We start from the raw sequence: 115343 nt of genomic DNA, 5'->3' as shown, positions 1-115343 counted from the left end.
CACGCAGATCAGCAGGCCGATCGCCACTGTCAGGATCCGCCGCCGGTCCGCCAGCATCCGGCAGGCAAGACACGTCACCGCGACATGCAGGCTCGGAAAGCCGTTTGCCGCGAGATCGAGCTGCCACATGCGCGCGAGACGGTGGCGCACGAACGCGTTGCCGATCTCCGCGACGTCGGGCCGCGCCACGGCTTCCGGAAACAACAGGAAGCACACGACACCGAGCACGAACGCAATCAGCACGGCCTCCTTGAACGCGGCGAACGCGGGCGGCCGCGCATACGCGGCAAGCGCAATCACGAACGGAAAGAAGCCGACATAGACGAACCACGACCACGCAATGAACGGAATCCGCGCATCGAACGCCGTGGCAAACACGTAGCGCGGCGTGACGCCGCGCTCCAGCAGAAAGAAGATCGCGAGGCCGGCTGCCATGCCGAACGTCGCGGCCAGCATCTGCCGGACATCAGGCCGGCGATCGTCACGAAACGACAGCGCGTTCATCATGGCGCCGGCGCCTCGCATCGCGTATCCGCTGCGTCCGCCTGCGCACGCGGACGCAGCGCGAGGAGGCGCGACGTCCATGCGTCGACGCGCGCACGCGCATGCTCGCGGCCGGAGACCGTTCCCGCCTGCGTGCCGGGATTGCGCATCAGGTCGGCTGCGGCCTGCCCGACTTCCCGCCGGAACGCGGCCGCATCGCCGCGCCACGTGACGACGCGGTGCACGAGTTGCAGCCGGGCCGCGCGCGCGGCGTTGCTCGCCTGCTCGGGCTGATCAGTCTGCACAAGCAGGATCGGGCGGTGATACACACGCGCGATCGACAGCGCGGCCATGCCGGGTGCCGACACGATCAGCGGTGCATGGGCGGCGCGCGTCGCCCAGCCGGCGTCGACGCCAGTCCAGCCGTCGTGCCCCGCGTAGCCCTCGCCCACGCGGTGGGTGGCGAGCCCCGCGTCGCGCATGCCGGCCGACAACGCATCGGCGAGCGCGATATCGCGGAAGTGCGGATTCAGATAAACGGCTGCGGCAGCCGGTTCCGAAGCGGGCAATTCGGCCACGACCTGCACCGGCGTCGGCAGCCGGCAATGCATGCGCGACCGCCGGACTTCGTCGGCGGCGTCGTACGCAAAATCGTGTTCGATGCAGCACAGCGCCGAATCGATCTGCCAGTCGACGACCCGCGCAAAAGCACGCGCCAGCATGCGCGGCAGCCGCGCATCGAAATTCGTGGTCAACGCGCGGCGCAGGCTGCCGCCATATACATGGACGACGCGGCGCCGCCAGCCCGGCATCGCGCCCATGAACAGCAGCGCCGGATGAAACGAGTCGTTGATCACGAGATCGGCATCGCGGACGATCGCGCGCAGCCGAGCGATGTCGCGCAGCATGCGCGTCGGCCTGAACACGTAGTGCGCGACATTGCGATCGGTCGCGTCGCGCAGCATGTTCTGCCGTGCGTCGAACTGCACCGCGTAGTGACGGGACAGCACCGCCGCGTCGATGCCGAACGCGGCCAGGAACGCCTGCCCTGCATCGGACGTCGTCAGCACGTCGACCTGCGCGCCGGCCGCGCGCAACGCGTGCACGAGCAGTTGTGCGCGCATCAGGTGGCCGCGCGCGTCGGCCGTCGCGAGATAGACGATCCGCGGCATCATGCGCGTGGACGAAGCGACTGGAGCCAGCCGGCCGCAACCATCGCCAGCGCGCCCGTCACGCCGAACCCGGCTTCGATCGCACGGATCTCGTTCAGCAACGCGGCGAGATGCGCGGTCTCGGACGGTGCAACCAGACGGCGCAGCGTGTCCGAGCAGAGCCGGACATGCCGCGTCTCGTCGGCGAGCACGCGCGAGAGCAACGGATACAGCGGATGCGCGGCGCCGATCGTCGCGCAGTGGCGCGCGAGCACGCGCATCGCCATCTGTTCCGCGCACAGCCCCGTCGCATAGGCCGGCACGAGCACGCCTTGCGCGAAATGCGGCGCATGGCGCTGCGCGAGCCGGCGCCAGCGCGCGATCTTGCGCCGGCTCAGCCAGTCGGGCTCGTGCCGCGCGGTCGACGGCGCGACGCCACGCACGCGCAGCGCTTCGGCAAACGCGGCCGCGTGGCGACGCTCGTCCGCGAGATGCTGGTCGATCCGCGGCGCAAGCCAGTCCGGTGGCTGTCCGGTCCAGTCCTCGTGTAACGCGCACTCGGTCGCTTCCTCGCCGATCAGGTACATGCGCAGCACCCAGCGCTCGCCATGTGTGCTGCGATGCAGCTGCCGGATCGCCGCCCGCTTGATGCGATCGACGAGGTATGCGCGCACCCGCGCCGTGCCGCGCGGCACAGGCGCATCAAGACAGTCGAAGCGCGCGTCGTGCCCCGCCTGCGGCGACGCCGGCAGTTCACCCGCCGCGGTCATGCCGGCACGCCCCGTACGGACGCGGATTGCGTCGCGGAAGCCGCAGCGGCGGCCGGATCGCGACGCCATCCGAGGATCAGGCCGATGAAGCTTTCCTGCATGAACGCATGCGCGGACGCGGCCGCACCCGCGAATGCCTCCTCGCGGCCGTTCACGCGCAGATAGCCGTTGCCGTCGCGCGCGCCGAATTCGATCCGGTCGTTCTTCCTGAAGCCGCGCGCGCGCATGTCCTTCACGAGCGCGCTGCCGTCGAGGCCGAACAGGAACAGCTCGCGCCGTGCGACCCACACCGGAATGCGGTTGCTCAACGCATCGAACCGAATCGCCCACGTGCCGGACGCGAGTGCACGCTCGACGTCGGCATCGTGCGGCGCGTTCGACGTAAAGCTCGCACGCGCGACCGATCGGGTCAGGCCGCCGATGCCGAGCGCGATCGTGATGTCGTCCGAGGACGGCTGCTTCGGATCGGTCGCACTCACCTTGACGAGATGCCGCGCGAGCCGCGATGCCAGCGACGGATGTGCGAACAGCGCCAGCGTTTCGTCCGGCGTGAGCACGTCGCGCTCGCCCTCGCCCTCCTTCACGCGCACACGATACGGATCGACCCGGACATCGGTGAACGTGCCACGCACCGGCGCATGGACGTACACGTCGCGGTCCCATTTCGCGCCATCGCGACGCAGCAGCACGTGCACGCTCAACGGCACGCGCCTGCCCTCGCCGTCGACGCCCGTGCCGTGCAGCAGTACGTCGCCGAGCACGTCCTTCGTGCGGCGCGTCTCATCGCTCGAGAAAACGATCGCGTGCGCATCGGTGTCGATGCGCGCGTGAACGTCGGGCGCATCGAGCGCGATGCGGTTGCAGTCCGCGGCGGCCGCGCGCGCGAACGGGCAGCCGCTTTGCGACGCGAAGTGGTAGATCCCGCGCCCCGCGCGATCGACCGGTGCGGCATGGGCGCCGACGCTGGCGGCAAACAGGGCGAGGCAGGCAACACGGGTGGCGAGAGAAGACATGGTCGTTGTCGGGATGGAGGCAGGGTGTCGGCGTGTCATGGCCGCGCGCGATGCGCGGCGCCGGTTCAATGACGGTGATAGGACAGCGCTTCGAGATCGCGCCGGGCCGAGGCGCGCCCGGCCAGACCGGCACCGCGCGCGAGCGCGCCGAGCGTATCGACGGCGGACGCGGCGATCGTGACCGCGACGGCCGCGAGATAGCGGACGGCACCCAGCGGCGGCAACTGCTGGCGATTGAGCGCGCCCAGGCTGTAGCCGAGCCGCATGGCCATCACGCAGAACGGGCCGAGCGGGCCGCTGCGGCCGAGCCACTGCCATCCGCGCGGCAGATACGCGTTCACGAGATACGGCGTCAGCCCGACGCTGTCCTCGCCGCGCATCCAGCGCAGCTTCAGCGATTCGCGATGCGTGTCCGGCAGCCGATGTTCGGTGTGCGCGTCCGGCGCGAACTCGACGGCCACGCCGGCTGCCTGCATCCGCAGCCCCATCACCTGGCAATGCGCGCGATAGACGCCGTCGAGCGGCTCGTAGCGGAATTGCGCGAACACGTCGCACCGGAACGCGACGTTGTTCGCGTAGAAATTGCGCGTCGCGCCGTCGCGCAGCGGGCTCGGGAAATACATGAAGTCGATCGACGTCAGCGCGATACCGAGCACGTTCGGCGCATAGCTGGTGCGCCCCGCCACGGCAACTGGCGCCTCGCCGGGTTCGCGCGCGAACGGCGCGAGCAGGTGCGCGAGCCAGTCGTCGGCCGGCCTGCAATCGGCATCGCCGAACACGACGATGTCGCAGCGGGCCGCGTCGACGCGATCGAATCCGTCGTTCTTCGCATCGTAGTAGCCGGTGCGCGCGCCGATCTCGACGAAGTCGATCGGGCGGCCGGCGAGCGCGGCGATCTGCGCGCACGCATCGGCCGGCAGGCCGTCGTGCGTGATGATCCATTGCGCGAGTGCCGCGGGCGGCACGGTCTGCGTCGACAGCGACGACACGAGGCGCTTCAGGCTGTCGACGGCCTGCCCGAGCCCCGCGCCGCCCCGCAGGTTGTTCGTCTCCAGCACGAGCGCGGCCCTCGCCGCCACCGAACGGGCGGCCGCCCGGGTGTGCCGTGTGGTTTCCGTGAAGTCTGGCATCCGGAATATCTCCATTGTCATGCGCACCGGCATGGACGAAACGAATGGGCGGGGAGCCCGCGCCGCATCGGCGAATGCGGGTCGGTCGTCGTCGCAACACGGGCGGCCTGGAAGGCGCCCGCTTCGCGTGCCGTCACTCCTGGACCGACGGCGCCGAATCGGCGTCGGTAGAGCGCGGCTTCGCGTTCTGCAGGTCACGCGTGTTCTTCTGCACGGCCACCGAACCGAACAGGGCGAGCACGAACGACATCGCGTAGAAGCCTTTCTCGCTCAACTGCAGCGTCGCGTTGAAGAGGCCGACGACCAGCAGCGCGATCGACAGCAGCAGCGCGATCCAGCTGAGGCCGTAGTAGATGCCGGTGACGGGAATGCCTTCCGCGCGGTCGCGGACGCTTTTCTGCAGCGAGATCGCCGCATACAGGCCGAACACCAGCACGGTGAAGTAGTAGCCCTTCTCGTTGAGCTGCATGCCGGCGTTCCAGAGCCCGATCAGGAATGCCGCGAAACCCGCGAGCAGCGCGGCCCACGATGCGGCCACGAACGCGAACGACGGCTGCTGGATGGTGGTCTGGTTCATTGCTTTGCCCTCTCTTTCTTCTTGTTCGAAATCGTTTTCGTTGAACTGCGTTTCGCGCATGGTAGCAGCTTGGGCGCGCGCCAAGACAGCTTGCATGCAGTCTTACGATTCGCGCTGCGCTCGCCGCCAGCGCCCGGGCGTCGTGCCGAGCACCGCGCGAAACGCCTTGCCGAAGGCGGCCTCGGACTGGTAGCCGACCGCCTGCCCGATCTCCGCCTGCCCGCGCTGCGTGTCCTGCAGCAGCGCGCACGCATGCATCATCCGGATCTGCGCGATGAACGCGCCGACACTCATCCCCGCCTTCTCGCGGAAATGCCGCGCATACGTCGCGCGCGACATCGCGGATGCGTCGCCGAGCGACTCGACCGTCCACGGCTTCTCCGGCGCCTGCAGCACGGCGTGGACCGACGGGCCGAGCCGCGCGTCGGCCGCAAGCGCAAGCCAGCCGGACGGCACGCGCGCACCACGACCGTATGCGCGCAACGCATACGCGAGCAGCGCCTGGCCGAGCGCGTTCACGATCGCGCCGGCGCCCGGCTGCCCGTTCGACGCCTCGGCGCGCAGCACGCTCGTCAGCAGTTGCAGCGGCGCGAACCCCGACGCCTCGCGCAACCCGACATGCAGCACGTGCGGCAGCGTGCGCATCAGCAGCTCACCCGCGCCGCGCGCATAGACGAACCGTCCGCACAGCAGGTCCACGCTCGCGCCGCCCGGTTCGGCAAGATCGAGATTCGACTTGACCGGCAGCACCGCGCCGCCGCCGGCGCCCTGTTCGCGCAACGCCACAACCGGCCGCGACCGGCCAGCCCCGGCGTCGAGCAGGTCGTGCGCGCCACCCGCGGGCAGCAGCACGAAATCGCCGTCGGCGAGTTGCAGCGTGCGCCCGTCCGCGGTACGCAGCCGGCACGTTCCGGCCAGCACCAGGTGAAACGCCGCCTCGCCGGGCGGCAGCGGGTCGTGCGGCATCGCGAACGGCCCGTCGAGCAGGCAGCGCACGTCGAGCTCGACATGGCTGCGGCCCAGCGACAACAGTTGACTCAACGCATCCATGAGACGTTTGCGCTAAAAATTGACACTCTAGCGTATCGAAACCCTCAGCGCGAACGATCAGAATAAGTCCTGCATCGCCCGAGATCGCGGCATCCGCCGCCCTCCTCACCTCTTCTCGAAAGGACGCATCATGCTGAACTGGAACGAATACCGGAAGGAACTCTCGACGCGCATCGGCGATATTGCCAAGCTGTCGCCCGATACGCTGGCCGGCTACCAGGCGCTGGCCGGCGCCGGTGCCAAGACAGGCCATCTCGACGCGAAGACGCGCGAACTGATCGCGCTCGCGGTCGCCGTCACGACGCGCTGCGACGGCTGTATCGCCGTGCACACCGCGGAAGCGGCCAAGCATGGCGCGACCAAGGAAGAAGTGGCGGAAGCGCTCGGCGTCGCGATTGCGCTGAACGCGGGTGCGGCGCTCGTCTATTCGGCCCGCGTGATGGATGCGCTCGGCGACTGAGCGCGACGGCCGCGGCGGCGCCGGCGCGCGCCGCCCGCTACTGGCGCCCGGCCGCATGGCCGGGCCGTTGCACGGTGCGCATAAGGGCGCGCCATGTCTGACGAATGGGCATCGTACGTGGACGCGACCGCGCCGCGAAGTCGGCTACCATGCGCGAACGATCCATCGCGAAGGAGCGCTCCATGTGCCGCTGGCTCGCCTATACGGGTAATCCGATCCATCTCGAGACCGTACTGTTTCGCGCGAAGCATTCGCTGATCGACCAGAGCCTGCATTCGGAGCTGGGCGCCACGACCACCAACGGCGACGGGTTCGGCATCGGCTGGTACGGCCGCCCCGACGAACTGCCGTTCCGCTACCGCTCCGTGCATCCCGCATGGAACGACCGCAACCTGCGCGAAGCCGCGCGTGCGATCCGCTCGCGGATGTTCATCGCGCACATCCGCGCGGCGACCGACGCGCCCGTCCAGGAAACCAACTGCCACCCGTTTCGCCACGGCCGGTGGCTTTTCGCGCACAACGGGCTGATCCGCGATTTCCACAAGCTGCGCCGCGACCTGACGATGAAGGTCGACCCGGCGCTGTTCTCGACGCTCGAGGGCTCGACCGACTCCGAACTCATGTTTCGGCTCGCGCTGACTTACGGCCTCGAGCAGACGCCGCTGCCAGCGCTCGAGCGGATGGTCGGCATGATCGAGGAAACCGCCGCGCGGTATCGCGTCGCCGAGCCGCTCAACATGACGATCTGCGCGACGGACGGCGAGCGGATCATCGCGGTGCGCTACTCGAGCGAACGGCAATCGCGCTCGCTGTTCCACAGCACGTCGTTCAAGCACCTGCACGAACTCTATCCGCACAATCCGCGCATCGCCGAAGCCGGCGACGACGCGTTCATGGTCGTCTCGGAGCCGCTCGTCGACCTGCGCGGGGCATGGGAGGAAGTGCCCGAAAGCATGGCGATCGTCGCGCATGGGGCGGATGTGCAGCAGCGGCCGTTCAATCCACGGCACAAGTAGGCCGCGAAGGCGCTCGCGGTCTCAGCCGCGGCGCGTGAGCCGCATGCGTACGGAATCGAGTTCGGCGGGCAGCCGGCGCGCGCGCGCGCGACGCCGTGTCAGCGCAACGAAGCCGATCCGCTCATACAGAACGCGTGCACGCTCGTTGCGAGTCAGCACGTCGAGCACGATGTCGCGGCTGCCGTCGCTCGGCAAAGCGCCTGCGTCGAGCGCATCGCGAAACAACGCAGTGAAGATGCCCGTGCCGCGACGCCGCTCGTCCGTCGCGCAATGCGCGACGAGGATCTGCGAACGCTTGGGCGCCGGAATCTCCGTTTCGAGCACCAGCCCGCGCAGCAACTGGCCGATCGTACGGCGCACGCCGAAAAAGCGCACCAGGGCCCATGCGACGTGAACGTCGTCGAACCTCGTCCGCCGCCCGTCGTGGATGGCCATCACCGCATGCACCGAGCCGTCTGCACCGACCGCGACGCGGTGCCGGCGCCACGAGAACCGGCCGTGACGCGACCGGAACGCCTCTCGCAGGAACGCGGTGCAGCGCGCGTCGCTTTCGCCGAGAAAGAAACCGAATTCGCCGACGCCGGACGCGAACACGAGCGGTGCACATGCCGCCGCATCGTCCGCGCACGCGGCGCGAAACGACGTCAACGAACCGGCTTGCGGTACGCCGAACGAGGGCGAGAGCGCCGCGGCGGGCATCATGCTGCCCGCCCCGCCAGGCGGGCCAGCACGGCGACCGTCCGGCTGATCTGCCCGGGCTCGTGCGTCGAGCAGATGAAGAAACGCAGGCGCGCGGCCTTCTCCTCGACGGCCGGATAGAAGATCGGCTGCACGTTGATCCCTTCGTCGAACATCGCGTTCGCCCACTGCGCGGCCTTCAGCGAACTTCCGGTGATCACCGGCACGACCGCATACCCGGCGCTCGTGCCGGTGTTCAATCCCGCGGCGCGTGCCTCCGTCAGGAACTGCCGCCCGCGCGCCTGCAGTTGCGCGACCCGCTCCGGTTCGGCCTGCAGGCGTTCGAGCGCGGCCAGCGACGCCGCGGCGAGCGTCGGCGCGAGTCCGACGCTATAGAGAAAGCCCGGCGCCAGATGGCGCAGCATGTCCACCAGCGGCTGGCAGCCGGCGATGAAACCGCCGCAACCGGCGAGCGTCTTGCTCATCGTGCCCATCCATATGTCGACCTGGTCGGGCGCGACCGCGCAATGTTCGCGGATGCCCTTGCCCGTCGCACCCAGCACGCCGAGCGAATGTGCTTCGTCGACCAGCAGGAACGCGCCGTGACGCGTCTTCACGTCGACGAAGCGCCGCAGGTCCGGCAAGTCGCCATCCATGCTGTACAGCCCTTCGATCGCGATCAGCACGTGCCGGTATTCGCGCCGCACGCGCGACAGCAGCTCATCGAGCGCCTGCCAGTCGTTGTGCGCAAAGCTCAGCCGCTTCGCGCCGCTCAGTTGCGCACCCTGCACGATGCTGTTGTGCGCGAGCGCATCGTGGACGATCAGGTCGCCGGGGCCGAACAGCGCTCCGATCACGGTCACGTTGGTCGCATGGCCGCTCACGAACGCGACGCAATCGTCGGTCTCGTAGAACGCGGCCAGCGCCCGCTCGAGGTCACGCTGCACCGGGCGCTCGCCCGCGACCATCCGGCTCGCGGACGCCGACGTGCCATAGCGGTCGATCGCGGCCTTCGCACGCTCGGACACGGCCGGATCGCCGGCGAGACCGAGGTAGTTGTAGTTCGCGAAGTTCACGTATTCGCGACCGCCGATCCGCGTGGTCGCGCCGGCAACGCCATCGTGCACGCGGAAGAACGGCGAGTCGACGCGCAGCTTCTCGCCCATCTCGCGCATGATCCTGACCTGCTGGTACTGCGGCATCGATTCGAAACGGCTGCGCGCCGAGGCGGCCGGTGCCGCCGGCGTACCGGGCACGCCAGGGGCCGTAGCGGCTTCCGTCGCGCGCTCCAGTTGCCGTTTCAGGGCTTTCGCCGCCAGTTGCCGGCGAAGGTGTTCTCCGAGTGCCATTGCTTCCTTCGCTTTGTCTCAAGAATGGCGCAAAGTTGCGCCGCGTATTTTCAAAAGGCGTGGTATCACGCGTCGGAAAACTCGGCCCACCGCCAGGCGTCGGTATCGGCCAGCAGCGCATCGACCAACCGGAAATTCATCTCGTGGCTCGGGCGCAGTGCGCTCACGCGTGCGAGCAGCGGTGCGCCCGCCAGCGCGAGATCGCCGACAAGATCGAGCACGCGATGCCGGACGAACTCGTCGGGTAGCCGCATCCCGCCCAGCACGCGATTGCCGACGATCGACGCCGTACATGACGGCCGCGCGCCGCGCAGGATCGGCACCCCGCGCACATACCCGGCGATGATCGCCGGCACGGCCCATTTCACGCGCCCGTACGAACGCGACGGCGCGATCTCGGTTGCAAACGTCTCCGGTGTCAGCGCGCCATCCCAGTGCATGTCGCCGAAGCCGCGCAAGTCGTTCCGCACGCTCAGTTCGTAACGCGGCGCCGGCTCGATCCGCATTTCGCGTCGCTGATCGCCGGTGCCGTCTGCGACCACGACAGGCCGCAGCACACGAATGAAGCGCTTCGGCGCGTCGAGCGCGAGACGGCCGCATGCGCGGATCGCGTCGACCCAGGGCGCTGCGCTGCCGTCGAGAATCGGCACTTCCTCCGCATCGAGTTCGACGATCGCATGATCGATCTCACACGCCAGCAGAGACGCGAGCAGATGCTCGATCGTGCGGACGCCGACGCCGTCGGCATTGCGCAGCATCGTGCAAAGCGGCTGTGCGCGGCGCAGGGCGGGATCGACCTCGAGCACACCGAGCTCGCGTCCGTTGCGCATCCTTCGAAACACGATCCCGTGCCGGCCGCCCGCCGGCGTCATCGGCTGAACCCGCACCTGCACTTGCCGACCGGTATGCAGACCATGTCCCGCCAACGCGAGCGGCCGCGCAAGCGTGCCCTCGCTCGCCTGCCAGCCCGGGGGCAGCTTGATCCGAGCACGCTCCGCGTCGACCGGCACGCTTTCGCTCCCTGGCTCGTTCAATTTGAACCCCGCTCGAGCCGGGCCCGCGCTTCATCACCCAGTGCATGCCGCGCGACCAGCGCTTGCGCCAGCTCGTCCGCTGCCGTGACCGGGTCGTCGCCGTTCCGCGTATCGAGCAACTCGACGATCCGCTCGGCCAGCGTATGCACCGTCGCGCCTTCCGCGATCGCCATGATCGACAGCTTGACGCCGAAAGCCTCCTCGACGGCCATGCCGAGCTCCATGCCCATCAGCGAATCCATCCCGAGATCGAGGACTGACCGACCGGCATCGACGCGCTCCGGCGACATGTGCAGAATCCGCGCGATCTGGCCGCGCAGTGCCGTCTCGACGAGTGCCACGGCGTCGGCAGGCGGCAACGCACGCAATTGCTCCAGCAACACGCGGTCCTCGCTCGACGTCTCGAGCGCGCCGCCCGCCTGCAACGCCGCGTAACGCCGCGCGTGTGCGGCCGGCATGCCGCGCGAGATGGCGCCCCAGTCGAGACGTACGACGGCTTCGCCGGCGCCCCCTTGCGCAAGCGCGCGTTCGAGCGCGGCCATCGCCTCGTTCGAGGTGATCGACGCACCGCCGATACGCGACTGCAGCGCCTCGCGTGTGCCGGCGTTGCGCGCCAGGAAACCGACGTCCTCGATCGGCCCCCATGCCATGAACATGGCCGGCTGGCCGGCCGCGCGGCGATGCGCGACCAGCGCCTCGAGGAAACCGTTGGCGGCGACATACGCACCCTGCCCCGGGTTGCCGAGACAGGTCGTCGCCGACGAGTACATGACGAAGAAATCGAGCGCGCAACGCTGCGTCGCGCGATGCAGGTTCCATGCGCCCGCCACCTTCGGTTCGAGCACGGCCGCGAAACGCGCGTCGTCGACGTTGCGCAGCAGTCCGTCGTCGATCCGCATCGCCGAATGCAGCACACCCTTGAGCGGCATCCCGCGACGCTCGATCTCGCCGATGAGGCCGTCGAGCGCCCTGCCGTCGGTTACGTCGCATCGCGCGACCGACACGTCGGCGCCGAGCGCGTCGCGCCAGCGATCGGCTTCCGCCTGCATCGCGGCACCCAGTACGCCGCCGCGGCTCGCGAGCGTCAGGTGCCGCGCGCCGCGCTCGATCATCCAGCGTGCGGTCGCGAATCCCAGCCCGCCCGTGCCGCCAACGATCAGGTACGCGGCATGCGGGTCGAGCCGCAGCGTCGGCAAGGAAACGCCACGCGCCGGTACCGGCGTGCCGGACGGATAGGTGACCAGCACCTTGCCGATCTGGCGCGCCTGCTGCATGTAGCGGAACGCTTCCTCCGCACGCGCAGCCGGGAACGCGCGGTATGGCAACGGATGCAGCACGCCGTCCGAGAACAGCCCCATCACTTCCTCGAACAATCGTGTCGTCAGCGACGGCAGCACGCCCATCAGTTGATCTGCATCGATGCCGAAATAGCTGATGTTGTTGCGGAACGGCCGCAGGCCGATCCGGCTGTTCTCGTAGAAATCGCGCTTGCCGAGTTCGAGGAAGCGGCCGAACGGACGCAGCGTATCGATGCTGCGCACCATCGCTTCGCCGGCGAGCGAGTTGAGCACGATGTCGACGCCTGCGCCGTTCGTGCGCGCGAGAATCTCGTCGGCGAACGCAAGGCTGCGCGAATCGAACACGCGATCGACACCGAGCAGGCGAATGAACTCGCGCTTTTCGTCGCTGCCGGCAGTGGCGAAGACTTCCGCGCCAAGATGCCGCGCGATCTGGATCGCCGCGATGCCGACCCCGCCCGCGCCGCCGTGTATCAGCACGCGCTCGCCGCGTCGCAGCCGCGCCAGTTCGCACAGTGCGTAGTACGCGGTGAAGAACGTCGTCGGGACGGTGGCAGCCTCCTCGAACGACATCGCGTCGGGCTTGCGTGCGATCGCGGTTGCGCGCGTGACCACGCGCTTCGCGAACGAGGCCGGCGCGAAACCCAGCACCGCGTCGCCCGGTGCAAAGCCGTCGACGTCCGGGCCGACCCGGGCGACCCGCCCCGACATTTCCATGCCGATCGTCGCGCCCGCGAAGCCCGTTTCGACGGCCTCGTCGGACAGCAGTCCCATCGCGTACATCACGTCGCGGAAATTGAGCCCCGTCGCCATCGGCTCGATCTCGATTTCGCCAGCACCGAGAGCGCGTGCCGGCATCGCGAACCATTCGAGGTTACGCAACGACCCCGGCATGTCGAATGCGAGCCGCGCGCCCGGATGGTCCGATGCGCTTGGCGTGCCGTCACGCTGCGCCGCCTGCGCGGCCGGCAGCATGCGCGGTACGTAGCGACCCTGCGGCGCAAGCAGCACTTCTTCCTCGCCATCGTCGTCCACGAGCGCCATCGCAAGCTGCAGTGCCGGTTGTTCGACGGCCTGATCGACGTCGACCAAACGAATCGGCAGCGCCGGATATTCGTTCGCAATCACACGGCCGAGGCCCCACAACGTTCCATGCTCCGGATGTAACGATGCACCGGTCGCGAACGGCGCACCGCCGCGCGTCACGATGCACAGCCGCCCGCGCTCCGTGGCACCGGCCGCATCGAGGTCGCGCACGAGCGATGCCAGCGCGAGCGCGCCGCCTTGCTGCGCGCGCATCACGGCCGCACCGTCGGCCGTGTCCAGCGATGCAAGCGGCGCAACGAACACGACATGCGCCGGATGCCCGGCCGGCTGGCGCGCCGACCATGCCGCGGCGTCACGCACCGATGCCGATTCGACGCGGCACCCCAGCCGCCCGAGTTCACCCGCCACCGCGATGCCGAACGCGTCATCATCGTCCTGCACGATCAGCCAGCGCGCACCGTCACGCTCCGCCATGCGACGCGCTCGATCATCGTCCCGCGATGCGACTGCCGTTTGCGCGCCGGCAGCCGGCTTGCGCGCGACGACGAACGTCGGCACGCCTTCGAGATCGAGGCCTTGCTCGGTATCGCGCACCACATCGACCAGTCCGGCGCGTTCGCACATCGAAACGATCGCGGCGGGCGCCAGCGCGCCGTACGCGCCGGCGGCACCTTCGCCACCCGCCGTGCCGAACACGATGTCGGAGAAGCGGCTGCGTCGCGCATCGGCGATGACGACGAGCCCGCCCGGCGCGAGCCGTTCGGCGATCGCCGTCAGCGCGGCGAGCGAATCCGGGTGGTCGCCCAGCATCCGGTTGACGATCACGACGTCGAACGGCGTCGTATCGCGACATCGCGCGAACAGCGGCGCGTCGGTCGCGAACGTCAGCGTCTGCACCTGGGCGTGCGCTTCCGTATCGAATCCCGCGAGCTGCTGCTGCGTGCCCGCCAGCACGTATTCGCAGCGGCCGGCCGGCACGTCCACGTCGAGCGGTTGCAGCACGTCGCCATTCGCGGTGCCGATCTCGAGTACACGCAAGCGACGTGTGCCCGGCCACATTGCGACAGCCTGCGTCACGCAAGCGGCGAGCAGCGCGCGTGCATGTGCCCACGTCGGTGACGCATCGAAGAACTGCTCGACCAGACTGCGCCCTGTCGACGACAGCAGCCCGCCCGCGGGCACCGCGTCGCGCAGCACGCGCGGCAGCGCCGCACCGGCGTGCGCCAGCAACGTCAGTTCCGCGACATGGGCGGGCGATGCGGCCAACACGTCGCGCCACAGCGCGTCACGCGCGGGCATCGCCGCGCAGGCTTCGGCATCGCGAACCAGACGATCGCCTTCGAGGCGCGCCAGCCCGTCCTCGACGACGATCTCCGTCAGTCGCGCGATCTGTTGCGGATGCATGTCCGTCGGCAGCGCCGGCTGCGCGAATGCGCCAAGCGCATCCAGCGCTTCGAGCGCGTGCAGACCGGCAAGCACGTCGAGCAGCGGCAGCAATTCTGTCAGATGCTGCGTGCGGCGCGCGAGGTCCTCGCGCGCCGCGACATGCGCGTTCGCACGCTCGACGAGCGCGCCCGGCTGTGGCAGCGCGGCTGCCGTGTAGCCGGCCGGCAGCGGCCTCGCTTCGAGCACGTAGACAAAGCGCGCCGGCGCGCCGTGACGGCGCCCCGCGAGATCGACGCGACGGAAGCGGCACGCGGAAAGACGCGCAACGATCTGGCCGTGCGCATCGATGAATTCGAACGATGCGACGACCGAATGCGGGCTGCGACGGTGAATGCGCGCCAGCACGCGACGAACCGATTCGCCGCTCAGGAAATCGACGCGGCCGATCTGGACCGGAACGAACGCCGCATGCGCATCGCCCGGCGCGGCGCCGGCCCGCCCCAGCACCGCGAACAGCGGATGGAAGCCGCTGTCCATCAGCGCGGGATGCAGCAGATAGTCCGACCGCGCACGCGTGCCGGCAAGGACCGACGGTACCTCGAGCTCGGCCAGCGCGTCGTCGCCCGACACGCACAGCGACCGCACCCACCGGAACGCCGGTCCGTAACTCAGACCGATCGCCGTCGTGCCCGCATACAGTGTGTCGCCGGACAGTGCCGGACGAGACTGCAGGTGGGCGATGATCGACGCATCCGGCGTGCTGTCCGCGTCGAGCGTATTGCCGCTTTCGAGCAGGCGCCCCGTCACGTTCAGATTCCATGGGCCTTCCGACATCCGGTCACGCGTCTCGATCCTAAACGACGCGGTGCGCACGTCGATCGCGAACCGGAACAGCTTCGCGTGCTGCGGCTGGAACACGACCGGCATGCGAATCTCGACATTCTCGATGGCCACATCCGATGTGCCGAAGAACGTGCGCGCCGCCGCGAGCGCCATTTCGACGTAACCGGCGCCCGGAAACGCGACGCCGCCGTCGACGACGTGATCGGCGAGCATCGGCACGCGCTGCGGATCGAGCTGGTTCTCCCAGGCGAACGCATGCTCGTGCAGGCGATAGCCGAGCAGCGGATGATCGACGCGCCGGTTCACGAGCCCGTACCCTTCGACGCTCGGCACGAGCCAGTAACGCTCGCGCTGCCACGGATAGGTCGGCAGCGCGGCATGCGGCGCATCGGGAACGAGTCGATCGAGATCGACGCGCGCGCCTTGCGCCACCGCTGACAGGATCGCATGGGCGAGCATTTCCGCACTATCGTGCTGACGCTTGAGCGTCGGCACGACGACACCCGGTGCGTTGCGCGACGCAAGCGTCTGCTTCACGTAGGTGCGCAGGATCGAGTGCGGCGCGATCTCGACGAACATGCGCACACGATCGTCCGACAGGCGGGCAATTGCGTCGCCGAAACGGACCGGCTCGCGGATGTTGCGCCACCAGTAACCCGCATCGAGCGCGGTACCCGGCAGCGTGTCGCCGGTCACCGTCGACACGAATCGTGTCTGCGTATCGCGCGGCGCGAGATCGGCCAGCCCGTCGCGCACGACCGGTTCGATCGCATCCATGCGGCTGCTGTGGAACGCATAATCGAGGTCGAGCATCTGGTAGAAATGGCCGGCGCCCGTCAGCGCCGTACCGATCGCCTCGAGCGCGACTTGCGAGCCCGCGAGCGTCACCGCGTCGGGGCTGTTGGTGCCCGCGATTTCAATGACAGCCGCGAGATCGAGACGCGCGATCCAGTCGCGCGCCACGGCTTCGCCAATGCCGGCCGCCGCCATCCTGCCCGCGCCGCGCGTCAGGCCCTGTGCGCCGCTGCGGATCCGGATCACGCGCACGGCCTCGGCGAGCGTGAGCGCGCCCGACGCCCAGGCCGCGGCGATCTCGCCGACACTGTGGCCGACCGCTGCATCGAAGCGGATACCGCGCGCGGTCAGTACGCGGGTGATGCCAACCTGCATGGCGAACAACAGCGGTTGCGCGTTCTCGGTCGCGGCGAGCCAAGCGGCGTCGACACCTTCGCACATGACTTCGATGAGCGATGCGTTGCCGTCCGCCCGCCAGAGCACATCGACTTCGTCGAGTGCCGCGCGAAACACGGCATCCTCGGCATAGAGCCGCTTGCCCATCCCGGCCCATTGACAGCCGTTGCCCGCGTAGACGAAGGCGACGGGCGCGTCGCCTTCAACGGCCAGCCCTTGCACGGCGCACGCCGGCAAACCGTGCTCGGACGGCTCGGCAAGTGCCGTGAGTGCTGCAAGCCCCTCTGCCCGATCGGCCGGTGCGACGACCGCGCGATGCTCGAGCCACTGGCGGCGCCGTGCGGCGGCCGCCGCGAGCGCGGTCCAATCGGCGCCCGACTGCAGGCGCGCGAGATGACGCGCGGCAACGGCTTCCAGCGCGGCCGGCGAGCGTGCGGTCAGGACCAGCGGCGGCAGCGGTGCATCGATCCGTGCCGCCGATTGCGCGGCGGGCGCCGCTGCCACCGCTTCGGTGATGACGACGTGTGCGTTCGTGCCACCGAAGCCGAACGAATTGATGCCGATCGTCAGCGGTGCATCACCGCGCTCGAGCGGCGTGAACCGATCGACCACGCGCAAGCGGCCGCCTTCGAAATCGATGCCCGGATTCGGCGTGTCGAAATGCAGCGAACGCGGCACCGCGCGGTGCTTCAGGCACAGCACCGCCTTCAACAGGCCCGCCATGCCCGATGCCGTTTCCAGGTGGCCGATATTGGTCTTGACCGACCCGATCAGGAGCGGATCGGACCCGGGCCTGCCGCCCGATACCGCGTCGATCAACGCACGTGCCTCGATCGGATCGCCGACCGCGGTGCCCGTGCCATGCGCCTCGAGATACGCCAGCGTGCGCGGGTCCACGCCTGCGCGTCGATACACGGTGCGCAGCAGGTCTGCCTGCGTCGCCGCCGCCGGCACGTTGATGCCGCCATGCGAATGGCCGTCCGAATTTACGCCCGATCCGGCGATGACCGCGTGGATCGTGTCGCCGTCAGCCAGCGCCTGGTCGAGCGGCTTGAGCAGCACGAACGCGCCGCCTTCGGCGCGCACGTAGCCGTCGCCCGTCGCGTCGAACGCGCGGCAGCGGCCGCGCGGCGACAGCATCGACGCCTTCGAGAAACTGACGAACCCAAACGGGTGCAGCAGCAGGTTCACGCCACCGGCCAGCGCCATCGCGGTCTCGCCCGACTGCAGCGCCCGGACCGCCTGATGCAGCGCAACGAGCGACGACGAACATGCGGTGTCGACCGACATGCTCGGGCCGCGCAAGTCGAACAGGTAGGACACGCGGTTCGAGGCAATGCTGAGCGTGTTGCCGGTTGCCGAATACGGATCGATCGTGTTCATGTCGTCCATATTGCGGTTGCCGTAATCCATGCCCGCCACACCGACGAACACACCGCAGTCGCGTCCGCGCATCGCGGCAGGACGCACGCCGGCGTCTTCGAACGCCTCCCATGCGAGCTCGAGCAGCAACCGTTGCTGCGGATCCATTTGCGCCGCCTCGCGCGGCGAGATGCCGAAGAATTCGGCGTCGAAGCCCGCGACGTCGTCGACGACGCCCGCTGCGAACGTATAGCTCTTTCCCGGCTCCCGTTTCGACGGGTGCTGGTAGAACGCCGTGCCGAAACGGTCCGGCGGAATGGCCGTTACGGCATCGCGTTCGTCGCGGAGCAGTTGCCAGAAGTCATCGGGACTCTCGACTCCACCGGGGAACCGGCACGCCATCCCGATGATCGCTATTTGCTTGTTCATGCTCTTTCTGCTTTGGCCAGCGCATCGCGATCACGCGCGCGCGACTCATTCGAATGGGTAACGGCCGACGTCAGCATTCGGCCCAGTTCTTCTGCCCGGATATCCTGTGCGCTGCCATCGGCGCTCGCATCATTCTTCCAGACGAAATAATCGCTGCGATCGGGTAGGACACCGAGCTGGTCAAACACACACCGCAAGGCCGGTACGTGATCACCGTAGAAGCAGACGATCGTCTCGCGGTCGCTTTGCCTCAGATGGTCGAGCAGTCGCTCGATCATCCGGTTCGCGTTATCCAGGTGGCGCAGGTAGGCAGTCAGGTCGTGCCATGCGTCGTCGTCGCCGAGCGAATGGTAGCGGGCTGCTTCGCCAGCGGCCACCGCCTCCAGATGAAGCGGCCCATGGTTCTCCATCGTCATCGCGAAGATGAACGCGGGGTGCTCGCGAGGTGCGTCCAGCACGTCGATGATCGCGTCGGCGACGGCTGCGTCCGCCACATACTGGCCGACGCGCGGACGACCGTCGAAGCTGCGGATGTCCATGAATGCATCGAAGTGCATCAGCGGAAACACGCGATCGCGCCCGAAGAAATCCGCGTGGTACGGATGCACCGCAAGCGTCCTGTAGCCGCCGCGCCGGAACCACCCGGCAAGCGACGGGCACACCTTGCGCAGAAAGGCATACGGATAGAAGCGCGCGTATCCGAGGCGATCGGCCGCCATACCCGTGAGGACGGCAAACTCCGTACGCATCGTATTCGCGCCCCATGCAGGAACGGTCAGCTTGCCGTGCGCGATTGCTTCGCGGCGCGCACGATCGAACGCGGACAGCAGTGACGGCGCCACCGCGGACGTCGCCCGCCGGATATCGAAGAACGACTCGCTCTGAATCACGATAACGTCAGGCCTGCGCGACGGCGAGCCGGACGCGAACTGGCTCATGGCGACCGCTGCGTCGAACATCTTCAGCGTGGCAGGCCGCAGGCCATTGAGCAAATACGCGACGAACACCGCGAAGAAGCCCAGTCGATGCTGATCCGCCGCCGCTTCGAGCGTCAACGGCAAGCGTGCCGCCACTCGCGCCCCGATCAGCAGACAGACGAGCGCGGCGGCGGCGGCGACTGCGCGCGGCGGCGCATCCGCATGGTCGAGCAGGCAGCCTGCGACGAGCAGCGCGACACCGGCCGCAATCGCGACGACCTTGCCGACGCTCAGGAACGGCAGATAGAGACGCGGATGGGCAAACAACTGGCTGAACAGGCTGAGATCGGTGAAGACGAATGGTTCGCGCAGCGATTCGAACTTCGCGTTGCTGATGACGGCCACCAGCGCGACCAGCGCCGCCGCGATGCCGGCGGAAAACACCGGCCGCGCCGTGACGGCCAGCACGCATGCTCCCACGAACGACACGGCCAGCGCATGCAGAAGCACGGCACGCAAGGGCCTGCGCAACGGCGCACGCGGTACCGCAACGGCATCGAGGCCGAACGACGCGGCCAATGCCATCGCAAAGACGAGTACCAGCGTGCCGGACATGCTAGCGGCCCTCGCGCGGCAGGTACGACAGCTTGCCGAGAATCGCATCGGCGAACAGCGCCGGCAACAGCGTCAACAGCCGCATCCCGAGCGCGAGCGTGCCCGGAAACGCGATTTCCGCCCGGCCCGCGTGCAGTCTGCGGCGAATATGCCGCGCGGCGCGATCGGCCGACCACATGAACGGCTTGTCGCCGGGAAAGACGTCGCTCATCGCGGTCTTCACGAATCCGGGCAATACGATCGACATCCGGATGCCGTCGCGTGCCAGCAGCGGCCGCACGGAATCGCCATAGGCCTTGACCGCCGCCTTGCTCGCGCAGTACGCGGGCGAAATCGCCATTCCGCGCAACGCCGCGAGCGAACTGACCATTGCAACGTGACCCCGACGACGCCCGCGCATGCGAGCGATCACCGGCAGCACCGCGTGCAGCGCACCGTACAGATTCGTATCGACCACGACGGTCGTGCGCTCGAGTTCCTCCCAGTCGTCGGCATGCGCGAGCGTACTCGCAACGCCCGCGTTCGCAATCAGCAAATCGATCGGATGCGCGTCGTCGAACGCATCCAGCCACGCGCGCAGCGCTTCGGCATCGCACACGTCGACACGACCGCGTTCGACCGTCGCGCCACGCGCGCGGCAGGCCGCCGCCACCTCGTCGAGGCGCGTGGCGTCGCGGCCGATCAACCCGACAACGACGCCGGGCCCGGCATAGGCCAGCGCCAGCGCGCGCCCGAGTCCGGCCGTCGCGCCGGTGATCACGACATGACGTGGTTCAGGCGAACGCATGACTGACCTCCACCTGGGTTGCCTCCAGTCGTCGCACGGCGCCTTCCACGGCCATGTCGATGCCGGTATCCGTATAGAAGTCCCCGTTGATCTGCGTGTGATGAATCACATAATCCAGAAAGGCGTGGAACAGGCCTTCGTCGGGCCGCTCGGCATGCGCCCAGAAGCTGTCGAGTCCGCCCTGCCAAGTCAGTCCCGGCATGTCGTAGATCGCCACGCCCAATGCGATCAGCGGGCAATGGTGGTAAAGCGCCGACATCCCGGTGGTACTGTTGACCAGCACCACGCCGCGCGTGTGGTCGAGCAGCGTCGGCAGATGGCCGGCGTCGATGAACGCCACGCGATCGGTGATCCCGAGTGCGCGCGCCAGCTGCCGGATGTGGCCGCGATAATCGAACACGCCCGTATCCAGTGGATGGTTCTTGACAAGCAGGTCGTGCCCGCCGGGTGCGTGCTGCGCGAATGATTGCAATACGGCGTCGATCGATGCGCGCACGCTGCCGAATGGCGAATGATGGACGATCTGCGCGTCCGCATTGACCTGGAGCGGAAACAGATAATAGGGTCGGCCGGCAAGCAGGCGCTGCGTCACGCGCTCGGACTCGCGATCGAATATCGGTTGTTTCAACGCGCGCGTCGCCAGTCCCGCGTATTCGACAAAGCCGTTGCGCGGACGATGGCTGCGATAATTCGGAAAACGGGACCGATACAGTGTATTGGCCGCACGATAGCGCATGTCGTGATATGCACGGACGGCCAGTCGATATCCGGTGGCGTGTCCCAGATCGCGCGGAGGCGTTACGCTGCGCTGATCCAGATACCACGCCGGATCGCGCGGCAGCAATGAACGGCCATTGACGCCATGACGCTCGAGTGTCAGCCAGTGCGGACGCACGTACCCTTCCTCGAATACCTGCACGGCGACACCCTGATCGCGGGCGACAGGATGCACGGGCCGGTGAATGGCCCGGCAGTCGCCGAACAGGATCACATCCGTCACATCGCCGGTTCGCAGCGTTGTCGCATACCACGCGGCAAGCTCGTCCGGATGCGCGGTGTAATCGTTCGCAGCACCATTTCCGGAATAGACCAGGTCTCCTCCACAGAAATTAATCCTGCGAATGCAATGGCCGCGACTCCGCAACGCAGCAGCCAATCGGCTAAAGAACGGCGATGCCGTGCCCTGCAGAATCAGAAAAGAGCGTCGCATTATTAATATGATTTATCATTTTTCAATATTTTTACGCACACACACGAAATGAACGCCGAATGCGCCGGCAGTTAAACCACCACCCCTACCCCGATTTTTTGGCCCCGGATTTATAGGTGAACGATTGTATCGTTTTACGAGATAACGATACAACCTCGGCTGTCCGAAAAACGCTATAGCAGAATTGCGTTACCGGACGCCGTCAGCACCATTTCCCTTTGACCGCCGGCTAAAGCTTCGCGAGCCAGCGCTGCAGCGACATGTAAAGCTTTTTGCGCGCCGAAATCCGGTATTCCGAGTAAGTCGTCAGCGCCCACATCTTGACTTTCCCGGACTGCTGCTTCAGCCGATTGCGCTTCAGCTTGCCCTGCCCCGTCGACTGACGCTGCGCGTGCAGCAATGTGATTGCGTGTCGCGCGTCGATCACGGCGCGGGAAACCGGATGCACATAACGCGGATAGCGCAGCAGCGTCCCGGCAATCAGCTCGTCAAGCGTCAGCCGGCGGCGGCGGCGCGACCACACCGGATGGGTATCCGGCCGATCGCCGGCGATCGGCATGTGCCCGGCGCCTGGCGATGCGCTCGCGAAGATGTCGTGCGTGAGCCCCCAGCCTGCATAAAACGGCGCACCGTAGCAGACGACCCGCTTGCCGCGCAGCAGCGCCTCGAAGCCGGTCAACGACGTCATCGTATGCACTTCGTCGGCCTGCTCGACGCAGGCGATCACGTCGGATTCAGGCGCCACGGCATCAGCAAGCCTGTGCGCTTCATGCAGCGGAACCGCGCCCGCGCGATTACCGCTGACGACGTCGGGATGCGGCTTGAAGACGATGAACGCATCGGGATGGGCGGCCCGCACGCTCGACAGCAAACCGAGATTCGTGGAGATCCACGGCGAGCCGGTCCGGATCGATGCATCATCCTCGACCTGCCCGGGGACCAGAATCACGTTCGCCGGACGGGGCGACGGCAACACGACGCCGCCGTTGCCGACGTTGTACTTGCCGATGCGCGCGTCGACCAGTGCCGCGCGCACGGTGCGGGCCTCTGCGAGTTCCGCATCGTCGAAGCCGCCTCGCTCGAGGATTGCCTCCAGCCGGGACGGCGTGCGCGGATCGAAATAGATGCCGAGATCGTCGATCACGAGCGAAAGCGGTGCGATCAGGTTCGAGCCGAGACCGACGGAGCGGATGAACCCGTCCTCCATGCGAAGCACGGGCAAACCCAGTTCCTGCGCGACGACAGCGACATCGGGACGGCGGGCGCCCCATAGCACGACGCGACGCGACGCATCAGGCGGCAGACGCCGCAACGCCGCCGGCGAGTCGACGAAACGCACGCGCGCGCCGCCGTGCCGCAGAAACGGTGCGACCACGCTGCGCTTCCACAGGCTCAGCCCGACGCACACGAGCTCGCCTCTCGTCACTTCGTTCAGCCGGCGTTGCTTCGCGAGATGGGCGATCACGTTGAAGATCGTGCCGCGGCTGCCGGTTTCAGGATCGAGGTAGCGGCAATAGCGCAGGTATGCCGCGGCGAACAGCTGGTGCAGCGTCGCGCTGCCGCGACGAGCGGCAACGATCGGTGCGTCCGCATGGCGGTCGTCGGTGAGCCCCCATCCGGCGTACCACGGCAAGCCGAATGTCACGACCGGCTTGCCGCATAGCAGCGCCTCGAAGCCCATCTGCGACGAAACCGCGTAGACCTTGCCGACCCGCTTCAGCAGCGAAGGCGGACTCACGTCCGCCGGTAGCAGACGCACGCGCGAATCGCTGAATGCAGCGTCGACGAGATAGCCGGCCTTCTTGCCGCACGTCACGTCGGGATGCGTCTTGATCCAGACCGGCTTGTCCGGGTTTTCGGCGAGCGCAGCGGCCAGCATCGCGCGAAACGAGGATTCGTCGGCGCCGCCGAGACGGACGGCGACGTCGCCGCGGGTCTGGTCGATGACCAGAATCGCGTCGTCGCGCCAGGCAGCGGGAGGAACGAAGTCGGGCGCGTGGTTGTATTTGGACAGGCCGTGGCGGACGATCAGGGACATCGCGCGATCGGCCTCGCTGCGCAATGCATCGGCACGGTCGCCAGCCAGCCCGGCGACGTCCTTCACGAGCATCTCGAGACGGGACGGCCGGCTGGCGTCGTAGTAGATACCGAGATCGTCGATGACGATCGACAGGGCGGCATCGCCGAGCACGCCGAGCGAGACGGAGCGGAGGAAGCCGTCTTCGATACGCAGTACGTCCACGCCGGCACGCAGGCCCCACGCCTGGGCGCGCCGGCCACTGTCACGCAGTCCCCAGCCGAGAACACCGGCAATGCCGGATCGCTGCCATGGGAAACCGCACGAAACGATACCGTCGAGCCATGGCGTGGTGCCGCACCATGCCCACAGGCCAACACTTTGAATCGGAACGATCCAGCGTGGCGCACGACTCATGATTCCGCCCCGCCGCGCACGCTGTCGCGCGTCACGGAACGTTCGACCCCCGCGAGCGGCATCGCAAACAGCACCTGCAACTGTTGTACGAGGCAACGCGCATACGGCGGGCGCGCATAGTGGTGATCGAACCGGCGGGGATGGCACCAGGATCGCTTGACCAAGCCATCGCCGCCAAGCGCGTGCGGACTTGAATCGAGGTACGGGACACCGTGCGCACGACAGAATTCTTCAATACGAGTATTGAATTCACGCGCCAGTCCGGTCCGCTCGTGCTGGGTTGCCGATACCTGTTGACGGACAGCAGCCGTCTCGTCACGCGGCGCCGCTTGGTCCGCCAGCGTCGGCAAGGGCGCGCTGAGCACGGCGACCCGGTGGGCCGCCGCCACTTCGGCAATGAACTCGCAATAGTTGCGAACCGCCTCGTCAAGCAATACGGGAATCGGACACGATCGGAATTCCACCAGTTTCCACAGCGAATAGGCGGTATCGACCTCTCCGAGATTGAGCAGCACCCAATCGTGCCGTGAAGACGCGAGCCGGTTCGTGAAACGTAGTAATGCGGACGTCGTCGAATGACGGTTATCGATGCCGATTGCCGTTGCGCCCGGAACGTATTCGATGTCGAACTGCACGTTCGGCAATCGCAATGCGAACCAGGCGTGCTCGAACACGCGAACGTGAGAATCCCCAAGGACCAGTATGCGCCGCGGCGGCCGCTCGCATACAAGCGCCGCACATCGCCGCCACACGCGCAACAGCACACGGTCACGCACGCGTTGCATGATCGTACTCACTGCCCCAGCACCTCGGCAATCTGGCGGAGGCGATGCTGCCATGTATGGTGCTTCGCCACGTATTCCGCACCCGCTCGTGCGCGCTCAAGATCACGGTTGGACGGGCCGCTGCGCAGGCGCGCGAATAGCTCGCGCGCCTCGTCGCCGCTGCGCACGACATGACAGAAGTCCGAGAACATCGCATCGACCGACCTCGCCGGCGTTGTTACGGCAATTCCGCCGCAACCGACAATCTCGACCAGTCGCCGCGAGAACATGGTCGGCGAGTCCTCGACCGTATTCACGTTCAAGGACACGACGTAGTCGCGATACATCTGGGCCGTTTGTTCATGACGGAGTGCATGCTGGACATCCAGGCCGTCAAGCGCCGGAAAGCGATAATGCGACGCCTTGCGGCCCGAATTGCGGTCGACGACAGTCAGACCCAGGCCAGTCCCGCATGCCGCACCGAACAACGTGTCCTGCCACGCACGGCGCCGCGCGTGGTTCTCGCTGCTGTAGCTGCCGACGAAGTTCGCACGACGGAATTTAAAGTTGAAGCCGGTAAAGCCATGCGTCCTGGGCTGGATTGCGAACATCAAGGTGTGCACCGATGCCTGCGCGCCCATCACTGCCTTGTAGCGCGGCACGGCATTGGCGTCGACCGTAAACACGTGATCGAACAGCTTCGCACTGTCCACGAAGCGATCGAAGTGAACCGAATCCTCCTTGTTCCAGAACACCGTCGGAATACCACGATGCCTCGCGGCTTCGACTAGCCGGATCAACGCATGATTCGTCCGTTCCGGGTGTTCAGGATAGGCGGCGATCTTGTATTTCCATCGATCACGAACCCCTGACCAGGCCGACTCGACCAGTAAATAGTCCGGGCGCGAAAACGCCCACCGCCAGCGAAATCCACGGGGAGACAATGGAACGATGCGACTATCGAAAACGAGGCTCGACGATGTCAGGCCGTCCGCGACCAGAGCGATAGTCGGATGCTTGCGGATACTCAAGGGCACTCCCGACGGCCGGCCTTCGGCGAAGCGGTTCCATGCCGCATCACGCCACCTTCTCCAGCACGAGCACGCCGTCGAACAGATTTGCCGCATTTTCCTCGATACTCAAATAGGCGAGTGCACGCAAATTTCCTCCACGGAATCCCACCGAGAATCCGTCATCCGGGATCGGGTTACCTTTGAAACGTTTGGCTAAATATTGCGCGACGTCCGGATGACTGCCTTCGGCCGCGCGGCTCGGAAACGGCACCAGAAAGCAAGCGCCCACCGGATGGGTTTCCGTGCTTTCGACCAATCCAACGGAACAGAACCTCGCAAAGTCGCCCTCGGCCGGATACGCCACGTCGACCCACGGTCTACCAAGGAGAGAATCAAGCTTTGCCGGCAGCGATTCCCGCGGCACCGCTTCCCGCACGAACGCCCACTTCTTCAGCTTGACCCGCGGCTTCTGGCTTTCACGCGGGACGGTCGGAGCCGGGTCCGGGTCCGAGTCCCGCTCGTCCTCTCGCTCTGTCTCGATATACGAAATCGCGTCCAGCGTACTGTCGTACGCGATGAAGCGCTGCGATCGAAATCCGACGCTGCGCTTGAACAGGTTGATTCCCATCCCGTCATCCACGACGTACAGATAGTTGATCGCCTTGACCCACGAATACTTCTCGATCAACTGCTTCACGACGTGAAATACATTCAGGTTCATTACCCCGTTCTTCACGTGCTCCTTGTGGCACAGGATGTGGTTGATCTGTGCGAGTTCTCCGAACATGAAGAGCGTAATGTATGAAACCAAACGCCCTTCGTGCACGATGCCGAAGAATCGTTCCGTGTGATATTCGCAGCCGGCTGCGCTCGGGTTCAGCACGTAAATCGGCGGATTCGAATAGTAGTACTCGGGAATCGGCCGCCCCTGGCGCATCGGATCCGACGTGCGGATCTCGTAAATGTCCTGTTCGAAGCCTGCAGGGCCACCTTCATGGAACCGGTATCCGAGGCGATTCGCCTTTTGAATCATGTTCCGGGACTTGTCGCCGATCGACCGCAGATACGCTTCGACCGTATCGGGAATCGTCAGAAATGCGGGGCGGGCCTTCTGGAGGCTGGCAGGCATCAATTCCCCGCTCGCGGCCTCGACAAATACCGGCTCCCGGCCAAAACGCTTGACGTCGTGCCTTGATGCGAATGCGTCCATTGACGTGAACCATTTGTCGCAATGGACAATACATTCCGGGCCACAACGGTGTCTTTTGAGCAGCAGGTTCGCGCGGATCGCCGGCTCGCGCGTGATGGTGACCGCCTGGCTGCCATCCTTGCGTTTCGCGATCAGTGCCGGACTATCGAGTACTGCTCCGCCGGATTCGAAGCTGACTTCCGAGAGGATGACGGGGCCATCGAAGTTCCAGGTCAGCACCTTGAGCGATGTGATCCGGCCGTCGACTGCGATCTCCGTCGTCAGCCGCTCTTCGCGCATGTCGCTCTTGAGATACCGAAAGTAGCCGACCCACGACTTCATGTACCCCATCGCATGCATGTCGGCATCGACAAGATCATTGCCAGCGACGACGAGCAGCAGGTTGCGGTTGCCCGACAGGTCACCGTTGACGATCGCGCTCAGGCGGATGCGCGTCGCCGCCGTCGCGCGTACTGAAACCTCGAGCCCTTGCATCGCCTTCTGCAACGTCACACGGTCGCTGTGCCAAGCCGTCGGCGGCGTCGTGTCTTCCTCGCGGAACCGGCTTCCGGCCAGCCGCAGCTTGTCCCGGACATACCTTACGAAACCCACGCTGCTCCCCTGCTTGTCAGAAGTTTCCGCGGCACCCGCCCCGGTCCGCGCCACATACCGATCGAGGCGATCGAGCAAGTGGGTGTAATACCCACCTACATAGTGAAACGGACTCTTTCCCCATTGATGGTCGATTGCGCCGACGAGCAATGTCGACTCGAAATGCAGGAATTGTCCCTCGGCGAGGTCCTCGCGCATCCGCGCATATTGCCTCGACAGGAACGCGTTCGCCTGCGCAACGTCGTCGTGCGAGTACGCCGGCGAGAAATCGGTGCCGTCGGAGCAGGCCGAGCTCCAGTACACCTCGTTCACGATCAGTGCGTCGAGCCGCCCCTTTGCGCTCAACGACGCGACCAGCTGGCGCCAGCCGTTCTCCCACCGCTCGAAGAACGCATCCGTGAACGGCTTGATCACCGTGCCGCGACGCACCCCGACGTCGAATCCCGACGACAGCAGTTCACCCGATACGGTACAGCTCGCACCGAGCTCATCAACGAACACACTGAATCGTTCGTCGATCAGGTCCATCAGCAAAAAATCGAATCCTCCAGTGGCGAGTACCGCCACCAATCCGTGCTCGACGTCCGATTGAACCATCCGGCGCTGAAACGGCGATGCGATCGCGTCAAAGTCGACGTTCTCGACCACCCCCGACGAAAATGCGGTCGCGAGCGAACTGCGCGCGAGATAGCCCGCGAGCTCATATTGCTCCGCTTGCGTAAATCGATCGGTAAAGGCGTCTCGGCTCACGCAACTTCCATGAATCAGAAGCTTCGGTTTACTGCGCGCCATCCATTTTTCCTCGTACTTGTTTTAATTGTCGTCACGCAATCGCGCGGCGCCCGTCTCGAAGAACGGGTCCATGCGCGCTGCGAAGTTCACCGCGGCCGATGAGCCGTCACCCGATCCGCCACCACCGAAGCGAATGATCGTCGCATACGCCCTCTCGTCACCTCTCGAGCGCAAGTCAACGCCGGTGGTCGGCGTGACCTTGCCGAACTCGAAGGCAGTCCAGCCGCGAATCTTGTCATCACACTGGCCCTTGTATATATCGGCATTTGCACCCCGATGGATAAGGGTGCCTGCGAACTTTTGTGCGCTCAGGTGAATGCACTCGTCGTCGCTCGCCGTTTCGATCTCCGGGCCGAGGAGAAAACGTTGCACGATATCGGCGGTATCGGGTGCTTCGAACGTGTCCACCACGACGATTTCGTCCGATTGCCCCACGAACACATAACGGCTGAGCGCTGCGTCACATCCGGGCACCGTATAGGCGCAAGCAATCCGGACACCGTCATCCGACTCTTCAAACCGCTCGATGCGCCCTGAGACCGGACCGAACTTCGACTGGACCTCGTGTCGCGGCAAGCCGTCGAGCGCCGCCGGAACAATAGCACTGTGGCCAGTGGTCGACGTAATGCAGCGCGAATAAGGATCACTCTGATCGTAGGAATAGCTCCCGGCGTCGACTATGACGTCAACCCCGTTGTACTGCAGATAGATCGACGAATCGTCCATTTGCTTGTGCCATTCCGTTCGCCCGCCGCATATCAGTGAAAAGTAGAAACCGTCACGCTTCACCACGGCGAATCCGGAATCGAAGAAGCAAAATGCTCCGTTTCGCGACGGTAATCCGAGATCGTAGCGCGGCGAATCGCCTATCGGCGGAATTTTACCGTCGGGAAGCACGCATAGTTCGAGTGCACGGGAGGCTTTTCCGATCAGGGCATCGATGCCGTCGCTCAGGTCACCGGCGATCTCGAGGTTCGCGAGTATGGTGCGGAGCTTGCGGTACAGCGACAAATTGAAATTGTGATAGCCGATCGTGTTCTCATTGCAGAGACCATCCTTGTCGAACGACTGCGCTGCAAGCGACAGAATCCGATCCGCTGCAATCTTCAGGTAACCGCTGCCTTCACCGTCAGCCAGTAACGCACCGACATAGATGAGCGATGTCGCGCCCATCAGCTTGTGGTTTCCGACGCCAAGATTTCCATCGTCAGCCAGCCATTCTGCCCAGCGGTAAATTTCGCGCAGGAGACGCACCCGCAGCGCCGTCGACGCGCCAACCTCCTCGAGCACCTGATGGCAGGTCAGCAGCACCTTCAATCGCTCGCTTGCTGAGTGGTCGGCGGACGGAATACGACCGATTGCAAGCCGATTCTCGGCAATCGCCGTGAAATCCATGAAGCTGGAGATCAGGTCGACTGCCAGCTTGCGTGCATCCGTGTCCTTGCGTTGTGCCCAGGTTGCGAGCAGGCGACCAACATAGGCGAGCGAGTAGTACCACATCCGGTCGGCATTGAGTGCAAACGTGTGATTCCACGGGAACCGTGTACCGACCTTGACTTCGATGCGCGTAGCCCCTGTCATGAACGACATTTGCGCGATGCCGGCCTTCAGCCAATTCTCGGCAAGTGGCTGGTAGTCATCGACCAGGCGCACTCGCTCCAGTCTTGATGGGCGGACTGCCGTCGCTGCCAGGAAATCGGCTTCCGTCTTGACCTGAACGTCCGTTGTCTCGACGGTTTCCGGCGAGGTGCCGGGCGCCTCGGTTACCTTCTCGAGCACCAGGATGCCGTTGCAGAACTGTTCAGCCCAGTCGGTGATTTCGAAAAACGCGAGCGCACGCAGTTCGCCCCCCTTGAAACCGGCCCGAAAACCGTCGTTTCCAACCGGGACCCCTTTGAAACGTCGATTGAGATAGTCGGTGACGCCATGGCCGGTCTCCACATCGGCTCGCCCCGGAAACGGAACGGCGATGATCGTCCCGGCGGGCTGAACCGCGATAGACCTCACCAGTCCCTTGCCGATGTACTCGACGAATTGTTCCGGAACCGGCTTCGGCATCTCGACGACTGCACGCCCGATCCTGCCGGCGACATGAGCAAGTGCGCCCTTCTCCGCGATCGATTCGCGAATGAACGCCCATTGCGACAACCGGAGCTTTTCCTTTCCCTTGCTCGCTTGCCGTGCGCTCGGCTCGTCGCCGGACACGGATTGCGCATGAAGGCCGGCAAACATCGCTGGCGCACCGTCATACGTCAGGAAGCTGCGAGGCGCAAATCCGACGCTGCGCCGAAATGTGTCGATACCGCTATCGTGGCCGGCGATGTACATGTAGTTCACCGCCTTCACATGAGGATGATGCGTAATCAACTCGTCGACCAGGTGCAGGACGTTGAGATTCATCACGCCATTCGTCGCATGCGCCTTGTGGCAAAGAATGTGATTGACCTGCGCCAGCTCGCCGAACAGGAACACGGTGATATACGACACCAACCGGTCACCAAGAAAAATTCCGACGAATTTCTCGGTATGGATCTCGCATCCCGCCGGATTCTGTCCGAGTACGTGTTGCGGCGGGTTCGTATGGAAATACTCGGGGATCGGGCGCCCCTGCCGCATCGGATCGGAAGTCCTGATGTCATGGATGTCCTGGCCCAGCGTCTCGGGTGCGATGTTCCTGAATTCATAACCGAGCTTCCGGGCTTTCCGGATCATGTTTCGCGACTTGTCGCCGATCGACTTCAGATACTTGTCGAGCGAAGCCGGGATTTCGAGAATGGCAGGTTGAGCACGCTGCAGCGAGGCAGGAACCAGTTCCCCCGTGTACGTCTCGACATACACATCGTCTCGACCGAACGCCTCACTTCGCGCCCGAATCGCGAACTCGTCCATCGACTCGAACCAGCGATTGCAGTGTGCGACACAATGGAATCCGCAGTTCGTCCTGCGAATCAGGAAATTTGCCGACAGTGGCTGGCTGCCGTCCGCGGTCAGCGCATGCCACCGCTTCACGATCCTCCGCGACGCACCGGGAAACGCCGGAACGGCATCTTCGCTCGTCAGTACGACGTCCTCGAGTACAACAGGTGTCGTCATGTTCCACGGCCGAATCTGGAATCCGGTCACCTCCGGAATCACATCGAAGTCGAATGCGAGTTTTCCGTCCTTTATCGACGGCAGCAGATACCTGTAGAAACCGGACGACGTCTTGATGAAGCCGATTTCCGCCGCCTTTGCCTCGGTCAAATGCTCACCGGTGATCACGAAAAGCATGTTGCTCTTTTCGGGCAGCGTCCATCCGACCACCGCGGACAGACGAACTGCGCTCTTGCGCTCAACGGTGAACATACCGCTCAGCACCGCCCGCCCGCGGTTCAGTACAACCCGATCGATCCATGCTTCATTCATAGCTGCACCACACCTTGCTCATTGTTTTCAGGCTCGCGGCCCTTCTTCATTCACACGCGAGTCATGCGACGCGCCGACATGATTCGCCGTTCGGCCCGGGATCACGCTGACCGATTCGATCGCGTCTGGCCCGGAATGCGCGAGCCTGACCAGGAATGCATTGATCGCCTCTTTCGGCGGCGGTTCGTGCCCTTGCGCGAGATTGCCGAGGTGAAGGAAAAATCGATCTTCCAGCCATCCCCAGAACTCGGTTCCACGAACGTCGCGAAAACTCGAATTCGACAGGAACGGCTTTAGATGGTAGTCGGTGTGCCAGTCGGTAAAGTTCTGCAAATAGACCACGCGGTTCCTGTCGCTTGGATAGACCCGCCATAAGTCGGCCACAGCCACTTTTTCGAGCCTTTCGCGCAGCGTCCCGAGATCCTCGGTGCCAAAGCAAACGCGGCCGAAATTCCGCACCGCCGTCTCCTCGAACGCCAGGATTGAAGTCTGTGGATTCCATACGAAGGCGGTCGAATCGGCAAACCTCGTCGACAGATACAACGACGCGAAGCCGCCTCCCGATCCGCCCCAGAAAACCAGCCTTTCGGGAGCGAGGACCGAACGGACCTTTTCCGTGATCAATTCATACAAATACTGCAGCGGCGTGGTCGATGTGCCGACGTGCCATGCGAGCGTCAAATCAGGATCCAGCAACAATGCAGGATCGGAGAAGATGAGGACGGAACTGTTCACGTCGTTCATCATCGATACGCCACTGAACACGGGCAGCTTGAACACGTCCGAACGCGGTGCATTGCCGTGGAGAAAGCAAAATAACGCCGGGCTGCGCCGATCGACGAGCAAGAATTCGATCAACAGATCGTTGACGGGGACGATATGCGCGCAACTCGGCAGTGCGGTCGCAGACAGAAATTCGCTAATGCTGGCCCACACCTTCGGCGGATATCGCGCTGCATCGCGGGCACTTTCATACCGAGCCGCCAGTTGCTCGGCAAGCGGGCTCGTCAGTGCGACGAACGAGTGAAGTCGTACGAAGTCGCCCGCTCCCCACGTCACAATCTTGAAGCGAACGATACCCGCGAACGGAGCGGCCTGGGAAAATTCCCAGTTGACGGACACGCGTCCTGCGCGGGTCGGCACATATCGATACCACCAACCATGATGGGAATGTACGAGCCCGAGTCGTTCAATTTCATTCGGCGGCTCGCTGAATTCGATCTGAATCAACGCGCAATTGGTCGCGATCTGGGCTCCACAGACCAGGTCCATGCAAATTGAAAAGCGTTGCACTCCCGCTATGTCGAGCGAAAACTGAACACCTGCATCGGATAGCTGAATGCCATCAGGCGAGTGATGGCAGTTTGAAATATCGTTCATAGGCCGAGACCGTAAATCTGTGAAAAGCCGCATGAAGGTCGGTGCCGACCGATCAATTCGCGAAGAACGGATCGGATTTGTTCGCGAATGCACGCGCCCTGACGGAACAGCCTTCCGGATCAGTGCCGTTCAACACCACGATCGACGAGAACTCTCCGGCAACCGGTCCGCCGCTCAGATCGATACCCGTCGTCGGCGAGATTTCACCGAAGTCGTACGTACTCCAACCTCGCACCTTTCCATCCTGCTCGCCGCGATAGAAATCCGCATGCTGCGACGAATGAATGATCGCGCCTTCAAACGTTTCGCCTTGCAGGCGGATGATTCCTTGCTCCGCGTGCGCCGAAACGTTCGGTGCCAGCAGAAAGCGCTGTACCGCAGCGGTGGGATTCGGCGACCTGACCGTGTCCACAATGACAACTTCCCCTATCCAGTGGACGAACACGAATCTCCGGAAACTTGTCCAGCACCCGGGAACCGAGTACGCGCACTCGATGCGCACGCCGTCGTCGCTTTCCTCGAACCGCTTGATGCTGCCCGATACCGGTCCATACTTCGCGATCAGTTCGTATCGCGGCAAGCCATCGAACTGGGAAAGAAACACGCCGCTATGGCCCGCCGACGATGTGATGCAACGTGTATGCGGGTCTCGCTGATCGTACGAATAGCTGCCGCCATCGATAAACACATCTTCCCCCCTGTACTGCAGGTAGATCGCCGTGTCGTCCATGTGCTTATGCCAGTTCGTCCTGCCGCCGCAGATCAATGACATGTAGAAGCCGTCGCGCTTGACGACCGCGAATCCGGATTCGAAGAAGCAGAACGACTCATTGACGGAGCTGACACGCGAGTCATAGCGCGGCGAGTCGCCGATGGGCGGGATCATTCCGTTCGGGAAAATGGCGAGCCGCAGCGCTCGCATCGCATTGTCGAGAACGGGTTCGATATCTGCACGCATCGATGCCGCAATCCCCAGACTTCCGAGCGCATCGTGAATCTTCGTGTACAACGACAGGTTGAAATTGTGGTAACCGATCGTGTTCTCGTTACACAGCCCGTCCTTGTCGAAGGACTCGTCCAGCAGAGCGCGCACACGGCGCAGCGCCGTTTCGAGATATACCGCACCGGTCTCGTTCGACAAGAGCGAATAGGTGAACATCAGGGACATGCAGCCCATGAGCTGATGATTGCCAACACCGAGATTGGCCTCCTCCGTCAGCCATTCGGCGCAGTAATGCATTTCCTCGAGCAGTCTCGGTAACAGCGCGATGCCTCGGGTATCCTTCGATTTCCTGACAATCTGATGCAGCGTCAGCATTACCTTCAGCCGTTCAGCCGTAGCGTGATCAGCGGACGCAATGCTGTTGACGCCGGCACGATGCTCGTCAACGGCTACGTAGTCGAGATAGTCCGACGTCAATGACAACGCCAGATCCAGCGACGCGAAGTCGTTGGATTGACAGTACGTCGCCAGCAATCGTCCGATATAAATCAGCGAGTAGTACCACATGCGTACCGAGTTGTTCGGCAGCGCCGAGTTCCATGCGAACGTCTTGTCCAGTTCGACATCGACCGTCGCCGTCGAATACGGAAACGACATCTTTGCGATGTTTCCGAGCCGCCATCCGTCGGCCAAAGGCTGATACTCGTCGGCAAGGCAGACGCGATCCAGGGTCGACTCATCCGCAGGAACAGACGCCATGAAACGATCGCGCGTCACAAACGTTCCTTGGGGTCTGTTGCGCACAATCGGATCCGGACGCAAACCCGCTTTTCCGAATTTCTGGAACGTCTCGGTCAGACCGCGAACATTGCTCTTTCCCACGGGTGTCAATTTTTCGACCACCAACAGGCCTCTGAAGAACAGAGCGTCGTCGTCACTGACCTGGAAATACCCCAGCACGCGGAAATCGCTGCCCTTGAACGCGGTTTCGAAACCGTCGTTCGATATGGGGCTCAGCTTGAAGCGCCGTCGCATGTAATTGCAAAGTCGGTCATCGGCATCGGGAATCCGATCCGGAAACGGCACCGCGAAGCAGCTTCCCTCCATCCAGTCGATCACCGTCTCGCTCAATCCGCGGGACAGATAGCGCTCGAACTCCTGATAGACAGGCATCGGCAGACGGGCAACGCGCCGGCCGACGCGGCTCTCGATTGCCTGCATAACGTCGCCGCTCACATGCTCGCGCATGAACGTCCAGTGGTCGTCTTTCGCTTTCGTCTTGAAGGACGGCACCACTGGCGCCGTCGAGCCGTCGTTCGGCAACTGATTCTGCTTATGTCGCACGTACAGCTCGACCACGCTGTCGTATGTCATGAAAGCAGTATTCCGGAAGCCGACGCTCTCCTTGAAATGGTTGATCCCGCCCTGGGATTGGCCGATGTAGAGATAGTTGAGGACGCGGACCTCAGGCTGATGCTTGATGAGCTCATCCACGACGTGGAACACGTTGAGATTCATCGCGCCGCTGCTTGCGTGATCTCGATGGCACAGCAGGTGATTGACCTGCGCAAGCTCACCAAAGAGGAAAAGCGTGATGTACGCGACCAGCCGATCGTCCTTGAAAACGCCATAGAATCGCTCGGTATGCAGCCGGCAACCGACGGAACTCGGCTTCAGTACATGCTCGGGCGGATTCTTGTAGTAATACTCGGGAATGGGACGACCCTGACGCATCGGATCCGACGTTCGAATCTCGTAAATGTCCTGCCCATATTCGTCAGGATCGATTGCCCGGAATTCATAACCGAGCCGGCGGGCCTTTCGCACCATATTGCGCGACTTGTCGCCGATGTCGGACCAGTACACGTCGATCGATTCCGGAATTTCGAGCATCGCTGGCCGCGCGCGTTGAATGCTCGCCGGGATCAGTTCTCCGGTGTCGCGTTCGACATAAACGTCGTCGCGTCCGAACTCGGAGCGCTTCGTCCGCTGCTCGTACCCATCCATCGAGTCGAACCATTTATTGCAATGCACGACGCATGCCGTACCGCATGCATGCTTCGCGAGCAGCAAGTTCGCAGCAACCGGCGGTTGCTGTTGCACGGCAAGCGATTCCCATTTCTTGACGATGCGACGCGGACGAGCGGACAGGAATCGAAAGCCACCTGCTTCGACGCCCGTCACGCGAACGTCGTCCAGCACGACGGGCGGCACGCCGATGCCCCACAACCGGATACCGACCGAAGTGACTTCCGGCAGGATATCGAAGGCATGGCAGAGTCGCTCGCCGTTCACTGAAGGCTTCAGGTACTGGTAATAGCCGCCCTTTGTCGGCACGAATCCGATTTCCGTCGCATGTTGCTCGGTCAGTGCATCACCACTGATCAGGAGAATCAGATTCGTGCCATCCGGCAATCCCCCCGCGATCGTCGCACCGAGTTCGACCGACGTCTTCTCGGCAACGCTCGCCGCGCAGTAGATCATCGAGTTCCGCTCGCTCAATACGACGCGATCCATGTATTGGTCAGCCATCTTTCCCCGCAGCAGTTCTTGTGACGGCGCGGTTCCAGTCGTCAACGACCCGCACCATCATCCTCTTCAGGCACACCGCTCACGGGTATGCACGATTCGCAATGAAACACCTCGACTCATCGCGAAACCGGTGTCTCTCCCGCCCCGGCCGCTTCCGTTTCCCCAATAAAGCACGCCATTTCTCGCCGAATCACCGCATCGTGAGCACTCTGTCGTCTCACGCGTCGCGCCGCGCCAGCACTCATGTCTGCAAACAGCCGCGAGTCCCGGGTGATCGTCAGCAGTCCTCTGGCAAGTGCCTTCGCATCCTCGGCCGGCGCGAGCACACCGCATGTTTCGTCGACGAATTCCGGGATGGCCGCAACCGCATTGGTAACCGGGACCAGGCCCGACGCCATCGCTTCGTCACGCGACACGCCCTGCGTATCCATTCTCGAGGGACACAAAAATACGCCGTACTCCTTGTGCAGATCGGCAATTTCGCATTGCGTCAGGAAGCGTCGCTCGATCAGGACATTCGACAATCCGCGCAGCGGTGCTACGGTCTCGTCGAATAGCGCACCGTCACCGATGAGGTGGAATTGCATCCGGTCAAAATCCGGCGTGCCAGACAGCGCAAGAATCGCATCGACGCTCAGATCGTTGGCGTAGACCTTCGACGCATACGGCCGAATCGACAGCACCTTCCAGCGCAGTTCGACGTTCTTCTCGACATAGTCGAAGCGCGTGGTATCGATCGGATTATGGATGACGCTGTACGCAGCGTGCGGCAGTTCCAATCCGAGGTCTTCCATCGCGGTTGTCGCGAGATACTTCGAAACGAAGACGACGTGCAGCGATGACGGCCGATCCGCCAGCAGACTCCGCCAGAATTCCGCCCGTCGCTCACTCTTCAAGGCGGCAGCGGAGCGTTGCTCGTCATCGTCATAAAGAAATGCGCGACGCTCGAAGCGCTGGATGTCGGCGCCGTGAACCCACACGACGATCTTCAGTCGATCGGCGTAAGGCTTCAGCGCGCGCCACATCGCATCGTCGAGGAAGTGGACCAGGACCGAGCGATATCGCCCCGACTGCAACAGTCTGTCCAGCACCTCCGCGCCGCCCGTCATCACATCAACGTTCTCGAACTCCTGATACTCCACCGTTTGTTCGTCACGGAAGCGAAAGACGTCGCATCGCACGCCACGTGCGCGATACGCGCGCACCCGGCTGTGCACGAACGCATTGCGATACAGGTCGTCGTAGGACGGATAGTGGTTTGTCAGTACGAGGTGTTCGCCTTGAGAAAACACATCCGCAGGCAGAAGCGAGCGGTGACCGAGCAGCAACGACTGCACGCGCGCGGAACCGCCGGCGTATACCCGCAAGCCGATCCGCAAGTACGCGGCGCCCGCCGGCACCTCGACATCGTGATTGCGATTCGAAGCCTTCACGACATGGCCAATCCGCGCTTTTTCACCGTCGAGAAACAGCACGACAATCTGAACGTTCAGACCCGGCGAAACTTCAAGGTGGAACTGAAGCTTCCCATTATCGACCGACAGATCGGACGGGGAAAAATCGCGAGCGGCATACCAATATTCGTGCGAGCCATCCGGCAACGCCGAATCGACCTGCAGGCACCCGCCGCGCTCGATCATCGACACGCTGCTGTTCGCCGGCGCCTTCGTCAGCAGCGATGCCAGATCGCTACCGCGCAACTGCGGAAGGGCATTGCTCTCCAGTTGCTCCGGTGCGACTGCTTCCGCTCGCCGCTCCATTTCGTCGAGCGTCAGTCCTTGATCGGACAGCACGACATCGTCAACGGCCGCGCGCCCCGCCTCATCCAGCGCGACACCACTTCGGCAGTAGTTGAATTCATCGACAGCGAAGCACGATTCGTGATCGAACCGCGCGGTATACAGTTCCCTCGTCCAGTCGCGCAACGACACCGCGGGCAATGTATCGAAACGCGTGATACCGGCCCGCGCAGCGATCTCGGCAACGGGCGTATATGCTGCCTCTTCCCGAAGCAGGGATAGGCCTTTGCTGCCCGACCACACATACTGGGCAACCTTGCCGATCGCCCGCGCCTGCGAGTAGCGCGTCGCAAGCGCGAGATCCGTCAGATAATGGGCGCCGTAGTAATCGTCCGCGACCATCACGGAAAGCCAGGCGGCGGGCGACGCCAGGGCCTGCAACATTACCGTATCCGATTCAAGCGCAGACAACACGCGCACCGTGCCTCCGTCTGGTACCCCAGCGGGATCAAACTGCTCCGGCACGACGAGCACAAGCGTTTTTTCCCGATAGTGCTGCCGCTCAAATGCTTGCAGCAGGCAGTCGGCTTGCGCCTGGTCCTTGGCATGTGCAATCACGATGATCTGCGGGAGCAGCGATGGCAAGGTCTCTTCGCTGACCTTCGAGATAACGTAAGCAAGTCGATCCTGATAGGTATGCTCGAGCATCACCTTGCGGAGCGCGGCAAGGCGGAGCTTGCGCGCGCCTGCTTCGTCGCTGTTCAATGCCTCGAGACGTCGCCGAATCTCGGCCCCGCTATCGCTCGTCACGACCAGATCGCCAAACATGAGACGAACGCCGCGCGAGAAGTTGCTGATGGTGATCGTATTGGACGCCAGCAGTTCATAGACGCGACGTGCGAACATCGATTGCGACTGCTTGATCGAGTTGAGGTTGATCGCGTATCGATAGCCCTTATATGCCTTGTCGATCTCCGCGTACGGCAGATTGCCGACGACAAACGGTTGGTATTCGTCCGGAAACTGGTAGTTCGCGTCGCTTTTACCGTAGTTTCTGTCGTAGATTTCCAGCGGTCGAAACTCGGGCAAATTGACAATGAAGTTCCCCAGGTCCCGCGTCCGCTCCGGATATCGGACGTAATAGGCGCCGGCAAAACAGAACGCGTCTTTCCGTTCGTACTTCTCGACGGGATTGTTGACGAGCGGTTGAGCGGCAAACGGCAGCAGATAAACCCGGTCGTGGCCGAGTGCGGCCTTGTAGCGATGGATGCAGTCGATATCCGTCGTAAAGACGAAATCGAACAACTTCGCGGTCGTCAAAAACGTCTCGAAATGTACCGGATCCTCCTTGTTCCAGAAGATCGTCGGAATCTTGTGATCGCGGCACCATTGAACAATACCGAGGACTTCCTGACTGAGGTGGCCGACCTTGCTGCCCCAGAGATCATCTTTTCCGCGCCACGCGGATTCGATGAACAGCATGTCCGGGTTGAATGCCTTCAATTCGGCCTGCCAGTGAGCGGGCGTCAGTTGCAGAAGGTTGCACTCCGGATCGTACGAACCGAACGTGAATTCGTCCATGATGGCCGCAACCTTGAGTTGCTTCATCCGGTGGGCGAGTTGCTGCCCGTCATCATCGTGCAGACCCTGCAGCCTGGCACGCGCGGCGACCGCGACCTGCTCGACTGCATCTCCACGCGCTGAAACCGGCGCCGTTTGCAGCATGGGACGGTCGTTCGGGCTCTTCAGCCCCCTCGCTTGCCTGTCATCACGGCGTTGCTTCGACAGACGGTGAATCGCCACCAGTTTGCCCGGCAGGGCGAAAAATCCGCTCCACGACTTGGTGCCGAATATCAGCGCGTGCCCCAGCTGAAACGACAGTGTGTTCTTCGTCCGGGTGACCTGCTGGTTTGCAGCGATCAGTTGCTGACGCAACCGTTCAATCTGCGCGTTCGCCTCGGTGAGTGCCATCCTGTTGCGAACCGCATCCAGCTTGATTTTCTCGAGGGTGGCGGACGCCGACTTGCTTTCCGAGCGCAGCACGGAAAGCATCGAACCCATTTCCTGTCGCTCGATCGCGCGAGCACTGCGTTCGGACTCCAGATCTGCAATTTTCTGCTCGAGCACCGCAATGCCCGCGGCGCGCAATTGTTCCTGCTGCCGGGCAACGTCCCTTGCCGCATCGACCTCACTCGTCAGGCTGCCGATCGTCTCGCCATGCTGTGAAAGTTCGGCCGCAAGCGCTTCGATTGTTACGCCTGTGTCCGCACGGTACTGCCGGAAAGTCTCCTCCTCCCGTTCACGTAATGCCTTCAATCCGTCGAATCGGCTCGTGAGATCGGTGATCGTCTGCTGATATCCGGCAAGGGCCGCGGTACTATCGACGTGCCGCGATGCCGGGCCGGCGCCGCTACTTGACGCTGCCTCGTGAGGCTCGCGCAATCGAGCGATTTCCGCCTCGAGCCGCGACACGAGTTCGTCCTGCGCAGCGCGTTCAACACGCAGTGCCGCGCTTAGCGCGGCATACCGATCGCGCTCCCGTCGCAAAACAGTAAGCTCACCCCGATCATCACCCGCACCGACATCGACCTTCACGCTCATTCCGACTTCCCTGCCTTTTCAAATTCGTCTTTGCTTTCCTGCCTCATGAACGGAGCACTGACAGGCGCAATTCAACTCCAGATGCCCTTGGTATCAACGAGTCGCTGCGTTTCGCGCAGAGTCGGCTTGATCGCCTTGAATTGAGCGTGATCGACCAGCATGACGAGGACATCGGCGCGTGCCAGCGCTCTATCCACATCCATCAGTCTCGCCCCACCGAACTCGAGCTTCTCCGGAATCGCGTCGATATGCGGCTCCACAACAAGGATTTGCTCTGGATATGCGTCGGAGAGCTTGTGCGCGATATCGAGCGACGGGCTTTCTCGCAGATCATCAATATTCGGCTTGAAGGCAAGACCGAAGCACGCAATTCGGATGTCGCGCCGGGTCTTTCCGGCTTCGCACAGCCCATCGACCGCGGCGCGCACCTTGTCGATTACCCAGTGCGGCTTCGAGTCGTTCACTTCCCGAGCCTGTCGAATCAACTTCGCCTGGTCTGGCGTCTTGTTGACGATGAACCACGGATCGACCGCGATGCAGTGACCACCGACTCCCGGCCCGGGCTGGAGGATATTGACGCGCGGATGGTGATTCGCGATATTGACCAATTCCCACACATTGATGCCGAGCTTGTCGCAAATAAGTGAAAGCTCATTGGCAAACGCGATATTGACGTCACGAAATGCGTTTTCGGTCAGCTTCGACATCTCCGCCGTACGAGCATCCGTGACCACCAGTTGACCGCTGACGAACGTGCGGTAGACCTCTTGCGCACGTACCGCGGACAGCGGGTTGACGCCACCGATCACGCGATCGTTTTCGATCAGTTCACGAATGACCTGCCCGGGAAGGACCCGCTCGGGGCAATAGGCGACGTAAACATCGCACTCGCCCCCGTCCTTGTCAGGAAACACGAGGTCCGGGCGAGCGCGCGCCAGCCATTCCACCATCTGCTCGGTCGTACCGACCGGCGAGGTCGACTCGAGAATGACGATGTCTCCTTTCTTGAGAACCGGGGCAATCGACTCGCTGGCGGCCTTGACATACGACAGGTCGGGTTCGTAGTCGTCGCGAAACGGTGTCGGCACTGCGATCATGAAGGCGTCCGCGGCTTCAGGCCGGGTTGTCGCGCGAAGCCATCCCTCCTTCACTGCCGCGTGCACGACGATATCCAGCTCGGGCTCGACGATATGAATCTCGCCTCGATTGATCGTATCGACGGCATGCTGGTCGATGTCGACACCGACGACCTTGATTTTGCGCGACGCGAGCACGGCTGCGGTCGGAAGACCGATATATCCGAGTCCGATAACGGATATGGATTGAATGGTATTTTTCACTGAACGTCCTTGATGAGGTATGGAGGCGCGGCACCTGGTCGGCATGCCACACGAATCAGAGCTGACTGGTCGCACTTACCGTGTGCAGCATTACCCGGCGAACGCCCGAACCGAACCCTGAATCGAAGAGAACGACTTCGAATCGCTGCGGTCGCTTTCGCCGGCAAGGTGACGCACGATGCGCTCGCATGCGCGGCCGTCTCCGTACGGATTGTGTGCGCGTGCCATGTCCCCGTAGCGCTCCGCGTCATCAAGCAACTCGCGACAGGCTGCGACGATCCGTTCGCTTTGAGAGCCGACGAGTCGAACCGTACCGGCAGCAACGGCTTCGGGACGCTCCGTCGTGTCGCGCATGACAAGCACCGGCTTGCCGAGCGACGGCGCCTCCTCCTGAATCCCTCCCGAATCGGTCAGGATCAGCGTCGAACGCGACATCAGATAGACGAAGGGCAAATAATCCTGCGGACTCAGCAGATGGACGTTGGGCAGGCCCGACAGTATTTCCTCTGCCGGCTGCTTGACCTGCGGATTCAGGTGAACCGGATAGACGAAATCGACGTCCGCATAGTGCGCCGCCAGTTGACGGATCGCCTGACAGATATTCCGGATTCCTTCTCCGAAGTTCTCTCTGCGATGAGCCGTAACGAGCACCATGCGGCGCCCGTCTTCAAGCGTCGGAAATGCATCGCGCATCTGGCGCTGCAGGACCTGATCGTGCTCGAGCCTGCGCGTAACCGTCAGCAGCGCGTCGATCACGGTATTGCCCGTCACGATGATGTCCTCGTCGCGAACCCGTTCGGCGATGAGGTTCTCGCGCGACGCCTCGGTCGGCGCGAAATGAATGTCGGCGAGCTGGCCTGTCAGCTTCCGATTGCCCTCTTCAGGCCACGGCGAGTACATGTCGCCACTACGCAGCCCGGCTTCGACGTGCCCCACCTTGATCTTCAGATAGAACGCCGCCAGCGCGCTCGCGAACGTGGTCGTCGTATCGCCATGCACGAGCATATAGTCCGGCCGATACGACGCGAGAACGGGCGTGATTTCGTTCACGATGTCGCACGTGATCGACTGAAGCGTTTGCCCCGCCTTCATCAGGTTCAGGTCGTAATCCGGCTTTATCTCAAAAAGGTCGAGTACCTGATCCAGCATTTGCCGGTGCTGTGCGGTGACGCATACGCGACAATCCACGCCCGGCATCCCCCTAAGCGCGTGTACCAGCGGCGCCATCTTGATCGCCTCCGGCCGCGTGCCAAACACGGTCAGAATTTTCATGATAATTATCGTTGCTATTATTTTACGAGCCCCCGAAGGAGCAATCTGCCGGTGCGCTCGTGCCAACGAACCGCCCGCGGCCCTCTCGGTGTCACATGACGCGCTCTCTACGCGTCATGTGACGTGCTGCAACCATCACCAGAAGATCAGCTTCGCCGCCACTGCCATCTGATACAGGATCTGCGTGATCCCGCGCGTGATCTCGATACTCTTCGACTTCACCTTCGGCAACACCATGAGCTCATCGCCGGTCTCGACCTTCGTACCGCTGTCGGCCAGTTCGGCCTTGCCGTTCTGATGAATCACGATGATCTTGCTGTTGTCGGCCTTCTGCGTGTATCCGCCGACGTGCGCGACATAGTCACTTGCCGTCATGCCCGATTGCCATTCAACCGCGTTCGGGAAAAGCACCTCTCCATGCACCATGACGACACTGGTTCTTTCGGGGATGTTGATGACATCGCCGTCCTCGAGAATCACGTTGCCCATCGTCTGCTCGTTGAGTACGACCTGCCCCTTGAACTCGGTCTTGCTCGCGAGCGCAGCAAACTTCGTGATGTTCTCGGCTTCCTTCGAGCGCAGATTGGCCTCCTCGCTCGTGGCGGACGGCGCGGACAACGCCGCCTCCTGAAGCTTTTGCAGTTCGACACCCAGCATTTCCTTTTGCCGGTCCGCGACCGACTTGCGGAACAACTGGGCCTCGTCCACCCGTGACAGCGGATTGGCGCGAATCCGGCCCAGCACCTGCGCCATCGTCGAACCATACGGGAGCACCAATGCGTGCTCTCCGGAATGGGCCCCCTCGACACGCACCTGAATCGTGCCGGCGTAGCGATCCGAGGTGACCATGAGCTGATCGCCGTCGTTGAGCCTCACGTTCGACGCGTTCGAAATGGCGTAATACTCGGTGGTCCGCTCGGTGCCCTGGCGGCGCACGATACTGACATGCGTTGCGCCCGGTTTCGGACGCGCGACTGCAAGCGCCTGCTGCAGCGTAATGACCGGCGTGGCGAATTCGAAGTCGTATGCGTTGTAGACCTCGCCTCGTACCGTGAAGACGTGTTCGCGCGGTCCGACGACGATCACGTCACCGTCGCCCAGTTGCAACTGATCGATCTCGCCATTCAACAAGAAGTCGTACAGGTTGAAGCGCTTGCGCACCACCCCGCCGCGCTTGACCATCACGTCGACATAGCTGCCCCGGTCAACGTCGACGCCACCGGCCTTGTCGAGGTAGGACAGGATGCTTTCCGACGCGATGCCGCCATACATGCCCGGCTGCTTGACATATCCCGTGACGAACACCTTCACCGGTTGCGCGACGTCAAGGCTGGCATAGACGTTCACGTTTGCCTTGTAGACCTTGCGCACTTCATTCAGCACACGCGCGTTCAGATCGGCATTCCGGACACCCGCGACCGTGACTGGCCCGACATTCGGCACGAAGATATTTCCTTGCGGATCGACGGTCAGCTGGCCGTCGAATGCAAAAGCACCCCACATCCGCAGCGTAACGGCATCTCCAATGCTGACCTGATAACCCGGATTGAATCCCGTCCCCCGGCTGTTGTGGAATGTTCCGCCAAACAATTGAGAGCCGAACATGCTGTTCGGCGCCTGCGGGGCGACACTCACGTCGACCGGACTCGGAGCCGTACCTCCCGGCCCGCCTTGCTGACGCGACACCTTGACGCCTTGAAGCATCATCGCCCCGGCCGCTACGTCGGCGGGGTTATACCCGAAACCAGTCGAAGCGCCACCGTGCTGTCCGCCGTCAGCAGCAGCCTTGGACGACGTCGAGCCACTATCGCTGTCGGTTCCGGAGAGCCCGAACAGCGCATCGTTGAACCCGGCCCAACCCGCCGTGCTCGCGACGCCCAAAATCAGGGCAACCAATGCCTTTCGGCCTCTTGATAGATTGATCATCTCAATATTTGCATTCGTCGATGCCTGTTTGCATTCGCCACCCCGTCAATGGCAACGACTCTGTACCAGCCATTCAAGTTCGTGCGCGCTGCCACCCCGATACGAAATCCCGGCAGCAGTCGCATCCGTTTTACGTCCGGTGATCTTCGACAATCGCTTGCGCCAGTCTCACGACGCCGAACAACAGCAACAGTCCAACAACAAGGGACATCATGATGTGAAGCTTGCGCGGGTACTCGGCCTCTTCCGGGAGGTTGGGCGTCACGATCACGGACAGGCTCTTTGCCTTGTGTCCCGATTCGATCCGGGCCTTTTCGAAAGTCGACAGCGATACCTTGTACAGGTCGGTCGCGAACTGGAGACGGGACTTGAGTTCCGCATACTGCGCCGCCGTACGGTTCATCTTGCCGTCGCCCGGTGCACTGAGCTTGGCCCGCTCGACGGCAATCTGCGCGACCAGCGCCGATAACGCGTTACGCTTGGCTACGACCGGCGGCGCGTCGTCATTCATGTACGTCTGCAGGTTGCGCAATTCCGCTTCGAGTTCAGCCTGCTTCGACTGCATTTCGACCACCATGCGCCCGCCAGCTTCGGCACTCGCCGTCGGGTCCAGCATGCCGGTCTTGTTCTCGAATGCGATCACCGCATCGCGTGCCGTCTTGACTTCGTCATACGAGCGGTCGATTTCCTCACGCGCAAAAAGCATGTCGTTGCGCGAAATGCGATGCGACAACTCGTTCAGGAAAGTTTCGCTTTCGCTCAGCAACGCTCGATTGAACGTCTGCGCGAAAGCCGGCGACAAGCCTTGTGTCCGAATCGTCAAAAGCCCCGTCTTGTCGTCTACGTCAACGCTGACACGCCGCAGGTAGTACTTCAGCGCTTCCTCGCGCGTGGCGTGCGGCGAAAGCCGGTTGAGCAGGTCGAGTCCGACATGGCCGAACGCTTCCTTCAGGTTCAGCCGCGCATCCACCTTCGCCAGCATGTCCGGCGATTCGATGTACTGCTTGAGCACGACCGCGTCATCGCGCGCCGATGCATCCCCGCCCCCTCCAAGCAGTGCCTGGATATTCAGCCCCGTGCCGACGGAACGCCCGGAGTCCTTGACCAGCACCTGCGATTCACTCACGTAGCGATCCCGGGAAACCAGCCCCAGGTACAACCCGCAAAGGACGAGCGGCACCGCGACGAGCGCTACCTGCAGCCGATGTCCACGCAGCTTCCCCAACCAATCAGACATTGTTTTCTTGCTTGTAAACTTCGATTGCCTCATTCACGTCGGGGTAGTACGTGACCTTCCCGTTGCCGATCAGCAATCCGACATCGCAGACTCGACTCACCTCGTCGAGGCCATGCGACACAAAAATGAACTGGCTGACGGCGCGCCTGGCCATCATCAATGCCTCGCTTTTTTTTCTGAAAACGGCATCACCGACCGCCGTCACTTCGTCAATCACGTAGTAATCGAAGTCGAACGCCATCGACAACCCAAAGCCCAATCGCGCTCGCATGCCGGTGGAGTAGCTGCGGATCGGCATGTCGAAGAACTTGCCGAGTTCGCAGAAGTCGGCGACAAACTGCACCTTTTCCGCCAGTTCGCCCTTGCTCGCGTACAGGCGCGCGACGAACTTGACGTTCTCGCGTCCCGTCATGCTGCTTTGAAATCCGTTCGCGAGGCCGACCGGCCACGAAATGCGCCTGTTCGTCACCACCCGGCCGCGATCGGGCCGATCGATACCGCCGATGATGCTGAGCAGCGTGCTCTTGCCGGCGCCATTACGTCCGATCAAACCAATACTTTTCCCCGATGGCACTTCGACATTGACGTCCTTGAATACGTAATGTCGACCGGACGGGGTTTTGTACGATTTGGTTAGATTCTCGAGTCGGATCATGATCGCAGCAGGGATGGTTCACGGGCCTTGTACAGGGCCAAGCCGGCAAATAGAACGACCAGTGCGCAGAACGCCGGATATGCAAGACCGACGTTTTCGACCGCGTATGCCGGCACGATCGTATGCCGCAATAACTCGAGAATATGAACGAGAGGATTCCACAGCACCCAGCCACGGTATTCCGCCGGAATGGTCGTCAGCGGATACATCACCGCACTGGTGAAATAAAGGGGACGCATGAACAACGGGATGACCTTCTCGCTGACCGGGAACTCATGACCGATAACCATGAAGATGATCCCAATACCCAGCCCGAGTATCGCAAGTACCGCCCAAATTCCGGCGAGTTCCGGAATATCACCCAACTGAACCGGCTGCCCGCCGAGCCCGAGAATAACCAGCAATACAACCAGTACGACAGCGCTGATAATGCATTCGAGACCCGCACGCGCGATCAATGTGTCCAGCGGGTGCACCGGACGATAGCTCAGCAATCCCAGGTTGGCCTCCAGCGCGTTCAACGATCGCAGGGCGATGTTGATGAACATGAAGTACGGCACCAGGCCGCAGATGAGAAATACCGGAAACGAAATACCGGGCATTGTATGTTTCGCAATCAATCCGAGGATTGCGAACAACACGAGCATGTGAACGATGGGCTCCAGAAACACCCACAGATACCCGAGCCGATGCTTGCCGAACCGAGTCTTCAGTTCGCGCAAAAACAATGCATAAACGACTCTTCGCTGAATAGCGAATGCTTCGCCCAGCCTGGAATCTCCGTTTGGCGGCTCTGCCATACCCAACCCCGGTTCAACTTTTATCGTTTGCGCCCCGCGTGCGGTGAACTCTTTTGTCCAACGCTCCTGAATTTTTAAATCACCTCAATCTACCGAGGCGCCGCATTGTACCAGCTTACATCCAAGAAAACTTCATTACGCTTAAACCTGTTAACGCTTCTATACATGCTTTCGATTTGCGCAACGAATCTGCTGCCGCAGTAAAAAAATACCGCCCCTTCGTCGCGCAATGCAGATCCGGAAGTTATTGCCGTCGAGCCTGTAAAATCCGGTAACAATCAGACCAAATTCCCCTTTAAACTGCCGGATTCACGTAACCGCGGAGCCCCCATGCCGAACCTAGCCACCGCCCAGCAATTCCTGATGACCCGCGGCCTCGACTTCGGCCTCAACCTCCTCGCCGCGATCGTCCTGTGGTTCATCGGCCGCTGGGCGATCCGCATCGCCACCCGCCTGCTCGGCAAGGTCGTGCGCCGCAGCGGCAAGGTCGACCCGACGCTAACCGACTACCTGACCTCGGTCGTCAGCGTGCTGCTGACGATCCTGCTGATCCTCGCGATCCTGCAGATCTTCGGCGTGCAGACCACGTCGTTCGCCGCGCTGCTCGCGGGCCTCGGCCTCGCGATCGGCACCGCCTGGGGCGGCCTGCTCGCACACTTTGCCGCCGGCGTGTTCATGCAGGTGCTGCGCCCGTTCAAGATCGGCGACGTGATCAGCGCGGGCGGCGTCACGGGCACCGTGAAGGAACTCGGCCTGTTCGGCACGACGATCATCACGCCCGACAACATCGTGACGATCGTCGGCAACAACAAGATCTTCTCGGACAACATCGCGAACTACAGCGCGACGCCGCATCGCCGCGTCGACCTGACCGCGAAGATCGCGAACAGCGTCGACGCGGTCGATGCGATCAACCGCCTGAAGACGCAGATCCAGTTGATCCCGAACGTGATGAAAGTGCCGGCGCCGGACGTCGGCGTGCTGCAGTTCACGCCGGAAGGCCCGCTGTTGTTCGTGCGCCCGTCGACGCAGCCGGAGAACTACTGGCAGGTGTACTGCGATACCAACCGCGTGATCCTCGAGACGTTCCGCGACGCGCAATACCCGACGCCCGAAACGCCGATCTCGCATCGCAATACCTGAACCGCACGGACGAAAAAAAAGCGTGGCAGCTCACAGCCGCCACGCTTTTATTGCGAAGAAACGAAACCGTGCCGGCTCAGCGCCCGCCCGTCTTCGGCGCATTATCCGAGCGCCGCCCGCGCACCAGCTTCCACAGCGCGCCGAACGCGACCGGCACGATCGCCGCGCCGATCCCCACCAGCACGATCACGTTCAAATACTGGCGAATGAACGGGATATTGCCGAAGAAGTAGCCGAGCAGCACCAGCAGCAGCACCCAGACCAGCGCGCCGATCACGTTGAACAGCTGGAAGCGCGCGAAGCTCATCGACGACGCGCCGGCCACGAACGGTGCAAACGTGCGCACGACCGGGATGAAGCGCGCGAGCACGATCGTCTTGCCGCCGTGGTTGTCGTAGAACGAGTGGGTCTTCTCCAGCGCCGCGCGGTCAAGGAAGCGCTCGAGCACCGGGATATGGGTATTGAACACCTTCGGGCCGATCCAGCGGCCGATCACGTAGTTCACGGTGTTGCCGGCAATCGCCGCGACGAGCAGCAGCACGATCAGCGCGCCGACATTCATGTCGCCCGTCGCCGCGAACGCGCCGCCGATGAACAGCAGCGAATCGCCGGGCAGGAACGGCAACACGACGAGCCCCGTCTCGCAGAACACGATCAGGAACAACACCAGATATACCCACGCGCCGTATTGCCGGATGAAGTCGCCGAGGAACGCGTCGATATGCAGGACCAGGTTGACGAAATGAAGCAGCGTATCCAAATGCGATTCCTCGAAGGCGAAAAGGCCGGAACGGCCGGAGAATGCGGAAGCGCACCACCGGACAAGGCGGTGCGCGAGACGCAGTCATCATACCGAAAGTCCCTTAAGGCTCCGTGAAAAAGCGTAACCGACCACGGCGCCGGCACTCGCCCGCCGCCTCGCTATAATTCGGCCATGTCCGACATCACCGAAACGGCCGCGGGCGCCGTGCCCGCCCCCGCTCCGCGCCCGCTGCGCGCGATCCAGCCCCTGCCCGACCAGCTGATCAGCCAGATCGCCGCCGGCGAGGTCGTCGAACGCCCGGCGTCGGTCGTCAAGGAACTGCTCGAGAACGCGATGGACGCCGGCGCGACGACGCTGCGCATCGTGCTCGAGGAAGGCGGCGTCAAGCGCATCTCGATCACCGACGACGGCTGCGGGATTCCGCCCGGCGAGTTGCCGCTCGCGCTGATGCGCCACGCGACGAGCAAGATCCGCTCGCTCGAGGAGCTCGAGGCGGTCGCGACGCTCGGGTTCCGCGGCGAAGCGCTCGCGTCGATCGCGTCGGTGGCCGAGATGTCGATCACGAGCCGCACAGCCGACGTCGCGCATGCGACGAAGATCGACGCGACCACGGGCGCGCTGTCGCCGGCCGCCGGCGCGGTCGGCACGACGATCGAGGTGCGCGAGCTGTACTTCAACACGCCCGCGCGCCGCAAGTTCCTGAAAAGCGAGCAGACGGAGTTCGGCCACTGCCTCGAAATGATCCGCCGCGCGGCGCTCGCGCGGCCGGACGTCGCGATCTCGGTGCTGCACAACGGCAAGGCCGTCGAGCACTGGAACGCGACCGAGCCCGCGCAGCGCGTCGCGAAGATCCTCGGCGACGGCTTCGCGACCGCGCACCTGCCGCTCGACGAGCAGGCCGGGCCGCTCGCCGTCTACGGCTGCGCGGGCCTGCCGACCGCGAGCCGCGGCCGCGCGGACCAGCAATACTTCTTCGTCAACGGCCGCTTCGTGCGCGACAAGCTGCTCACGCACGCGGTGCGCGCGGCGTACGAGGACGTGCTGCACGGCGACCGCTACCCGTCGTACGTGCTGTTCCTCGACCTGCCGCCCGAAGCGGTCGACGTGAACGTGCACCCGTCGAAGATCGAAGTGCGCTTCCGCGATTCGCGCTCGATCCACCAGTACGTCTTCCACGCGGTGCAGCGCGCACTCGCGCGCCATGCCGGCGCGTCGCCGGAAACCACCGCGGGTGGCCATGCCGCGCAACTCTCACCGGCGCCGGGCGGTCCCACGTCGTTCCTGAATACGCCGCTTGGCCAGGGCGCGGCCGCCGGCACGGGCGGCAGCGGTTTCTCGTCGCCGTCGTCGCCATCGTCGGCGGGCAACACGTGGATGCGCCAGGCACGCATGACGCAAGGCACGCTGCCGGTCGCGCAGCCGCTCGCCCTCTACGACGCGCTGTTCGGCCGCAAGGACACGGGCGCGGGCACGCCGGACGGCGCGACGATCGTCGCGCGCGATGCGGCGGATGCACCGGTCGCGCCGCTGCCGGGTTTCACGGCGACCCCGCTCGCTGCCGGCGCGCACGACGAGCAGCCGCTCGGCTTCGCGCTTGGCCAGATCCACGGGATCTACGTGCTCGCGCAGAACGCGCACGGCCTTGTGATCGTCGACATGCACGCGGCGCACGAACGGATCCTGTACGAACAGTTCAAGAACGCGCTGGCCGACCGCACGGTCGCCGTGCAGTCGCTGCTGCTGCCGATATCGATGACGGCGACGCCGGTCGAGATCGGCACGGTCGAGGAAGAACGCGACACGCTCGAATCGCTCGGCTTCGACCTCGCGGTGCTGTCGCCGACGACGCTCGCGATCCGCGCGGTGCCCGCGCTGCTGAAGGACGCAGACCTTCAATCGCTCGCACGCGCCGTGCTCGCCGACCTGCACGCGTTCGGCGGCTCGCGCGTGCTCACCGAGCGCCAGCACGAACTGCTCGGCACGCTCGCGTGTCACCACGCGGTGCGCGCAAACCGGCGCCTGACGCTCGACGAGATGAACGCGCTGCTGCGCCAGATGGAAGCGACCGAACGCGCGGATCAATGCAATCACGGCCGGCCGACGTGGTATCAGCTCACGCTGAACGATCTCGACCGCCTCTTCATGCGCGGGCAATGAGCGCTTCACTGCAATCCCCGCCAACGACGATCGCCTGCCTGCTCGGCCCCACCGCGTCGGGCAAGACGGCCGCCGCACTGGCGCTCGCCGCGCGCCGTCCGATCGAGATCGTCAGCGTCGATTCGGCGCTCGTCTACCGCGACATGGATATCGGCACCGCGAAACCGACGCGCGACGAGCGCGCGAGCGTGCCGCACCACCTGATCGACATCATCGACCCGGCCGATGCGTATTCGGCGGCCGAATTCCGCGCGGACGCGCTGCGCCTGATCGGCGAGATCGCCGCGCGCGGCCGCACGCCGCTGCTCGCGGGCGGCACGATGCTGTACTACAAGGCGCTGACGCAGGGTCTCAACGACCTGCCGACCGCCGATCCGGCCGTGCGCGCGGCGCTCGACGCCGACGCCGCGCGCGACGGCTGGCCCGCCCTGCATGCACGGCTCGCGCAGGTCGACCCCGCGACGGCCGCGCGGCTCGCGCCGAACGATTCGCAGCGGATCCAGCGGGCGCTCGAAGTGTTCCTGTTGAGCGGTCAGCCGATGTCGGTGCTGCTCGCCGCGCCGCGGCGCGCGGACGACGAGGCCGCCGCGTACCGCTTCGTTCCGGTCGCGCTCGAACCGTCGGACCGCGCGGTGCTGCACGCGCGCATCGCCCAACGCTTCGACGCGATGCTCGACGCGGGCTTCATCGACGAGGTCGAACGGCTGCGCCGCCGCGAGGATCTGCATCTCGGCCTGCCGTCGATGCGCTGCGTCGGCTACCGGCAGGCATGGGAATTCCTCGACGGCGACACCGACTACCGGACCATGCGCGACAAGGGCATCTTCGCGACGCGCCAGCTGTGCAAACGGCAGATCACGTGGCTGCGCGCGATGCCGGAGCGGCTCGTCGTCGACTGCGTCGCGCCGGATTCGACGGCGCAGGCACTCGACACGCTCGAACGCGTGCTGGACGACCGCCTGCCGGCCTGATTCCCCGCATACGGTCCGGCCAGCCGCCCGGAAGCACTCACGCGGCCGCGCTCAGTGCGCGAGCGTCACGAGATTCGCGTCGCGCGTGAGCTGCCGGCGGCCATCCCGCTTGCGGAAGATCGTCAGCGTGTGGCCGGAGCGGCGCACGGTGTCGCCCCCCCCCCGGCGGCGTCACGTCGATCTCGAGGAAATTGCGCAAGTACGCCCAGTCGCCCATCACACGCAGTTCGTCGATCCGGTAACGGCCGTCGACCTTCGGCCCGTTGCCCGTCGCCGCGTTCGCGTCGCGCGACGCGGCCGCGAACGCCGCCTTGTCGAACGGCGGCTTGCCGGCCACCATGAAAATCGCGTCGTCGGCGATCAGGTCGAGCACGGTCGCCAGATCGCCGCGCCGGCTCGACACGAACCAGGTTTCCACCAGGTCGCGAATCGCGCGTTCGTCTTCGGTCATCGTCGCTCCTCCTTCGGCGGCGTGCCGCTACGCCAGGCCGCGCCAGAAAAAAAAGCCGCCCGGATCGACTCCGGGCGGCTTTCCTTGCTGCATCCTGCCTGCGGTGCGTCAGACCACGACCGTCTGCGCCTCGCCTTCACGGCTCGCACGCACGGTGCCGATCTTCCACACCTGTTCGCCGGCGGCCGTCAGGTCGGCGATCGCCGCGTCTGCGTCCGCCGCCGACACGATCACGGCCATCCCGATCCCGCAGTTGAACACGCGGTGCATTTCCGCGTCGGCGACGCCGCCGTGCTCCTGCAGCCACTTGAACAGCGGCGGCAGCGGCCATGCGTTCTGGTCGAGCTCGGCCGTGAGGCCTTCGCGCAGCACGCGCGGAATGTTCTCGACGAGGCCGCCGCCGGTGATGTGGGCCATGCCCTTCACCGACAGCTTCTGCATCAGCGCGAGCAGCGGCTTCACGTAGATGCGCGTCGGCGCCATCAGCGTGTCGGCCAGCGAGCGGCCGTGGAAATCGGCCGACAGATCGGGGTTCGCGCGCTCGATGATCTTGCGCACGAGCGAGAAGCCGTTCGAGTGGATGCCGCTCGACGCGAGGCCGAGCACGACATCGCCTTCGGCGATCGTGCTGCCGTCGATGATCTTGCTCTTCTCGACCGCGCCGACCGCGAAACCGGCCAGGTCGTATTCGCCGTCCGGGTACATGCCCGGCATTTCGGCCGTTTCACCGCCGATCAGCGCGCATCCCGACAGTTCACAGCCGTGCGCGATGCCCTTGACGACCGTGGCGGCCGTGTCGACGTCGAGCTTGCCGCACGCGAAGTAGTCGAGGAAGAACAGCGGCTCGGCACCCTGCACGAGGATGTCGTTCACGCTCATCGCGACGAGATCCTGGCCGACGGTGTCGTGTTTGTTCAGATGAAAGGCCAGCTTGAGCTTGGTGCCCACGCCGTCGGTGCCCGACACGAGCACCGGCTCCTTGTACTTCTTCGGCACTTCGAACAGCGCGCCGAACCCGCCGATGCCGCCGAGCACGCCGTCGCGCAGGGTTTTCTTCGCAAAAGGCTTGATCTTGTCGATGAGCGCGTCGCCCGCGTCGATGTCGACGCCTGCGTCGCGGTAGGACAGACCCTGAGCGTCGGGAGCGGATTTCGGAGGATTCATGGGGGAATGCGAGAAGGTCGGTAAAATGCGATTTTACCCGAAGCCGGCCCGTTGGCCGGAATTCCCAGCACCGAATCGTCAGGGATTGCATCTTGGTCGACACGTCCCCGTTTTCTTCGCTACGCGAGCCGCGCCGGAACCCGCGCGCCGCCGTGCGTGCGGCCGCGTGTGCAGGCACCGGAGCAGCCCCCCGCGCGTGCCCGGCGTTCGGCGCGCGCTTCATCAACCGACCCGCATTGTGACTGTTGTGTCCCGTCAACTGACGCTCGATCTCGGCACGCCGCCGCCGGCCACGTTCGACAACTTCATCATGAACGAGGAGAACGACGAGCTCATCTCGCGGCTCCAGAAGCTCGACCTCGCGCTCGCGGCGGGGCCCGTGCCGGACCGGTCGTTCTACATCTGGGGCGAGCCCGGCAGCGGCCGCACCCACCTGCTGCAGGCGCTCGTGAGCGATGCGTCGTACGGCTACGCGCGCTACCTGACGCCGCAGAGCCCGCTCGGCGCGTTCACGTTCGACCCGCGCATCGGCATCTACGCGATCGACGACTGCGACCGGATGAGCGACACGCAGCAGGTCGCGCTGTTCAACCTGTTCAACGAGGTCCGCGCGCACCCGTCGAGCGCGTTCGTCGCGGCAGGCCCCGCGGCGCCGCTCGCGCTCGACGTGCGCGAGGATCTGCGCACGCGCCTCGGCTGGGGGCTCGTGTTCCACCTGTCGCCGCCGTCCGACGCCGGCAAGATCGCCGTGCTGAAACTGGCGGCGAAGGAGCGCGGGATCGCGCTCACCGACGACATCGCCGCGTACCTGCTGACCCATTTCCGCCGCGACATGCCGAGCCTGATGGCGCTGCTCGACGCGCTCGACCGCTTCTCGCTCGAGCAGAAACGCGCCGTCACGCTGCCGCTGCTGCGCCGGATGCTGGCCCGCCCCGGCGACGACATCGCACCACCGGGCACAGGCCCGAACCGCTTCGAGTAAAATGCCCTTCCATGACTAATCTGGCACTCTTTGACCTCGATCACACGCTGATCCCGACCGATAGCGACCACGAATGGGGCCGCTTCATGGTGAAGCTCGGCATCGTCGACGCGGAAAGCTTCTCGCGTCAGAACGATCAGTTCTTCGCCGACTACAAGGCCGGCAAGCTCGACATCCATGCGTACCTGTGCGCGATGCTCACGCCGCTCGCGAAGTATTCGCGCGCGCAGCTCGCGCAATGGCACGAGCAATACATGCACGAGGTGATCCGCCCCGCGATGACGCCCGCCGCGCTCGAGCTCGTGCGCAAGCACCTCGATGCCGGCGACCTGTGCTGCGTCGTGACCGCGACCAACGAATTCATCACGCGTCCGATCGCGACCGCGTTCGGCGTCGACACGCTGATCGCGTGCGAGGTCGAAACGACCGACGGGCACCCCGACTCGCCGTACACGGGCCGGCCGACCGGCACGCCGAGCTATCGCGAAGGCAAGATCGTGCGCACCGAAGCATGGCTCGCGTCGCTCGGCAAGCACTGGGACGACTTCGAACACAGCTACTTCTACAGCGACTCGCACAACGACATCCCGTTGCTCGAGAAAGTCACCGACCCGATCGCGACCAACCCCGACGACACGCTGCGTGCGCATGCAAGCGACCGCGGCTGGCGCATCCTCGATCTTTTCTGAACGTCGTGATCAAAAAATTCATTCGCAAGCTGCTCGGCCAGGACGGCGCCGAACAAACGTCGCCCGTCGAGGCGCCCGCCGCCGACACGGCCCCTGCCTCGCGCCCCGCAAAGGGCAGCCGCGGCGCGAGCGCCAAAAAGCCGCGCGGCAATCACGAACCGACCGTCGTGCCGGCCAGCGTGCACCGGATCGACCCGTCGCTGATCTCGAAGAACGCGGTGCGCGTGACCGACACGCTGCAGCAGGCGGGCTTTCGCGCATTCATCGTCGGCGGCGCGGTGCGCGACCTGCTGCTCGGCATCGCGCCGAAGGACTTCGACGTCGCGACCGACGCGACGCCGACCGAGGTGCAGCGCCTGTTCCGCCGTGCACGCCTGATCGGCCGCCGCTTCCAGATCGTCCACGTGCAGTTCGGCCAGGAACTGATCGAGGTGTCGACGTTCCGCGCGCTGGTCGACGCCCCGCCCGAAGCCGCCGCGGCCGAGCCGCCGAAACGCCTGAAGCGCGACGAGCTCGACCGCCGCACGCACGCGGTGGACGCGAGCGGCCGCGTGCTGCGCGACAACGTGTGGGGCGAGCAGCACGAAGACGCCGCGCGCCGCGACTTCACGATCAACGCGATGTACTACGACCCGTCGACGCAGACGGTGCTCGACTACCACGACGGGATGGCCGACGTGCGCGCCCGCCTGCTGCGGATGATCGGCGACCCGGCCACGCGCTATCGCGAGGATCCGGTGCGGATGCTGCGCGTCGTGCGCTTCGCGGCGAAGCTCGGCTTCGAGATCGAGCCGCACACGCGCGAGCCGATCAACGCGCTCGCCGACCTGATCAACAACGTGCCGGCCGCGCGCCTGTTCGACGAAATGCTGAAGCTGCTGCTGTCGGGCCATGCGCTCGCGTGCCTGAAGCAGCTTCGCAAGGAAGGCCTGCACCACGGGCTGCTGCCGCTCCTCGACGTGGTGCTGGAACAGCCGCAGGGCGAGAAGTTCATCACGCTCGCGCTGAACAACACCGATGCGCGCGTGCGCGCCGGCAAGCCGGTGTCGCCGGGCTTCCTGTTCGCGACGCTGCTGTGGCACGACATGCGCCAGCGCTTCGAGCAATACACGGCCGAAGGCGAAATCCCGGTGCCGGCGCTCCATCGCGCGATGGACGACGTGCTCGACATGCAGACCGAGAAGCTCGCGATCCACAAGCGCTATTCGGCCGACATGCGCGAGATCTGGGGCCTGCAGCTGCGCCTGGAAAAACGCTCGGGCCGCAGCGCGATGCGGCTGCTGGAACACCAAAGGTTTAGAGCGGGGTATGATTTCCTCCTGTTACGCTGCGAATCCGGCGAGCTCGATGCGGAAGTCGGACAGTGGTGGACGGATTTCATCGAAGGCGACGCAGCCGCCCGCGAGGCCCTGCTCACGCAGGGCGGCTCGAAGGAAAAATCGCCCCGCAAGCGGCGCCGCCGCGGCGGTGCGCGAAACCGCAAGCCGGGCGAAGGCGCAGCCGAGCAGGCGCCGGACACCGCAGGCGGTTCCGACGACTGACGCGCTCGGCGGCGAACGACGTAGGAAGTGATGCCATGACGGTTGCATATATCGGACTGGGGGCGAATCTCGGCGATGCGCGCCAGACCCTGAAGGACGCGGTGGTGTGCCTTGCGCAGCAGCGCACCATCTCGATCCTCGGCAAATCGAGCCTGTATCGCACGGCGCCCTTCGAAGCGGGCGGCGACGATTACTACAACTGCGTCGTCAAGCTCGACACGACGCTGTCGGCCCGGGAGCTGCTCGCGCTCTGCCAGAAGATCGAACATCACTTCGGGCGCGAGCGCCCGTATCGCAACGCGCCGCGCACGCTCGACCTCGACATCCTGCTGTTCGGCACCGATTCGATCGACGAACCCGACCTGATCGTCCCGCATCCGCGCCTCACCGACCGCGCATTCGCGCTCGTGCCGCTCGTCGAAATCGAGCCGGCGCTCGACATCCCCGCGCGCGGCCGCGCCGATGCGTTCCTCGCCGCGGTCGCCGACCAGCGCGTCGAGAAGGTGCAGACCTGTCAATGCCTGATGCAGAAGGCCCTTGCCGCCGGCGCAGACGCCGACAAGAACCCCTGTCGATGAACACCACTCCGCTGACCGTCACCGCCCCCGACCTGCGCGCCCCGCATCGCTATCTCGTGATCGAAGGCCCGATCGGCGTCGGCAAGACGACGCTCGCGCGCCTGCTCGGCGAGCGCTGGTCGATGCAGATGCTGCTCGAACGCCCGCAGGACAACCCGTTCCTCGAACGCTTCTACCGCGATACCGCGCGCTACGCGCTGCCCGCGCAGCTGTCGTTCGCGCTGCAGCGCGCGCAGCAGGCGCGCGAACTGATCGGCGCGCTCGACACGGGCCGGCCCGTCGTCGCCGATTTCATGCCGCAGAAGAACGACATCTTCGCGCGGCTGAACCTGCCGGAAGACGAATGGCAGCTGTACCGGTCGATCGCGACCCACCTCGACGTGCCGCAGGCCCCCGCGCCCGATCTCGTCGTCTACCTTCAGGCGAGCCCCGAGGTGCTGTTCTCGCGCATCCAGAAGCGCGGGCTGCCGATGGAGCTGCAGATCAGCGACGCGTACCTGCGCTCGCTCGTCGACGCGTACAACGAATTCTTCTATCACTACGACCGCACGCCGGTACTGACGGTCGCAGCCGAACACCTGAACCCGCTGGATTCCCCCGAAGACCTCGCGCTGCTGGTCGAACGCATCGAGACGATGCGCGGCCGCAAGGAATTCTTCGTCAAGGGCGAAACGACGCGCTGACGCGTCCTCGCCCGTCGTTTTCACCATCGAACCGGATTTCCCATGACCTATCTCCAGGAATCGAGCCGGCCTGCCGTCACGGTGCCCAAGCTGCAGGCAATGCGCGACGCCGGCGAGAAGATCGCGATGCTCACCTGCTACGACGCGAGCTTTTCGTCGCTGCTCGATCGCTCGGGCGTCGACGTGCTGCTGATCGGCGATTCGCTCGGCAACGTGCTGCAGGGCCACACGACCACGCTGCCCGTGTCGCTCGACGACATCGCATACCACACCGCGTGCGTCGCGCGCGTGCAGCCGCGCGCGCTGATCATGGCCGATTTGCCGTTCGGCACGTACGGCACGCCGGCCGAGGCATTCGCGAGCGCCGTCAAGCTGATGCGCGCCGGTGCGCAGATGATCAAGCTCGAAGGCGGCGAATGGCTCGCCGAGACGATCCGCTTCCTCGTCGAACGCGCGGTGCCCGTGTGCGCGCACGTGGGCCTCACGCCGCAGTCCGTGCACGCGTTCGGCGGCTTCAAGGTACAGGGCAAGACCGAGGCCGGCGCCGCGCAACTGCTGCGCGACGCGCGCGCGGTCGAGGAAGCCGGCGCGCAGGCCGTCCTGCTCGAGGCCGTGCCGACCCTCATCGGCTCCGAGGTCACGCACATGCTGCGCGTTCCGACGATCGGCATCGGCGCCGGCGCCGACTGCTCGGGCCAGGTGCTCGTGCTGCACGACATGCTCGGCATTTTCCCCGGCAAGCGTCCGCGCTTCGTGAAGGATTTCATGCAGGGCCAGCCGACCATCCAGGCGGCCGTCGAAGCCTATGTGCGCGCGGTAAAGGACGGCTCGTTCCCCGGTCCGGAACACTCGTTCTGACGTGCGGCCGGCGGCTCGTTCGCCGGCGCCGTCCCGATACAAAAAAGCGCGGCGCCCTTCGCGGGGCGCCGCGCTTTTTTGATTGGATGCCGTGTTGCCGAATCTCGGCGGCGCCGGCTCGGGTTTGCGGCCCGATCGGTCATCGTGTCACTTCAATACCGCGTCGAGCGCGCCGCGCAATGCATTGGTCAGCAGCAGCGCTTCCGCGCGCGCAAGGTCGTCGCATATGACGACACGTTCCACCGCGCCGAACGCGCGGTCGTCGAGCAGCACGCCGCGCATCACGCCCGGCAGCACGCCGCTCGCCAGCGGCGGCGTCACCCACCGGCCGTCGAGCTTCACGAACAGGTTCGAGCGCCCGCCTTCCGTCACCTCGCCGCGTTCATTGACGAACAGCATGTCGAAGCCGCCGAGTGCTTCCGCCGCCTGCCATGCACGGTCGTATTCGGCACGGCGCGTCGTCTTGTGCAGCAGCAGCGCGTCGTCCGTGCGGGTCGGTGCGAAGCCGTGCGCGGACGCGAGCATCACGCCGACCGGCCCCGCAGGCAGCGGCTTCAGCACGGCTGCCGTGATGTCGACCGTGCCGTCCTTCGCGAGCGCGAGTTTCATCCGGTACGGGCCGTCGCCGTCGAGCGCCGCACAGCGCGCGCCGACCTCGCGGCGCAACGCCTCGGCGTCGAAGCGAAAACCGAACGCATCCGCGCTGCGCTGCAGCCGCGCAAGATGGCGCTCGAAATGCCGGATGCCGTCCGCACGCGTCGCGGCCGTGGTTTCGAACAGCTGGAAGCCGGGATCGGCGTCGGTCAGGAATCGCGCTTTCAATTCGCACTCCGCATATTCGTCGGCGGCGACGCTGTCGAGCACGATGCCCGCGCCGACGCCCATCGTGCCGCGCCGCCGGCCGGCAGCGGCCGTTGCCGCGTCGCGCGCGTCGATCGTCGCGGCGGCATCGACACCGACCGCTTCGAGCGTCAGCGTCCGGATCGCGACCGACAGGCAGAAATCGCCGCAGCCGGCCGCGCCGTCGGACGACGCATCGCCTGTCGACCGGTCTTCCTTCAGCGCATCGAGCCAGCCGATCGCGCCCGTGTAGAGGCCGCGCGGCGTCGACTCGATCGCGTCGATCAGTTCCATCGTCTTGTGCTTCGGCGCGCCGGTGATCGATCCGCACGGAAACAGCGCGCGCAGCATCTGCGCGAACGTGGTGCCGTCGCGCCAGCCGGCCTCGACCGTCGACGTCATCTGCCACACCGACGCATACGGCTCGACCGAGAACAGCGCCGGCACCTTGACCGTGCCCGTGCGCGCGATCCGCGACACGTCGTTGCGCAGCAGGTCGACGATCATCACGTTTTCCGCGCGGTTCTTCGGATCGTTCGCAAGAAACGCGGCCGCCGCCGCATCGTCGCGCGGATCGGCAGCGCGCGGCGCGGTGCCCTTCATCGGCCGCGCGCGCAGCACGTCGCCATGCCTCTCGACGAACAACTCCGGCGAGCACGACACGACCCACGCGCCGTCGGGCAGTGCGATCAGCGCGCCGTAACGCACGGGCTGACGCGCACGCAGCCGCCGGTACAGCGCCGGCGGCGTGCCGAACATGTCGAAATTCAGCCGGTACGTGTAGTTGATCTGGTACGAATCGCCCGCGCGCAGCGCGTCGTGCACCGCTGAGATCGCCGCGTCGAACGCGTCGCGCGACACGCTCTTCGCGACGTGCGCGACGCCCGCGATCGACGGCGGGCCGCCGCCATCCTGCCGCGCGAGCCACGCGTCGACTTCGTCGCGCGACAGGCGTTCGCAGCGCGCATACAGCAAAAAGCGCAGCGGGGCATGGCCCGGCTGCGCTCTTTCCAGATTGCGTCCGAATTCGTAATCGCCGACGACGACCGCATGCAGCCCGTCACGCAGATCCTGCGCCACCGCCGCATCGACTTCGTCGAGCCGTGCCGGATCCGTGCATACGCGTTCGCGCACGAAACCGGAATACAACCGGCTCGACCGCGCGGACGCGGTCGAGTCGCAATCGTCCAAGAGCGCGAACGACGCGCTCTCGTTGCCTTCAGTCATGCCGTTACTCGAAGAAGCTCTTCACCCGGTCGAACCAGCTCTTGCTCTGCGGGCTGTGACGCGCACCGCCCTCGGCCAGCGACTTCTCGAACTGCTTGAGCAGGTCGCGCTGCTGGTCGGTCAGCTTCACGGGCGTCTCGACCTGCACGTGCACGTACAGATCGCCCGCGATGCTCGAACGCAGACCCTTGATCCCCTTGCCGCGCAGGCGGAACGTCTTGCCCGACTGCGTGCCTTCCGGCACCGGGAACGACGCACGGCCGGCCAGCGTCGGCACCTCGATCTCGCCGCCGAGTGCGGCGGTCGTGAACGGGATCGGCATCTGGCAGTGCAGATCGTCGCCGTCGCGCTCGAACACCGAGTGCGGCTTGATGTGGATCTCGACGTACAGGTCGCCCGGCGGCCCGCCGTTGATGCCCGGCTCGCCGTTGCCGGCCGAGCGGATCCGCATCCCGTCGTCGATGCCGGCCGGGATCTTCACTTCGAGCGTCTTGGTTTCCTTCACCTTGCCCGACCCGTGGCAGTGCACGCACGGTTCAGGGATGTAGGTGCCGGTGCCGTGACACTTCGGGCAGGTCTGCTGGATGCTGAAGAAGCCCTGCGACATGCGCACCGTGCCCTGGCCGTGACAGGTCGGGCAGGTTTCCGGCTTCGTGCCGGGCTTCGCACCCGACCCGTGACAGACTTCGCACGACACCCAGCTCGGCACGCGGATCTGCGTGTCGTAGCCGTGCGCGGCCTGCTCGAGCGTGATTTCCATGCTGTAGCGCAGGTCGGCACCGCGATATACCTGCGGGCCGCCGCGGCCGCCGCGCGCGGCACCGCCCGCGGCCTGACCGAAGATGTCGCCGAAGATGTCGCCGAACGCATCCGCGAAGCCGCCGAAACCCTGGCCGCCCGCCCCACCCATGTTCGGATCGACGCCCGCGTGGCCGTACTGGTCGTACGCCGCCCGCTTCTGGCCGTCCGACAGCATTTCATAGGCTTCCTTCGCCTCCTTGAAATGCTCTTCCGCATCCTTGCTGTCCGGATTGCGGTCAGGGTGATACTTCATCGCAAGCTTGCGATATGCCTTCTTGATTTCGTCGTCGCTCGCATTCTTTGCGACGCCCAGAACCTCGTAGTAATCCCGTTTCGCCATATCGATTCACTGTGCCGTCGCGCGTCACGCACGCGGCGGCTCCTTTCGCCCGCAGTAAAGTCTCTCGACTCGTCTGGCGCTGCGCCGTCCGCGGACGGCTCGCGCAGCACCCGCCAAAAAACAAATGTGCCCGGAGGGCCGCGAAGCCCGCCAGGCGTGGAGTCGATCCGGCCATCCGGAAGGGAAAGACAGACCGCTGTTCAGCCGCGCCGCGCGCGTCTCGCGCGCGGCGTGCGGTGCCATGGCAACCCGGCTTAGTCCTTCTTCACTTCCTTGAATTCGGCGTCGACGACGTCGTCGGCAGCCTGCTGAGCACCGCCCGCGTGGGCCGCGCCTTCCGCTGCACCCGCCGCGCCGGCCGCACCGGCCTGCTGCGCCTGCATGTCGGCGTACATCTTTTCGCCGAGCTTCTGCGAAGCCTGACCGAGTTCCTCGACCTTCGCGTCGATCGCCGCCTTGTCGGCCGACGACTCTTTCAGGACGTCCTCGAGCGACTTCAGCGCCGCTTCGATCTTCTCCTTCTCGCCCGCGTCCAGCTTGTCGCCGTACTCGGTGAGCGCCTTCTTCGTGCTGTGGACCAGCGCATCGCCCTGGTTGCGCGAATCGGCCAGCTCGCGCAGCTTGTGGTCTTCCGCCGCGTTCGCTTCCGCGTCCTTGATCATCTGGTCGATTTCAGCGTCGGACAGGCCCGAGTTCGCCTTGATCGTGATCTTGTTTTCCTTGCCGGTCGCCTTGTCCTTCGCGCCGACGTGCAGGATGCCGTTCGCGTCGATGTCGAAGGTCACTTCGATCTGCGGCACGCCGCGCGGCGACGGCGGGATACCTTCGAGGTTGAACTCGCCGAGCAGCTTGTTGCCTGCCGCCATCTCGCGTTCGCCCTGGAACACCTTGATCGTCACGGCCGACTGGTTGTCGTCCGCCGTCGAATACACTTGGGCGTGCTTCGTCGGGATCGTCGTGTTCTTGCTGATCATCTTCGTCATCACGCCGCCGAGCGTCTCGATACCGAGCGACAGCGGGGTCACGTCGAGCAGCAGCACGTCCTTGCGGTCGCCCGACAGGACCTGGCCCTGGATCGCCGCGCCGACTGCGACTGCTTCGTCCGGGTTCACGTCACGGCGCGGATCCTTGCCGAAGAACTCCTTCACCTTTTCCAGCACCTTCGGCATGCGCGTCTGGCCGCCGACCAGGATCACGTCGTCGATGTCCGACACCTTGACGCCGGCGTCCTTGATCGCGATGCGGCACGGTTCGATCGTGCGCTCGACGAGGTCTTCCACCAGCGCTTCCAGCTTCGCGCGGGTGATCTTCAGGTTCAAGTGCTTCGGGCCCGACGCGTCCGCCGTGATGTACGGCAGGTTGATTTCGGTCTGCTGGCTCGACGACAGCTCGATCTTCGCCTTTTCAGCGGCTTCCTTCAGGCGCTGCAGCGCGAGCACGTCCTTCGACAGGTCGACGCCCTGCTCCTTCTTGAACTCGCCGATGATGTAATCGATGATGCGCTGGTCGAAGTCCTCGCCGCCGAGGAACGTGTCGCCGTTGGTCGACAGCACTTCGAACTGCATTTCGCCGTCGACGTCCGCGATCTCGATGATCGACACGTCGAACGTGCCGCCGCCAAGGTCATACACGGCGATCTTGCGGTCGCCCTTCTCGACCTTGTCAAGACCGAACGCGAGCGCGGCCGCGGTCGGCTCGTTGATGATCCGCTTGACTTCGAGGCCCGCGATGCGGCCGGCGTCCTTGGTCGCCTGGCGCTGGCTGTCGTTGAAGTACGCCGGCACCGTGATCACGGCTTCCGTGACCGGCTCGCCGAGGTAGTCTTCGGCCGTCTTCTTCATCTTGCGCAGCACTTCCGCCGAAACCTGCGGCGGTGCGAGCTTCTCGCCGTGTGCCTCGACCCATGCGTCGCCGTTGTCGGCCTTGACGATGGTGTACGGCATCAGGCCGATGTCCTTCTGGACTTCCTTCTCTTCGAAGCGGCGGCCGATCAGGCGCTTCACCGCGAACAGCGTGTTCTTCGGGTTGGTCACCGACTGACGCTTGGCCGGCGCGCCGACGAGCACTTCGTTATCATCCATGTAGGCGATGATCGACGGCGTCGTGCGCGCGCCTTCCGAGTTCTCGATGACCTTGACCTGGTTGCCTTCCATGATGGCGACGCACGAGTTCGTGGTGCCGAGGTCAATACCAATGATCTTTCCCATTTTTTCCTAATCTCCAGAAATGCTTGTTTGCTGCGCGAAACCCCGCGTTTTTGGGTGGTTTCGCGCGCCAGAATTCAACTCTGTTCCCGAAATGCGTCCGGCCGGTCCGTTTTCAAGACCCGCCAGGCGATGCGGATATTAAATTTTTTCAATCGCCGCCGGTAGCCGGATCGTGCGGACCGCCGTTGCCGTCCGACGGCGCGCCGGCCGCCGCCGCGATCTTCGCGCGCGCCGCCGACACCGCCGCCTGGAACTGCGCGAGGCCATGCCAGCCGGTCGCGCGGCCGAGCCGCTTGCCGCGGTGGAAAAAGAACCACGTCGGCACGCCGTGCAGGCCGAAGCGGCGCCCCAGCTCATGGTGTTCGTACACGTTGCAATGGAACCACTTCAGGCCCAGCGCGCGGATCGCGTCCGGCTGGGCGAGCAGCGCCTTCTTCGCGATCTCGCAGTTGAAGCAGTCGACGCCCCAGAAGAACACCACGGCGAGTGCATCGCCGGCGCCGGCGATCCCGGCGTCGAACGTGTCGGCGGCGAGCGCCTGCATGTCGAACGTGTCGAACGCGGCCGGATCGACGCCGGCGGGAACCATCGCGGCAGCCTTACTTCGGCTGCGCGACCGTGACGAGCGCCGGGCGCAGGACGCGGTCGGCGATCATGTAGCCCTTTTGCAGCACGGTGACGACGGTGTTCGGCTCCTGCTCGGCGGGCACCATCGAAATCGCCTGGTGCTGGTGCGGATCGAACTTTTCGCCGACCGGGTTGATCGCGACGACACGGCCCTTATCGAGCGCGCTCGTCAGCTGGCGCAGCGTCAGCTCGACGCCTTCGCGCACCTTCGCGATGTCGCCGGACGTGTCGCCGACGGCGGCCTCGAGGCTGTCCAGCACGGGCAGCAGGTGCTCGGCAAAGCTCTCGATCGCAAACTTGTGCGCCTTCGAGACGTCATCCTGCGCGCGGCGGCGCACGTTCTCGGTCTCGGCCTTCGCCCGGAGGAAGCTCTCCTGCAGCTCGGCGACCTTGGCTTGAGCGTCCGCGAGCGCCGCGTCGGCTGCTTCGGCGGCGGGAGCGGCGCCTTGCGCCGCCTGCTTCTCGCTGCCGATGTCTTCGGCCGATTGGGTAGCCGGGTTCTCTTGCGTGTTTTCCATGTCGCTGAAAGTCGATTAGAGGTTGAAGCCAAATCGGCAACCGCCGGACCGTATATCCGGCGGCACCGCACATTGTTGGGGCAAATAAGGGCGAAAACTGCAATTTCAAGAGGGTTATTCGCCGGCATTCGCCAATGCCGAGAAACAACCGCGCCGCATGCCGCCCGATTGCGCGCATTTGCCGCCAAATCGGCGGAAACGGCCTGTAACAACGCTTACCGGGCAAGTACTAGCCCGGCACAGGGCGCTGAACTACACTCCAGTGAAGCGTCGGAAAAGCGTGTTTACCCTAGCTGACCGCCGCCTGACATCCACCTGGCGCCGCATTCACCCGTCCCGAGAGGCGAGTACCGTGAAACTGACCTTTGCCATATCGGTGGTCGCGCTGGTACTGATTGCCGGCACCACCACCATCTGCCTGTCCGGAGCCGTCACCGACCGCACGACCGAATACGGAAGCGCGCGGGCGACGTTCGACCAGATGTTCAGCTCCCACCAGAAAATCTGTCGATGATGCGCCGGTCGCGCTTGGTCGGCCGGCCGTGCAGTTCCGCCGCCGGCTCGCGATACGTGCGGCGCCGTTCCAGTTCGGCGAGCCGCGCGACGCGCCCCGCTTCCATTTCCTGGTAAAGCGTCTGCGCGATGCTCGCGGGCCCGCGCACGTCGCAAATGCCCAGCACGGCAATGTGCCAGACGACACCATCGATCGCAATCTCGACCTCGTCGCCGACGCGCACGTCCTTCGCCGGCTTGACCGCCGCGCCGCCGATCTTCACGTGGCCCTTGTCGACCGCGTCGGACGCGAGCGAGCGCGTCTTGAAGAAGCGGGCCGCCCACAGCCATTTGTCGATGCGCAGCTTCGCGCCGGGTTCCGTCGAAATCTTGTAGTTCATCGCGTTCAACTCACCGTTTCGGGCTGCGCGGCCTTCACCGGCCAGCCCTGCAGATTCTCGGCGACGATCTCGCCCACCGCGCCGATCCACGCGGGCGCGCCGTTCAGGCACGGAATCCGGTGGAACGCCTGGCCGCCGCCCGCGATGAACGCGTCGCGCACCTCCATCCCGATCTCCTCGATCGTCTCCAGGCAATCGGCCGTAAAACCGGGACAGAACACGTCCGCTCGCCGCACGCCGGCCTCGCCGAGCTCGCGCAGCGTCGGCGCCGTGTACGGCTGCAGCCACTCGGCCTTGCCGAACCGCGACTGGAACGTCACGCGGCACTCGAGCGTCGACAGCCCGAGCACGGCCATCAGCAGCGCGCCCGTCTGCTGGCACTGGTCATGATAGGGGTCGCCCAGGTCGAGCGTGCGTTTCGGCACGCCGTGAAAGCTCAGCACCAGCTTGTCGCCGGCCGCGAAATCGGGCCGGCCGTGCTGCGCCCAGTACTGGCGCACCTGCTCGGCCAGCGCGTGAATGTAGGCCGGATGGTCGGCGTACTGCCGCACCGTGCGCACTTCCGGCTGGTTGCGCATCCGCGCGAGCGCGGCGAACGCGGCATCGAATGCCGTCGCGGTGGTGGACGCCGAGTACTGCGGATACATCGGCATCAGCAGCACGCGCTCGACGCCGGCACGCTTGAAGTGCGCGAGCGCCTGTGCAATGTTCGGGCTGCCGTAGCGCATCGCGTAGTCGACCGTCACCTGATAGCCGTTCGAGGCCAGCAGGTGGCGCACGCCGTCGGCCTGGCGCTCGGTGTATACGCGCAGCGGCGAGCCCTCGGGCATCCAGACGGCCGCGTATTTCTTCGCGGACGCGCGGCCGCGCAGCGGCAGGATCAGCGCGCGCAGCAACACCTGCCAGACGACCTGCGGGATTTCGACGACGCGGGGATCCGACAGGAATTCGGCCAGATAGCGCCGCACCGCGCGCGGCGTCGGGGCGTCTGGCGTGCCGAGATTGATCAGCAGCACGCCGATGCGATGGGCAGCCGCGACGCTCGAAGGCGGCTCAAGATCGAAACGCATGGGCAGGAACGTGCTCGGGGCACGCAGTCGGACGGCCCTCAATTATAGCGGGCCGCCTCGCTCGGGTCGGCTGGCCGTTCGGCCGACTGGCGGCGCGCGCGGCGCCGCGGCACGATGGCGGGACGGTGTCGCTCCAGGTTACTGCTGGCTCAGCGTGAGCGACAGCAGGCGCGCGGTGATGTCGACGATCGGGATCACGCGGTTGTAAGCCATGCGGGTCGGCCCGATCACGCCGAGCGTGCCGACGATCTGGCCGTTCACCTCGTATGGAGCGGTGACGACGCTCATCTCCTCGATCGGCACGAGCGTCGATTCGCCGCCGATGAAGATCTGCACGCCCTGGGCGTGGCTCGACACGTCGAGCAGTTGCAGGAGGCCCGTCTTTTGGTCGAACACGTCGAACAGCTTGCGCAGCCGCGCCATGTCGGACGACAGATCCGCCACTTCGAGCAGGTTGCGCTCGCCGGAAATGAGCACGGTGTCCTCGGTGTCGGGCACCTCGGTGCTGGCCGTCACGGCCGCGTGCATCAGCGTGGTCATGTCGCCGCGCAACTGGTCGATCTCGTCACGCAGGCGGCGGCGCACCTCGTCGAACGACAGCCCGGCGAAATGCGCATTGATGTAGTTGGACGCCTCGGTCAGCTGCGACGGCGAATAGTCGCGCGGCGTCGCGAGCATCCGGTTCTGCACGTCGCCCTCGGGCGTGACGATGATCAGCAGGATGCGCTTGTCCGACAGGCGCATGAACTCGATCTGCTTGAACACGTGGCTGCGGCGCGGCGTCAGCACGACGCCCGCGAACTGCGACAGGTTCGACAGCACGCTCGCGGCGGCCGCCACGACCCGCTGCTGCGGCTCGCCGGCCTGCAGCGTGTTCTGTACCTGGCGCGCCACGGCTTCGGCGTCGATCGGCGCCTCGACCGTCAGCATCGTGTCGACGAACAGGCGGTAGCCGCGCGGCGTCGGCACGCGGCCGGCCGACGTGTGCGGGCTCGACACGAGGCCGAGCTCCTCCAGGTCGGACATCACGTTGCGGATCGTTGCCGGGCTCAGCTCGAGCCCGGAGTAACGGGACAACGTGCGCGAGCCGACCGGCTGACCGTCGGCGATATACCGTTCGATCAGGGTTTTCAGGAGGGTTCGTGCGCGAGGATCTAGCATGATGGAAAATTTTAGCGCAACCGCGCGAGCACGGCGAGTGGCCGCGGCCACAGTCGCGCGGGCTGACCGATCCGGCCCCGTCTGCGCACAGCCGGTTCTTTTCGTCAACGAGCTATGGTGTAATGCCGGCATGAAAACCGGTAATCAGTTCAACACCGTCGCGCTCGTCGGCCGGAGCAACACGCCCGGCATCGCCGAGCCGCTCGCCACGCTGGCTGGCTGCATCGCGAAGCTCGGCTTCGAGGTCGTGTTCGAAGCCGACACCGCGCGCGAGATCGGCATCTCCGGCTATCCGGCGCTCACCCCGGCGGAAATCGGGGCGCGCGCGGACGTGGCGGTCGTGCTCGGCGGCGACGGCACGATGCTCGGCATCGGCCGCCAGCTCGCGCCGTACAAGACGCCGCTGATCGGGATCAACCACGGGCGGCTCGGCTTCATCACGGACATCGCGGCCGCCGACATGCAGGCGCGCGTTCCAGTGATCCTGTCGGGCAAGTTCGAGCGCGAGGAGCGCTCGCTGCTCGAGGCCCGGATCGTGCGCGACGGTGAACCGATCTACCACGCGCTCGCGTTCAACGACGTCGTCGTGAACCGCAGCGGCTTTTCCGGGATGGTCGAGCTGCGCGCGTCGGTCGACGGCCGGTACATGTATAACCAGCGCTCGGATGGCCTGATCGTCGCGACGCCGACCGGCTCGACCGCGTATGCGCTGTCGTCGGCCGGCCCGATCCTGCATCCGCAACTCCAGGGCATCGTGCTCGTGCCGATCGCGCCGCATGCGCTGTCGAACCGGCCGATCGTGCTGCCCGACGATTCGAAGATCGCGATCCAGATCGTCGGCGGCCGCGACGTCAACGTGAACTTCGACATGCAGTCGTTCACCGCGCTCGAGCTGAACGACACGATCGAGGTGCGCCGCTCGAAGCACACGGTGCCGTTCCTGCACCCGGTCGGCTACAGCTACTACGCAACGCTGCGCAAGAAGCTGCACTGGAACGAACACGCATCGAACGAAGACGACAAGGCGTCCTGACGCACCCCCGCCCGACACCATGCTCCGCCACCTCTCGATTCGCGACTTCGTCATCGTCGCCGCGCTCGATCTTGAATTCGACAGCGGCTTTACCGTCTTTTCCGGCGAAACCGGCGCCGGCAAATCGATCCTGATCGACGCCCTCGCCCTCGCCCTCGGCGAACGCGCCGACGCGAGCGTCGTGCGCGCGGGCTGCGGCCGCGCCGACATCACCGCCGAATTCACGCCGCACGACCGCGTCGCGCGCTGGCTCGACGAACATGCGTTCGACGCCGAGGACACCGTGATGCTGCGCCGCGTGATCGACGCGAACGGCCGCTCGCGCGCGTTCATCAACGGCACCAGTGCGACGCTCGCGCAGCTGCGCGAGCTCGGCGAGATGCTGGTCGACATCCACGGCCAGCACGCGCACCAGTTGCTGATGCGGCCCGACGCGCAGCGCGAGCTGTTCGACACGCACGCAGGCCTCGTCGCCGATGCCGCGAACGTCGCCCGCGCGTGGCGCGTATGGCGCGACGCGACGCAGGCGATCGACGCCGCGAAGGCGCACGAGCGCGAACTGCAGCTCGAACGCGAAAAACTCGCCTGGCAGCTCGCCGAGCTCGACAAGCTCGCGCCGCAACCGGGCGAATGGGACGAGGTCGGCAGCGAGCACAAGCGGCTGTCGCACTCGGCGAACCTGATCGCCGGCGTGCAGGGCGCGCTCAACGCGCTGTCGGAAGCCGACGACGCGATGCTCCCGCAGCTCGGCGCGATCGTGTCGAAGCTGCGCAGCCTGGCCGACTACGACACGGGGCTCGGCGATGCGCTCGCGTCGCTCGAGCCGGCCGAGATCCAGCTGCAGGAAGCCGTCTATTCGCTGTCGCACTACGCGCAGCGCCTCGATCTCGACCCGGCCCGGCTCGCGCAGGTCGAAACGCGCCTCGACGCGCTGCACTCGACCGCCCGCAAGTTCCGGCTGCCGCCCGGCACGCTGCACGAGGAACATGCGGCACGCCGCGCGCAACTGGCCGCGCTCGACGCGGCTGCCGATCTCGGCGCGCTCGATGCCGCACAGTCGAAGGCATGGGACGCCTATCTCGCCGACGCGAGGCACCTGTCGAAAGCGCGCGCGCAGGCCGCGAAGGCGCTCGGCACGGCCGTCACGGCCGGCATGCAGGAACTGTCGATGGCGGGCGGCAGCTTCGAAGTCGCGCTCGTGCCGCTCGCCGACGGTGGCCCGCACGGGCTCGAGCAGGTCGAATTCCGGGTCGCCGGGCACCCCGGCGTGCCGCTGCGGCCGCTCGCCAAAGTCGCGTCGGGCGGCGAACTCGCGCGGATCAGCCTCGCGCTCGCGGTGATCGCGAGCGCGGCAAGCCCGACGCCGACGCTGATTTTCGACGAAGTCGACACGGGGATCGGCGGCGGCGTCGCCGAAGTGGTCGGCCGCCTGCTGCACCAGCTCGGGCGCGACCGCCAGGTGCTGTGCGTGACGCACCTGCCGCAGGTCGCCGCGCGCGGCGATCATCACTTCCAGGTCGCGAAGGGCGCCGACGACCGCGGCGGCACCGTCTCGTCGGTCGTCCCGCTCGACAAGGCGAGCCGGGTCGAGGAAGTCGCGCGGATGCTCGGCGGGCTCGAGATCACGGCGACTACGCGCAAGCACGCGAAGGAAATGCTGGCGGCCTGACGCGCCCACCCCGCTATCCGTTCGTCGAATGCGAAAAGACCGGCGCATGCGCCGGTCTCCTGATGCGGAAAGCGGCCGCTCGATCGGCGCCCGCCCTGCCCCGCAGAGTCGAACGTTCGACTCAAACGCCCGTTTCGACCGCCCCGAACACGCGCTCCCACAGCGCCGTCACGGCCGCCCGCTCGTCGGCCACCAGGCCCGGATCGACCCGCGCCTTCTCCATCCCGTCGAGCCGCAGCTTGTGCTGCAGCTTCCGGTACTGGCGGTACGCGGCGCCGACACGCTCGGCCTCGTCCTCGCCCATCAGCCCGAACCGCGCGACCTCGCGCAGCAGCGCGATGTTGCCGGTGTTGCGGATCAGCTCGGCATCGCTCGACGCATGCAGCAGCACCCAATACTGGACGATGAACTCGATGTCGACCATCCCGCCGCGATCGTGCTTCAGGTCGAACAGCTCGGTCTGGTTCGGATGGCCCGCGAACACCTTGCCGCGCATGTCGACGATTTCCTTCGCGAGCACCGCCCCGTCGCGCGGCGTCGTCAGCACCTGCTGGCGGATCGCCTCGAAGTCCGCGCCGATCTGCGCGTCGCCCGCGCTGTAGCGGGCGCGCGTCAGCGCCTGGTGCTCCCACACCCACGCGGTGTTCGCCGCATCACCCTCGCGCAGCTGGTAGCGGCGGAACGCGTCGAGATCGGTCACGAGCAGCCCGGCCTCGCCGTTCGGCCGCAGCCGCAGGTCGATGTCGAACAGCGCGCCCGCGCCGGTCGCGGTCGTGAGCCACGTGATCAGCCGTCGCGTGAACGTCGTGTAGACGTCCGCCGAGCGCTCGTCGGAGTCGTCGTACAGGAAGATCAGGTCGAGATCCGATGCGTAGCCGAGCTCCTTGCCGCCGAGCTTGCCGTACGCGATCACCGCGAACTTCGGCACGTCGCGATGGCGCTTCGCGAGCTGCGACCAGACCACTTCGATCGTCACGTCGAGCACCGCGTCGGCGAGTTCGGACAGGCGGTCGCTCACGTGCTCGACCGACAGCTGGCCCGCCAGATCGATCAGCAGGATGCGGAACACCTCCGCATGCTGCGCATGCCGCAGCAGGTCCATCTGCTGCTCGGGGCCGTCGGCTGCCGCCAGGCGCGCACGCAGTGCATCCTTGAATGCGGGCCAGTCGAACGGGCTCGCGATCGCTTCGTCGTCGAGCAGTTCGTCAAGCAGCTGCGGATGGCGGATCAGGTAGCCGCCGCCCCAGCGCGTCGCGCCGAGCACCGACAGCACGCGGTCGAGCGCGGCCGGGTACTCGGTCAGGAGCGCGAGATAGACGCCGCGCCGGCTGACCGTCTCGAGCAGGTCGAACAGCCGCACGATGGTGTCGTCGCGGCGCGCGGCGTCGATTCGCGGCGCGGCCTCGAGCGCGCGCTGCGCGACGCTGTCGAAGCGCTGCCGGCTCTTTTCCGGCAGGCCCGCGTAGCGCGACGACTGCCAGATCGCGCGCAGCCGCGCGAGCACGGTCGCCGGATCGGCGAAGCCCAGGCCATCGAGGCGCGCGAGCAGCGTGTCGTCTTCGCCGTCGTCGGCGAGCGCCCCGCTCCAGATCCACCCGGCCGACGTGTCCTCGCCCGCCGCACAGGGGCCACCGCTCACCTTGTCCGCGAAAATCTGGTCGAACTGCGCCTCGACGAAGGTGCGATAGCCATCGAGCACCGTCATCAGCGCCGCGTAGTCCGCAAAGCCGAGCGACGCGGCCAGCGCCGCGCGCTCGTCCGGATCGACCGGCATCGCGTGCGTCTGCGCGTCGTCGCGGTACTGGAGCCGGTGCTCGAGCGTGCGCAGGAAGTTATAGGCGCCGGTCAGGCGCTCGCGCACGTCCTCGCCGATCAGCCCCCGCGCCTGCGCATGGCGCAGCACCGCGAGCGTGGGCCGCACGCGGAATTCCGCATCCTGGCCGCCGCGGATCAGCTGGAACACCTGCGCGCTGAATTCGATCTCGCGGATCCCGCCGCGCCCGAGCTTGATGTCGTCGGCCTTGTCGGGCCGCATCGACGCCCGGCGCGCGGCTTCCTGGCGAATCTGCTGGTGCAGCGAACGGATCGCGCCGATCACGCCGAAGTCAAGATAGCGGCGGTACACGAACGGCTTGACGATCGATTCGAGCTGCGCCTCCAGCCGCTGCGCCGCGTCGCTGTCGCCTTCCGACACGAGCCGGCCCTTGATCCACGCGTAGCGCTCCCATTCGCGCCCCTGCACGTAGAAATATTCCTCGAGCATCCCGAGGCTGCAGACGAGCGGCCCCGAATCGCCGTTCGGACGCAGCCGCATGTCGACGCGAAAAACATAGCCGTCGGCCGTGACCTCGGACAGCACGCCGATCAGGCGCCGCCCGAGCCGCGTGAAGTACTCCTGGGTGGACAGCGGCGAGCGCGTGCCGCCGGCCGTCTCGCCGTCGTCCTCGTAGACGAAGATCAGGTCGATGTCCGACGACACGTTCAGCTCGCGGCCGCCGAGCTTGCCCATCCCGACCACGCCGAGCACGACGCGCTGGCCGTCGGCGCCACGCGGCTCGCCGTACATCGCCTCGAGCTCGGCCGACAGCAGCGCGAGCGAGCGCTGCACGGCCACTTCGGCGAGATCGGTCATCGCGGCCGTCACCTCGGCGACATCGGCGAGGCCGCGCAGGTCGCGCTCCGCGACCGCGCCGAACACCTCGACACGCAACTGCCGCAGCGCGCGCTTCAGCTGCTCGTCGCCCGGCGCGGCCGTGCCGGCCGGCGGCGCGAGCAGCTCGGTCAGGCGCGCGTCGAGCCGCGCGCGGGAAAGCGGCGCGGCGGCCCACGCGGCGATCTGGTCGGACAGCGCAGGACGCGCGGCGGCCGCGCGGGCGATGTAGCGGGAGTAGGACGGGCTGATCAGGGTGGAAGCGTCGGTCATCGAAAAGCGGGCCTGGCGGTAAGGCCCGCCGCCGCGGGGCGACACGTGCGCGCCCCGCTGCCGACAGGCCCCTTGGACTCGGCGCGGTGTCGCGACGCGGATGCGCCGCCGCGAAACCGCGCGCCGGAAAGCCCGTGCCGTGCTGCCGCAACGGCCGCCGGCACGAACCCCTGTGATACATTTCAACGTCAGTCTGCAAAACTACCATATCGCCGCCCTTCCGCCGCATGTCCGACCGTCAGGAATCCGCCGTAGCTGCGCCCGAAGCGGGACCTCCGAAGCACGATCACCCGGTCTTGCGTCGCGTGTTCAGGGTGACGCTGGCAGTCGGGATCGGCACCTACTTCATCGCGTCCGGCGCATTCCTCGGGCTGCGCTACGTGCTGCTGCCGCGCATCGACGAATACCGGCCGCGCATCGAGCGCGCGGTGTCCGACAAGCTCCACGCGCAGCTTTCGATCGGCAAGCTGTCTCCGAACTGGTCCGGCATGCAGCCGGGCGTCGAAGTCACCAACCTCACCATTCGCGGCCGTGACGGCCGGATCGCGCTGTCGGTCCCGCACGCGACGGCCGCGCTGTCGTGGATGTCGCTGCTGCGGCTGTCGCCCGCGCTGTCGAGCCTGATCGTCGACCACCCCGACCTCGTCGTCGCCCGCGCGGCCGACGGCTCGCTGACCGTCGCGGGCGTCGGCGTCGCGACCACCCACGGCGGCAACGACACGTTCAGCACGTGGCTGCTGAAGCAGGAAGCGATCGTGCTGCGCAACGGCACGCTACGCTGGCGCGACGCGCAGCACGACGCGCCGGAGCTCGCACTGTCGGGCATCCGCCTCGCGGTGCTCAACCACGGCCGCGAACACAAGGCCGCGCTTCAGGCCCCCGCGAACGGCACCTTGCTGCTCGGCCCGCTCGACTTCCGCGCGCGCTTCAGGCACAAGCCGCTCGCGCCGATCGGCAAGCCGACGAACTGGACCGGCGACGCCTATCTGTCGACCGGCCCGGTCGACCTGCAGACGCTCGGCCGCTATCTCGACATCCCGCTCACGATCCACGCGGGCCGGATCGACAACGCGATCTGGGCGACCTTCCAGGACGGCCACCTGCGCTCCGCGGGCGGCGACCTGCAGGGCGCCGACGTCGTGCTGCGCGTGCGGCCGACCCAGCCGCGCCTCGACGTGCCGACGGTCGGGTTCGGCTGGGACATGGCGCTGAACGCCGGCCGCGACTACACGCTGCACCTGACGCGCTTCAACGCGGCGCTCGGCCAGCCGCCGCTGCCGGACGGCACGCCGCTCGCCCGCTCGCTCGCGCTGTCGACGCTGACCGCCCGCTACCGCGTGCCGGCCGCCGACCAGGGGCAGTTGCTGAGCGTCGTCGGCGACCGCGTCGATCTCGGCATCCTCAGCGAGTTCATCCGCGGGCTGCCGCTGCCGGCGCGCCTGCGCAACGAGCTGATCAAGCTCGACCCGCGCGGGATGGTGTCGAACTATCACATCGAGGTCGAACGCGCGAAGCCGGCGCGGGCCGATCTCGCCGACGAAGAACGGCGCACGGGTTCCGCGCCGATCGTCCGCTACCGCTTTCTCGGCGATCTGCAGGGCATCAGCATCGCCGCGCAGGAGCCACCGCCGGGCCTGTCGCCGCGCGGCCATCCGCGCGCCGGCTGGCCGGGCGTCGAGAACCTGTGGGGCCGCATCGACGCGAACGAAACCGGCGGCAGCGCGCACTTCGACACGGTCAACGCGGCGGTCACGGTGCCCGGCGAATTCGACGAGCCGCGCCTGACCTTCGACCGGCTGCGCGGCAACGCGAAATGGGTGATCACGCCGGCGCCGGGCGAGAAGCACGCGCGCGTCGACGTGACGTTGCCCGACCTCTTCGTCGCGAACCCCGATGCCGAGATCGCGGTGTCGGGCTCGTACACGAACCCCGGCCACGGCCGCGGCACGCTCGACCTGCGCGCGGATTTCGCGCGCGCGTCGGTGGCGCGCATTCCGCGCTACCTGCCGACCGGGATGTCCGAGCATCTGCGCGACTATCTCGGCCATGCGCTGCAGGCCGGCCAGGTGACCAAGGGCGCGTCGATCGTCGCGCGCGGCCCGCTCGAGAAATTCCCGTTCGAACACGAGCCGGATGCCGGCGTGTTCCATATCGTCGCGCCGTTCACCGGCGGGCGCTTCGAGCCGACGCCGTACCCGCCGCGCAAGCTCGCGAACGGCACGCCGAGCGTCTGGCCGGCGCTCGACGGAATCGACGGCGTGTTCGAGCTCGCGCAGAACAAGCTGCGCTTCGACATCGCGCGCGCGCGCTACAAGCGCGTCGCGCTGACGAAGGTCGCCGGCCGGATCGACGATCTCGGCAACCCGTCGAAGTCGCCGCTCGTCATCGACGGCCATGCGCAAGGCCCGCTCGCGGATCTGATCGACTACGCGGACAACAGCTCGCTCGGCACGATGAGCGGGCACATCGGCCAGCGGATCGATGCGCAGGGGCCCGCGGCGCTCGCGCTCAAGATCACGATTCCGCAGCACGTTCCGCATCCGCATACGCACGTCGAAGGCGCGCTTGCATTCGGCGGCAACACGCTGTCGACCGACGGCGTGCCGCCATTGTCGGCGCTGCGCGGCAGCGTGCGCTTCACCGAAGCCGGCGCGTCGCTGCACGACCTGTCAGGGCGCTTCCTCGGCGGCCCGGTGCACGCGAACGGCAACTTCCAGTCGCACGGCCCGTACGCGGTGAACGTCGACGGCAAGCTCGCGCTCGACGCCGCGCGCGGGCTGAACCTGCGCGGCACGGCCGCGGCGCTGCTCGAGCACGTGGTCGGCGACGCGCCGTACCGGCTCGCCGTGCGCGGCGCGCCGGGCCGCCTGCCGGAAATCGCCGCGCATTCCGACCTGACGGGCGTCGCACTGAACTTCCCGGCGCCGTTCGCGAAGCCGGCCGGCACGCCGATGCCGTTCCGCTTCACGCTGCAGCCGGCCGCGCAGGCGGACGGCAAGCGCCTCGAACACGCCGACCTGACGCTCGGCCCCGTGTCCGCGACCTACCTGCTCGACGCGACGCGCGACCAGCCGCTGCGCGCGGTACGCGGCGCGATGGGCATCCACCGGATGCCCGACCTGCCGCAGGACGGCGTGAGCGCCGCCGTCGACGTCGACGAACTGGACGCCGACGCGTGGCTCGCGCTGGCTCACACGCTGCAGCGCGACACGCCGCGCGCGCCGGAGCAGGCCGCGCCGCGCATCGACGTCGCGAGCTTCACGCCGAAGCGCTTCGCGCTCCACTTCGGCACGCTGAAGCTGCTCAAGCGCAACTGGGAGAACGTGATCATCGGCGCGTCGCACGTCGACGAGCTGTGGCAGGCGAACATCGCGTCGAACCAGGTCTCGGGCTACCTGTCGTGGGCGCCGGGCGGCGGCCACAACGGCGCGGGCGTGCTGAACGCGCGGCTCGCGAAGCTCGTGATTCCGCAGAGCGCGCAGCACGACCTCGTCGGCCGCGCGATGAACCTGCCGACGCCGACCGACCGGCCGATACCGTCGGTCGACCTGATCGTCGACCAGGTCGTCGCGCGCGATCACGACATCGGCCGGCTCGTCGTCAATGCGCGCAACATCGACGAGGACGGCGCGCCCGTGTGGCAGCTCGACAAGCTCGAGCTGGCGAACCCGGCCGCGAAGCTGACGGCGACCGGCAACTGGCGCACGTCGCGCCGCGCGCTGGCGCGCGGCGTCGACGAAAACGACGCGCCGCGCCGCAGCGTGTTCGACTTCAAGCTCGACATCGGCAACGCGGGCGCGCTGCTCGACCGCGTCGGCCTGCCGCGCACGCTCGCGGACGGCCACGGCACGGTGACCGGCAAGGTCGGCTGGCGCGGCGGCCCGACCGCGGTCGATCTCCCGTCGTTCGGCGGCCAGGTCGCGCTGGATCTGGAGCACGGCCAGATCCTGAAGGTCGATCCGGGCGCCGCGAAACTGCTCGGCGTGCTGAGCCTGCAGAGCCTCGCGCGCTTCCTGACGCTGAATTTCCGCGACGTGATCGGCAAGGGGCTGCCGTTCGACAGGATCACGGGCACCAGCCGGATCTCGAACGGGATCGCGCGCACCGACGACTTCTCGATGACGACGGCGCCGGCGAACGTGACAGTGCGCGGCGCGGTCGATCTCGGCACCGAGACGCAGGACCTGCGTGCGCACGTCGCGCCGAAGATCAGTGCGGGCGCGGCCGCGATCGGAGCGGCCATCATCAATCCGCTGCTCGGCGTCGGCGTGCTGGCCGCGAACTACGCGCTGTCGGAGACGCTGTCGCACGCGTTCGCACTCGACTACACGATCACGGGCTCGTGGGCGCATCCGCACATCGAGCGGGTGCGGGGCGATCAGGGTAAGATGAATCACGGTCCGGCCGATGCGGCGACCCATTGATCGCTCGATGGTGCCGGGCCGCACCCCATTTATGACGCAACCGATCCTGCGATGACCGATCACACCCGTTCCGCCACGCCCTTTCGGGTCGCCGCGCTGCAAATGGTGAGCACGCCGGACGTCACGCGCAATCTCGCCGAAGCCGGCCGCCTGATCGCGGAAGCGGCCGGCGACGGCGCGCAGCTCGTGCTGCTGCCCGAGTATTTCTGCTTCATGGGCCACCGCGACACCGACAAGCTCGCACTCGCCGAACCTTACCGCGACGGTCCGATCCAGCGGTTTCTCGCGCAGGCCGCGCACCGTCACGGCATCTGGGTGATCGGCGGCACGCTGCCGCTGAAGGCGCCGGAACCCGATCGCGTGCTGAACACGACGCTCGTGTTCGACCCGAACGGCCAGGAGGCGGCCCGCTACGACAAGATCCACCTGTTCAACTTCGAGAAAGGCGACGAATCATTCGATGAGGCGCGCACGATCCGCGCGGGCGATACGGTCGTCGCGTTCGACGCGCCGTTCGGACGGGTCGGCCTGTCGGTCTGTTACGATCTGCGCTTTCCGGAGCTGTATCGCAGGATGGGCGACTGCGCGCTGATCGTCGTGCCGTCCGCGTTTACGTATACGACGGGCCGCGCGCACTGGGAAATGCTGCTGCGCGCGCGGGCCGTCGAGAACCAGTGCTACGTGCTCGCGGCCGCGCAGGGCGGCAAGCACGAGAACGGCCGGCGCACCTGGGGCCACAGCATGCTGATCGACCCATGGGGCGAGATCGTCGCGGTCCGCGACGAGGGCGCGAGCGTCGTGTCCGGCGCGCTCGATCCGCAGCGCATCGCCGACGTGCGCCAGAGCCTGCCCGCGTGGCGGCATCGTGTGCTGGCCTGAACCGCTGAAACGCCTCGGCGCTTGAAACGCCGCCCGGCCAACCCATCTGCCCAGAACGCACCCGACAACTTTTTGAGAACCCTCGATACCCGCATGAACATCATCGAACCCGGCATCCGCAATCTTGCGCTGGCGAAGGACATCCTCCTCACGCCGTACGGCCTCGACGAGAGCCTGCTCACGCGCACGATCGCCGACATCTTCACGCATCGCGTCGACTACGCGGACCTGTACTTCCAGGCGACCCGCAGCGAAGCGTGGAGCCTCGAGGAAGGCATCGTGAAGTCGGGCAGCTTCAGCATCGACCAGGGCGTCGGCGTGCGCGCGGTCGCGGGCGACCGCACCGCGTTCGCTTACTCGGACGACCTGTCGCCGGAAGCCATCGCGCAGGCAGCCGCGGCCACCAAGGCGATCGCGGCGGCCGGCGGCGGCCGCCAGAAGATCAAGGCCGCGACGTCGCTGAAGGGCATCTCGGGCCGCGACCTGTACCTGCCGTCCGATCCGCTCGCATCGCTCGACGCGACCGCCAAGGTCAAGCTGCTCGAGCGCATCGAGCAGATGGCGCGCGGCCGGGATCCGCGCGTCACGCAGGTGATGGCGGGCCTCGCCGGCGAATACGACGTCGTGCTGGTCGCGCGCAGCGACGGCGCGCTCGCGGCCGACATCCGCCCGCTCGTGCGCGTGTCGGTCACGGTGATCGCCGAACAGAACGGCCGCCGCGAGATCGGCTCCGGCGGCGGCGGCGGCCGCTTCGACTACGGCTACTTCACCGATGACGTGCTGTCGCGCTACGTCGACGACGCCGTGCACGCGGCGCTCGTGAACCTCGACGCGCGCCCCGCGCCGGCCGGCGCGATGACGGTCGTGCTCGGGCCGGGCTGGCCGGGCGTGCTGCTGCACGAGGCGATCGGCCACGGTCTCGAGGGCGACTTCAACCGCAAGGGTTCGTCGGCATTCGCCGGCCGGATCGGCGAGCAGGTTGCCGCCAAGGGCGTGACGGTGGTCGACGACGGCACGCTGCCGAACCGCCGCGGCTCGCTGAACATCGACGACGAAGGCAACCCGACGCAGTGCACGACGCTGATCGAGGACGGCATCCTGAAGGGCTACATCCAGGACACGCTGAACGCGCGCCTGATGAAGATGCCCGTCACCGGCAACGCGCGGCGCGAGTCGTACGCGGCGCTGCCGATGCCGCGCATGACCAACACGTACATGCTCAACGGCGACAAGGATCCGCAGGAAATCATCGCGTCGGTGAAGAACGGCCTGTACGCGGTGAACTTCGGCGGCGGCCAGGTCGACATCACGAACGGCAAGTTCGTGTTCTCGGCGTCCGAGGCGTACATGATCGAGAACGGCAAGGTCACCTACCCGGTGAAGGGCGCGACGCTGATCGGCAGCGGCCCGGAATCGCTGAAGTACGTGAGCATGATCGGCAACGACATGTCGCTCGACTCGGGCGTCGGCGTATGCGGCAAGGAAGGCCAGAGCGTGCCGGTCGGCGTCGGCCAGCCGACCCTGCGGATCGACAAGATGACGGTCGGCGGTACGGCATAACCGCATCGCGGCGCAGACAATCCGCGCATTTTGACGAATACGCGCGGATTGTCCGCATTTTTGAGCATCCCCGGTTGCCAGCCGACCGGCGACGCGGTATAAATTCCGAATCAACTTTTTTGACGAACCGAATCTCCGTCATGTCCGCCAAGTTTTATTTTTACTTTTTTTGGCATCTCAGACCGCTGGCGGATCGAGAGGGTTGATGGCGCGTGAAGCGCAACCGAAATTCCCGAAAAAACCGCCGGCGAACCCGGCGGTTTTTTTTCGCCCTTCGCCACCCGGTCGCTGCGCAGCGGGCCCCGCGGCCCCGACCGAAACCACTGAATCAGCTGAATTGATGAATCTGCCGCACGCCCACTGACCGAACGGCGCCCGGAAACAAGGAGAAACAGCATGCCCCCGCACAATACCGACGACGTCCGCATTCGCGAACTCAAGGAACTGACGCCGCCCGCCCACCTGATCCGCGAATTCGCGTGCTCCGAGGCCGCGTCCGAGCTGATCTACAACTCGCGCCAGTCGATGCACCGCATCCTGCACGGGATGGACGACCGGCTGATCGTCGTGATCGGGCCGTGCTCGATCCACGATACGAAGGCGGCGATCGAGTATGCGGGGCGGCTCGTGAAGGAGCGCGAGCGCTTCGCGGGCGAACTGGAAATCGTGATGCGCGTGTACTTCGAGAAGCCGCGCACGACGGTCGGCTGGAAGGGGCTCATCAACGATCCGCACCTGGACAACAGCTTCAAGATCAACGAAGGGCTGCGCACCGCGCGTGAACTGCTGCTGCAGATCAACGAGATGGGGCTGCCGGCCGCGACCGAATACCTCGACATGATCAGCCCGCAGTACATCGCCGACCTGATCTCGTGGGGCGCGATCGGCGCGCGCACGACCGAGTCGCAGGTGCACCGCGAACTGGCGTCGGGGCTGTCGTGCCCGGTCGGCTTCAAGAACGGCACCGACGGCAACGTGAAGATCGCGGTCGACGCGATCAAGGCCGCGTCGCAGCCACACCATTTCCTGTCGGTGACCAAGGGCGGCCACTCGGCGATCGTGTCGACGGCCGGCAATGAAGACTGCCACGTGATCCTGCGCGGCGGCAAGACGCCGAACTACGACGCGGACAGCGTGAACGCCGCGTGCGCGGACATCGGCAAGGCCGGCCTCGCCGCGCGTCTGATGATCGACGCGAGCCACGCGAACAGCTCGAAGAAGCACGAGAACCAGATCCCCGTGTGCGCGGACATCGGCCGCCAGGTCGCGGCCGGCGACGAGCGCATCGTCGGCGTGATGATCGAGTCGCACCTCGTCGAGGGGCGCCAGGACCTGAAGGAAGGCTGCCCGCTGACCTACGGCCAGAGCATCACCGACGCGTGCATCGCGTGGGACGACAGCGTGAAGGTGCTCGAAGGCCTCGCGGAATCGGTGAAGGCACGCCGCGTCGCGCGCGGCAGCGGCAACTGACGGGCGCAAACAGGCTGAACCGCATGACCCCGCCTGGCGGCGGATTGGTCATGCGGCCAGCCTGCGGTCGTCGTTTCGCTCTGCTAGACTAGCTAACATTATCTAGCTAACCAAGGAGGGTGACCATGCCGACCGTCAACATGCACGATGCCAAGTCGCGGCTCTCAAGCCTCGTCGAAGCGCTTGAACTGGGGCGCGAATCCGAAGTCGTGATCGCCCGCAATGGTCATCCGGTTGCCCGGATCGTTCCTTATGCTGCGCCAAAACGGATCGGTGCAGCCCGTCAGTTGCTTGCCGGGCTGAACATCCCGACAACCGTCGAGGCATTCAATGCCGGCGATGAATCGATCGCCGCCGACTTCGACGCGAGCTCGAAAGAGGGACTCGCACCGTGAAACTGCTGCTCGATACGCACATCGCACTATGGGCGGCTGAAGGCGTGCCTCAACTTTCGGCGACCGCGGCCGCATTGATCGAACATCCTGAAAACACGCTGTACGTTAGCGCCGCGTCCATCTGGGAAATCGCGATCAAATACCGCAAAGGCAATCTGCCCGTCCATCCACGCGATGCGCGTTCGGCATTCCGGCTCGCCGGTTTTGCGGAATTGCCGATCAGCAGCGATCACGTCGAAGGTGTCGCCGCACTGCCCGATTTTCCGGATCATGCCGATCCGTTCGACCGCGTGATGGTCGCGCAGGCACTCCATGAAGGCATGCCGCTCGTCAGCGCCGATCCCAAGGTGTGGCGCTATCACGCCACGCTGATGCTGCGCGCCTGACGCGCTGCCCGCCACAAAATCAAAACCCGGCTCGCGCCGGGCTTTCTCATTGCCTTGGCCGAAACCGGCCGTCAGGCTCTCACTCGAGCGCACCCGAGCCGAAGATCTCGGTATTGATGCGCTCCGGCGCGACGCCGAGCGCGACCAATGCATCGCGTTGCGCCTTCATGAACGCGATCGGGCCGCAGATGTAGTAGTCGGCATCCGGCACCAGCGCATAGTGCTTCACGCGCTCCGGCGTCAGGCGCCCCTCGAGGTCGTGATCGACGCCGACACGGTCGTTCGGGCCGACCAGTTCGTACAGCACCGTGCGCTTGAAGTTGGCGTGTTCGCGCACCGTATCGTTCAGCCAGTCGCGGAACGCATGCACCGCGCCCGACCGGCATGCGTGGACGAACCGCACCTCACGCCGGCTGCCCTCGCCGGCCAGCGTCGATACCATCGACACCATCGGCGTCAGGCCGACGCCGCCGGAGATCAGCACGACCGGCGTATCGACGCCGCGCTTCAGCGAGAATTCGCCCATCGGCGCGGTCACCTCGACGATCGCGCCCTCCTCCACGCCGTCATGCATCAGCGTCGATACCTTGCCGGCCGGGATCGCTTCCGGCTGGCCGGCCTCGCGCTTCACCGAGATGCGCAGCCACTTGCCGTGCGGCGCGTCGGACAGGCTGTACTGGCGCGGCTGGTCGACGCCGAGATCGCCCACGAAGCGCTTCACCGTGATGTACTGGCCCGGCTCGAAGGTCGGCGCCTCGCCGCCGTCGGCGGGCGTCAAGTAGAACGACGTGATCTCGTCGCTTTCACGCACCTTGCGGGCGACCTTGAACGGACGGAAGCCGCTCCACGCGGCGCCCGCGTACAGGTCGGCCTCGGCGCCGATCAGGATCTGCGCGAGCTGGCCGTACGCGACGCGCCATGCCTCGAGCGTCTCCGCATCGACCGCGTCGCCGAGCACCTCGACGATCGACGCGAGCAGGTTCTCGCCGACGATCGGGTAATGCTCCGGGCGGATGTTCAGGCTCGCGTGCTTGTGCGCGATGTGCGACACCGCACCGCCGAGCGCGCCGAGGTTGTCGATGTTCGCCGCATACGCATAGACCGCCTTCGCGAGCGTTTCCGGCTGGCTGCCGGTCTTCTGGTGCGTCTGGTTGAACAGGTTCTTCAATTCCGGATGCCGCGCGAACATGCGCTGGTAGAAATGCTTCGTGATCGTCGCGCCATGCACGGCGAGGACAGGGGCAGTGGCCTTCACGCGAGCCATCTGATCAGCGGTGATGTGGGTCATGTTCGTTCTCCGTTAAACATGCACATACGATACATCTTTAAAAATCGACGCCCCTCGGGCAAATTGTCGCAGCGCGGAAAAACGACACCGGGCGTCAGCGGACGCGCCCGCGCTCCCACAGCACGTCCGAGCCGCCACCCGCGCGGTTCAGCACGCGCGCCAGCACGAACAGCAGGTCCGACAGCCGGTTCACGTACCGCCGCGGCGCATCATTGAGCGTGTCGGTGCGCCCGAGCGCGACGATCGAGCGCTCGGCGCGGCGGCACACCGTCCGGCAGACATGCGCAAGCGACGCCGCGCGCGAGCCGGCCGGCAGGATGAACTCCTTCAGCGGCGGCAGCGTCGCGTTGTAGTCGGCGAGCCACCGGTCGAGGCGCGCGAGGTGCGTGTCGTCGAGCACCGCGTGGCCCGGAATGCACAGCTCGCCGCCGAGATCGAACAGGTCGTGCTGGATCGTGACGAGCGCGGTGCGAATGTCGTCCGGCAGCGGCTCGGCAAGCAGCACGCCGAGGGTCGAGTTCAATTCGTCGACGTCGCCGATCGCGGCGATCCGTACATCGTCCTTGCCGACGCGCCGCCCGTCGCCGAGGCCGGTGGTGCCGTCGTCGCCCGTGCGCGTGGCGATCTTGCTCAAGCGGTTGCCCATGCGAATGTCCTCTCGTGCGCGGCCGCGACGCGGCCCGGTTGCGTTGCAACGCAATTATCGCAGCCCGCGGCGGGGGCCGCAGCGGACGTTGCAGCGTAGAATGAACCGAAACTTTGACAAGCAGTCGTCAGGAGACATTCGTGAATCACGCTGCCCCGCCAGCCGCCACGCGCCGCCCCCTCCCGCCCGCGATGCTCGACGCGCTGCGCGCCGCCTTCGGCGCGCGCGTGTCGACCGCCGACGCCGTCCGCGCCCATCACGGCCGCGACGAATCGCCGTTCGATCCGCAACTGCCCGACGCCGTCGTGTTCGCGCACAGCGCCGATGAAGTCCGCGAAGTCGTGTCGCTGTGCGCGCTCTACAGCGTGCCGCTGATCCCGTACGGCGCCGGCTCGTCGCTCGAAGGCCACTTGCTCGCCGTGCGCGGCGGCGTATCGCTCGACCTGTCGGAAATGAACCGCGTGCTGTCGATCAACGCCGAAGACCTGACCGTCACGGTCGAACCGGGCATCACGCGCAAGGCGCTCAACGAGGCGCTGCGCGACACCGGCCTGTTCTTCCCGATCGATCCGGGCGCCGACGCCAGCATCGGCGGCATGACCGCGACCCGCGCATCGGGCACCAACGCCGTGCGCTACGGGACGATGCGCGAGAACGTGCTCGGCCTGACCGCCGTGCTCGCCGACGGCCGCGTCGTGAAGACGGGCTCGCGCGCGCGCAAGTCGTCGGCCGGCTACGACCTCACGCGCCTGTTCGTCGGTTCCGAAGGCACGCTCGGCGTGATCACCGAGATCACGCTGCGCCTGCATCCGCTGCCCGAAGCCGTGTCGGCCGCGATCTGCACGTTCCCGTCGATGGGCGACGCGGTGCGCACCGTGATCGAGACGATCCAGATCGGCGTGCCGATCGCGCGCGTCGAATTCGTCGACGCGCTCGCGGTGCGCTCGATCAACCGCCACTCGAACCTGACGCTCGCCGAAGCGCCGACACTGTTCTTCGAATTCCACGGCACCGAAGCCGGCGTGAAGGAACAGGCCGAGCTCGTGCAGGCGCTCGCGGGCCAGAATCACGGCCAGGGCTTCGAATGGGCGACCCGCCCCGAGGACCGCACGCGGCTCTGGGCCGCGCGCCACAACGCGTACTTCGCGATGCTGCAGCTGAAACCCGGCTGCCGCGCGGTGACGACCGACGTGTGCGTGCCGATCTCGCAACTCGCCGCGTGCGTCGAGGAGACCGAAACCGACCTGCGCGCATCGTCGCTGCCCTGCCCGATCGTCGGCCACGTCGGCGACGGCAATTTCCACGTCGCGATCCTGATCGATCCCGACAAGCCCGAGGAACTCGACGAAGCCGAGCGCATCAACGACCGGATCGTCGAACGCGCGCTGCGCCTCGGCGGCACCTGCACGGGCGAGCACGGCGTCGGGCTGCACAAGATGCGCTTCCTGCCGAAGGAGCACGGCGAGCATGCCATCGACGCGATGCGCGCGATCAAGCTCGCGCTCGATCCGCGCAACCTGATGAATCCCGGCAAGATCTTCACGTGCTGACACGCCGGCGCGCCGCTGCGCCGCCCGCAGGAGACCCCATGAACGCTTCCGTCGAACTGTCGAGCGCGACTCGCGCGCAGCGCCAGCGCGAAGTCGTGCAGGCGCTGATGGCCGTGCTGCCGACGCATTGCCTGCTGTTCCGTGACGAAGACACCGCGCCGTACGAGTGTGACGGCCTGTCCGCGTACCGCCGGCTGCCGCTCGCGGTCGCGCTGCCCGAAACCGAATCGCAGGTGCAGCGCATCGTGCAGATCTGCCGCCGCATGGAAGTGCCGATCGTGCCGCGCGGCGCGGGCACGAGCCTGTCCGGCGGCGCGCTGCCGGTCGCGAACGGCGTCGTGCTGTCGCTCGCGCGCTTCACGCGCATCGTCGAGGTCGATCCGTACGCGCGCACGGCCACCGTGCAGCCCGGCGTGCGCAACCTCGCGATTTCGGAAGCCGCCTCACCGTACGGGCTGTACTACGCGCCCGATCCTTCGTCGCAGATCGCCTGCACGATCGGCGGCAACGTCGCGGAAAATTCCGGCGGCGTCCACTGCCTGAAATACGGGCTGACCGTGCACAACGTGATGCGCGTGCGCGCGGTCACGATCGACGGCGAGATCGTCGAATTCGGTTCGCTCGGCCTCGATACGCCGGGCCTCGACCTGCTCGCGGTGATGATCGGCAGCGAAGGGATGTTCGCGATCGTCACCGAGGTCACGGTGAAGCTGATCCCGAAACCGCAGACCGCGCAGCTCGTGATGGCGAGCTTCGACGATGTCGTGAAGGGCGGCGAGGCGGTCGCCGCGATCATCGCGTCGGGCATCATCCCGGCCGGGCTCGAGATGATGGACAAGCCGGCCACGCAGGCCGTCGAGGCGTTCACGCACGCGGGCTACGACCTCGACGCGAAGGCGATCCTGCTGTGCGAATCGGACGGCACGCCGGAAGAAGTCGCGGAGGAGATCGTCCGCATGACGGCGGTGCTGCGCGAGCACGGCGCGACGCGCATCCAGGTGTCGCGCAACGAAAGCGAGCGGCTGCGCTTCTGGTCGGGCCGCAAGAACGCGTTCCCGGCCGCCGGGCGCATTTCCGCCGACTATTACTGCATGGACGGCACCGTGCCGCGCCGCGCGATCGGCCCGCTGCTCGCGCGCATCGAGCAGCTCGAGACGCGCTACGGGCTGCGCTGCATCAACGTGTTCCATGCCGGCGACGGCAACATGCATCCGCTGATCCTCTACAACGCGAACGATCCGGACGAGCTGCACCGCGCCGAGCAGTTCGGCGCGGAAATCCTCGAATGCTGCGTGGAATTCGGCGGCAGCGTGACGGGCGAGCACGGCGTCGGCATCGAAAAGCTCAACTCGATGTGCGTACAGTTCTCGCCGCAGGAGCGCGATGCGTTCTTCGCGGTCAAGCGCGCGTTCGATCCGGCCGGGCTGCTCAATCCCGACAAGGGCATCCCGACCCGCGCGCGCTGCGCGGAGTACGGTCGCCAGCACGTGCGCGGCGGGCTGCTGCCGCACCCCGACCTGCCGCGCTTCTGAGCGCCGCGCGGTTGCGCGGGCCGCGACGTATCGCCCTGCCCGCGCGTCGGCCGTGCGCGCGGCGGTGCCTGCATGCCTTCGTGATACGGGGCTTAGGGATAGTCGCGATGTGGATTCGCGCCACCCCGGTACAATCGACCGGACAACAAGACGAGGCAGCAACAGAACATGGAAGAGGACGACATCGTCGCCGGATGGGCCGAGCGCATTCGCGCCGCCAGTGCCGACGGTCAGCCGCTGCGGATTCGCGGCGGCGGCACCAAGGACTGGTACGGCCAGGCGCTGGACGGCGAAATACTCGACACGCGCGCGTTTCAGGGCATCGTGTCGTACGACCCGGCCGAACTCGTCGTCACGGTCCGCGCGGGCACGCCGCTCGCGCAGCTTGAAACCGTCCTCGACGAGTGCGGCCAGATGCTGCCGTTCGAGCCGCCGCACTTCGGCCGCGCGGCCACCGTCGGCGGCTGCATCGCGGCCGGCCTCGCGGGCCCGCGCCGCGCGGCCTGCGGCGCGCCGCGCGATTTCGTGCTGGGCGTCACGCTGATGAACGGCCGCGGCGAAGTGTTGCGCTTCGGCGGGCAGGTCGTGAAGAACGTGGCCGGCTACGACGTGTCGCGGCTGATGGCCGGCGCGCTCGGCACGCTCGGGCTGATGCTCGACCTGTCGATCAAGGTGCTGCCCGTGCCGGTCGCCGAAGTCACGCTGAAGTTCGAGATGACCGCGACCGACGCGGTGCGCAAGCTCAACGAATGGGGCGGCCATCCGCTGCCCGTCAGCGCGAGCGCCTGGCGCAACGGTACGCTGGTGCTGCGGCTGTCGGGGGCCGAGGCCGCCGTGAAATCGGCGAAGACGCTGCTCGGCGGCGAAGTCGTCGACGCGGTCGAGGCCGAACGCTTCTGGGCCGGCGTGCGCGAGCACACCGACCCGTTCTTCAACGGGATCCCGCCCGGCTATGCGCTGTGGCGCCTCGCGCTGCCGTCGATCACCGAACCGATGCACCTGCCCGGCACCCAGCTGATGGAATGGGGCGGCGCGCAGCGCTGGTGGATCACCGACGCCGATGCGCAGACGGTACGCATGAGCGCGAAGCAGGCCGGCGGCCATGCGACGCTGTTCCGCGCGGGCGAGTCCTACGACCGCAGCGCGGGCGTGTTCACGCCGCTGCCCGCGCCGCTGATGAAAATTCACCGCGGGCTGAAGGCTGCGTTCGATCCCGCGCGCATCTTCAACCGCGGCCGGCTCTACCCCGATCTCTGAGGGCTCGATGCAAACGAACCTCGCCGATTTCATCCGCAACACGCCCGACGGCGACGAGGCCGACGCGATCCTGCGCAAGTGCGTGCATTGCGGCTTCTGCACCGCGACGTGCCCGACCTACCAGCTGCTCGGCGACGAACTCGACGGCCCGCGCGGGCGTATCTACCTGATCAAGCAGATGGTCGAAGGCGCGCCGGTCACGCGCAGCACGCAGCAGCACCTCGACCGCTGCCTCACCTGCCGCAGCTGCGAGACGACCTGCCCGTCGGGCGTCCAGTACGGCCGGCTCGTCGAAATCGGCCGCAAGCACGTCGAGGCGCAAGTGCAGCGCCCCGTGCAGCAGCGGCTCGTGCGCCGCCTGCTCGCGAGCGTCGTGCCGAACGCGGCGCTGTTCTCGCCGCTCATGCGGCTCGGCCAGCACGTGCGGCCGCTCTTGCCGAAGCGGCTGCGCGACAAGGTGCCGCCGCGCACGAGGCTGCTCGAATGGCCACAGCGCACGCATCCGCGCAAGATGCTGATGCTCGGCGGCTGCGTGCAGCCGTCGATGCTGCCGAACATCAACATCGCGACCGCGCGCGTGCTCGACGCGCTCGGCGTCGAAACGATCGTCGCACCCGACGCGGGCTGCTGCGGCGCGATCCGCCTGCACCTGAACTATCACGACGAAGCGCTCGCCGACGCACGCCGCAACATCGATGCATGGTGGCCGTATGTCGAGCAAGGCGCCGAAGCGATCGTGATGAACGCATCGGGCTGCGGCGCGACGGTGCTCGAATATGCGCACCTGCTGCGCGACGATCCGGCCTATGCGGAGAAGGCGCGGCGCATCGTCGCGCTCACGCGCGACATCTCCGACGTGCTGCTCGCGTTCGAGGCCGAGATCGCGACGCTCGCGCGGCGCCGCGCGATCCATACGGTCGCGTACCACCCGCCGTGCACGCTGCAGCACGGCCAGCAGTCGCGCGGCAAGGTCGAGCGCCTGCTCGAGACGCTCGGCATCGAGGTGCGGCTGCCGGCCGACAGCCATCTGTGCTGCGGGTCGGCCGGTACCTATTCGCTGACGCAGCCGTCGCTGTCGTACCGGCTGCGCAAGCAGAAGCTGCTGAAGCTGCAGGCACTCGAGCCGCAAATGATCGTGTCCGGCAACGTGGGCTGCATCGCGCATCTGCAAAGCGGCACGCAGATTCCGGTCGTGCACTGGATCCAGCTCGTCGAGCATCTGCTGTACGGCTAGCGCGGCGCCGGCCCGGCCGGTCGCGCACGGCATCCCGTCCGTATAATGAGCGAATCGATGCGGCGCGTGCCGTGCCGCATCCGCCGCGGTATTCGCCGCCGCATTCGCTTCCCGTGCCTGCTTCCGTGCCCGTCATGTCCGATTTCGCCGCCCGTCTCGACTCCGTTCACCGCCGCATCGCCGACGCCGCCCGCGCGGCCGGCCGCGATCCCGCCACCGTCACGCTGCTCGCCGTGTCGAAGACGTTTCCCGCCGACGACGTGCGCGCCGCCCATGCGGCCGGACAACGCGCGTTCGGCGAAAACTACGTGCAGGAATCGATCGACAAGATCGACGCGCTCGCGGATCTGCGCGCCGGGCTCGAATGGCATTTCATCGGGCCGCTGCAATCGAACAAGACGCGCCCGGTCGCCGAGCGGTTCGACTGGGTCCATTCGGTCGACCGGCTGAAGATCGCGCAGCGCCTCGCCGAACAGCGCCCCGCGCACCTGCCGCCGCTCAACGTGTGCGTGCAGGTGAACATCAGCGGCGAGGCGTCGAAGAGCGGCGTCGCGCCGGCCGACGTGGCCGAGGTCGCGCGCGCGGTCGCCGCGCTGCCGATGCTGCGCCTGCGCGGCCTGATGGCGATTCCCGAACCGGCCGGCGATACCGACGCGCAACGCGCGCCGCATCGTGCGCTGCGTGCGCTGTTCGATACGCTGCGTGCGGAAGGCCTGCCGCTCGACACGTTGTCGATGGGCATGTCCGCCGATCTCGAAGCCGCGGTGCTCGAAGGCGCGACGATCGTGCGCGTCGGCACCGCAATCTTCGGCGCACGCGACTATTCGCACTGAGCGCCGCCCTTTTCCGCCTTTCCGTTCACTCACCTGCTCAATCGGACATCATGAAAATCGCATTCATCGGCGGCGGCAACATGGCCGCGGCCCTGATCGGCGGCCTGATCAAGCGCGGCGTCGCGGCTGACGGCCTGTATGCCATCGACGTCAACGAGGACGCCCGCGCGCGCGCCGCGCAGCAATTCGGCATCCGCACCGGCGCGGCCGTCGACGCGACGCTCGCGGACTACGACGCGATCGTGCTCGCGGTGAAGCCGCAGGTGCTGAAGGACGTCGCGCAGGCGCTCGCGCCGCATCTGAAATCGCAGCTCGTGATCAGCATCGCGGCCGGCATCCGCGGCACCGACCTCGCCCGCTGGCTCGGCGACTACGCGCGTGTCGTGCGCACGATGCCGAACACGCCCGCGCTCGTCGGCATGGGCGTGACGGGTCTCGCCGCGCTGCCGGGCGTCGACGCGGCCGGTCGCGAGCTTGCATCGAACGTGCTCGGCGCGGTCGGCGAGATCGTGTGGTTCGACGACGAAGCGCAGCTCGACGCGGTCACGGCGATCTCGGGCAGCGGTCCGGCCTACGTGTTCTATTTCATCGAAGCGCTGCAGGAAGCCGCGCGCCGCCTCGGCATGAACGACGAACAGGGCCGCGCGCTCGCGGTCGCGACGTTCGCGGGCGCCGCGCAGCTCGCCGCGCAATCGGGCGAGCCGGCAAGCGTGCTGCGCGAGCGCGTGACGTCGAAGGGCGGCACGACGGCCGCCGCGCTCGCGTCGTTCGACGCGCAGGGCGTGAAGGAAGCGATCGTGCGCGGCGCGCTCGCAGCCGAGGCGCGTGCGAAGGAAATGGGCGACGAGCTCGGCCGCGCGTAAGGGCAGCGACCTTCGCCGTGCTTACGGCACCGGCAACAAAAAAGCGGCCTCGGCCGCTTTTTTGTTGGCATCGCGCGCCGGGGGCGCGCAGCCGTTTCAGTTGCCCGCCGGACCCGCCAGCAGGTAGTGCGCGGCGATCCCCGCGAACAGCACGCCGCCGAGCCAGTTGTTGTGCCGGAACGCCGCGAAGCACGGCATCCGCTCGCGGCCCTTGATCAGCGTGTAGTGATACAGCGCGCAGCCGACCGCCGCGGCCCAGCCGGCCCAGTATGCGAGGCCGAAGCCGAGCGTCACGCCGATCCACACGTAGATGCCGAGCGTCACCGCATAGCACAGCATGACGGCCGCGACGTCGAAGCGGCCGAACGTGAGCGCGGACGTGCGAATGCCGATCTTGATGTCGTCGTCGCGGTCGACCATCGCGTATTCGGTGTCGTACGCGACCGACCAGAAGATGTTCGCAACCAGCATCACCCACGCGAGCATCGGCACCGTGTCCTGCACGGCCGCGAACGCCATCGGGATGCCGAAGCCGAACGCGATGCCGAGATACGCCTGCGGAATCGCGAAGAAACGCTTCATGAACGGATACGAGCCGGCGACGAACAGCGCGACGACCGACAGCTCTTTCGTCAGCGTATTGAGCGGCAGGATCAGCAGGAACGAGATGAACGCCAGCACCACCGCGATCGCGACGGCTTCCCATGCGCGGATCTTGCCCGACGTCAGCGGCCGGTCGGCCGTGCGCTTCACGTGGCGATCGAAATCGCGGTCGGCATAGTCGTTCATCGCGCAGCCGGCCGAGCGCATCAGCAGCGTGCCGAGCACGAAGATCACGAGCAGCGGCCAGCGCGGATGGCCGTCCGACGCGATCCACAGTGCGTTGAGCGTCGGCCAGAGCAGCAGCAGGCTGCCGATCGGCTTGTCCATCCGGACGAGCCGCAGATACAGGGGAAAGCGGGCAAGCATGGCGAAGCACCGGGAAGATAACCCCGGCATTTTAGAGCCGAGCGGCCGTCCGCGTCATGTCGGGACGGCCCGCGACCGGGTGCCGCTGCGCGCGCGGCCCGCCCGGGCCCGCTGCAGGCGGCCGGGCAATCCCGCGCGTCAATCAAGGGACAGATGCCTGGCAGGTGGTACCCGGCCCCGGTCCGAGGTCGGACACCCGCTCGTGCCGGCCGCATGGCGCGGGACCGGCCGCACCGACTTACGCGAGGAGCGACCGCAGCATCCACGCGGTCTTTTCATGCGTCTGCAGGCGCTGCGTCAAGAGGTCGGCGGTCGGCTCGTCGCTCGCCGCGTCGGCGATCGGGAAGATATCGCGCGCGGTGCGCACGACGGTTTCGTGCCCTTCGACGAGCTGGCGGATCATCTCTTCGGCTGCCGGCACGCCGTTCGCTTCCGGCACCGACGACAGCTTCGCGAAATCCGCGAACGTGCCCGGCGCGACGACACCGAGCGTGCGAATGCGCTCGGCGACCGAGTCGACCGCGAGCCACAGTTCGTTGTACTGCTCCTCGAACATCAGGTGCAGCGTATTGAACATCGGCCCCGTGACGTTCCAGTGGAAGTTGTGGGTCTTCAGATACAGCGAAAACGTATCGGCAAGCAGGCGCGACAGGCCGTCCGCGATCTTCCTGCGGTCCTTGTCGCTGATGCCGATGTTGATCTGCGTGGCGTTGCCTTTCTTGGCCATCTTCGGGACTCCTCATTCGAAACGTTGAACCGGCGAAGTGCGTCGAGCAATCCGCATGCCGCGTCGCGCGGCATCCGTTCGCGACTCGCCAGTCTAGCGCGGCAGGCCAATCCCTGCGCTCAGCCGCCGGCACCCGAGACGATCGGCGCGAGCGCGTGCAGCGCCTGCGCGGCCAGCTCGGCCGCACCGCCGATGACGATCGCGAAACCGACGATGCGCCGCGAACGCGGCGCGCATGGTCAGCATCATGTGCGTCATGGTCGTCACTCCTTCGACAAGACCTTGAACCGGAAGAAAAAACGGCCGGTCGTGCGACCGGCCGTTTCACGTTGCAACGTGACTGCGCTAACGCATCACGACATTCACGCGAGGTCGAAGCGGTCGAGGTTCATCACCTTGTTCCAGGCCGCGACGAAATCGCGCACGAACTTCTCGTTCGCATCCGCGCTGCCATACACCTCGGCCAGTGCACGCAGCTGCGAGTGCGAACCGAAGATCAGGTCGACGCGCGTGCCGGTCCACTTGACCTGGCCCGTCGCACGATCACGCCCTTCGAACACGTCGTTCGCGTCCGACACCGCCTTCCACTCCGTGCCCATGTCGAGCAGGTTGGCGAAGAAGTCGTTCGACAGCGTGCCCGTGCGATCGGTGAACACACCGTGCTTCGAGTCGCCGACGTTCGCGCCGAGCACGCGCAGGCCGCCGACCAGCACGGTCATCTCCGGCGCCGTCAACGTCAGCAGCTGGGCCTTGTCGACCAGCAGCGCTTCGGCCGGCGTCTGGTACGCGTGCTTCAGGTAGTTGCGGAAACCGTCCGCAACCGGCTCGAGCACGGCCATCGCCTCGCCGTCGGTCTGCTCCTGCGACGCGTCCATCCGACCCGGTGCGAACGGCACCGTCACCGTCACGCCCGCGTCCTTCGCGGCCTGCTCGACGCCGGCCGCACCGGCCAGCACGATCAGGTCGGCGAGCGACACCTTCTTGCCGCCCGTCTGCGCGGCGTTGAACGCCTTCTGCACGCCTTCGAGCGTCTCGAGCACCTTCGCGAGTGCGGCCGGCTGGTTCACGTCCCAGTCCTTCTGCGGCGCCAGGCGGATGCGCGCACCGTTCGCGCCGCCGCGCTTGTCCGAACCGCGGAACGTCGAGGCCGACGCCCATGCGGTCGACACGAGCTGCGCAACCGACAGGCCCGACGCGAGCACCATCGCCTTCAGCGCCGCGACGTCCGCGTCATCGATCAGCGTGTGGTCGACGGCCGGGATCGGGTCCTGCCACAGCAGTTGCTCGGCCGGCACTTCCGGGCCGAGATAGCGCGCACGCGGCCCCATGTCGCGGTGCGTGAGCTTGAACCAGGCGCGCGCGAACGCGTCGGCGAACTCGGCCGGGTTCTCGTAGAAGCGGCGCGAGATCTTCTCGTAGGCCGGATCGAAACGCAGCGACAGGTCGGTCGTCAGCATCGTCGGGCGATGCTTCTTCGACGCATCGAACGCATCCGGAATCACTTCGTCGGCGCCCTTCGCGACCCACTGGTGCGCGCCGGCCGGGCTCTTCGTCAGTTCCCATTCGTAGCTGAACAGGTGCTTGAAGAAGTCGTTGCTCCACTTCGTCGGCGTCGACGTCCACGTGACCTCGAGGCCGCTCGTGATCGCATCGCGGCCCTTGCCCGATGCGTACGCGCTCTTCCAGCCGAGACCCTGCTGCTCGATGCCCGCCGCTTCCGGCTCGGCACCGACGTCCGATGCAGGGCCCGCGCCGTGCGTCTTGCCGAACGTGTGGCCGCCGGCGATCAGCGCGACCGTCTCTTCGTCGTTCATCGCCATCCGCGCAAACGTCTCGCGGATGTCGCGTGCCGCCGCGACCGGGTCGGGGTTGCCGTCCGGGCCTTCCGGGTTCACGTAGATGAGGCCCATCTGCACGGCCGCGAGCGGGTTCTCGAGATCACGGTCGCCCGAGTAACGGCTGTTCGGGCCGCCGCTCAGTTCCAGCCAGATCTTTTCCGAACCCCAGTAGACGTCGTCCGGTTCCCATGTGTCGACACGGCCGCCCCCGTAACCGAAGGTCTTGAAGCCCATCGATTCGAGCGCGACGTTGCCGGTCAGGATCAGCAGGTCGGCCCACGAGATGTTGCGGCCGTACTTCTGCTTGATCGGCCACAGCAGCCGGCGCGCCTTGTCGAGGTTCGCGTTGTCCGGCCAGCTGTTCAGCGGTGCGAAGCGCTGCTGCCCGCCGCCCGCGCCGCCGCGGCCGTCGGCGGTCCGGTACGTGCCGGCGCTGTGCCAGGCCATCCGGATGAACAGGCCGCCATAGTGGCCGAAGTCGGCCGGCCACCAGTCCTGCGACGTCGTCATCAGCGCCTGCAGGTCGCGCTTCACCGCCGCGAGGTCGAGCTTCTTGAACGCTTGCGCGTAGTCGAAATCCTTGTCCATCGGATCGGACAGCGCCGAGTGCCGGTGCAGGATGTCGAGGTTCAGCTGGTTCGGCCACCAGTCCTTGTTCGACGGGCCGCCGGCCGCCGTATGGTTGAACGGACATTTCGATTCGGTCGACATGCTTTTTCTCCTTTACTTGCTCGTAGGCCCCCACTTGCCGGACGCGGTTCGTGGAGCCTTGCGGGGAATAAAACGGAACGGGGTGGTTCTGTCGTGCCGCGGGGTGTCGGGTGCGGAACACCGGACCGGCGTGCGGCGGCACTCATCCACCGTATACACGGTCCGCCAGGTACGCGAACGCAATCGGGCGCAGGCTGCGGGCCGCCGCCCTGGCACGATTTACGACCTCGTTGCGCGGCGGGATGTTCCGCTGCGCATGCTGCAATACCGACCGCATCATGACATCCTCCTTTGACGCTTGCATTCAGCGTGCGGATCGTGCGTTCGATCCGCACGCCGATCCATGAGGAGAATTCTAGGTCAATCTATCTAATATTTGAATTTGATAAATTTCATCTATGCGATAGGAAAAAATAAACGGGGCCGCAAGGCCCCGTTCATCGTGCCGTCACGCATGCATGCCGCGGTGCGCTCAGTTCATCGTCGCCGGCATGTCGAGCTTCGCGACGCCCGGGAGATCGCACGCAGCGATCGCCTCGCTGATCGCATCGATCGCGGGCATCCGCGTGAAGCTCTTGCGCCACACCAGCACGACGCGGCGATCCGGCACCGGCTCGTTGAACGGCACGTACGACAGCAGCTCGGCGTCGGGGCCGTTCGCACGCGGGCCGATCTCGGCGACCGACATCCGCGGCAGCACCGTGATGCCGACGCCGCTCGCGACCATGTGGCGAATCGTCTCGAGCGACGAGCCCTCGAAGGTCTTCTGGATGCCGTCGGCCGTCTGCGAGAAGCGCATCAGCTCCGGGCACACGCCCAGCACGTGATCGCGGAAGCAGTGGCCGTTGCCGAGCAGCAGCATGGTTTCCTGCTTCAGATCCTCGGCGTCGATCTCGTCGCGCTTCTCCCACGGGTGTCCTGCCGGCAGCGCGACGACGAACGGCTCGTCGTACAGCGGCCGCACCATCAGGCCGGTTTCGGGGAACGGCAGCGCCATGATCGCGGCGTCGATCTCGCCCTGCTTCAGCAGTTCGAGCAGCTTCAGCGTGTAATTCTCCTGCAGCATCAGCGGCATCTGCGGCACGCGCTGGATCATCTGCTTGACGAGCGTCGGCAGCAGGTACGGCCCGATCGTGTAGATCACACCGAGACGGAACGGGCCGACGAGCGGGTCCTTGCCCTGCTTCGCGATCTCCTTGATCGCGAAGGTCTGCTCGAGCACGCGCTGCGCCTGCGTGACGATCTGGTCGCCGATCGGCGTCACGCTCACTTCGCTCGCGCCGCGCTCGAAAATCTGCACGTTGAGCTCGTCTTCCAGCTTCTTGATCGCCACCGACAGCGTCGGCTGGCTCACGAAGCATGCTTCGGCCGCGCGACCGAAATGCCGCTCGCGCGCGACCGCGACGATGTACTTCAGTTCAGTCAGGGTCATTGTGGGTCAATCAGGGATATGCATGCGATAGGTTTAATTTATACACCCGTTGGCACCGGTTCGCCAAGTTTCTCTGCATCGCGATACGCTGATTACGCGCTGAATGGCGGTTTTAAATCCGACCCCGAAGGCGCGAATCAAGCCTTCAGATACTGCTCCCGTGCGCCGAGCCAGCGCGCGAGATGCTGCGTGACCACCTCGGGATACGCGGCGATCAGTCGCGCCGCCGCGTCGCGGGCCGGATCGATCAGCCAGCCGTCCGTCTCGAGGTTCGCGAAGCGCAGCATCGCCGCGCCGGACTGGCGCGCGCCGAGGAATTCGCCGGGGCCGCGGATCTCGAGGTCGCGCCGCGCGATCTCGAAGCCGTCGGTCGTCTCGCGCATCGTCTTCAGCCGCTCGCGGCCGGTGAGCGACAGCGGGCCCGTGTACAGCAGCACGCACACCGACGCCGCGGTGCCGCGCCCGACGCGGCCGCGCAGCTGGTGCAGCTGCGCGAGGCCGAAACGTTCCGCGTGCTCGATCACCATCAGCGACGCGTTCGGCACGTCGACGCCGACCTCGATCACGGTCGTCGCGACGAGCAGCTGCACGTCGTTGCGCGTGAAGGCTTCCATCACGGCCGCCTTGTCGGCCGGCGCCAGCCGCCCGTGCACGAGCCCGACCTTCAGCTCGGGCAGGGCGGCGGCCAGCGTCTCGTAGGTCTCGACGGCCGTCTGCAGCTGCAGCGTCTCGCTCTCCTCGATCAGCGGACACACCCAGTACACCTGGCGGCCGGTCAGCGCGGCCTCGCGCACGCGGGCGATCACCTCCTCGCGCCGCGCGTCGCCGACGAGGCGCGTCAGCACCGGCGTGCGGCCCGGCGGCAGCTCGTCGATCGTCGACACCTCGAGATCCGCGTAATAGGTCATCGCGAGCGTGCGCGGAATCGGCGTGGCCGACATCATCAGCTGGTGCGGCTGGAAATCGCGCGCGCCGTTGGCCGCGTTCGCGGCCTTCGCGCGCAGCGCGAGACGCTGCTCGACGCCGAAGCGGTGCTGCTCGTCGACGATCACGAGGCCGAGCCGCGCGAATTCGACGGTGTCCTGGATGATCGCGTGCGTGCCGATCACGAGCTGCGCGGTGCCGAGCGCCGCGGCCTCGATCGCCGTGCGCTTCTCCTTCGCCTTCAGGCTGCCCGCCAGCCACGCCACCGTGACGCCGAGCGGCTCGAGCCACGCGCGCAGCTTGCGCGCGTGCTGTTCCGCAAGAATCTCGGTCGGCGCCATCAGCGCGGCCTGGTAGCCGGCGTCGATCGCCTGCACCGCGGCCAGCGCCGCGACGACCGTCTTGCCGCTGCCGACGTCGCCCTGCAGCAGCCGCTGCATCGGGTGCGCGAGCGTGAGGTCGTGCGCGATCTCGTCGACGACGCGCGACTGCGCGCCGGTCAGCGTGAACGGCAGCGCTGCGTAGAGGCGCGTCGTCAGCGCGTCGGCATCGGCGGCGGCGCGGCGCGGCATGGCGGGCGCCGCGCGCGTGCGGCGCTCCTCGTGCGCGCGCTTGAGCGACAGCTGCTGCGCGAGCAGTTCCTCGAACTTGATGCGCGTCCACGCCGGATGCGAGCCGTCCATCAGCGCGGCTTCGTCGGAATCGACGCGCGGGTGGTGCAGGATGCGCACCGCCTGCTCGAGCGACGGCACGTCGAGCGGCTTCAGGTAGTCACGCTGGATCTCGGGCGGCAGCAGCTCGGGCAGCGGCGTGCGCTCGACCGCGTTCTCGATCGCCTTGCGCAGATAGGCCTGCGACACGCCGGCCGTGCTCGGATAGACGGGCGTGAGCACCTTCGGCAGCGGCGCATCGGCTTCGACGACGCGCACCGCCGGATGCACCATCTCCATCCCGAAGAAGCCGCCGCGCACGTCGCCGCGCACGCGCAGCCGCTGGCCGACGGCCATCTGCTTGACCTGCGAGCCGTAGAAATTGAGAAAGCGCAGCACGAGCTGCTCGCCGTCGTCGTCCTGGATCTTCACGACGAGCTGGCGCCGCGGCCGGTACGCGACCTCGTTGTCGAACACGACGCCTTCGGTCTGCGCGATGCCGCCCGGCAGCAGTTCGCCGATCGGCGTGAGCGTGGTTTCGTCCTCGTAGCGCATCGGCAGGTGCAGCACGAGGTCGATCGAGCGCGTGAGGCCGAGCTTCGCGAGCTTGTCGACGGTCTTCACGGGTTTGTCGGCGGCCGGCTTCTTCTTGCGCTTTGCGCCGGCTGCACCCGACGCCCCTGCCGCGCCCGCTTCGTCGCCGCCCGCGCCCGTTTCGAGGTCGGGTGCGGCGGCGGCCGGCTGCGCGAGCCGCCCGTCCGCGCCGCGCTTCGGGCCCGCGCGACGCGGCGCGGCGCGCTCCACGGAACCGCGCTCTCCCGCGCTTCGCGCGGGTAACGCGGCATCGTCCGCGTCGAACGGATCGGCGGAATCGGCAACGGCGGCGGCGGAACGGCGTGGTGACACAGGCATCGGATCGTCTGGGTGCTTCGCAAGGCAAGTACAATAGCGGCTTTCACGTCGTCCGAACGAACGACGCCGGCCAGGCCGCGCATCCCGCCATCATAGCGGCTCGCGCGCCCCATTCATGCGTTTCCGCCCTGTCGGCGGCGCCCGCCGGCCGTTTCGAACCAGCCCGCATGTTCACGCTTTCCGATTTCGATTTCAATCTGCCGCCCGAGCTGATTGCGCAAACCGCGCTGCCCGACCGCACCGCGAGCCGCCTGCTCGAGGTCGATGGCACCGTCGAGCCCGCGCGCCTCGTCGACCGCCGCTTCGCCGAGCTGCCGTCGTGCATCGCGCCCGGCGACCTGCTCGTGTTCAACGATACCAAGGTGCTGAAGGCGCGGTTCTTCGGCCAGAAGGCCAGCGGCGGCAAGATCGAGGTGCTGATCGAGCGCGTGACCGGCACGCACACGGCGCTCGCGCAGATCCGCGCGAGCAAGTCGCCGGGCGCCGGCACGACGCTGCGCCTCGCCGACGCGTTCGACGTGACGGTCGGCGAGCGCGTCGAGCCGTTCTTCACGCTGCACTTCCCGGCGCCGTGCCTCACGCTGATCGAGCAGCACGGCCGCCTGCCGCTGCCGCCGTACATCGAGCACGACGCCGACGCGACCGACGAGACGCGCTACCAGACCGTCTACGCGAGCAACCCGGGCGCGGTCGCCGCGCCGACGGCCGGGCTCCATTTCGACCAGCCGCTGCTCGACAGGCTCGACGCGATGGGCGTCGAGCGCGCGACGCTGACGCTGCACGTGGGCGCCGGCACGTTCCAGCCGGTGCGCGTCGAGAACATCGCCGAGCACCGGATGCACAGCGAGTGGTACGACCTGCCGCAGTCGCTCGTCGACCGGATCGCCGCGACCCGCGCGCGCGGCGGCAACGTGATCGCGGTCGGCACGACGTCGATGCGCGCGCTCGAAGCCGCGGCGCGCAGCGCCGACGAAGCGGGCCGCCCGCTCGCGGCGGCGCAGGCCGAGACCGACATCTTCATCACGCCCGGCTACCGCTTCCGGGTCGTCGACCGGCTCGTCACGAACTTCCACCTGCCGAAGTCGACGCTGCTGATGCTGGTGTCCGCGTTCGCGGGCGTCGAGACGATCCGCGCCGCGTACCGGCACGCGATCGACGAACGCTACCGCTTCTTCAGCTACGGCGACGCGATGCTGCTCACGCGGCGCGACACGCCGGAGGCGCCGCGCGCGTAAGCGCGGCCATGCGCGGCATCGCGTACGGCCGCCGCGGCGCCGATCGGGGACGGGCTCCGCCCGGCCGCACCGCGCGCGACGATGACGCGCACTCGTTTTTTCCGTCGCCGGCACCCCGGCGGCGCTTTTCAACATGCGCCGGACTGTTTTCCGGTGGCAAGGAGCATGACGCGATGACCGAAGGTTCATCCCACGATACGCACGCCCAAGTGCAGGACCGCCCCGCCAACGGGCTCGAATTCGAACTGCTGACGACCGACGGCCATGCACGCCGCGGCCGCGTGAAGCTCAACCATGGCGTGGTCGAGACGCCGATCTTCATGCCGGTCGGCACTTACGGCACCGTGAAGGCGATCCAGCCGCGCGAGCTGCACGAGATCAAGGCCCAGATCATCCTCGGCAACACGTTCCACCTGTGGCTGCGCCCGGGCCTCGACACGATCGACGCGCACGGCGGCCTGCACGGCTTCATGGGCTGGAACAAGCCGATCCTGACCGACTCGGGCGGCTTCCAGGTGTTCTCGCTCGGCGACCTGCGCAAGATCACCGAGGACGGCGTGACGTTCGCCTCGCCGATCAACGGCGACAAGCTGTTCCTGTCGCCGGAAGTGTCGATGCAGATCCAGAAGGTGCTGAACTCCGACATCGTGATGCAGTTCGACGAATGCACGCCGTACGCGACCAACGGCGTGCCGACCACGCACAAGGAAGCGGCCGAGTCGATGCGCATGTCGCTGCGCTGGGCGAAGCGCTCGCTCGACGAGTTCGACCGGCTCGGCAACCCGAATGCCCTCTTCGGGATCGTCCAGGGCGGGATGTTCGAGGACCTGCGCGACGAATCGCTCGCGGGCCTGTCGGCGCTCGGCTTCCACGGCCTCGCGATCGGCGGGCTGTCGGTCGGCGAGCCGAAGGAAGACATGATGCGGGTGCTGCAGCACGTCGGCCCGAAGCTGCCGGCCAACAAGCCGCACTACCTGATGGGCGTCGGCACGCCGGAGGACCTGGTCGAGGGCGTCGCGAACGGCATCGACATGTTCGACTGCGTGATGCCGACCCGCAACGCGCGCAACGGCTGGCTCTTCACGCGCTTCGGCGACGTGAAGATCCGCAACGCGACGCACAAGAATGCGCTGAAGCCGCTCGACGCGAGCTGCGCCTGCTACACGTGCCGGAACTTCTCGCGCGGCTATCTGCATCACCTGCACCGCGTCGGCGAAATCCTCGGTGCGCAGCTCAACACGATCCACAACCTGCACTACTACCTGCAGCTGATGAGCGAGATTCGCGACGCGATCGAGACCCATACGTTCGACGCGTTCCGCCAGCGCTTCGCGGAGGATCGCGCGAGAGGGGTCGACTGACGGGCCGGCGGCCCGCACCGCGGCCCGTCACACAGGACGTGTACTAAATAATGCGTTCCGGGTGCCGGTCACGACCGCCAAACATTACAATTGCCTTTCCAAACGAGTCGCAATGGTGTCGTTTCGCGCTTAACGGCTTGATCCGCAAGCGCATTTGCTGCGCCGTTTGCGCATGGGGCCGGTGGTAGAATAACCGGCTTATTTTTCGATCTTCCCCTACGGAGAGACCAACGTGCCGTTCATTTCCAATGCCTTCGCGCAAGGTGCCGGTGGCGCCGAATCGAGCCTGATGAGCTTCCTGCCGCTCATCCTGATGTTCGCGGTGCTCTACTTCATCATGATTCGTCCGCAGATGAAGCGCCAGAAGGAACACCGCAACATGCTCGCGGCCATGGCGAAGGGCGACGAAGTCGTCACGAGCGGCGGCCTCGTCGGCAAGGTGACGAAGGTCACCGAAGGCTACATCGGCATCGAAATCGCCGAAGGCACCGAAATCACCGTGCAGAAGGCTGCCGTCACGACCATTCTGCCGAAGGGCACGATCAAGTCGCTGTAAGGCTTTCACCGAGCGTCCGGCTCCCCGCGCCGTGCCCGCCTGAGAGAGCGGGCCGCCGCGGCGCCGGACGCGACGCTTTCACGCCAACCACCCGTTCGGCCCCCTCATGAATCGTTACCCACTCTGGAAATATGTCGTGATGGTCGTGGCGCTCGCCATCGGCCTTCTGTACACATTGCCCAACTTCTTCGGCGAAGCGCCGGCGGTGCAGGTGTCGAGCGGCAAGGCCACGGTCAAGCTCGACTCGACCACGCTGACCCAGGTCGAATCCGCGCTCGCGTCCGCGCAGATCAAGCCGGACGACGTCACCTTCGAGAACACGGCGTCCAACGCGAACATCCGCGTGCGCCTGAAGGACACCGATACGCAGCTGCGCGTCAAGGACCTGCTGCAGAAGTCGCTGAACGCCGATCCGAACGATCCGCAGTTCGTCGTCGCACTGAACCTGCAGAGCGCGTCGCCGCGCTGGCTGACCGCGCTGCACGCACTGCCGATGTATCTCGGCCTCGACCTGCGCGGCGGTGTCCACTTCCTGCTCCAGGTCGACATGACGGGCGCGCTCACGAAGAAGCTCGACTCCGACGCGACCGACGCACGCACGCTGCTGCGTGACAAGAACATCCGCGACGGCGGCGTGAGCCGCGTCGACCAGTCCGTCGTCGTCAACTTCAGCGACGCGCAGACGGCCGAAGACGCCCGCAAGGTGCTCGCCGCGTCGGTCACCGAACTGCAATGGGCGACCCAGCCCGGCGGCGGCGGCACGCAGGTCGTCGGCACGTTCACGCCGGCCGTGCAGAAGGCCGTCGAGGACGCCGCGCTCAAGCAGAACCTGACCACCCTCCACAACCGCGTGAACGAACTCGGCGTGTCCGAGCCGATCCTGCAGCAGCAGGGCAGCGACCGCATCGTCGTCGAACTGCCTGGCGTGCAGGACACCGCGAAGGCGAAGGACATCATCGGCCGCACCGCGACGCTCGAGGCGCGCCTCGCCGATCCGATCAACACGCACCCGAACCCGAACGACCCGGTGCCGCCGGGCGAGGAGCTGTTCACGCAGGGCAACCAGGCGCCCGTGCTGCTGAAGAAGGACGTGATCTTCACCGGCGACCGCATCATCGATGCGTCGGCCGGCTTCGACGAACACCAGCGTCCGTCGGTCAACATCCGCCTCGATTCGGCGGGCGGCCGCTCGGTGCGCGCGGTGTCGCGCGAGAACATCGGCAAGCCGATGGCGATGGTGCTGTTCGAGAAGGGCAAGGGCGAAGTGCTGACGGTCGCGACGATCCAGTCCGAACTCGGCGACCGCTTCCAGATCACGGGCCAGCCGACGCCGCAGGCCGCGGCCGACCTCGCGCTGCTGCTGCGCGCCGGTTCGCTCGCCGCGCCGATGGACATCATCGAGGAACGCACGATCGGCCCGAGCCTCGGCGCGGACAACATCAAGATGGGCGTCCACTCGGTGATCTGGGGCTTCTGCGCGATCGCCGTGTTCATGATCGCGTACTACATGCTGTTCGGCGTGGTCTCGGTGATCGGCCTGTCGGTGAACCTGCTGCTGCTCGTCGCCGTGCTGTCGCTGATGCAGGCGACGCTGACGCTGCCGGGTATCGCGGCAATCGCGCTCGCGCTCGGCATGGCGATCGACTCGAACGTGCTGATCAACGAGCGCGTGCGTGAAGAACTGCGCGCGGGCCAGCCGCCGCAGCTCGCGATCCAGTCCGGTTACGCGCATGCGTGGGCGACGATTCTCGACTCGAACGTCACGACGCTGATTGCCGGCCTCGCGCTGCTCGCGTTCGGCTCGGGCCCGGTTCGCGCGTTCGCGATCGTGCACTGCCTCGGTATCCTGACGTCGATGTTCTCCGCGGTGTTCTTCTCGCGCGGGATCGTCAACCTCTGGTACGGCGGCCGCAAGAAGCTGAAGTCGCTCGCGATCGGCCAGGTGTGGAAGCCGGAAGGCGCCGCGGCCGGCGCATCGTTCGCCGATGTGGACGAATCGACCGACACCGCGCGCGCCGCGAAGCTCGCCGCGCCCGCGAAGGGCAACGCGCCGCGCACCGGCAAGCCGCAGCTGCGCAACCGCGCGCAGCAAGGCGTGTCGCCGAAGAAACCGGGCTCGACCCAATAAGGCCCCGGAGACGATCATGGAATTTTTCCGCATCCGTAAAGACATTCCGTTCATGCGGCACGCGCTGGTGTTCAACGTGATCTCGCTGGTCACGTTCCTCGCCGCCGTGTTCTTCCTGTTCCACCGCGGGCTGCACCTGTCCGTCGAATTCACCGGCGGGACGGTGATCGAGGTGCAGTACCAGCAGGCCGCGGAACTCGAACCCGTGCGCGCGACGCTCGGCAAGCTCGGCTACGCCGACGCGCAGGTGCAGAACTTCGGCACGTCGCGCAACGTGCTGATCCGCCTGCAGCTGAAGGAAGGCCTCACGTCCGCGCAGCAGAGCGACCAGGTGATGGGCGCGCTGAAGGCGCAGAGCCCCGACGTGTCGCTGCAGCGCGTCGAGTTCGTCGGCCCGCAGGTCGGCCGGGAACTCGCGACCGACGGCCTGCTCGCGCTCGCGTGCGTCGTGATCGGCATCGTGATCTACCTGTCGTTCCGCTTCGAGTGGAAATATGCAGTCGCCGGCATCATCGCCAACCTGCACGACGTCGTGATCATTCTCGGCTTCTTCGCGTTCTTCCAGTGGGAGTTCTCGCTGGCGGTGCTCGCGGCGATCCTCGCGGTGCTCGGCTACTCGGTCAACGAGTCGGTCGTCATCTTCGACCGGATCCGCGAGACGTTCCGCCGCGAACGCAAGATGAGCGTGCAGGAAGTGATCAACCATGCGATCACGACCACGATGTCGCGCACGATCATCACGCACACGTCGACGGAAATGATGGTGCTGTCGATGTTCTTCTTCGGCGGCCCGACGCTGCACTACTTCGCGCTCGCGCTGACGGTCGGCATCATGTTCGGCATCTACTCGTCGGTGTTCGTCGCGGGCTCGCTCGCGATGTGGCTCGGCATCAAGCGCGAAGACCTGATCAAGGACAAGAAGACCGCGCACGACCCGGACGATCCGAACGCGGGCGCGCAGGTTTAAGCGCCGCGCCGTTTCGGCTGATCCCGGAAGGCCGGTCCCTCGCGGACCGGCCTTTTTTCATGCGCGAGCCGCTCCCCTCTTCCCCCGGGCGCGATGGCGCGGGCCGTCGGCTACAATCGCGTCACCATCCCGCCCGCCACTCGTCGAAGCCGCGGTCCTCATGATGCCTGCCACGCGTGTCGTTCGTCACATCGTCGCCTGGAGTACCGGTGCAGCCGCCGCAGCTGCGTTCGTTGCATGCGCATCGGCCGCCCGCGCGCAATCCGCGTCCGCGCCGACCGCCTCCCTGCCTGCCTCCCCGCCTGCCGCCGCATCGCAACCCTCGCCCTGCCCGCCCGACTGGGAACCGCAGCTCTGCGAACTGAAGGCCGCGGTCGAAGTGTTGAAGAGGCAGCACCTGACCGACGTCGACCTCGGCGCATTGCTCGACGCCACCGTGCACGACGGGATCAGGACGCTGCCGTACGCGCGCTTCTTCAACGCGAAGGAGCGCCAGCAGCAGCTCGACGACGAGCGCCGCGCGCGCGACGGCACGCCGGGCATCGGCATCGTGTTCGAGACGCGGCCCGACGGGCTGCACATCATCGACGTGATCCCCGACGCGCCCGCCGAGCAGGCCGGCGTGCGGCCCGACGATCTCGTCGTCGCGATGAACGACACGAGCGTCGTCGGCCTCGACAGCAGCGAGGTCGTGAAACTCGCGCAGGGCGACGCGGGCGTGCCGCTGAAGCTCACGGTCCGGCGCGGCCCGAACCATGCAACGCTCACCTTTGCGCCGGTCCGCGCGATCGTCAGGCCGCACCCGGCGACCGCCAGGCGGCTCGCCGGCGACATCCTGTACACGCGGCTGTCGAGCTTCCCGGAGCCGGCGGTCGGCAACACCATCGACGCGGTGCAGGCCGCGCGCCGCGCGGGGCCGCCGGTGACAGGCGTGATCCTCGACCTGCGCATCAACGGCGGCGGCGCGCTCAATGCGGCGATCGGCATCACCGCGCTGTTCGCCGGGCGCGACCGCACCGCGATGGTGACGCTCGAGCGCGACGGCACGAAGCGCCGCCGCTTCACGACCAGCTGGCCCGACTACGAACTGCCGGTCATGCACGGCCAGGATCCGCTCGCGCCGCTGCAGGCCGACGACTGGTGGCGCACCGTGCCGCTCGTCGTGCTCGTGGACGGACAGAGCGCGTCGGCCGCCGAAGCGACCGCGGCGGCCCTGAAGGATCTCGGCCGCGCGCGGCTGCTCGGGATGCCGACCTACGGGAAGGGGCTCGCGCAGACCGGCGTCGACCTGATCGACGGCACGCGCCTGAATTTCACGTTCGCGCGCAACCTGCGGCCGAACGGCTGCCCGATGGACGGCTACGGCGTCGTGCCTGACTGGCTCGTGCCGCCGCGCCGCGACTCGGACGTCGACGGCGTGCTGCTGTGGTACCGCGAAGTCGATCTCGCCCGCGCGCCGTATGCGGACCGGCAGGCGCCCGATCCGTTCGCGCCGGTACGCAAGGCGCGGCAGACACTGCGCGAGCAGCGCGTGCGGGCCAAAGTCGATACGGCGAAGAGCGCGGCGCTGCCGCAGCGCGAATTCGGCACGGCTGCCGACTGGCAGCTCCGGCAGGCGCTCAATGCGCTCGCCGGCCGGCCCGTGCAGACCATCAACGCGCCCGCGCGACTGATGCCGGCGCCGCCGGTATGCGCGCGCGGCGACGACTGACGCGCCGCCGCGCGCCCGATCACCGGAACCCGAACCGCCGGCGCAACACGACCAGCGCCGCGAGGCTCAGCACGGCCGCGAACATCAGGTAGAAGCTCGGCGCGGTCTTCATCCCGGTCGCGCGGATCAGCCACGCGATGATGAACGGCCCGAAGCCGCCGAAGATCGTCACCGCGACGTTATACGCGAGCGACATCCCGGTCGTGCGCGTCTGCACCGGAAACACCTCGGACAGCAGGCCCGGCAGCGCCGCGAAATAGCCGGTCATCAGGACCGCGAGCAGCACCTGCAGCGCGATCAGCGTGCCGAAGCCCGGATGCGCGACCAGGTACGCGAACGCCGGATAGATCAGCACGAGAATGCCGACCGCCGGCGCGAGCATCACGCGCACGCGGCCGTAGCGATCCGACCAGTGGCCGACGAGCGGCGCGAACGCCATCTGTATCACGCCGACGACGAGGATCGCCGCGAACGCGGCGGACGGCGCGAGGCCGAGCTGCTTCACGCCGTAGGTCGGCATGAACAGCACGAGATAGGTCGCGACGGTGCCGAGCACCACCACGCCCATCGCGGCGACGAGCCGCGCCTTGTGCGACGCGAACGTGTCGCGCAACGGGCTCGCGGTGCTTTCGGCCGCGAGGAATTCGGGCGTCTCGTCGACCTTCGAGCGGATGTAGTACGCGACGGGCCCGAGCAGCAGCCCGAAGAAGAACGGGATGCGCCAGCCCCACGCGGCCATCTGGCCGGCCGTGAGCTGCGCGTTCAGCACGGTGCCGAAGCCGGCCGCGAGCAGCGTCGTGAGGCCCTGGCTCGCGACCTGCCAGCTCGCGAAGAAGCCGCGCCGGCCCGGCACGTGCTCGGCCAGGAACGCGGTCGCGCTGCCGAATTCGCCGCCGGCCGAGAAGCCCTGCATCAACCGGGCGGCGACGAGGATCAGCGGTGCCGCGACGCCGATCGTCTGGTACGTCGGCAGCACTGCGATGACCAGCGTGCCGGCCATCATCAGCAGGATCGACAACGTGAGCGCGGCCTTGCGGCCCGCGCGGTCGGCGTACGCGCCGAGCACGATCGCGCCAAGCGGGCGCATGAAGAACGACACGCCGAACGTGCCGAGCGTGAGCAGCAGCGACACGGTGTCGTTGCCGGCCGGAAAGAACAGCTTCGAGATCGTCACCGCGAAGAAGCCGTAGACCACGAGGTCGAACCACTCGAGCGCGTTGCCGATCGACGCGGCGACCACCGCGCGCCACACGCGCGGCGACGTGGCAATGGAGCTGGACTGCGTGACGGCGTGCATCGGCGATCTCCTTGTCGTTATACGTTCTGTCCGACGCGTCCGTTCTCGCGCCGCGAGCTGTGCCGACGATTATAGGCGCGCAAAAAAAACCGCCGCGCCCCCGGAGAACGGGAGCGCGGCGGCGGACACGCGGCGGCCGGCCCGGCCGGGCGCGTTACTGCTGCTTGACGGCTTCGGCCGTGATCAGCAGCTTCGTCTTCATCTTGAAGCCGTACTGCTTGCCGTAGTCGAGGCCGAAATCGTCGCGGCTGAATTCGCCGACCGCATCGACGCCGCACACTTCACGCTTGAGCATCGGATGCGGCATGCACTTGAGCGAGTCGATCTTCAGCGTGACCGGCTTCGTGATGCCATGCATCGTCAGGTTGCCGACCACCGACACCGGCTTGTCGCCGTCGAACTTGATGGTGCCCTTGTAATTCGCCTGCGGGAACTTGGCCGCGTCGAAGAACTCGGCCGTCTGCAGGTGCTCGTCGAGCTTCGCGCTGCCCGTGTGGATCGACGCGACGTCGGTCGTCACGTCGACCGTACCGGTCTTCGCCGCGCGGTCGAGCGTCACGGTGCCGCTCGACTTGTCGAACTTGCCGCGCCAGACCGACAGGCCGCCGAAGTGGTCGGCCTCGAAGCTCGGGTACGTGTGGCTCGGGTCGAACTGGTACGTCGCGCTGTCGGCGAATGCCGAGAACGACAGCGAAGCGGCCAGCGCGCCCGCGGCGATGATCAGATGCTTTTTCAAACGCTTTCTCCTTGGAACAGCGCCGCGCCCTCGCGCGGCATTCGGGTGATGCGACAGCCCGCCGCTTACTTCGCGGCGACGAGATGGAACTTGATCTGCACTTCGTCGGCGACGATCGACGTGTCCTTCCACTCGCCGGTGCCGACGTTGAACGCCGAGCGCTTGATCGGCAGCACGCCGTCGAAAGTCTGCGTCGCGCCGTTCTGCGTGACCGTGACGGGCACCGTGACGGTCTCGGACTTGCCCTTGATCGTCAGCTTGCCGGTCACGTTGTACTTGTTGCCGCCGGCCGGCGCGATCGCCGACGACGCGAAGCTCGCCTGCGGATATGCCTTCGCGTCGAACCAGTCCTTGCCGGTGACCTGCTCGTTGTACATCTTGTCGCCGAGGTCGAAGCTCGCGATGTCGATCGACATTTGCGCGCTGCCCTGCGCGGCCTTCGCCGGGTCGAACTTCACCTGCGCGGAGAACTTCTTGAATGCGCCTTCGGTCGGCACGTTCATCTGCTTCGACACGGCGGACACCTTGCTCTTCGCGAGATCGACGTCGGCATGCGCCGCGGCCGACGCGACAAGTGACACCGCGGCGAACGCGGTCAGCATGGAGCGGGAGAAAGACACGTTCATGGGATCCTTCATTTGGCAGAGGGAAGCATCCGCGACAGCAGGCCGTCGCGGTCCAACAACTGGTGCTTGAGCGCCGCGAGCACGTGCATGGCGACGAGTGCAAGCAGAATGTAATTCAAAGTCACGTGCAGCGTCTTGAAGGTTTCCTTCAGCACCGGATCGGGATCGATCAGGCGCGGCAGCGGCACGATGCCGAGATAGACGACCGGGATGTTCGACGCCGAGCTGTACAGATAGCCGGTCACCGGAATCACGAGCATCAGCACGTACAGCAGCATGTGCACGCCGTGCGACGCCGCGCGCTGCCATGCCGGCGTATTGCCGGGCAGTGCCGGCGACGCGTGGGTCGCCCGCCACAGCACGCGCACGACGGCCAGCACGAACGCCGTCACGCCGATCCACTTGTGCCATGAGAAGTACTTCAGCTTGGTCGGCGTGAAGCCGGGGATGTCGGTCATCACCCAGCCGAGCGCGAAGCCGCAGACGATCAGCAGCGCGATCAGCCAGTGCAGCGCGATCGCGGTCTGCGTATAACGTACCGGCGTGGCCGGCAGCGAATTCGATGCCATCTTGGATCCTCAGTTGAGCGAACAGCTGCGTCGGCAACTTCGACCGACGCTTGTCAAGGGCGCCATGCTACCGCAACCTTTTGTCGCGCGCGGACTCTGAGGACAGGCGCGTCAGCCGGCTGCCATGTTGACGCCATGTTACCGACCGGTCACCCGATAACCGACCGTTGACACGTCGAAAAAGCCGTTTTGGTAAGATTGGCGCGGGTTCCGGCCCCGCCGACGCGTCCCCCGCCCGTCGCACAACCGCTTTTCCCATGCAACGACACGACCTGATTGCCTGCCACGAATGCGACGCACTGTTGCATAAACCGCATCTCGCGCGCCGCGAAATCGCGCGCTGCCCGCGGTGCGATGCGCTGCTTTATCGCGACAGCACCACGCAGATCGAGCGAATCAGCGCGCTTGCGGTCGCGGCGCTCGTCACGTTCGTCATCGCGCAGGCATTCCCGATCCTCGAGATGGACCTGAACGGCACCCGCGTGCAGACGACGCTGATCGGCGCGATCGACGCGCTGTGGCATCAGGACATGGAGGTCGTCGGCGTGATGGTGTTCTGTTCGACCGTGCTCTTCCCGCTCGTCGAGATGGCCGCGCTGCTTTATGTGCTGCTGCCGATCCGCCGGGGCGTCGTGCCGCCGGGCCTCAACCTGGTGCTGCGCACGATCCAGTTCGTGCGGCCGTGGGGGATGATCGAGGTGTTCATGCTTGGCATCCTCGTCACGATCGTGAAGATGGTGAGTCTCGCAAGAGTCGTTCCCGACGCGGCGCTGTTCGCGTTCGGCGCACTGACGCTGATGACCGCCGTCGTGCTGATGTTCGATCCGCGCACGCTGTGGGACATGGCCGACGACCTGCGCGCCGGGCGTCCGCCCGCGCGGCCCGACAACACCGCGCCGCTGCCGGAAGCCCCCCGCCGATGACGATGCCGACCGCCGCCCGCGAGGGCTACGCCAGCTGTCACGCATGCGGGCTCGTGCAGACGATCGACCATCCGCACGCGCATTGCGCGCGCTGCGGCAGCACGCTTCACTTCCGCACGCCGAACAGCATCATGCGCACGTGGGCGCTGCTGATCGCGGCCGCGATCCTCTATATTCCGGCGAACCTGCTGCCGATCTTGCACACGTCATCGATCGTCGGCTCGCAGGAAGACACGATCATGAGCGGCGTCATCTATTTCTGGACATCCGGCGACTGGCCGCTCGCGGTCGTCGTGTTCGTCGCCAGCGTCCTCGTGCCGATGCTCAAGCTCGGCGTGCTGACGATCCTCGTCAGCAGCGCGCAGCGGCGCGCCGCGTGGCGGCCGCTGCAGCGCACGCGCCTGTTCCGGATCGTCGAGCGGATCGGCCGCTGGTCGATGCTCGACATCTTCGTCGTGACGCTCACCGTCGCGCTCGTCCATTTCCGTTCGCTCGCCGTCATCACGGCCGGCCCCGGCGCGCTCGCGTTCGGCTCGGTCGTGATCCTGACGATGCTCGCGTCGATGCAGTTCGATCCCCGCCTGATCTGGGATCCAGTCGAAACCTCAGGGAAACACCATGAATAGTCCGCAAGGCCCGCAGCACGACGCGTCCCGGCCGCCCGATCCGGCGATCTCGACGAAAAGCGGCTGGCTGCCGTCGCTCGTCTGGCTCGTGCCGCTGATCGCCGCGCTGATCGGCATCGGCCTCGTGATCAAGTCCGTGCGCGAGCGCGGCCCGGAAATCTCGATCAGCTTCCACAGCGCGGAAGGCCTCGAGCCGGGCAAGACGCAGGTCAAGTACAAGGACGTCGAGATCGGCATGGTCAAGACGATCAAGCTGTCGAAGGACCTGTCGCGCGTGCTCGTCCAGGTGCAGCTGAAGAAGGAAGCCGAGGACTTCGCGGTCAAGGGCTCGCGCTTCTGGATCGTGCGTCCGCGCATCGGCGCGACCGGCGTGTCGGGGCTCGGCACGCTGCTCTCGGGCGCGTACATC

At 66.2% G+C, this 115343-nt stretch carries 86 protein-coding genes and 1 pseudogene (2 of these 87 cut by a window edge); 35 read left to right on the top strand and 52 right to left on the bottom strand.

What is annotated here, in order from left to right:
• The 7 genes from DIE22_RS08515 to DIE22_RS08485 all read right to left on the bottom strand — a co-directional run.
• Positions 1–507: the 5' portion of a phosphatase PAP2 family protein gene (locus tag DIE22_RS08515; RefSeq protein WP_260426633.1), read on the bottom strand. The gene continues 114 nt to the left of window position 1, outside the view; 507 of the gene's 621 nt are visible here — the first part of the coding sequence; its start codon is at positions 505–507; its stop codon lies off the left edge, out of view.
• Positions 504–1658 carry a hypothetical protein gene (locus DIE22_RS08510; protein ID WP_124604866.1) on the bottom strand — a complete coding sequence of 385 codons (1155 nt, stop codon included), beginning with the start codon at positions 1656–1658 and terminating at the stop codon, positions 504–506. The genes DIE22_RS08515 and DIE22_RS08510 overlap by 4 nt, the downstream gene beginning before the upstream one ends.
• Entirely contained in the window at positions 1655–2404 is a 750-nt protein-coding gene (locus tag DIE22_RS08505; protein WP_124604865.1) for a hypothetical protein, read from the bottom strand. The genes DIE22_RS08510 and DIE22_RS08505 overlap by 4 nt, the downstream gene beginning before the upstream one ends.
• The gene (locus tag DIE22_RS08500) at positions 2401–3417 is read right to left on the bottom strand and encodes a hypothetical protein (protein ID WP_260426632.1); all 1017 of its coding nucleotides are present in this window, start codon (positions 3415–3417) and stop codon (positions 2401–2403) included. Before DIE22_RS08500 ends, DIE22_RS08505 begins: the two co-directional genes overlap by 4 nt.
• A gap of 65 nt (positions 3418–3482) precedes the next feature.
• Positions 3483–4547, bottom strand: a complete 1065-nt coding sequence (locus DIE22_RS08495; protein ID WP_124604863.1) for a glycosyltransferase family 2 protein — start codon at positions 4545–4547, stop codon at positions 3483–3485.
• A 133-nt stretch (positions 4548–4680) separates the two neighbouring features.
• Positions 4681–5124, bottom strand: a complete 444-nt coding sequence (yiaA, locus tag DIE22_RS08490) for an inner membrane protein YiaA (RefSeq protein WP_124498290.1) — start codon at positions 5122–5124, stop codon at positions 4681–4683.
• Positions 5125–5226: 102 nt separating this feature from the next.
• Positions 5227–6174, bottom strand: a complete 948-nt coding sequence (locus DIE22_RS08485; protein ID WP_124604862.1) for an AraC family transcriptional regulator — start codon at positions 6172–6174, stop codon at positions 5227–5229.
• Between the two features lie 130 nt (positions 6175–6304).
• Between DIE22_RS08485 and DIE22_RS08480 the strand changes: the two genes are divergently transcribed.
• Together DIE22_RS08480 and DIE22_RS08475 are read left to right on the top strand one after the other, a co-directional pair.
• Complete coding sequence (locus DIE22_RS08480; protein ID WP_027788276.1) at positions 6305–6634, top strand: carboxymuconolactone decarboxylase family protein; 330 nt, start codon at positions 6305–6307, stop codon at positions 6632–6634.
• Positions 6635–6816: 182 nt separating this feature from the next.
• On the top strand, positions 6817–7650 hold the full coding sequence (locus DIE22_RS08475; RefSeq protein WP_124498306.1) for a class II glutamine amidotransferase: 834 nt from the start codon (positions 6817–6819) through the stop codon (positions 7648–7650).
• Between the two features lie 21 nt (positions 7651–7671).
• Here the strand turns inward: DIE22_RS08475 and DIE22_RS08470 are convergent, their stop codons facing one another.
• The 21 genes from DIE22_RS08470 to DIE22_RS08370 all read right to left on the bottom strand — a co-directional run bounded on the left by DIE22_RS08470 (position 7672) and on the right by DIE22_RS08370 (position 48430).
• Entirely contained in the window at positions 7672–8349 is a 678-nt protein-coding gene (locus DIE22_RS08470; RefSeq protein ID WP_260426634.1) for a GNAT family N-acetyltransferase, read from the bottom strand.
• Positions 8349–9677 (bottom strand): aminotransferase class I/II-fold pyridoxal phosphate-dependent enzyme, encoded by a 1329-nt coding sequence (locus tag DIE22_RS08465; protein WP_124604860.1) that lies wholly within the window; start codon positions 9675–9677, stop codon positions 8349–8351. The genes DIE22_RS08470 and DIE22_RS08465 overlap by 1 nt, the downstream gene beginning before the upstream one ends.
• A 65-nt stretch (positions 9678–9742) precedes the next feature.
• Entirely contained in the window at positions 9743–10660 is a 918-nt protein-coding gene (locus DIE22_RS08460; RefSeq protein ID WP_124604872.1) for a UDP-3-O-acyl N-acetylglycosamine deacetylase, read from the bottom strand.
• 47 nt (positions 10661–10707) lie between these two features.
• Positions 10708–18267, bottom strand: a complete 7560-nt coding sequence (locus DIE22_RS08455; RefSeq protein WP_124604859.1) for a type I polyketide synthase — start codon at positions 18265–18267, stop codon at positions 10708–10710.
• The gene (locus tag DIE22_RS08450) at positions 18264–19799 is read right to left on the bottom strand and encodes an LTA synthase family protein (RefSeq protein ID WP_124498285.1); all 1536 of its coding nucleotides are present in this window, start codon (positions 19797–19799) and stop codon (positions 18264–18266) included. The genes DIE22_RS08455 and DIE22_RS08450 overlap by 4 nt, the downstream gene beginning before the upstream one ends.
• A 1-nt stretch (position 19800) precedes the next feature.
• Entirely contained in the window at positions 19801–20586 is a 786-nt protein-coding gene (locus tag DIE22_RS08445; RefSeq protein ID WP_124498284.1) for an SDR family oxidoreductase, read from the bottom strand.
• Entirely contained in the window at positions 20573–21796 is a 1224-nt protein-coding gene (locus tag DIE22_RS08440) for a capsule biosynthesis protein (RefSeq protein ID WP_124498283.1), read from the bottom strand. Before DIE22_RS08440 ends, DIE22_RS08445 begins: the two co-directional genes overlap by 14 nt.
• Before the next feature lie 229 nt (positions 21797–22025).
• Positions 22026–24230: a capsular polysaccharide biosynthesis protein gene (locus DIE22_RS08435; RefSeq protein WP_124604858.1), complete on the bottom strand. Its 2205-nt coding sequence runs from the start codon at positions 24228–24230 to the stop codon at positions 22026–22028.
• A complete protein-coding gene (locus tag DIE22_RS08430) occupies positions 24227–25027 on the bottom strand; it encodes an SGNH/GDSL hydrolase family protein (protein WP_260426631.1) in 801 nt (266 codons plus the stop codon). The genes DIE22_RS08435 and DIE22_RS08430 overlap by 4 nt, the downstream gene beginning before the upstream one ends.
• Entirely contained in the window at positions 25024–26031 is a 1008-nt protein-coding gene (locus tag DIE22_RS08425; RefSeq protein WP_260426630.1) for a glycosyltransferase, read from the bottom strand. Before DIE22_RS08425 ends, DIE22_RS08430 begins: the two co-directional genes overlap by 4 nt.
• A gap of 40 nt (positions 26032–26071) precedes the next feature.
• A complete protein-coding gene (locus DIE22_RS08420; protein ID WP_124604856.1) occupies positions 26072–28600 on the bottom strand; it encodes a DUF6270 domain-containing protein in 2529 nt (842 codons plus the stop codon).
• 21 nt (positions 28601–28621) lie between these two features.
• The gene (locus tag DIE22_RS08415) at positions 28622–32005 is read right to left on the bottom strand and encodes a heparinase II/III-family protein (protein WP_260426629.1); all 3384 of its coding nucleotides are present in this window, start codon (positions 32003–32005) and stop codon (positions 28622–28624) included.
• A 27-nt stretch (positions 32006–32032) separates the two neighbouring features.
• Positions 32033–33385, bottom strand: a complete 1353-nt coding sequence (locus tag DIE22_RS08410) for a hypothetical protein (protein WP_124604855.1) — start codon at positions 33383–33385, stop codon at positions 32033–32035.
• A gap of 52 nt (positions 33386–33437) precedes the next feature.
• Positions 33438–36905: a heparinase II/III family protein gene (locus DIE22_RS08405; protein ID WP_124604854.1), complete on the bottom strand. Its 3468-nt coding sequence runs from the start codon at positions 36903–36905 to the stop codon at positions 33438–33440.
• A gap of 71 nt (positions 36906–36976) precedes the next feature.
• Positions 36977–41200, bottom strand: a complete 4224-nt coding sequence (locus tag DIE22_RS08400; RefSeq protein ID WP_124604853.1) for a glycosyltransferase — start codon at positions 41198–41200, stop codon at positions 36977–36979.
• A gap of 71 nt (positions 41201–41271) precedes the next feature.
• The gene (gene wecC / locus DIE22_RS08395) at positions 41272–42585 is read right to left on the bottom strand and encodes a UDP-N-acetyl-D-mannosamine dehydrogenase (protein ID WP_260426628.1); all 1314 of its coding nucleotides are present in this window, start codon (positions 42583–42585) and stop codon (positions 41272–41274) included.
• A gap of 45 nt (positions 42586–42630) precedes the next feature.
• A complete protein-coding gene (gene wecB / locus DIE22_RS08390) occupies positions 42631–43812 on the bottom strand; it encodes a non-hydrolyzing UDP-N-acetylglucosamine 2-epimerase (protein ID WP_124604851.1) in 1182 nt (393 codons plus the stop codon).
• A gap of 135 nt (positions 43813–43947) precedes the next feature.
• Entirely contained in the window at positions 43948–45708 is a 1761-nt protein-coding gene (locus DIE22_RS08385) for a polysaccharide biosynthesis/export family protein (RefSeq protein WP_260426627.1), read from the bottom strand.
• 160 nt (positions 45709–45868) lie between these two features.
• Positions 45869–46975 carry a lipopolysaccharide biosynthesis protein gene (locus tag DIE22_RS08380; protein WP_124604849.1) on the bottom strand — a complete coding sequence of 369 codons (1107 nt, stop codon included), beginning with the start codon at positions 46973–46975 and terminating at the stop codon, positions 45869–45871.
• Positions 46968–47630 carry an ABC transporter ATP-binding protein gene (locus DIE22_RS08375; protein WP_124604848.1) on the bottom strand — a complete coding sequence of 221 codons (663 nt, stop codon included), beginning with the start codon at positions 47628–47630 and terminating at the stop codon, positions 46968–46970. Before DIE22_RS08375 ends, DIE22_RS08380 begins: the two co-directional genes overlap by 8 nt.
• On the bottom strand, positions 47627–48430 hold the full coding sequence (locus DIE22_RS08370; RefSeq protein ID WP_124604847.1) for an ABC transporter permease: 804 nt from the start codon (positions 48428–48430) through the stop codon (positions 47627–47629). Before DIE22_RS08370 ends, DIE22_RS08375 begins: the two co-directional genes overlap by 4 nt.
• A gap of 330 nt (positions 48431–48760) precedes the next feature.
• Between DIE22_RS08370 and DIE22_RS08365 the strand changes: the two genes are divergently transcribed.
• Positions 48761–49573: a mechanosensitive ion channel family protein gene (locus DIE22_RS08365; RefSeq protein WP_124498272.1), complete on the top strand. Its 813-nt coding sequence runs from the start codon at positions 48761–48763 to the stop codon at positions 49571–49573.
• A gap of 76 nt (positions 49574–49649) precedes the next feature.
• Here the strand turns inward: DIE22_RS08365 and DIE22_RS08360 are convergent, their stop codons facing one another.
• Complete coding sequence (locus tag DIE22_RS08360) at positions 49650–50333, bottom strand: DedA family protein (RefSeq protein ID WP_124498271.1); 684 nt, start codon at positions 50331–50333, stop codon at positions 49650–49652.
• Positions 50334–50507: 174 nt separating this feature from the next.
• Here DIE22_RS08360 and mutL point away from each other — a divergent pair, with 174 nt between their 5' ends.
• Both mutL and miaA read left to right on the top strand, forming a co-directional pair.
• Positions 50508–52493 carry a DNA mismatch repair endonuclease MutL gene (gene mutL, locus DIE22_RS08355; protein ID WP_124498270.1) on the top strand — a complete coding sequence of 662 codons (1986 nt, stop codon included), beginning with the start codon at positions 50508–50510 and terminating at the stop codon, positions 52491–52493.
• Positions 52490–53464, top strand: a complete 975-nt coding sequence (miaA, locus tag DIE22_RS08350) for a tRNA (adenosine(37)-N6)-dimethylallyltransferase MiaA (RefSeq protein ID WP_124498269.1) — start codon at positions 52490–52492, stop codon at positions 53462–53464. The genes mutL and miaA overlap by 4 nt, the downstream gene beginning before the upstream one ends.
• Positions 53465–53515: 51 nt before the next feature.
• Here miaA and DIE22_RS08345 read toward each other — a convergent pair.
• A pseudogene (locus tag DIE22_RS08345) lies at positions 53516–53915 on the bottom strand (YybH family protein).
• Positions 53916–54023: 108 nt separating this feature from the next.
• Positions 54024–55079, bottom strand: a complete 1056-nt coding sequence (gene purM, locus DIE22_RS08340; protein WP_057926698.1) for a phosphoribosylformylglycinamidine cyclo-ligase — start codon at positions 55077–55079, stop codon at positions 54024–54026.
• 247 nt (positions 55080–55326) lie between these two features.
• On the opposite strand from purM, the gene hda reads away from it, so the two are divergent.
• Genes hda through panB form a run of 6 tightly spaced genes read left to right on the top strand, consistent with a single transcriptional unit; the run spans position 55327 to position 60410 of the window.
• Complete coding sequence (gene hda, locus DIE22_RS08335; RefSeq protein WP_006760485.1) at positions 55327–56061, top strand: DnaA regulatory inactivator Hda; 735 nt, start codon at positions 55327–55329, stop codon at positions 56059–56061.
• 11 nt (positions 56062–56072) lie between these two features.
• Complete coding sequence (locus DIE22_RS08330; RefSeq protein WP_124498266.1) at positions 56073–56750, top strand: HAD family phosphatase; 678 nt, start codon at positions 56073–56075, stop codon at positions 56748–56750.
• A gap of 5 nt (positions 56751–56755) precedes the next feature.
• Complete coding sequence (pcnB, locus tag DIE22_RS08325) at positions 56756–58291, top strand: polynucleotide adenylyltransferase PcnB (protein WP_124498265.1); 1536 nt, start codon at positions 56756–56758, stop codon at positions 58289–58291.
• A gap of 35 nt (positions 58292–58326) precedes the next feature.
• Positions 58327–58869, top strand: coding sequence for a 2-amino-4-hydroxy-6-hydroxymethyldihydropteridine diphosphokinase (gene folK, locus DIE22_RS08320; RefSeq protein WP_124498264.1), 543 nt, complete (start codon positions 58327–58329; stop codon positions 58867–58869).
• Complete coding sequence (locus tag DIE22_RS08315) at positions 58866–59552, top strand: deoxynucleoside kinase (protein ID WP_124498263.1); 687 nt, start codon at positions 58866–58868, stop codon at positions 59550–59552. The genes folK and DIE22_RS08315 overlap by 4 nt, the downstream gene beginning before the upstream one ends.
• Before the next feature lie 42 nt (positions 59553–59594).
• Complete coding sequence (gene panB, locus DIE22_RS08310) at positions 59595–60410, top strand: 3-methyl-2-oxobutanoate hydroxymethyltransferase (protein WP_124498262.1); 816 nt, start codon at positions 59595–59597, stop codon at positions 60408–60410.
• A gap of 147 nt (positions 60411–60557) precedes the next feature.
• Here panB and DIE22_RS08305 read toward each other — a convergent pair whose 3' ends face one another.
• From DIE22_RS08305 to grpE, 5 genes are all read right to left on the bottom strand, one after another.
• Positions 60558–62477 (bottom strand): chorismate-binding protein, encoded by a 1920-nt coding sequence (locus tag DIE22_RS08305; protein WP_124498261.1) that lies wholly within the window; start codon positions 62475–62477, stop codon positions 60558–60560.
• Between the two features lie 4 nt (positions 62478–62481).
• Positions 62482–63618, bottom strand: a complete 1137-nt coding sequence (gene dnaJ, locus DIE22_RS08300; protein WP_011656039.1) for a molecular chaperone DnaJ — start codon at positions 63616–63618, stop codon at positions 62482–62484.
• Positions 63619–63872: 254 nt separating this feature from the next.
• Complete coding sequence (gene dnaK / locus DIE22_RS08295; protein ID WP_124498260.1) at positions 63873–65825, bottom strand: molecular chaperone DnaK; 1953 nt, start codon at positions 65823–65825, stop codon at positions 63873–63875.
• Between the two features lie 148 nt (positions 65826–65973).
• On the bottom strand, positions 65974–66414 hold the full coding sequence (locus DIE22_RS08290; protein WP_124498259.1) for a thioredoxin family protein: 441 nt from the start codon (positions 66412–66414) through the stop codon (positions 65974–65976).
• 10 nt (positions 66415–66424) lie between these two features.
• Positions 66425–66970, bottom strand: coding sequence for a nucleotide exchange factor GrpE (grpE, locus tag DIE22_RS08285; RefSeq protein WP_124498258.1), 546 nt, complete (start codon positions 66968–66970; stop codon positions 66425–66427).
• 352 nt (positions 66971–67322) lie between these two features.
• Between grpE and DIE22_RS38125 the strand changes: the two genes are divergently transcribed.
• Positions 67323–67484 (top strand): hypothetical protein, encoded by a 162-nt coding sequence (locus DIE22_RS38125; protein ID WP_006476841.1) that lies wholly within the window; start codon positions 67323–67325, stop codon positions 67482–67484.
• Here DIE22_RS38125 and DIE22_RS08275 read toward each other — a convergent pair.
• The 3 genes from DIE22_RS08275 to hrcA form a co-directional block, all read right to left on the bottom strand.
• Positions 67456–67863 carry an RNA-binding S4 domain-containing protein gene (locus tag DIE22_RS08275; RefSeq protein WP_124604846.1) on the bottom strand — a complete coding sequence of 136 codons (408 nt, stop codon included), beginning with the start codon at positions 67861–67863 and terminating at the stop codon, positions 67456–67458. The genes DIE22_RS38125 and DIE22_RS08275 overlap by 29 nt on opposite strands.
• 5 nt (positions 67864–67868) lie before the next feature.
• Positions 67869–68933: a ferrochelatase gene (gene hemH, locus DIE22_RS08270; RefSeq protein ID WP_124498257.1), complete on the bottom strand. Its 1065-nt coding sequence runs from the start codon at positions 68931–68933 to the stop codon at positions 67869–67871.
• 138 nt (positions 68934–69071) lie between these two features.
• Entirely contained in the window at positions 69072–70094 is a 1023-nt protein-coding gene (gene hrcA, locus DIE22_RS08260; protein ID WP_011544637.1) for a heat-inducible transcriptional repressor HrcA, read from the bottom strand.
• 130 nt (positions 70095–70224) lie between these two features.
• Between hrcA and DIE22_RS08255 the strand changes: the two genes are divergently transcribed.
• Both DIE22_RS08255 and recN read left to right on the top strand, forming a co-directional pair.
• Positions 70225–71127: an NAD kinase gene (locus tag DIE22_RS08255; protein ID WP_124498255.1), complete on the top strand. Its 903-nt coding sequence runs from the start codon at positions 70225–70227 to the stop codon at positions 71125–71127.
• Between the two features lie 19 nt (positions 71128–71146).
• A complete protein-coding gene (recN, locus tag DIE22_RS08250) occupies positions 71147–72796 on the top strand; it encodes a DNA repair protein RecN (protein WP_124498254.1) in 1650 nt (549 codons plus the stop codon).
• A gap of 121 nt (positions 72797–72917) precedes the next feature.
• On the opposite strand, the gene glnE is transcribed toward recN, so the two are convergent.
• A complete protein-coding gene (gene glnE / locus DIE22_RS08245; protein ID WP_124498253.1) occupies positions 72918–75719 on the bottom strand; it encodes a bifunctional [glutamate--ammonia ligase]-adenylyl-L-tyrosine phosphorylase/[glutamate--ammonia-ligase] adenylyltransferase in 2802 nt (933 codons plus the stop codon).
• Positions 75720–75946: 227 nt separating this feature from the next.
• Here glnE and DIE22_RS08240 point away from each other — a divergent pair, with 227 nt between their 5' ends.
• The 3 genes from DIE22_RS08240 (at position 75947) to tldD (ending at position 82582) form a co-directional block, all read left to right on the top strand.
• Entirely contained in the window at positions 75947–80143 is a 4197-nt protein-coding gene (locus DIE22_RS08240; RefSeq protein ID WP_124604845.1) for a YhdP family protein, read from the top strand.
• Positions 80144–80194: 51 nt separating this feature from the next.
• Complete coding sequence (locus DIE22_RS08235; protein WP_124498251.1) at positions 80195–81022, top strand: carbon-nitrogen hydrolase family protein; 828 nt, start codon at positions 80195–80197, stop codon at positions 81020–81022.
• Positions 81023–81115: 93 nt separating this feature from the next.
• On the top strand, positions 81116–82582 hold the full coding sequence (gene tldD, locus DIE22_RS08230; RefSeq protein ID WP_124498250.1) for a metalloprotease TldD: 1467 nt from the start codon (positions 81116–81118) through the stop codon (positions 82580–82582).
• Between the two features lie 110 nt (positions 82583–82692).
• On the opposite strand, the gene DIE22_RS38120 is transcribed toward tldD, so the two are convergent.
• A complete protein-coding gene (locus tag DIE22_RS38120) occupies positions 82693–82980 on the bottom strand; it encodes a hypothetical protein (protein ID WP_185640573.1) in 288 nt (95 codons plus the stop codon).
• Here DIE22_RS38120 and aroG point away from each other — a divergent pair.
• The 3 genes from aroG to DIE22_RS08215 all read left to right on the top strand — a co-directional run bounded on the left by aroG (position 82979) and on the right by DIE22_RS08215 (position 84833).
• Positions 82979–84052, top strand: a complete 1074-nt coding sequence (gene aroG, locus DIE22_RS08225; protein WP_124498249.1) for a 3-deoxy-7-phosphoheptulonate synthase AroG — start codon at positions 82979–82981, stop codon at positions 84050–84052. The genes DIE22_RS38120 and aroG overlap by 2 nt on opposite strands.
• A gap of 125 nt (positions 84053–84177) precedes the next feature.
• Positions 84178–84447, top strand: a complete 270-nt coding sequence (locus DIE22_RS08220; RefSeq protein WP_124498248.1) for a type II toxin-antitoxin system Phd/YefM family antitoxin — start codon at positions 84178–84180, stop codon at positions 84445–84447.
• Positions 84444–84833 carry a type II toxin-antitoxin system VapC family toxin gene (locus DIE22_RS08215; RefSeq protein ID WP_124498247.1) on the top strand — a complete coding sequence of 130 codons (390 nt, stop codon included), beginning with the start codon at positions 84444–84446 and terminating at the stop codon, positions 84831–84833. Before DIE22_RS08220 ends, DIE22_RS08215 begins: the two co-directional genes overlap by 4 nt.
• Before the next feature lie 79 nt (positions 84834–84912).
• On the opposite strand, the gene hmpA is transcribed toward DIE22_RS08215, so the two are convergent.
• Positions 84913–86121 carry an NO-inducible flavohemoprotein gene (hmpA, locus tag DIE22_RS08210; RefSeq protein WP_124498246.1) on the bottom strand — a complete coding sequence of 403 codons (1209 nt, stop codon included), beginning with the start codon at positions 86119–86121 and terminating at the stop codon, positions 84913–84915.
• A gap of 94 nt (positions 86122–86215) precedes the next feature.
• The gene (locus DIE22_RS08205; RefSeq protein ID WP_124498245.1) at positions 86216–86767 is read right to left on the bottom strand and encodes a cob(I)yrinic acid a,c-diamide adenosyltransferase; all 552 of its coding nucleotides are present in this window, start codon (positions 86765–86767) and stop codon (positions 86216–86218) included.
• 140 nt (positions 86768–86907) lie between these two features.
• Here DIE22_RS08205 and DIE22_RS08200 point away from each other — a divergent pair, with 140 nt between their 5' ends.
• The 6 genes from DIE22_RS08200 to proC all read left to right on the top strand — a co-directional run bounded on the left by DIE22_RS08200 (position 86908) and on the right by proC (position 94036).
• Complete coding sequence (locus DIE22_RS08200; protein ID WP_124498244.1) at positions 86908–88317, top strand: FAD-binding oxidoreductase; 1410 nt, start codon at positions 86908–86910, stop codon at positions 88315–88317.
• 38 nt (positions 88318–88355) lie between these two features.
• Positions 88356–89849, top strand: a complete 1494-nt coding sequence (locus DIE22_RS08195) for an FAD-linked oxidase C-terminal domain-containing protein (protein ID WP_124498243.1) — start codon at positions 88356–88358, stop codon at positions 89847–89849.
• Positions 89850–90017: 168 nt separating this feature from the next.
• Positions 90018–91106 (top strand): glycolate oxidase subunit GlcE, encoded by a 1089-nt coding sequence (gene glcE, locus DIE22_RS08190; protein ID WP_124498242.1) that lies wholly within the window; start codon positions 90018–90020, stop codon positions 91104–91106.
• A 7-nt stretch (positions 91107–91113) separates the two neighbouring features.
• On the top strand, positions 91114–92340 hold the full coding sequence (glcF, locus tag DIE22_RS08185; protein WP_124498241.1) for a glycolate oxidase subunit GlcF: 1227 nt from the start codon (positions 91114–91116) through the stop codon (positions 92338–92340).
• 134 nt (positions 92341–92474) lie between these two features.
• Positions 92475–93173, top strand: coding sequence for a YggS family pyridoxal phosphate-dependent enzyme (locus DIE22_RS08180; RefSeq protein WP_124498240.1), 699 nt, complete (start codon positions 92475–92477; stop codon positions 93171–93173).
• Positions 93174–93223: 50 nt separating this feature from the next.
• Positions 93224–94036 (top strand): pyrroline-5-carboxylate reductase, encoded by an 813-nt coding sequence (gene proC, locus DIE22_RS08175; protein WP_124498239.1) that lies wholly within the window; start codon positions 93224–93226, stop codon positions 94034–94036.
• Positions 94037–94132: 96 nt separating this feature from the next.
• On the opposite strand, the gene ubiA is transcribed toward proC, so the two are convergent.
• The 5 genes from ubiA to recG all read right to left on the bottom strand — a co-directional run bounded on the left by ubiA (position 94133) and on the right by recG (position 102199).
• Positions 94133–95005, bottom strand: a complete 873-nt coding sequence (gene ubiA, locus DIE22_RS08170) for a 4-hydroxybenzoate octaprenyltransferase (protein ID WP_124498238.1) — start codon at positions 95003–95005, stop codon at positions 94133–94135.
• Between the two features lie 238 nt (positions 95006–95243).
• Positions 95244–95732 carry a non-specific DNA-binding protein DpsA gene (gene dpsA / locus DIE22_RS08165; protein ID WP_124498237.1) on the bottom strand — a complete coding sequence of 163 codons (489 nt, stop codon included), beginning with the start codon at positions 95730–95732 and terminating at the stop codon, positions 95244–95246.
• A 362-nt stretch (positions 95733–96094) separates the two neighbouring features.
• Positions 96095–98281, bottom strand: a complete 2187-nt coding sequence (gene katG, locus DIE22_RS08160; RefSeq protein WP_124498236.1) for a catalase/peroxidase HPI — start codon at positions 98279–98281, stop codon at positions 96095–96097.
• Between the two features lie 472 nt (positions 98282–98753).
• On the bottom strand, positions 98754–99713 hold the full coding sequence (locus DIE22_RS08155; protein WP_124498235.1) for a LysR substrate-binding domain-containing protein: 960 nt from the start codon (positions 99711–99713) through the stop codon (positions 98754–98756).
• 137 nt (positions 99714–99850) lie between these two features.
• The gene (recG, locus tag DIE22_RS08150; protein ID WP_124604844.1) at positions 99851–102199 is read right to left on the bottom strand and encodes an ATP-dependent DNA helicase RecG; all 2349 of its coding nucleotides are present in this window, start codon (positions 102197–102199) and stop codon (positions 99851–99853) included.
• A 167-nt stretch (positions 102200–102366) separates the two neighbouring features.
• On the opposite strand from recG, the gene queA reads away from it, so the two are divergent.
• From queA to DIE22_RS08120, 6 genes are all read left to right on the top strand, one after another.
• Positions 102367–103434 (top strand): tRNA preQ1(34) S-adenosylmethionine ribosyltransferase-isomerase QueA, encoded by a 1068-nt coding sequence (gene queA / locus DIE22_RS08145; RefSeq protein WP_124498233.1) that lies wholly within the window; start codon positions 102367–102369, stop codon positions 103432–103434.
• A gap of 173 nt (positions 103435–103607) precedes the next feature.
• Positions 103608–104795: a tRNA guanosine(34) transglycosylase Tgt gene (gene tgt / locus DIE22_RS08140; RefSeq protein ID WP_124498232.1), complete on the top strand. Its 1188-nt coding sequence runs from the start codon at positions 103608–103610 to the stop codon at positions 104793–104795.
• A gap of 232 nt (positions 104796–105027) precedes the next feature.
• The gene (gene yajC, locus DIE22_RS08135) at positions 105028–105351 is read left to right on the top strand and encodes a preprotein translocase subunit YajC (protein WP_124498231.1); all 324 of its coding nucleotides are present in this window, start codon (positions 105028–105030) and stop codon (positions 105349–105351) included.
• A gap of 106 nt (positions 105352–105457) precedes the next feature.
• Positions 105458–107479 (top strand): protein translocase subunit SecD, encoded by a 2022-nt coding sequence (gene secD, locus DIE22_RS08130; RefSeq protein WP_124498230.1) that lies wholly within the window; start codon positions 105458–105460, stop codon positions 107477–107479.
• A 16-nt stretch (positions 107480–107495) separates the two neighbouring features.
• The gene (gene secF / locus DIE22_RS08125) at positions 107496–108446 is read left to right on the top strand and encodes a protein translocase subunit SecF (protein ID WP_124604843.1); all 951 of its coding nucleotides are present in this window, start codon (positions 107496–107498) and stop codon (positions 108444–108446) included.
• Between the two features lie 160 nt (positions 108447–108606).
• Positions 108607–110157, top strand: coding sequence for a S41 family peptidase (locus tag DIE22_RS08120; RefSeq protein WP_124604842.1), 1551 nt, complete (start codon positions 108607–108609; stop codon positions 110155–110157).
• A gap of 19 nt (positions 110158–110176) precedes the next feature.
• On the opposite strand, the gene DIE22_RS08115 is transcribed toward DIE22_RS08120, so the two are convergent.
• The 4 genes from DIE22_RS08115 to DIE22_RS08100 form a co-directional block, all read right to left on the bottom strand.
• Complete coding sequence (locus tag DIE22_RS08115; protein WP_124604841.1) at positions 110177–111454, bottom strand: MFS transporter; 1278 nt, start codon at positions 111452–111454, stop codon at positions 110177–110179.
• Positions 111455–111608: 154 nt separating this feature from the next.
• Positions 111609–112190, bottom strand: a complete 582-nt coding sequence (locus DIE22_RS08110) for a YceI family protein (protein WP_124498226.1) — start codon at positions 112188–112190, stop codon at positions 111609–111611.
• 65 nt (positions 112191–112255) lie between these two features.
• Positions 112256–112816 carry a YceI family protein gene (locus DIE22_RS08105; protein WP_124498225.1) on the bottom strand — a complete coding sequence of 187 codons (561 nt, stop codon included), beginning with the start codon at positions 112814–112816 and terminating at the stop codon, positions 112256–112258.
• 8 nt (positions 112817–112824) lie between these two features.
• The gene (locus tag DIE22_RS08100) at positions 112825–113385 is read right to left on the bottom strand and encodes a cytochrome b (RefSeq protein WP_124498224.1); all 561 of its coding nucleotides are present in this window, start codon (positions 113383–113385) and stop codon (positions 112825–112827) included.
• 257 nt (positions 113386–113642) lie between these two features.
• Here DIE22_RS08100 and DIE22_RS08095 point away from each other — a divergent pair, with 257 nt between their 5' ends.
• The 3 genes in view from DIE22_RS08095 to DIE22_RS08085 are tightly spaced (each overlapping or abutting the next) and all read left to right on the top strand, a layout consistent with a single transcriptional unit that may run on beyond the window.
• The gene (locus tag DIE22_RS08095; RefSeq protein WP_124498223.1) at positions 113643–114308 is read left to right on the top strand and encodes a paraquat-inducible protein A; all 666 of its coding nucleotides are present in this window, start codon (positions 113643–113645) and stop codon (positions 114306–114308) included.
• Positions 114305–114934 (top strand): paraquat-inducible protein A, encoded by a 630-nt coding sequence (locus DIE22_RS08090; protein ID WP_124498222.1) that lies wholly within the window; start codon positions 114305–114307, stop codon positions 114932–114934. Before DIE22_RS08095 ends, DIE22_RS08090 begins: the two co-directional genes overlap by 4 nt.
• Positions 114927–115343, top strand: partial view of an intermembrane transport protein PqiB gene (locus tag DIE22_RS08085; protein WP_124498221.1) — the start only. It continues 1203 nt past the right edge of the window; the window shows 417 of its 1620 coding nt (coding positions 1–417); the start codon lies at positions 114927–114929; the stop codon falls past the right edge of the window. The genes DIE22_RS08090 and DIE22_RS08085 overlap by 8 nt, the downstream gene beginning before the upstream one ends.

Origin of the sequence: Burkholderia sp. Bp9142 (genome assembly GCF_003853415.1) — a bacterium.
GTDB lineage: Bacteria > Pseudomonadota > Gammaproteobacteria > Burkholderiales > Burkholderiaceae > Burkholderia.
Note: the sequence above shows the minus strand (reverse complement) of the source record. Positions and strands in the feature narration are given on the sequence as shown.

Bases quoted from the DNA above. Each gene is read 5' to 3' on its own strand.
- DIE22_RS08510 (WP_124604866.1), bottom strand. From the start codon at position 1,658: ATGATGCCGCGGATCGTCTATCTCGCGACGGCCGACGCGCGCGGCCAC.
- DIE22_RS08505 (WP_124604865.1), bottom strand. From the start codon at position 2,404: ATGACCGCGGCGGGTGAACTGCCGGCGTCGCCGCAGGCGGGGCACGAC.
- DIE22_RS08500 (WP_260426632.1), bottom strand. From the start codon at position 3,417: ATGTCTTCTCTCGCCACCCGTGTTGCCTGCCTCGCCCTGTTTGCCGCC.
- DIE22_RS08495 (WP_124604863.1), bottom strand. From the start codon at position 4,547: ATGCCAGACTTCACGGAAACCACACGGCACACCCGGGCGGCCGCCCGT.
- yiaA (WP_124498290.1), bottom strand. From the start codon at position 5,124: ATGAACCAGACCACCATCCAGCAGCCGTCGTTCGCGTTCGTGGCCGCA.
- DIE22_RS08485 (WP_124604862.1), bottom strand. From the start codon at position 6,174: ATGGATGCGTTGAGTCAACTGTTGTCGCTGGGCCGCAGCCATGTCGAG.
- DIE22_RS08480 (WP_027788276.1), top strand. From the start codon at position 6,305: ATGCTGAACTGGAACGAATACCGGAAGGAACTCTCGACGCGCATCGGC.
- DIE22_RS08475 (WP_124498306.1), top strand. From the start codon at position 6,817: ATGTGCCGCTGGCTCGCCTATACGGGTAATCCGATCCATCTCGAGACC.
- DIE22_RS08470 (WP_260426634.1), bottom strand. From the start codon at position 8,349: ATGCCCGCCGCGGCGCTCTCGCCCTCGTTCGGCGTACCGCAAGCCGGT.
- DIE22_RS08465 (WP_124604860.1), bottom strand. From the start codon at position 9,677: ATGGCACTCGGAGAACACCTTCGCCGGCAACTGGCGGCGAAAGCCCTG.
- DIE22_RS08455 (WP_124604859.1), bottom strand. From the start codon at position 18,267: ATGAACAAGCAAATAGCGATCATCGGGATGGCGTGCCGGTTCCCCGGT.
- DIE22_RS08450 (WP_124498285.1), bottom strand. From the start codon at position 19,799: ATGTCCGGCACGCTGGTACTCGTCTTTGCGATGGCATTGGCCGCGTCG.
- DIE22_RS08445 (WP_124498284.1), bottom strand. From the start codon at position 20,586: ATGCGTTCGCCTGAACCACGTCATGTCGTGATCACCGGCGCGACGGCC.
- DIE22_RS08440 (WP_124498283.1), bottom strand. From the start codon at position 21,796: ATGCGACGCTCTTTTCTGATTCTGCAGGGCACGGCATCGCCGTTCTTT.
- DIE22_RS08435 (WP_124604858.1), bottom strand. From the start codon at position 24,230: ATGAGTCGTGCGCCACGCTGGATCGTTCCGATTCAAAGTGTTGGCCTG.
- DIE22_RS08420 (WP_124604856.1), bottom strand. From the start codon at position 28,600: ATGGCGCGCAGTAAACCGAAGCTTCTGATTCATGGAAGTTGCGTGAGC.
- DIE22_RS08415 (WP_260426629.1), bottom strand. From the start codon at position 32,005: ATGAATGAAGCATGGATCGATCGGGTTGTACTGAACCGCGGGCGGGCG.
- DIE22_RS08410 (WP_124604855.1), bottom strand. From the start codon at position 33,385: ATGAACGATATTTCAAACTGCCATCACTCGCCTGATGGCATTCAGCTA.
- DIE22_RS08400 (WP_124604853.1), bottom strand. From the start codon at position 41,200: ATGAGCGTGAAGGTCGATGTCGGTGCGGGTGATGATCGGGGTGAGCTT.
- wecC (WP_260426628.1), bottom strand. From the start codon at position 42,585: ATGCCGACCAGGTGCCGCGCCTCCATACCTCATCAAGGACGTTCAGTG.
- wecB (WP_124604851.1), bottom strand. From the start codon at position 43,812: ATGAAAATTCTGACCGTGTTTGGCACGCGGCCGGAGGCGATCAAGATG.
- DIE22_RS08380 (WP_124604849.1), bottom strand. From the start codon at position 46,975: ATGTCTGATTGGTTGGGGAAGCTGCGTGGACATCGGCTGCAGGTAGCG.
- DIE22_RS08375 (WP_124604848.1), bottom strand. From the start codon at position 47,630: ATGATCCGACTCGAGAATCTAACCAAATCGTACAAAACCCCGTCCGGT.
- DIE22_RS08370 (WP_124604847.1), bottom strand. From the start codon at position 48,430: ATGGCAGAGCCGCCAAACGGAGATTCCAGGCTGGGCGAAGCATTCGCT.
- DIE22_RS08365 (WP_124498272.1), top strand. From the start codon at position 48,761: ATGCCGAACCTAGCCACCGCCCAGCAATTCCTGATGACCCGCGGCCTC.
- mutL (WP_124498270.1), top strand. From the start codon at position 50,508: ATGTCCGACATCACCGAAACGGCCGCGGGCGCCGTGCCCGCCCCCGCT.
- miaA (WP_124498269.1), top strand. From the start codon at position 52,490: ATGAGCGCTTCACTGCAATCCCCGCCAACGACGATCGCCTGCCTGCTC.
- purM (WP_057926698.1), bottom strand. From the start codon at position 55,079: ATGAATCCTCCGAAATCCGCTCCCGACGCTCAGGGTCTGTCCTACCGC.
- DIE22_RS08330 (WP_124498266.1), top strand. From the start codon at position 56,073: ATGACTAATCTGGCACTCTTTGACCTCGATCACACGCTGATCCCGACC.
- folK (WP_124498264.1), top strand. From the start codon at position 58,327: ATGACGGTTGCATATATCGGACTGGGGGCGAATCTCGGCGATGCGCGC.
- DIE22_RS08315 (WP_124498263.1), top strand. From the start codon at position 58,866: ATGAACACCACTCCGCTGACCGTCACCGCCCCCGACCTGCGCGCCCCG.
- panB (WP_124498262.1), top strand. From the start codon at position 59,595: ATGACCTATCTCCAGGAATCGAGCCGGCCTGCCGTCACGGTGCCCAAG.
- DIE22_RS08305 (WP_124498261.1), bottom strand. From the start codon at position 62,477: ATGACTGAAGGCAACGAGAGCGCGTCGTTCGCGCTCTTGGACGATTGC.
- dnaJ (WP_011656039.1), bottom strand. From the start codon at position 63,618: ATGGCGAAACGGGATTACTACGAGGTTCTGGGCGTCGCAAAGAATGCG.
- dnaK (WP_124498260.1), bottom strand. From the start codon at position 65,825: ATGGGAAAGATCATTGGTATTGACCTCGGCACCACGAACTCGTGCGTC.
- DIE22_RS08290 (WP_124498259.1), bottom strand. From the start codon at position 66,414: ATGGTTCCCGCCGGCGTCGATCCGGCCGCGTTCGACACGTTCGACATG.
- grpE (WP_124498258.1), bottom strand. From the start codon at position 66,970: ATGGAAAACACGCAAGAGAACCCGGCTACCCAATCGGCCGAAGACATC.
- DIE22_RS08275 (WP_124604846.1), bottom strand. From the start codon at position 67,863: ATGAACTACAAGATTTCGACGGAACCCGGCGCGAAGCTGCGCATCGAC.
- hemH (WP_124498257.1), bottom strand. From the start codon at position 68,933: ATGCGTTTCGATCTTGAGCCGCCTTCGAGCGTCGCGGCTGCCCATCGC.
- hrcA (WP_011544637.1), bottom strand. From the start codon at position 70,094: ATGCTAGATCCTCGCGCACGAACCCTCCTGAAAACCCTGATCGAACGG.
- DIE22_RS08255 (WP_124498255.1), top strand. From the start codon at position 70,225: ATGAAAACCGGTAATCAGTTCAACACCGTCGCGCTCGTCGGCCGGAGC.
- recN (WP_124498254.1), top strand. From the start codon at position 71,147: ATGCTCCGCCACCTCTCGATTCGCGACTTCGTCATCGTCGCCGCGCTC.
- glnE (WP_124498253.1), bottom strand. From the start codon at position 75,719: ATGACCGACGCTTCCACCCTGATCAGCCCGTCCTACTCCCGCTACATC.
- DIE22_RS08240 (WP_124604845.1), top strand. From the start codon at position 75,947: ATGTCCGACCGTCAGGAATCCGCCGTAGCTGCGCCCGAAGCGGGACCT.
- DIE22_RS08235 (WP_124498251.1), top strand. From the start codon at position 80,195: ATGACCGATCACACCCGTTCCGCCACGCCCTTTCGGGTCGCCGCGCTG.
- tldD (WP_124498250.1), top strand. From the start codon at position 81,116: ATGAACATCATCGAACCCGGCATCCGCAATCTTGCGCTGGCGAAGGAC.
- aroG (WP_124498249.1), top strand. From the start codon at position 82,979: ATGCCCCCGCACAATACCGACGACGTCCGCATTCGCGAACTCAAGGAA.
- DIE22_RS38120 (WP_185640573.1), bottom strand. From the start codon at position 82,980: ATGCTGTTTCTCCTTGTTTCCGGGCGCCGTTCGGTCAGTGGGCGTGCG.
- DIE22_RS08220 (WP_124498248.1), top strand. From the start codon at position 84,178: ATGCCGACCGTCAACATGCACGATGCCAAGTCGCGGCTCTCAAGCCTC.
- hmpA (WP_124498246.1), bottom strand. From the start codon at position 86,121: ATGACCCACATCACCGCTGATCAGATGGCTCGCGTGAAGGCCACTGCC.
- DIE22_RS08205 (WP_124498245.1), bottom strand. From the start codon at position 86,767: ATGGGCAACCGCTTGAGCAAGATCGCCACGCGCACGGGCGACGACGGC.
- DIE22_RS08195 (WP_124498243.1), top strand. From the start codon at position 88,356: ATGAACGCTTCCGTCGAACTGTCGAGCGCGACTCGCGCGCAGCGCCAG.
- glcE (WP_124498242.1), top strand. From the start codon at position 90,018: ATGGAAGAGGACGACATCGTCGCCGGATGGGCCGAGCGCATTCGCGCC.
- glcF (WP_124498241.1), top strand. From the start codon at position 91,114: ATGCAAACGAACCTCGCCGATTTCATCCGCAACACGCCCGACGGCGAC.
- DIE22_RS08180 (WP_124498240.1), top strand. From the start codon at position 92,475: ATGTCCGATTTCGCCGCCCGTCTCGACTCCGTTCACCGCCGCATCGCC.
- proC (WP_124498239.1), top strand. From the start codon at position 93,224: ATGAAAATCGCATTCATCGGCGGCGGCAACATGGCCGCGGCCCTGATC.
- ubiA (WP_124498238.1), bottom strand. From the start codon at position 95,005: ATGCTTGCCCGCTTTCCCCTGTATCTGCGGCTCGTCCGGATGGACAAG.
- dpsA (WP_124498237.1), bottom strand. From the start codon at position 95,732: ATGGCCAAGAAAGGCAACGCCACGCAGATCAACATCGGCATCAGCGAC.
- katG (WP_124498236.1), bottom strand. From the start codon at position 98,281: ATGTCGACCGAATCGAAATGTCCGTTCAACCATACGGCGGCCGGCGGC.
- DIE22_RS08155 (WP_124498235.1), bottom strand. From the start codon at position 99,713: ATGACCCTGACTGAACTGAAGTACATCGTCGCGGTCGCGCGCGAGCGG.
- recG (WP_124604844.1), bottom strand. From the start codon at position 102,199: ATGCCTGTGTCACCACGCCGTTCCGCCGCCGCCGTTGCCGATTCCGCC.
- queA (WP_124498233.1), top strand. From the start codon at position 102,367: ATGTTCACGCTTTCCGATTTCGATTTCAATCTGCCGCCCGAGCTGATT.
- tgt (WP_124498232.1), top strand. From the start codon at position 103,608: ATGACCGAAGGTTCATCCCACGATACGCACGCCCAAGTGCAGGACCGC.
- secD (WP_124498230.1), top strand. From the start codon at position 105,458: ATGAATCGTTACCCACTCTGGAAATATGTCGTGATGGTCGTGGCGCTC.
- secF (WP_124604843.1), top strand. From the start codon at position 107,496: ATGGAATTTTTCCGCATCCGTAAAGACATTCCGTTCATGCGGCACGCG.
- DIE22_RS08120 (WP_124604842.1), top strand. From the start codon at position 108,607: ATGATGCCTGCCACGCGTGTCGTTCGTCACATCGTCGCCTGGAGTACC.
- DIE22_RS08115 (WP_124604841.1), bottom strand. From the start codon at position 111,454: ATGCACGCCGTCACGCAGTCCAGCTCCATTGCCACGTCGCCGCGCGTG.
- DIE22_RS08105 (WP_124498225.1), bottom strand. From the start codon at position 112,816: ATGAACGTGTCTTTCTCCCGCTCCATGCTGACCGCGTTCGCCGCGGTG.
- DIE22_RS08100 (WP_124498224.1), bottom strand. From the start codon at position 113,385: ATGGCATCGAATTCGCTGCCGGCCACGCCGGTACGTTATACGCAGACC.
- DIE22_RS08095 (WP_124498223.1), top strand. From the start codon at position 113,643: ATGCAACGACACGACCTGATTGCCTGCCACGAATGCGACGCACTGTTG.
- DIE22_RS08090 (WP_124498222.1), top strand. From the start codon at position 114,305: ATGACGATGCCGACCGCCGCCCGCGAGGGCTACGCCAGCTGTCACGCA.